Origin of the sequence: Motilimonas eburnea (assembly GCF_021295345.1) — a bacterium.
Lineage (GTDB): Bacteria > Pseudomonadota > Gammaproteobacteria > Enterobacterales > CBDFNC01 > Motilimonas > Motilimonas eburnea.
Genome location: NZ_JAIMJB010000011.1, coordinates 57,672 through 160,713, shown reverse-complemented (window position 1 = coordinate 160,713; position 103,042 = coordinate 57,672). Strand labels below are relative to the sequence as shown.

The 103,042-nt window shown below is 46.4% G+C and carries 103 protein-coding genes and 6 tRNA genes (1 of these 109 running past the window's edge); 31 read left to right on the top strand and 78 right to left on the bottom strand.

Features of this window, described 5'->3' with window-relative positions; all coding sequences use genetic code 11:
- The 25 genes from K6Y21_RS12740 to murB all read right to left on the bottom strand — a co-directional run.
- The coding region (locus K6Y21_RS12740) for an elongation factor Tu (protein ID WP_233072222.1) at positions 1-796 on the bottom strand (796 nt) is incomplete at its 3' end.
- Between the two features lie 90 nt (positions 797-886).
- Positions 887-2,980: an elongation factor G gene (gene fusA, locus K6Y21_RS12735; RefSeq protein ID WP_233072221.1), complete on the bottom strand. Its 2,094-nt coding sequence runs from the start codon at positions 2,978-2,980 to the stop codon at positions 887-889.
- A gap of 90 nt (positions 2,981-3,070) precedes the next feature.
- The gene (gene rpsG / locus K6Y21_RS12730) at positions 3,071-3,541 is read right to left on the bottom strand and encodes a 30S ribosomal protein S7 (protein WP_233072220.1); all 471 of its coding nucleotides are present in this window, start codon (positions 3,539-3,541) and stop codon (positions 3,071-3,073) included.
- A gap of 108 nt (positions 3,542-3,649) precedes the next feature.
- Positions 3,650-4,024, bottom strand: coding sequence for a 30S ribosomal protein S12 (gene rpsL / locus K6Y21_RS12725; protein WP_233072219.1), 375 nt, complete (start codon positions 4,022-4,024; stop codon positions 3,650-3,652).
- Positions 4,025-4,218: 194 nt separating this feature from the next.
- The gene (gene tusB / locus K6Y21_RS12720) at positions 4,219-4,509 is read right to left on the bottom strand and encodes a sulfurtransferase complex subunit TusB (protein ID WP_233072218.1); all 291 of its coding nucleotides are present in this window, start codon (positions 4,507-4,509) and stop codon (positions 4,219-4,221) included.
- 8 nt (positions 4,510-4,517) lie between these two features.
- Positions 4,518-4,871 carry a sulfurtransferase complex subunit TusC gene (tusC, locus tag K6Y21_RS12715; RefSeq protein WP_233072217.1) on the bottom strand — a complete coding sequence of 118 codons (354 nt, stop codon included), beginning with the start codon at positions 4,869-4,871 and terminating at the stop codon, positions 4,518-4,520.
- A 25-nt stretch (positions 4,872-4,896) separates the two neighbouring features.
- Positions 4,897-5,283, bottom strand: a complete 387-nt coding sequence (tusD, locus tag K6Y21_RS12710; protein WP_233072216.1) for a sulfurtransferase complex subunit TusD — start codon at positions 5,281-5,283, stop codon at positions 4,897-4,899.
- Positions 5,284-5,321: 38 nt separating this feature from the next.
- A complete protein-coding gene (locus tag K6Y21_RS12705; RefSeq protein ID WP_233072215.1) occupies positions 5,322-5,705 on the bottom strand; it encodes a RidA family protein in 384 nt (127 codons plus the stop codon).
- 60 nt (positions 5,706-5,765) lie between these two features.
- Positions 5,766-6,560, bottom strand: a complete 795-nt coding sequence (locus K6Y21_RS12700; protein ID WP_233072214.1) for a UDP-2,3-diacylglucosamine diphosphatase — start codon at positions 6,558-6,560, stop codon at positions 5,766-5,768.
- Between the two features lie 167 nt (positions 6,561-6,727).
- Positions 6,728-10,945 (bottom strand): DNA-directed RNA polymerase subunit beta', encoded by a 4,218-nt coding sequence (gene rpoC, locus K6Y21_RS12695; RefSeq protein ID WP_233072213.1) that lies wholly within the window; start codon positions 10,943-10,945, stop codon positions 6,728-6,730.
- Positions 10,946-11,023: 78 nt separating this feature from the next.
- Entirely contained in the window at positions 11,024-15,055 is a 4,032-nt protein-coding gene (gene rpoB, locus K6Y21_RS12690; protein ID WP_233072212.1) for a DNA-directed RNA polymerase subunit beta, read from the bottom strand.
- A 218-nt stretch (positions 15,056-15,273) separates the two neighbouring features.
- A complete protein-coding gene (gene rplL, locus K6Y21_RS12685) occupies positions 15,274-15,642 on the bottom strand; it encodes a 50S ribosomal protein L7/L12 (protein ID WP_233072211.1) in 369 nt (122 codons plus the stop codon).
- Between the two features lie 48 nt (positions 15,643-15,690).
- Entirely contained in the window at positions 15,691-16,194 is a 504-nt protein-coding gene (gene rplJ / locus K6Y21_RS12680; RefSeq protein ID WP_233072210.1) for a 50S ribosomal protein L10, read from the bottom strand.
- Between the two features lie 257 nt (positions 16,195-16,451).
- Positions 16,452-17,156: a 50S ribosomal protein L1 gene (gene rplA / locus K6Y21_RS12675; protein WP_233072209.1), complete on the bottom strand. Its 705-nt coding sequence runs from the start codon at positions 17,154-17,156 to the stop codon at positions 16,452-16,454.
- A gap of 3 nt (positions 17,157-17,159) precedes the next feature.
- Positions 17,160-17,588 carry a 50S ribosomal protein L11 gene (gene rplK / locus K6Y21_RS12670; protein WP_233072226.1) on the bottom strand — a complete coding sequence of 143 codons (429 nt, stop codon included), beginning with the start codon at positions 17,586-17,588 and terminating at the stop codon, positions 17,160-17,162.
- A gap of 267 nt (positions 17,589-17,855) precedes the next feature.
- On the bottom strand, positions 17,856-18,407 hold the full coding sequence (gene nusG, locus K6Y21_RS12665) for a transcription termination/antitermination protein NusG (RefSeq protein ID WP_233072208.1): 552 nt from the start codon (positions 18,405-18,407) through the stop codon (positions 17,856-17,858).
- Positions 18,408-18,409: 2 nt separating this feature from the next.
- Entirely contained in the window at positions 18,410-18,793 is a 384-nt protein-coding gene (gene secE, locus K6Y21_RS12660) for a preprotein translocase subunit SecE (protein ID WP_233072207.1), read from the bottom strand.
- 107 nt (positions 18,794-18,900) lie between these two features.
- Positions 18,901-18,976: transfer RNA gene (locus tag K6Y21_RS12655), tRNA-Trp, on the bottom strand.
- 151 nt (positions 18,977-19,127) lie between these two features.
- On the bottom strand, positions 19,128-20,312 hold the full coding sequence (gene tuf / locus K6Y21_RS12650; RefSeq protein ID WP_233072206.1) for an elongation factor Tu: 1,185 nt from the start codon (positions 20,310-20,312) through the stop codon (positions 19,128-19,130).
- A gap of 74 nt (positions 20,313-20,386) precedes the next feature.
- Positions 20,387-20,462, bottom strand: a tRNA-Thr gene (locus K6Y21_RS12645).
- Positions 20,463-20,472: 10 nt separating this feature from the next.
- Positions 20,473-20,547: transfer RNA gene (locus K6Y21_RS12640), tRNA-Gly, on the bottom strand.
- 44 nt (positions 20,548-20,591) lie between these two features.
- A tRNA-Tyr gene (locus K6Y21_RS12635) sits at positions 20,592-20,675 on the bottom strand.
- A gap of 18 nt (positions 20,676-20,693) precedes the next feature.
- Positions 20,694-20,769, bottom strand: a tRNA-Thr gene (locus K6Y21_RS12630).
- A 164-nt stretch (positions 20,770-20,933) separates the two neighbouring features.
- Complete coding sequence (gene birA / locus K6Y21_RS12625) at positions 20,934-21,899, bottom strand: bifunctional biotin--[acetyl-CoA-carboxylase] ligase/biotin operon repressor BirA (RefSeq protein ID WP_233072205.1); 966 nt, start codon at positions 21,897-21,899, stop codon at positions 20,934-20,936.
- 21 nt (positions 21,900-21,920) lie between these two features.
- Positions 21,921-22,991 (bottom strand): UDP-N-acetylmuramate dehydrogenase, encoded by a 1,071-nt coding sequence (gene murB, locus K6Y21_RS12620; protein WP_233072204.1) that lies wholly within the window; start codon positions 22,989-22,991, stop codon positions 21,921-21,923.
- Between the two features lie 411 nt (positions 22,992-23,402).
- On the opposite strand from murB, the gene K6Y21_RS12615 reads away from it, so the two are divergent.
- From K6Y21_RS12615 to K6Y21_RS12585, 7 genes are all read left to right on the top strand, one after another.
- The gene (locus K6Y21_RS12615; RefSeq protein ID WP_233072203.1) at positions 23,403-24,611 is read left to right on the top strand and encodes an ammonium transporter; all 1,209 of its coding nucleotides are present in this window, start codon (positions 23,403-23,405) and stop codon (positions 24,609-24,611) included.
- 322 nt (positions 24,612-24,933) lie between these two features.
- Positions 24,934-25,668, top strand: a complete 735-nt coding sequence (locus K6Y21_RS12610; RefSeq protein ID WP_233072202.1) for a TetR/AcrR family transcriptional regulator — start codon at positions 24,934-24,936, stop codon at positions 25,666-25,668.
- 112 nt (positions 25,669-25,780) lie between these two features.
- Positions 25,781-28,144: an efflux RND transporter permease subunit gene (locus K6Y21_RS12605; protein WP_349629494.1), complete on the top strand. Its 2,364-nt coding sequence runs from the start codon at positions 25,781-25,783 to the stop codon at positions 28,142-28,144.
- A 20-nt stretch (positions 28,145-28,164) separates the two neighbouring features.
- The gene (locus tag K6Y21_RS12600; protein ID WP_233072201.1) at positions 28,165-29,004 is read left to right on the top strand and encodes an outer membrane lipoprotein-sorting protein; all 840 of its coding nucleotides are present in this window, start codon (positions 28,165-28,167) and stop codon (positions 29,002-29,004) included.
- Positions 29,005-29,072: 68 nt separating this feature from the next.
- Positions 29,073-30,248 carry a hypothetical protein gene (locus K6Y21_RS12595; RefSeq protein WP_233072200.1) on the top strand — a complete coding sequence of 392 codons (1,176 nt, stop codon included), beginning with the start codon at positions 29,073-29,075 and terminating at the stop codon, positions 30,246-30,248.
- A 164-nt stretch (positions 30,249-30,412) separates the two neighbouring features.
- Positions 30,413-30,559: a hypothetical protein gene (locus K6Y21_RS12590; protein ID WP_233072199.1), complete on the top strand. Its 147-nt coding sequence runs from the start codon at positions 30,413-30,415 to the stop codon at positions 30,557-30,559.
- A 209-nt stretch (positions 30,560-30,768) separates the two neighbouring features.
- Complete coding sequence (locus tag K6Y21_RS12585; protein WP_233072198.1) at positions 30,769-32,460, top strand: ExeA family protein; 1,692 nt, start codon at positions 30,769-30,771, stop codon at positions 32,458-32,460.
- A gap of 46 nt (positions 32,461-32,506) precedes the next feature.
- On the opposite strand, the gene K6Y21_RS12580 is transcribed toward K6Y21_RS12585, so the two are convergent.
- The 5 genes from K6Y21_RS12580 to K6Y21_RS12560 all read right to left on the bottom strand — a co-directional run bounded on the left by K6Y21_RS12580 (position 32,507) and on the right by K6Y21_RS12560 (position 37,170).
- The gene (locus tag K6Y21_RS12580) at positions 32,507-33,337 is read right to left on the bottom strand and encodes a nucleotidyltransferase domain-containing protein (RefSeq protein WP_233072197.1); all 831 of its coding nucleotides are present in this window, start codon (positions 33,335-33,337) and stop codon (positions 32,507-32,509) included.
- Between the two features lie 26 nt (positions 33,338-33,363).
- Positions 33,364-34,398 (bottom strand): RNA 3'-terminal phosphate cyclase, encoded by a 1,035-nt coding sequence (rtcA, locus tag K6Y21_RS12575; RefSeq protein ID WP_233072196.1) that lies wholly within the window; start codon positions 34,396-34,398, stop codon positions 33,364-33,366.
- Positions 34,399-34,408: 10 nt separating this feature from the next.
- Complete coding sequence (locus K6Y21_RS12570) at positions 34,409-35,635, bottom strand: RtcB family protein (protein ID WP_233072195.1); 1,227 nt, start codon at positions 35,633-35,635, stop codon at positions 34,409-34,411.
- A gap of 75 nt (positions 35,636-35,710) precedes the next feature.
- Positions 35,711-36,865: a slipin family protein gene (locus K6Y21_RS12565; RefSeq protein ID WP_233072194.1), complete on the bottom strand. Its 1,155-nt coding sequence runs from the start codon at positions 36,863-36,865 to the stop codon at positions 35,711-35,713.
- Positions 36,866-37,104: 239 nt separating this feature from the next.
- Positions 37,105-37,170: transfer RNA gene (locus tag K6Y21_RS12560), tRNA-OTHER, on the bottom strand.
- A 259-nt stretch (positions 37,171-37,429) separates the two neighbouring features.
- Between K6Y21_RS12560 and rtcR the strand changes: the two genes are divergently transcribed.
- Positions 37,430-39,046 (top strand): RNA repair transcriptional activator RtcR, encoded by a 1,617-nt coding sequence (gene rtcR / locus K6Y21_RS12555; protein ID WP_233072193.1) that lies wholly within the window; start codon positions 37,430-37,432, stop codon positions 39,044-39,046.
- Between the two features lie 63 nt (positions 39,047-39,109).
- Here rtcR and K6Y21_RS12550 read toward each other — a convergent pair whose 3' ends face one another.
- On the bottom strand, positions 39,110-39,730 hold the full coding sequence (locus tag K6Y21_RS12550; RefSeq protein WP_233072192.1) for a single-stranded DNA-binding protein: 621 nt from the start codon (positions 39,728-39,730) through the stop codon (positions 39,110-39,112).
- Between the two features lie 14 nt (positions 39,731-39,744).
- The gene (locus K6Y21_RS12545; protein WP_233072191.1) at positions 39,745-41,115 is read right to left on the bottom strand and encodes an MFS transporter; all 1,371 of its coding nucleotides are present in this window, start codon (positions 41,113-41,115) and stop codon (positions 39,745-39,747) included.
- Between the two features lie 311 nt (positions 41,116-41,426).
- Between K6Y21_RS12545 and K6Y21_RS21285 the strand changes: the two genes are divergently transcribed.
- The 7 genes from K6Y21_RS21285 to bfr (K6Y21_RS12505) all read left to right on the top strand — a co-directional run bounded on the left by K6Y21_RS21285 (position 41,427) and on the right by bfr (K6Y21_RS12505) (position 49,952).
- Entirely contained in the window at positions 41,427-42,065 is a 639-nt protein-coding gene (locus K6Y21_RS21285) for a LuxR C-terminal-related transcriptional regulator (RefSeq protein WP_285229744.1), read from the top strand.
- Positions 42,066-42,224: 159 nt separating this feature from the next.
- Positions 42,225-45,047 (top strand): excinuclease ABC subunit UvrA, encoded by a 2,823-nt coding sequence (gene uvrA / locus K6Y21_RS12535; RefSeq protein WP_233072190.1) that lies wholly within the window; start codon positions 42,225-42,227, stop codon positions 45,045-45,047.
- A gap of 89 nt (positions 45,048-45,136) precedes the next feature.
- Positions 45,137-46,804: a PglL family O-oligosaccharyltransferase gene (locus K6Y21_RS12530; RefSeq protein WP_233072189.1), complete on the top strand. Its 1,668-nt coding sequence runs from the start codon at positions 45,137-45,139 to the stop codon at positions 46,802-46,804.
- Between the two features lie 146 nt (positions 46,805-46,950).
- A complete protein-coding gene (locus K6Y21_RS21280) occupies positions 46,951-47,601 on the top strand; it encodes a transglycosylase SLT domain-containing protein (protein ID WP_285229743.1) in 651 nt (216 codons plus the stop codon).
- A gap of 157 nt (positions 47,602-47,758) precedes the next feature.
- Positions 47,759-48,790 (top strand): 2,3,4,5-tetrahydropyridine-2,6-dicarboxylate N-succinyltransferase, encoded by a 1,032-nt coding sequence (dapD, locus tag K6Y21_RS12515; protein ID WP_233072188.1) that lies wholly within the window; start codon positions 47,759-47,761, stop codon positions 48,788-48,790.
- Positions 48,791-48,997: 207 nt separating this feature from the next.
- Positions 48,998-49,468 (top strand): bacterioferritin, encoded by a 471-nt coding sequence (gene bfr / locus K6Y21_RS12510; protein ID WP_233072187.1) that lies wholly within the window; start codon positions 48,998-49,000, stop codon positions 49,466-49,468.
- Between the two features lies 1 nt (position 49,469).
- A complete protein-coding gene (gene bfr, locus K6Y21_RS12505) occupies positions 49,470-49,952 on the top strand; it encodes a bacterioferritin (RefSeq protein WP_233072186.1) in 483 nt (160 codons plus the stop codon).
- A gap of 58 nt (positions 49,953-50,010) precedes the next feature.
- Here the strand turns inward: bfr (K6Y21_RS12505) and rplQ are convergent, their stop codons facing one another.
- From rplQ to K6Y21_RS12360, 29 genes are all read right to left on the bottom strand, one after another.
- Positions 50,011-50,403, bottom strand: a complete 393-nt coding sequence (gene rplQ / locus K6Y21_RS12500; protein ID WP_233072185.1) for a 50S ribosomal protein L17 — start codon at positions 50,401-50,403, stop codon at positions 50,011-50,013.
- A 42-nt stretch (positions 50,404-50,445) separates the two neighbouring features.
- Positions 50,446-51,432: a DNA-directed RNA polymerase subunit alpha gene (locus K6Y21_RS12495; RefSeq protein WP_233072184.1), complete on the bottom strand. Its 987-nt coding sequence runs from the start codon at positions 51,430-51,432 to the stop codon at positions 50,446-50,448.
- Between the two features lie 24 nt (positions 51,433-51,456).
- A complete protein-coding gene (gene rpsD / locus K6Y21_RS12490; protein ID WP_233072183.1) occupies positions 51,457-52,077 on the bottom strand; it encodes a 30S ribosomal protein S4 in 621 nt (206 codons plus the stop codon).
- A gap of 29 nt (positions 52,078-52,106) precedes the next feature.
- Positions 52,107-52,496 (bottom strand): 30S ribosomal protein S11, encoded by a 390-nt coding sequence (gene rpsK / locus K6Y21_RS12485; protein WP_232800687.1) that lies wholly within the window; start codon positions 52,494-52,496, stop codon positions 52,107-52,109.
- 10 nt (positions 52,497-52,506) lie between these two features.
- Positions 52,507-52,863 (bottom strand): 30S ribosomal protein S13, encoded by a 357-nt coding sequence (rpsM, locus tag K6Y21_RS12480; protein WP_233072182.1) that lies wholly within the window; start codon positions 52,861-52,863, stop codon positions 52,507-52,509.
- A 139-nt stretch (positions 52,864-53,002) separates the two neighbouring features.
- Positions 53,003-53,116 (bottom strand): 50S ribosomal protein L36, encoded by a 114-nt coding sequence (gene rpmJ / locus K6Y21_RS12475; protein WP_232800689.1) that lies wholly within the window; start codon positions 53,114-53,116, stop codon positions 53,003-53,005.
- Between the two features lie 43 nt (positions 53,117-53,159).
- Positions 53,160-54,485, bottom strand: a complete 1,326-nt coding sequence (gene secY / locus K6Y21_RS12470; protein WP_233072181.1) for a preprotein translocase subunit SecY — start codon at positions 54,483-54,485, stop codon at positions 53,160-53,162.
- A gap of 6 nt (positions 54,486-54,491) precedes the next feature.
- Positions 54,492-54,926 carry a 50S ribosomal protein L15 gene (gene rplO / locus K6Y21_RS12465; protein WP_233072180.1) on the bottom strand — a complete coding sequence of 145 codons (435 nt, stop codon included), beginning with the start codon at positions 54,924-54,926 and terminating at the stop codon, positions 54,492-54,494.
- Between the two features lie 3 nt (positions 54,927-54,929).
- Complete coding sequence (rpmD, locus tag K6Y21_RS12460) at positions 54,930-55,109, bottom strand: 50S ribosomal protein L30 (protein WP_232800692.1); 180 nt, start codon at positions 55,107-55,109, stop codon at positions 54,930-54,932.
- A gap of 6 nt (positions 55,110-55,115) precedes the next feature.
- Positions 55,116-55,616, bottom strand: a complete 501-nt coding sequence (gene rpsE, locus K6Y21_RS12455; RefSeq protein ID WP_233072179.1) for a 30S ribosomal protein S5 — start codon at positions 55,614-55,616, stop codon at positions 55,116-55,118.
- A gap of 10 nt (positions 55,617-55,626) precedes the next feature.
- Positions 55,627-55,977 (bottom strand): 50S ribosomal protein L18, encoded by a 351-nt coding sequence (gene rplR / locus K6Y21_RS12450; RefSeq protein ID WP_233072178.1) that lies wholly within the window; start codon positions 55,975-55,977, stop codon positions 55,627-55,629.
- Positions 55,978-55,986: 9 nt separating this feature from the next.
- Positions 55,987-56,520: a 50S ribosomal protein L6 gene (gene rplF / locus K6Y21_RS12445; protein ID WP_233072177.1), complete on the bottom strand. Its 534-nt coding sequence runs from the start codon at positions 56,518-56,520 to the stop codon at positions 55,987-55,989.
- A 9-nt stretch (positions 56,521-56,529) separates the two neighbouring features.
- On the bottom strand, positions 56,530-56,922 hold the full coding sequence (rpsH, locus tag K6Y21_RS12440; RefSeq protein WP_233072176.1) for a 30S ribosomal protein S8: 393 nt from the start codon (positions 56,920-56,922) through the stop codon (positions 56,530-56,532).
- 25 nt (positions 56,923-56,947) lie between these two features.
- Positions 56,948-57,253 (bottom strand): 30S ribosomal protein S14, encoded by a 306-nt coding sequence (gene rpsN, locus K6Y21_RS12435; protein WP_233072175.1) that lies wholly within the window; start codon positions 57,251-57,253, stop codon positions 56,948-56,950.
- A gap of 11 nt (positions 57,254-57,264) precedes the next feature.
- On the bottom strand, positions 57,265-57,804 hold the full coding sequence (rplE, locus tag K6Y21_RS12430; RefSeq protein ID WP_233072174.1) for a 50S ribosomal protein L5: 540 nt from the start codon (positions 57,802-57,804) through the stop codon (positions 57,265-57,267).
- A 12-nt stretch (positions 57,805-57,816) separates the two neighbouring features.
- The gene (gene rplX / locus K6Y21_RS12425; protein WP_233072173.1) at positions 57,817-58,131 is read right to left on the bottom strand and encodes a 50S ribosomal protein L24; all 315 of its coding nucleotides are present in this window, start codon (positions 58,129-58,131) and stop codon (positions 57,817-57,819) included.
- A gap of 16 nt (positions 58,132-58,147) precedes the next feature.
- On the bottom strand, positions 58,148-58,516 hold the full coding sequence (gene rplN, locus K6Y21_RS12420) for a 50S ribosomal protein L14 (RefSeq protein ID WP_232800700.1): 369 nt from the start codon (positions 58,514-58,516) through the stop codon (positions 58,148-58,150).
- Positions 58,517-58,682: 166 nt separating this feature from the next.
- Positions 58,683-58,931 carry a 30S ribosomal protein S17 gene (gene rpsQ, locus K6Y21_RS12415; RefSeq protein WP_233072172.1) on the bottom strand — a complete coding sequence of 83 codons (249 nt, stop codon included), beginning with the start codon at positions 58,929-58,931 and terminating at the stop codon, positions 58,683-58,685.
- A complete protein-coding gene (gene rpmC / locus K6Y21_RS12410; RefSeq protein ID WP_233072171.1) occupies positions 58,931-59,122 on the bottom strand; it encodes a 50S ribosomal protein L29 in 192 nt (63 codons plus the stop codon). The genes rpsQ and rpmC overlap by 1 nt, the downstream gene beginning before the upstream one ends.
- Complete coding sequence (rplP, locus tag K6Y21_RS12405) at positions 59,122-59,532, bottom strand: 50S ribosomal protein L16 (protein WP_233072170.1); 411 nt, start codon at positions 59,530-59,532, stop codon at positions 59,122-59,124. The genes rpmC and rplP overlap by 1 nt, the downstream gene beginning before the upstream one ends.
- Before the next feature lie 12 nt (positions 59,533-59,544).
- Positions 59,545-60,234, bottom strand: coding sequence for a 30S ribosomal protein S3 (rpsC, locus tag K6Y21_RS12400; protein WP_233072169.1), 690 nt, complete (start codon positions 60,232-60,234; stop codon positions 59,545-59,547).
- A gap of 3 nt (positions 60,235-60,237) precedes the next feature.
- Positions 60,238-60,573, bottom strand: a complete 336-nt coding sequence (gene rplV / locus K6Y21_RS12395; protein ID WP_233072224.1) for a 50S ribosomal protein L22 — start codon at positions 60,571-60,573, stop codon at positions 60,238-60,240.
- A gap of 10 nt (positions 60,574-60,583) precedes the next feature.
- Complete coding sequence (gene rpsS, locus K6Y21_RS12390) at positions 60,584-60,862, bottom strand: 30S ribosomal protein S19 (protein WP_233072168.1); 279 nt, start codon at positions 60,860-60,862, stop codon at positions 60,584-60,586.
- 15 nt (positions 60,863-60,877) lie between these two features.
- A complete protein-coding gene (gene rplB, locus K6Y21_RS12385; protein ID WP_233072167.1) occupies positions 60,878-61,705 on the bottom strand; it encodes a 50S ribosomal protein L2 in 828 nt (275 codons plus the stop codon).
- Positions 61,706-61,719: 14 nt separating this feature from the next.
- The gene (gene rplW / locus K6Y21_RS12380; RefSeq protein ID WP_233072166.1) at positions 61,720-62,019 is read right to left on the bottom strand and encodes a 50S ribosomal protein L23; all 300 of its coding nucleotides are present in this window, start codon (positions 62,017-62,019) and stop codon (positions 61,720-61,722) included.
- The gene (gene rplD / locus K6Y21_RS12375; RefSeq protein ID WP_233072165.1) at positions 62,016-62,621 is read right to left on the bottom strand and encodes a 50S ribosomal protein L4; all 606 of its coding nucleotides are present in this window, start codon (positions 62,619-62,621) and stop codon (positions 62,016-62,018) included. The genes rplW and rplD overlap by 4 nt, the downstream gene beginning before the upstream one ends.
- Positions 62,622-62,633: 12 nt before the next feature.
- Entirely contained in the window at positions 62,634-63,272 is a 639-nt protein-coding gene (gene rplC, locus K6Y21_RS12370; protein ID WP_233072164.1) for a 50S ribosomal protein L3, read from the bottom strand.
- Between the two features lie 24 nt (positions 63,273-63,296).
- A complete protein-coding gene (gene rpsJ / locus K6Y21_RS12365) occupies positions 63,297-63,608 on the bottom strand; it encodes a 30S ribosomal protein S10 (protein ID WP_119909477.1) in 312 nt (103 codons plus the stop codon).
- A gap of 213 nt (positions 63,609-63,821) precedes the next feature.
- Positions 63,822-65,420, bottom strand: coding sequence for a GGDEF domain-containing protein (locus K6Y21_RS12360; protein WP_233072163.1), 1,599 nt, complete (start codon positions 65,418-65,420; stop codon positions 63,822-63,824).
- Positions 65,421-65,765: 345 nt separating this feature from the next.
- Between K6Y21_RS12360 and K6Y21_RS12355 the strand changes: the two genes are divergently transcribed.
- Entirely contained in the window at positions 65,766-67,919 is a 2,154-nt protein-coding gene (locus K6Y21_RS12355; protein ID WP_233072162.1) for a tRNA(Met) cytidine acetyltransferase TmcA, read from the top strand.
- Here K6Y21_RS12355 and K6Y21_RS12350 read toward each other — a convergent pair.
- The 4 genes from K6Y21_RS12350 to aroE form a co-directional block, all read right to left on the bottom strand.
- Positions 67,916-69,163, bottom strand: a complete 1,248-nt coding sequence (locus K6Y21_RS12350; protein WP_233072161.1) for a succinylglutamate desuccinylase/aspartoacylase family protein — start codon at positions 69,161-69,163, stop codon at positions 67,916-67,918. The two genes, K6Y21_RS12355 and K6Y21_RS12350, sit on opposite strands and share 4 nt — an antisense overlap.
- An 83-nt stretch (positions 69,164-69,246) precedes the next feature.
- Positions 69,247-69,978, bottom strand: coding sequence for a 4-hydroxy-tetrahydrodipicolinate reductase (gene dapB, locus K6Y21_RS12345; RefSeq protein WP_233072160.1), 732 nt, complete (start codon positions 69,976-69,978; stop codon positions 69,247-69,249).
- A 385-nt stretch (positions 69,979-70,363) separates the two neighbouring features.
- Positions 70,364-70,621, bottom strand: a complete 258-nt coding sequence (locus tag K6Y21_RS12335; RefSeq protein ID WP_233072159.1) for a DUF1488 family protein — start codon at positions 70,619-70,621, stop codon at positions 70,364-70,366.
- Between the two features lie 4 nt (positions 70,622-70,625).
- Positions 70,626-71,444, bottom strand: coding sequence for a shikimate dehydrogenase (gene aroE, locus K6Y21_RS12330; protein ID WP_233072158.1), 819 nt, complete (start codon positions 71,442-71,444; stop codon positions 70,626-70,628).
- Between the two features lie 107 nt (positions 71,445-71,551).
- Between aroE and K6Y21_RS12325 the strand changes: the two genes are divergently transcribed.
- Complete coding sequence (locus tag K6Y21_RS12325) at positions 71,552-71,980, top strand: group II truncated hemoglobin (protein ID WP_233072157.1); 429 nt, start codon at positions 71,552-71,554, stop codon at positions 71,978-71,980.
- A 10-nt stretch (positions 71,981-71,990) separates the two neighbouring features.
- On the opposite strand, the gene hemF is transcribed toward K6Y21_RS12325, so the two are convergent.
- The 5 genes from hemF to K6Y21_RS12300 form a co-directional block, all read right to left on the bottom strand.
- Positions 71,991-72,896 carry an oxygen-dependent coproporphyrinogen oxidase gene (gene hemF / locus K6Y21_RS12320; RefSeq protein ID WP_233072156.1) on the bottom strand — a complete coding sequence of 302 codons (906 nt, stop codon included), beginning with the start codon at positions 72,894-72,896 and terminating at the stop codon, positions 71,991-71,993.
- A 58-nt stretch (positions 72,897-72,954) separates the two neighbouring features.
- On the bottom strand, positions 72,955-73,509 hold the full coding sequence (locus K6Y21_RS12315) for a DNA topoisomerase family protein (RefSeq protein ID WP_233072155.1): 555 nt from the start codon (positions 73,507-73,509) through the stop codon (positions 72,955-72,957).
- A 147-nt stretch (positions 73,510-73,656) separates the two neighbouring features.
- Positions 73,657-74,130 (bottom strand): DUF494 family protein, encoded by a 474-nt coding sequence (locus tag K6Y21_RS12310; RefSeq protein ID WP_233072154.1) that lies wholly within the window; start codon positions 74,128-74,130, stop codon positions 73,657-73,659.
- A 2-nt stretch (positions 74,131-74,132) separates the two neighbouring features.
- Positions 74,133-75,251, bottom strand: coding sequence for a DNA-processing protein DprA (dprA, locus tag K6Y21_RS12305; protein WP_233072153.1), 1,119 nt, complete (start codon positions 75,249-75,251; stop codon positions 74,133-74,135).
- Positions 75,226-76,317, bottom strand: a complete 1,092-nt coding sequence (locus tag K6Y21_RS12300) for a LysM peptidoglycan-binding domain-containing protein (RefSeq protein WP_233072152.1) — start codon at positions 76,315-76,317, stop codon at positions 75,226-75,228. Before K6Y21_RS12300 ends, dprA begins: the two co-directional genes overlap by 26 nt.
- A gap of 102 nt (positions 76,318-76,419) precedes the next feature.
- On the opposite strand from K6Y21_RS12300, the gene def reads away from it, so the two are divergent.
- From def to K6Y21_RS12265, 7 genes are all read left to right on the top strand, one after another.
- On the top strand, positions 76,420-76,920 hold the full coding sequence (gene def / locus K6Y21_RS12295) for a peptide deformylase (protein ID WP_233072151.1): 501 nt from the start codon (positions 76,420-76,422) through the stop codon (positions 76,918-76,920).
- Between the two features lie 85 nt (positions 76,921-77,005).
- Complete coding sequence (fmt, locus tag K6Y21_RS12290; protein WP_233072150.1) at positions 77,006-77,953, top strand: methionyl-tRNA formyltransferase; 948 nt, start codon at positions 77,006-77,008, stop codon at positions 77,951-77,953.
- Positions 77,907-79,244 (top strand): 16S rRNA (cytosine(967)-C(5))-methyltransferase RsmB, encoded by a 1,338-nt coding sequence (gene rsmB / locus K6Y21_RS12285; protein ID WP_233072149.1) that lies wholly within the window; start codon positions 77,907-77,909, stop codon positions 79,242-79,244. Before fmt ends, rsmB begins: the two co-directional genes overlap by 47 nt.
- Before the next feature lie 34 nt (positions 79,245-79,278).
- Positions 79,279-80,655, top strand: coding sequence for a Trk system potassium transporter TrkA (gene trkA, locus K6Y21_RS12280; protein ID WP_233072148.1), 1,377 nt, complete (start codon positions 79,279-79,281; stop codon positions 80,653-80,655).
- Positions 80,656-80,671: 16 nt separating this feature from the next.
- Positions 80,672-82,117, top strand: a complete 1,446-nt coding sequence (locus K6Y21_RS12275; RefSeq protein WP_233072147.1) for a TrkH family potassium uptake protein — start codon at positions 80,672-80,674, stop codon at positions 82,115-82,117.
- A gap of 2 nt (positions 82,118-82,119) precedes the next feature.
- The gene (locus K6Y21_RS12270) at positions 82,120-82,857 is read left to right on the top strand and encodes a glycerophosphodiester phosphodiesterase family protein (protein ID WP_233072146.1); all 738 of its coding nucleotides are present in this window, start codon (positions 82,120-82,122) and stop codon (positions 82,855-82,857) included.
- Between the two features lie 125 nt (positions 82,858-82,982).
- Positions 82,983-83,267, top strand: coding sequence for a hypothetical protein (locus tag K6Y21_RS12265; RefSeq protein WP_233072145.1), 285 nt, complete (start codon positions 82,983-82,985; stop codon positions 83,265-83,267).
- Here K6Y21_RS12265 and rmuC read toward each other — a convergent pair.
- The 3 genes from rmuC to K6Y21_RS12250 are packed head-to-tail and all read right to left on the bottom strand — an operon-like array spanning position 83,253 to position 85,244.
- Entirely contained in the window at positions 83,253-84,623 is a 1,371-nt protein-coding gene (rmuC, locus tag K6Y21_RS12260; RefSeq protein WP_233072144.1) for a DNA recombination protein RmuC, read from the bottom strand. The genes K6Y21_RS12265 and rmuC overlap by 15 nt on opposite strands.
- Entirely contained in the window at positions 84,623-84,859 is a 237-nt protein-coding gene (locus tag K6Y21_RS12255; RefSeq protein ID WP_233072143.1) for a hypothetical protein, read from the bottom strand. Before K6Y21_RS12255 ends, rmuC begins: the two co-directional genes overlap by 1 nt.
- A complete protein-coding gene (locus K6Y21_RS12250) occupies positions 84,849-85,244 on the bottom strand; it encodes a SirB2 family protein (RefSeq protein WP_233072142.1) in 396 nt (131 codons plus the stop codon). Before K6Y21_RS12250 ends, K6Y21_RS12255 begins: the two co-directional genes overlap by 11 nt.
- Before the next feature lie 282 nt (positions 85,245-85,526).
- On the opposite strand from K6Y21_RS12250, the gene K6Y21_RS12245 reads away from it, so the two are divergent.
- The 3 genes from K6Y21_RS12245 (at position 85,527) to K6Y21_RS12235 (ending at position 88,105) form a co-directional block, all read left to right on the top strand.
- A complete protein-coding gene (locus tag K6Y21_RS12245; protein WP_233072141.1) occupies positions 85,527-85,736 on the top strand; it encodes a hypothetical protein in 210 nt (69 codons plus the stop codon).
- A 601-nt stretch (positions 85,737-86,337) separates the two neighbouring features.
- Positions 86,338-87,339, top strand: a complete 1,002-nt coding sequence (locus K6Y21_RS12240) for a sensor histidine kinase (protein ID WP_233072140.1) — start codon at positions 86,338-86,340, stop codon at positions 87,337-87,339.
- Complete coding sequence (locus tag K6Y21_RS12235) at positions 87,329-88,105, top strand: LytR/AlgR family response regulator transcription factor (RefSeq protein WP_233072139.1); 777 nt, start codon at positions 87,329-87,331, stop codon at positions 88,103-88,105. Before K6Y21_RS12240 ends, K6Y21_RS12235 begins: the two co-directional genes overlap by 11 nt.
- A gap of 12 nt (positions 88,106-88,117) precedes the next feature.
- Here K6Y21_RS12235 and K6Y21_RS12230 read toward each other — a convergent pair whose 3' ends face one another.
- Positions 88,118-89,038, bottom strand: a complete 921-nt coding sequence (locus K6Y21_RS12230; RefSeq protein ID WP_233072138.1) for a LysR family transcriptional regulator — start codon at positions 89,036-89,038, stop codon at positions 88,118-88,120.
- Between the two features lie 119 nt (positions 89,039-89,157).
- Between K6Y21_RS12230 and K6Y21_RS12225 the strand changes: the two genes are divergently transcribed.
- Positions 89,158-93,723: an ATP-binding protein gene (locus K6Y21_RS12225; RefSeq protein ID WP_233072137.1), complete on the top strand. Its 4,566-nt coding sequence runs from the start codon at positions 89,158-89,160 to the stop codon at positions 93,721-93,723.
- A 55-nt stretch (positions 93,724-93,778) separates the two neighbouring features.
- On the opposite strand, the gene K6Y21_RS12220 is transcribed toward K6Y21_RS12225, so the two are convergent.
- The 3 genes from K6Y21_RS12220 to K6Y21_RS12210 all read right to left on the bottom strand — a co-directional run bounded on the left by K6Y21_RS12220 (position 93,779) and on the right by K6Y21_RS12210 (position 97,973).
- On the bottom strand, positions 93,779-94,894 hold the full coding sequence (locus tag K6Y21_RS12220; protein WP_233072136.1) for an outer membrane protein assembly factor BamB family protein: 1,116 nt from the start codon (positions 94,892-94,894) through the stop codon (positions 93,779-93,781).
- Between the two features lie 206 nt (positions 94,895-95,100).
- On the bottom strand, positions 95,101-96,522 hold the full coding sequence (locus K6Y21_RS12215) for a winged helix-turn-helix domain-containing protein (RefSeq protein WP_233072135.1): 1,422 nt from the start codon (positions 96,520-96,522) through the stop codon (positions 95,101-95,103).
- Positions 96,523-96,668: 146 nt separating this feature from the next.
- Positions 96,669-97,973, bottom strand: coding sequence for an ABC1 kinase family protein (locus K6Y21_RS12210; protein WP_233072134.1), 1,305 nt, complete (start codon positions 97,971-97,973; stop codon positions 96,669-96,671).
- Positions 97,974-98,132: 159 nt separating this feature from the next.
- On the opposite strand from K6Y21_RS12210, the gene K6Y21_RS12205 reads away from it, so the two are divergent.
- The 3 genes from K6Y21_RS12205 to K6Y21_RS12195 all read left to right on the top strand — a co-directional run bounded on the left by K6Y21_RS12205 (position 98,133) and on the right by K6Y21_RS12195 (position 101,665).
- A complete protein-coding gene (locus tag K6Y21_RS12205; RefSeq protein WP_233072133.1) occupies positions 98,133-99,017 on the top strand; it encodes a hypothetical protein in 885 nt (294 codons plus the stop codon).
- Positions 99,018-99,064: 47 nt separating this feature from the next.
- On the top strand, positions 99,065-99,445 hold the full coding sequence (locus K6Y21_RS12200) for a hypothetical protein (RefSeq protein WP_233072132.1): 381 nt from the start codon (positions 99,065-99,067) through the stop codon (positions 99,443-99,445).
- 243 nt (positions 99,446-99,688) lie between these two features.
- Positions 99,689-101,665: a S8 family serine peptidase gene (locus tag K6Y21_RS12195; protein ID WP_233072131.1), complete on the top strand. Its 1,977-nt coding sequence runs from the start codon at positions 99,689-99,691 to the stop codon at positions 101,663-101,665.
- Positions 101,666-101,844: 179 nt separating this feature from the next.
- Here the strand turns inward: K6Y21_RS12195 and K6Y21_RS12190 are convergent, their stop codons facing one another.
- Positions 101,845-103,042, bottom strand: partial view of a HAMP domain-containing sensor histidine kinase gene (locus K6Y21_RS12190; protein WP_233072130.1) — the 3' portion only. The gene runs 161 nt beyond the window's last position; 1,198 of the gene's 1,359 nt are visible here — the last part of the coding sequence; its start codon lies off the right edge, out of view — the gene reads right to left on this strand; the stop codon is at positions 101,845-101,847.

The following is a 103,042-nucleotide window of genomic DNA, read 5'->3' as shown; positions in this document are numbered from 1 at the left end:
GCAGCTTACGGAACATCTCAACACCTGTACAAGTTGTCTTAGTAGTTTCGCGGATACCTACGATTTCTACTTCGTCTTGTACTTTGATGATACCAGCTTCGATACGGCCAGTTACTACTGTACCACGGCCTTGGATTGAGAATACGTCTTCGATAGGCATGATGAATGGCTTATCGATTTCACGCTCTGGCTCTGGGATGTAAGTGTCTAGTGCTTCAGCTAGCTCTAGTACTTTCGCTTCCCACGCTTCGTCGCCTTCTAGGGCTTTAAGCGCTGAACCTTGGATTAGTGGTAGGTCATCACCTGGGAAGTCGTACTCAGATAGAAGTTCACGAACTTCCATTTCTACTAGCTCTAGTAGCTCTTCGTCGTCAACCATGTCACATTTGTTCATGAATACGATGATGTAAGGTACACCAACTTGACGAGAAAGTAGGATGTGCTCACGCGTTTGTGGCATTGGGCCATCTGTCGCAGCTACTACTAGGATTGCGCCGTCCATTTGTGCAGCACCAGTGATCATGTTTTTAACATAATCGGCGTGTCCTGGACAGTCTACGTGTGCGTAGTGACGAGTCGGTGTGTCGTACTCGATGTGAGAAGTATTGATCGTAATACCGCGCTCACGCTCTTCTGGAGCATTATCGATAGATGCGAAATCTTTAGTTTCACCACCGTAAGCTTTAGTAAGTACTGCAGAGATTGCAGCAGTTAGAGTTGTTTTACCATGGTCAACGTGACCGATAGTGCCCACGTTTACGTGAGGCTTACTACGTTCAAATTTTTCTTTAGACACGACGTGTACCTTCTTTATCTAAGTGTTAGCCCATTTGTTATGGACCATCAAAATTACATTAAACAGAGATGGGACGATTCCCCTCTCCGATTACTTCGCTTCAATGATAGCGTCAGCGATGTTTTTAGGTGCTTCATTGTACTCTTTGAATTCCATCGAGTACGAAGCGCGGCCCTGTGTGGCAGAACGCACATCGGTAGCATAACCGAACATTTCTGCTAACGGAACCTTAGCTCGGATGATTTTTAGACCAGCTGGACCTTCATCCATGCCTTCAATCATACCGCGACGACGATTCAAGTCACCAACTACATCGCCCATCCAGTCTTCAGGGGTGGTCACTTCAACCTTCATCATCGGCTCTAGAATAACAGGATCTGCTTTTAGCGCACCCGCTCTAAAGCCCATTGCTCCAGCGATCTTAAACGCCATTTCATTGGAGTCAACATCGTGGAATGAACCATCAAACAGGGTGACTTTGACATCTAGCATAGGGAACCCAGCTAATACCCCTTGGTCCATTTGTTCTTTACAGCCTTTATCAACGGCAGGAATGTAGTCTTTTGGTACCACACCGCCCACGATTTCGTTGACAAATTCGTAACCCGAACCTGGCTCTAACGGCTCCATCTTCAACCAAACATGACCGTATTGACCACGACCACCTGATTGACGAATGAATTTGCCCTCAACTTCTACCGCCTTGCGAATGGCTTCACGGTAAGCAACTTGAGGTTTACCGACGTTACAGTCAACACTGAACTCACGCTTCATTCGGTCTACGATGATATCTAGGTGTAGTTCACCCATACCAGAAATCAAGGTTTGTGCAGACTCTTCGTCAGTTTCCACACGGAATGAAGGATCTTCAGCCGCTAACTTTTGTAACGCAATGGCCATCTTCTCTTGGTCGGCCTTGGTTTTTGGCTCAACCGCGATTTGAATCACTGGCTCAGGAAACTCCATGCGTTCAAGGATAACTTTATTATCCATATCACATAGCGTGTCACCGGTAGTGACATCTTTTAGCCCTATCGCAGCTGCTATGTCGCCCGCACGGACTTCTTTCAATTCTTTACGGTCATTGGCGTGCATTTGCACGATACGACCAAAACGCTCACGCTTTTGCTTGACCGAGTTGTAAACAGCATCACCTGTATTTACGACACCCGAATAGACACGTAAAAAAGTCAGCGTGCCCACAAAGGGGTCGGTGGCAATCTTAAATGCTAAGGCTGCAAAAGGTTCATCGTCAGACGATTGTCGGCTGACTTCGTTTTCTTGCTCATCAACACCTGTGATGGCTTTAACTTGGTTGGGCGCAGGTAGGTATTCCACTACTGCATCCAATACGGCTTGTACGCCTTTGTTTTTGAAGGCACTACCACAGCAAGCTAAAACGATTTCATTATTAATGGTGCGTTTGCGCAGGCCTGCTTTGATGTCTTGTTCTGACAGTTCACCTTCTTCAAGGTACTTTTCCATCAGCTCATCAGAGGCTTCAGCGGCACTTTCAACCATGAATTCACGCATTTCCTCTGCCTGATCTTGTAGATCGGCCGGGATATCTGCATATTCAAAGGTCATGCCCTGATCGGCTTCGTTCCAGTTAATCGCCTTCATTTTAATTAAGTCGATAACACCACGAAACTCTTCTTCGGCACCAATATTAAGTTGGATCGGAACACAGTTGGCACCCAAACGATCGCGGATTTGGTCCACAACACGCTCAAAGTTAGCCCCTGCACGGTCCATCTTGTTCACAAATACCATGCGAGGCACTTCGTATTTGTCAGCTTGACGCCATACTGTCTCTGATTGAGGTTCAACACCTGAGGAGCCACAAAACACAACCACCGCCCCATCGAGTACACGCAAAGAACGCTCAACTTCAATGGTGAAGTCTACGTGTCCAGGGGTATCAATGATGTTAATGCGATGTTCGTCGAATTGCGCTTCCATACCACGCCAGAAGGTGGTGGTGGCAGCAGAAGTGATAGTGATACCACGCTCTTGCTCTTGTTCCATCCAGTCCATGGTGGCAGCACCGTCATGTACCTCACCAATTTTGTGAGATAAGCCGGTGTAAAAAAGCACGCGTTCAGTAGTGGTAGTTTTGCCTGCGTCAACATGAGCACAAATACCAATATTTCGGTAACGCTCTAAGGGAGTTGTACGAGCCACAATATTTCCTCTTAACTAAAGAAACGCTTAACAACTAAGCGTTTCTTCAGATAACAACTAACGGCGTGGCCTACTAGCCACGCCATAATATTACCAGCGGTAATGTGCAAACGCTTTGTTTGCTTCAGCCATACGGTGAACGTCTTCACGTTTCTTAACCGCAGTGCCTTTGTTGTCGGCAGCATCGATTAGCTCACCAGCTAGGCGTGCAGCCATTGATTTTTCACCACGTTTACGTGCAGCTTCAACTAACCAACGCATAGCCAGCGCATTACGACGGCTAGGACGTACTTCAACTGGAACTTGGTAAGTAGAACCACCCACACGACGAGATTTAACCTCGACAGTTGGGCGCACGTTATCAAGAGCTACTTCAAAAATGTCTAGGTGCTCTTTACCGCTCTTTTCAGCAGCAGCTTCTAGTGCACCGTATACGATTTTTTCTGAAATAGATTTTTTACCATCAACCATTACTACGTTGATGAATTTGGCCAGAATCTCTGATCCGAACTTAGGATCCGGTAGGATTTTACGCTGACCGACGACGCGTCTTCTTGGCATCTTAATATTCTCCGTTTGCTTCAGGTGTTACCCAAAACGATTATTTAAAATTGTTTATAAACGATTAATTAAAATTGTTTATGCTTGGCCTTACTTTACGAAGAACCATTAACCCTTAGGACGTTTAGCACCGTACTTAGAACGACCTTGACGGCGTGCAGTTACACCAGAAGTATCTAGTGCACCACGTACTGTGTGGTAACGAACACCCGGTAAGTCTTTTACACGACCACCGCGAATTAGGATTACGCTGTGCTCTTGTAGGTTGTGACCTTCACCACCGATGTAAGAAGTTACTTCGAAGCCGTTAGTTAAACGAACACGAGCAACTTTACGTAGTGCCGAGTTAGGTTTTTTAGGAGTAGTAGTATATACGCGAGTACATACACCACGTCTTTGTGGGCACGCTTGCAGCGCAGGCACGTTGGTTTTTTTAACCGGTGCTTTACGTGGTTTGCGAACCAGCTGTGAAATTGTTGCCATTAAAAATAGCTCCTGATACTTATATAACGTGAAAAATCGGCCCCAAAACTGGGGACGCGAAATTTTATTACCCTTGTTAAGGTGTGTCAAGGACAACTCTGCTCATAAAGTAAACCATTTTGCCTTGGCTTTCCTTTGAGCCGAGATTTACCCCATCACGCACGGGCCTGATAACAGCCTTACATAGACTGCTATTACCAAGCTAGGCTAGTGTCGGCTTCCACCACTAACTCAACAAAATCCGGGTAATCGATAACATGGCCGTAACCTGCGGTAATACCACGGGCATCTAAGTCTGCTTTAATCAAATATAAACGGCCTTGCTTGGCGAGGGCCGCCAGTTCAGACTCCCAAGGGTGCTGACCAGCAATGGCAAGGACCGCATTTTCAAGTAGCAATAACACATCTTGCGGGCCCATCTTTGCTAAAGCTTGACTAAGGCTCAGATCACTATGGGGTGATTGTTTAACAGTATGTAAAATCATGGCTGCTCCTAAAATTTGATCAGGTATTGTTGTTGCTGTAACACCTGATTAAAGTCGCTCGCCGATAACGCTGTCACTGGGATTGCCAACTGGGTAGGATCAAGGTGACGTTGTTGACAGTCTTCTAGTGACACAAAAACCGACTCAACATCGTACAAGTCCAGTAGCTTAAACATGGGCTCAATGTGGCGCTGCATGATAGCCTGCGGCTGCTGGTTAGGTTGCAATTGATATACGCCATCGCCGCTGAACAATACGGTTAGCTGCTCAGTGAATGCCGACAAGGCGAGAACCGCATCAAGGGATTCTCTCGCATTAGCATTACCATGGGGCGCTTGAGTATTGAGGATAGCAAGTTTCATAGGTTTCTCAGATTTTAGGGTCAAGCTAGAACTGAACTAAGCGGTCAGCACGGCCGACTAATTCAGCGAGTTGACCTAGCCCTGTCATGGCAAAAGGTGCCATTAAGTTGTTAGCAGGTAATCGTTGTTCTTGGGCACTCACCTCATCAACGACCCCGCGCCGAAGGGCCGCAGCAATACAAACATCTAACGGGAATTGGTGTTGACTGGCTAAATCGGCCCATAACTGCACCAGGTTAGTTTCATCACTGGCAGGCAAGGTCAATGCATTGGCATTAGCGACGCCTTGCTGATAGAAAAAAACACCAGCAATCTGATGCCCCTTGGTGATCGCAGCTTGGCAAAAGCGGTAAGCCGTTGCTGAGCCTTGTGTGCCATAGGCGGGTGAATTCACTAATATTGCAAGTCGCATGGTTCCTCTTACCTCTTCGTTAAATGGGCCGAGGTGGATTATTTAACGTAAGCGATGGCTTCAACTTCAACTAATACGTCTTTTGGTAGGCGGGCAACTTCAACACAGCTGCGTGCTGGCGCATTGCTTGGGAAGTAACGACCATAAACTTCGTTAAATGCCACAAAGTCGTTCATATCACTTAGAAAGCAAGTCGTTTTAACAACCGTCGTCGCGTCAGCGCCTGCTTCTGCCAATACTGCCATCAGGTTTTTCATTACTAATTCAGCTTGCGCTGTCACATCACCTTGCAACACTTCCATGGTGTCGGGCTGCAAGGGGATTTGACCCGAAGTAAAGACCAAATCGCCGAGTTTATTGGCTTGTGAGTAGGGGCCGATAGCGGCAGGAGCATCGTTAGTGGCAACAATTTGCTTAGTCATGTGGTTGGACTCGTTAATTAAACAGGCAAGTATCTTAACTTAATCCAACACAAAACGCAGCTATGCCACGCCCGACCAATTGGATTCCTCCAACCGCTCCAAAGACTCGGTATTTTCGGTGCTGCGAACCAAGTGCAACCGCCCATCGAGCTCCTCAACCAAGGCGCTGCAGTTTTCGACCCAATCGCCTAAATTCGCGTAAATAATGCCCTGTTCCGACACCACTTCAGGGTGGTGGATATGGCCACAAACTAACATATCGACTTGTTTGCGTTTTGCGTAGGTGATCGCGGCTTGACGAAACCGAGCAATAGCGACATTGGCTTTTGGGATCCGCTCTTTAATATAGCCAGCAAGTGACCAGTAATTGAGCCCTAGGCGCTTACGCCAGCGATAAACATGGCGATTTAGAAACAGTAATAGGTCATAAGACAAATCGCCAATGAACGCCGTCAGCTTGGAATAGCAGACCATGGCATCAAATTCATCCCCATGCAGCACCAGCACCTTCAAACCGGCGCTGGTTGTGTGCTGGTATTGATGATGGATTTCTGCCAAATTTAGCTCGGGTTGGCCAAGCTGACGAATGGCGGCATCGTGGTTACCGGGAACATAAATGATTTTGGTGCCTTGGCGCGCGAGGTCAAACAGCAATTGTACCACTTGCATGTGCGACGCAGGCCAATAGGCTTGCCGTTTCAACGCCCAAAAGTCGACGATATCGCCTGCCAGTATGAGCTTTTCACAGCGCATGTTCTGCAAAAACTCAATCAGATATTCTGCCTTACAATCTTTAAAGCCCAAATGAACATCAGAAAGCCAAACCGTACGATAGGTGTGAATCACTTTTGCCATATTGCTTCTCTGTTATTAGCAAGTTACTTGTTCAAGTTAACAATCACAGATGAACCAATTGTGACAAGGCAATCAGCCTACTATTTCGATACCAAACTACACAGGCCATACAACAAGCATAAAAAAAGGCACCCGAAGGTGCCTTAAGACTGAGCTAAACTGGATGATTAATTGTCACCAGAATCAGCTAGGTTAAGTAGGTTCGCTAAGCTTTGCTCCGCTTCGTCAGCTGTTACCGGTGCAGGTTTGTCAGCATCTGGGTTATTGCGACGCTCGTTGCGCTCTTTATGGTAAGCATAACCGGTACCGGCTGGGATCAGACGACCCACGATAACGTTTTCTTTCAGACCACGTAGCTCGTCAACCTTACCGCCAACAGCCGCTTCCGTCAGTACGCGCGTCGTTTCTTGGAACGAAGCCGCAGAGATGAAAGATTCTGTTGCTAGTGATGCTTTAGTAATACCTAACAGTTCGTGAATGAACGTAGCAGGCTGTTTACCTTCAGCAATCAATTTGCGGTTAGCGATGTTAACGCGTGCCACTTCAACTTGCTCACCAGGTAAGAAGTCAGTATCGCCAGAAGTCTTAATCAACACCTTACGCAGCATTTGACGTACGATAACCTCAATGTGCTTATCGTTGATTTTTACGCCTTGTAGACGGTAAACGTCTTGTACTTCGTTAGCGATGTAATTAGCCACAGGGCTAATACCACGCAGACGTAAAATATCATGTGGTGATTCAGGACCATCGGCGATAACTTCACCTTTTTGAACCTTCTCACCCTCGAACACGTTAAGGTGACGCCACTTAGGAATCATCTCTTCGTAATGCTCGCCATCAGGCTGAGTGATCACGAGACGACGCTTACCTTTGGTCTCTTTACCGTAAGAAATGGTACCCGTTACTTCTGCAAGGATAGCCGCATCTTTTGGAGTACGTGCTTCGAATAAGTCCGCAACGCGAGGTAGACCACCGGTAATATCACGGGTCTTCGAGCTTTCTTGTGGAATACGCGCTAGCGCATCACCCACGTTAACTTGCGCGCCATCTTCTAGGTTAACAATCGCGTTACCTGGTAAGAAGTATTGTGCAGCAATGTCAGTGCCCGGAATGTTAATGTCGTTACCCGCAGCATCAACTAGCTTAACCATTGGGCGCATTTCTTTACCCGCACTTGGACGTTGACCTGGATCCAGAACAACAGTGCTAGATAGACCAGTTAGCTCGTCGGTTTGACGCGTCACCGTAACCGATTCAATCAAGTCAGCAAACTTGATGATACCCGCCACTTCAGTGATGATTGGGTGAGTATGTGGGTCCCAGTTGGCAACCACTTCACCGGCACTGATCGCTTCACCGTCTTTCTTCTCAAGGATCGCACCGTAAGGCACTTTGTGCGCTTCTTTGGTTTGACCTAGCTCGTCAAGTACCATTAACTCGGTCGAACGAGAAGTCACTACTGGCTTACCATCGCTGTTGACAACGAACTTAGCGTTGTGAAGTTTCACGCTACCTGTGTTCTTAACTTGGATGTTGTTCTCAGCTGACGCACGAGATGCCGCACCACCGATGTGGAAGGTACGCATGGTTAGCTGTGTACCCGGCTCACCGATTGATTGTGCTGCAATAACACCCACTGCCTCACCTTGACCGACTAAGTGGCCTCGTGCAAGGTCACGACCGTAACAGTGTGCACACACACCGTAGTCGTTTTCACAAGTGATAACCGAACGCACTTTAACTGTGTCTACCGAGTTTTCCTCGAGTAGGTCACACAGTTTCTCGTCAAGCATAACATTACGCTCAACCAGCACTTCGTCTTCAGTACCTGGCTTGATGATGTCTTCTGCAACCACACGACCTAGAACACGCTCGCGTAGTGGCTCAACAACGTCACCGCCTTCGATCAATGGCATCACGATCAGACCTTCGTGGGTACCACAATCTTCTTCGGTTACTACCAAGTCTTGTGCCACGTCAACTAGACGACGAGTTAGGTAACCCGAGTTCGCTGTCTTAAGTGCCGTATCCGCTAGACCCTTACGCGCACCGTGAGTAGAGATAAAGTACTGGAGTACGTTTAGACCTTCACGGAAGTTAGCCACGATTGGCGTTTCGATGATGGAGCCATCTGGCTTAGCCATCAGACCACGCATACCCGCTAGCTGACGAATCTGTGCCGCACTACCACGAGCACCTGAGTCGGCCATCATGTAAATGCTGTTAAATGACTTCTGAGTTTCCTCTTCACCGTCGCGGTTAATCACCGTTTCAGTTGACAGGTTTTCCATCATGGCTTTAGAAACTTGTTCGTTAGCCGAAGCCCAGATATCGATAACTTTGTTGTAACGCTCACCCGCGGTGACGAGACCTGATTGGAACTGTTCAGAAATTTCTTGAACTTCTTCTTCAGCGGCTTCAATGATGCCTTTCTTCTCGTCAGGGATTACCATGTCGTTGATACCAACCGATGCACCAGACAGAGTCGCGTAGTGGAAACCTGTGTACATTAATTGGTCAGCAAAGATAACCGTTGGTTTTAGACCGAGTTTACGGTAACAAGCGTTGATCAGACCCGATACTTGTTTCTTACCAATGGCTTGGTTAAACAGATCAAAATCCATTCCTGCCGGTGCGATCAACCAAAGAATCGAACGACCTACTGTGGTGTCCTTCAGGTTGGTCACTTCACTGCGGTTACCTTCATCATCGATAACGGTTTCAGTGATACGCACTTTAACGCGTGCATGTAATTCAACCATGCCCGCACGGTATGCTTTTTCAGCTTCTTTCGGGCTCTTGAACCACATGGCTTCGCCTTTCGCATTAATGCGATCACGCGTCATGTAGTAAAGACCCAATACAACGTCTTGCGAAGGTACGATAATTGGCTCACCGTTCGCAGGAGAAAGGACGTTGTTAGTTGACATCATTAGGGTACGTGCTTCTAACTGTGCTTCGATAGTTAGAGGTACGTGTACCGCCATTTGGTCACCGTCGAAGTCCGCGTTATAGGCCGCACACACCAAGGGGTGTAGTTGGATCGCTTTACCTTCGATGAGTACAGGTTCAAATGCTTGGATACCTAATCTGTGAAGTGTTGGTGCACGGTTTAACATAACCGGGTGTTCGCGGATAACTTCTTCTAAGATATCCCAAACTTCACCGCCTTCACGCTCAACTAGTTTCTTAGCTGCTTTGATGGTTGTCGCTAGGCCACGTGCTTCTAGTTTGCCATATACGAATGGCTTGAACAGTTCAAGGGCCATCTTCTTAGGCAGACCACACTGCTGTAGACGCAGTGTCGGACCTACGGTAATAACCGAACGACCTGAGTAGTCAACACGCTTACCTAGTAGGTTTTGACGGAAACGACCTTGTTTACCCTTGATCATATCAGCAAGGGATTTTAGAGGACGCTTGTTTGAACCTGTGATAGCGCGGCCACGACGACCGTTATCTAATAGCGCATCAACTGACTCTTGTAACATACGCTTTTCGTTACGTACGATGATGTCAGGAGCAGCAAGATCCAATAGACGCTTTAGACGGTTGTTACGGTTGATAACACGACGGTAAAGATCGTTAAGATCTGAAGTCGCGAAACGGCCGCCGTCTAGTGGTACAAGTGGACGTAGATCAGGTGGCAATACAGGAAGAACCGTTAGGATCATCCATTCAGGTTTGTTACCTGATTGCTCAAATGCTTCCATTAGCTTAAGACGCTTAGTCAGCTTCTTACGCTTAGTTTCAGAGTTAGTTGACTCTAACTCTTCGTGCATCACTTCGATTTCATTTTGCAGATCGATAGCTTTTAATAGCTGAAGTACGGCTTCTGCGCCCATCTTAGCTTCAAACTCATCGCCCCACTCTTCAAGCGCATCAAGGTAGTTTTCTTCGGTCAGCATCTGACCGCGCTCCAGGTTAGTCATACCTGGCTCGATAACCACGAAAGATTCAAAGTATAGGATACGCTCGATATCACGTAGCGTCATGTCTAGTAATAGACCGATGCGAGATGGTAGCGATTTTAAGAACCAAATGTGTGCAACCGGAGAAGCCAGCTCAATATGACCCATACGGTCACGGCGAACTTTAGTCTGGGTAACTTCTACGCCACACTTCTCACAGATAACACCACGGTGTTTCAAACGCTTGTACTTACCACACAAACATTCGTAGTCTTTAACTGGACCAAAAATACGCGCACAGAACAGGCCATCACGCTCAGGCTTGAAAGTACGGTAATTAATGGTTTCTGGCTTTTTCACTTCACCAAAAGACCAAGAACGAACTTGATCAGGTGAAGCAAGACCGATTTTGATGCCATCAAATTCTTCGGTCTTATTTTGCTGTTTTAAAAACTTTAATAAGTCTTTCACGTTTTTCTCCCACTGGGAACGACGCTAAAAGCGCTTTCGCGATGAAAGCGCTTTACTCACTTCAGGCTAAAGCCCTGCTTAACTCTCGTCTAGCTCGATGTTGATGCTTAGAGAACGGATTTCTTTCAACAATACGTTGAATGATTCAGGCATGCCTGGTTCCATTCTGTGGTCGCCGTCAACGATGTTCTTATACATCTTAGTACGACCGTTCACATCATCTGACTTCACCGTCAGCATTTCTTGAAGCGTATAAGCGGCACCGTATGCTTCTAGTGCCCATACTTCCATCTCACCGAAACGTTGACCACCGAACTGAGCTTTACCACCCAGAGGTTGTTGAGTTACTAGGCTGTAAGAGCCCGTAGAACGCGCATGCATCTTGTCATCAACCAAGTGGTTAAGTTTCAGCATGTACATGTAACCAACAGTCACTGGACGCTCGAATGGGTTACCAGTGCGGCCATCGAACAACTGTAGCTGACCTGAATCAGGTAAATCAGCTAAGCGCAGTAGCTCTTTAATTTCTGCTTCTTTGGCGCCATCAAACGCAGGTGTTGCCGTCGGCAGACCTTTACGTAAATGGTGCGCTAAGCGTAATACTTCATCATCGGTAAAGGTGGTTAGATCCACTTCCTGGCGAGTATTACCTAAATCATAAACCTGCTGGATAAACTCACGTAACTTAGCGATTTCAACTTCACGCTGCTCTTTAAGCATGCGATCAATTTTCTCGCCCACCCCTTTGGCCGCAAGACCTAAGTGGGTTTCAAGTACCTGACCTATGTTCATCCGTGACGGTACACCCAATGGGTTTAGTACGATGTCAACCGGTTCACCATGCTCGTCATGAGGCATGTCTTCGATAGGTACGATAGTCGAGATAACACCTTTGTTACCGTGACGACCCGCCATCTTATCACCCGGTTGAATACGACGTTTAACCGCTAGGTAAACTTTAACGATCTTCAATACGCCTGGTGCTAGGTCATCACCTTGGATGATCTTGCGACGCTTGATATCGAATTTCTTGTCGAATTCGGCTTTCAATTCGTCGTACTGTTCACCAATTTGTTCTAATTGGTTTTGTACTTCTTCGTCAGCCAGTGCAATTTCAAACCACTTATCGCGTGAGGTCTTAACCAGGGTTTCTTCTGATTTGCCTGCTGCAATTAATAGGTTCTTAGCACGAGAGAAGATGCCGTCTTCAAGGATCTTAAACTCTTCGGTTAAGTCCTTCTTCGCTTCTTTCAGCTGCATCTCTTCGATTTCGATTGCACGCTTATCTTTTTCTACACCATCACGCGTGAAGACTTGAACGTCGATAACCGTACCGTAAACCGAGTTAGATACACGTAGTGAGCTGTCTTTCACATCCGACGCTTTCTCACCGAAGATAGCACGTAGTAGCTTCTCTTCTGGGGTTAGCTGGGTCTCACCTTTAGGTGTTACTTTACCCACTAGGATGTCACCAGGCTTAACTTCAGCGCCGACATAAACAACACCAGATTCATCTAGTTTGCTTAGGGCTGATTCACCTACGTTCGGGATGTCCGCTGTGATCTCTTCTGGACCTAACTTAGTATCACGAGAGATACAAGAAAGCTCTTGAATGTGGATCGTGGTAAAGCGATCTTCTTTAACTACGCGCTCAGATACAGTGATCGAGTCCTCGAAGTTGTAACCGTTCCAAGGCATGAAGGCAATCTTCATGTTTTGGCCTAGGGCTAATTCACCCAAGTCGGTAGAAGGACCGTCAGCGAGTACGTCACCTTTAACAATTGGCTCACCCAACTTACAAGTTGGACGTTGGTTAATACAGGTGTTTTGGTTCGAACGGGTGTACTTGTTTAGGTTGTAAATGTCGATACCGGCTTCGCCTGGTACCATTTCTTCTTCATTTACCTTGATTACGATGCGAGATGCATCCACGTAATCAACCACACCACCACGTTTCGCGACCACAGTAACACCAGAGTCAACCGCGATACGCTTCTCAATACCGGTACCTACTAACGGCTTATCAGCGATTAGCGTAGGTACAGCTTGACGTTGCATGTTCGAGCCCATCAATGCACGGTTCGCATCATCGTGTTCTAGGAACGGGATAAGCGATGCCGCCACAGAAATGATCTGCTGTGGAGAAACGTCCATGTATTGAATTTGATCCGCTGTCATAAAGGTAGATTCACCTTTGTGACGACATGGGATCAACTCATCAATCAAGTTAGCTTCTTCGTCAACCGCGGCATTTGCCTGTGCGATAACATAGTTACCTTCTTCGATTGCCGACAGGTACTCAACGTCATCGGTCATCACCCCATCAACCACTTTACGGTATGGTGTTTCTAAGAAACCATACGAATTGGTACGTGAGAAGGTAGATAACGAGTTAATTAGACCGATGTTTGGACCTTCAGGCGTTTCGATCGGACATAAACGACCGTAGTGGGTCGGATGTACGTCGCGCACTTCAAAGCCTGCACGTTCACGTGTTAGACCACCTGGACCTAATGCAGAAATACGACGCTTGTGCGTGACTTCTGATAGCGGGTTGTTTTGGTCCATAAATTGTGACAACTGAGAAGAACCAAAGAATTCTTTCACAGCGGCCGAGATCGGTTTAGCGTTGATCAGATCTTGTGGCATTACCGCGTCTAGATCACCCAGTGACAGACGCTCACGCACGGCACGTTCTACGCGAACAAGGCCAACACGGAATTGGTTTTCAGCCATTTCACCAACACAACGGATACGACGGTTGCCTAAGTGATCGATATCGTCCACTTCGCCTTTACCATCGCGGATATTGATCAAGGTCTTCATGACCGCAACAATATCTTCTTTGCTTAATGTGCCTGCGCCTTGCTCGTCTTCAAAATCAACACGACGGTTAAACTTCATACGGCCTACTTTAGATAGGTCGTAACGATCGTCATTGAAGAACAGGTTTTCAAATAAGGCTTCAGCTGCATCACGCGTTGGTGGCTCACCAGGACGCATCATGCGATAAATTTCTACGAGCGCTTCAAGACGGTTAGTCGAAGCATCAATGCGTAGGGTATTTGAAATGTATGCACCGCTGTCTAATTCGCTCGTGTAAAGCGTTTCAAACTCTTTAATGCCAGCCAGTGACATTTCAGCAACCATTTCAAGGGTTAGCTCAGTGTTCGCAGGTACGATAACTTCGCCAGTTTCAGCATTGATGTAATCTTTTGCTGCCACTTTACCGACGATGTACTCAGCTGGCACTTCTAAGCGCTTAACGTCTTTTTTCTGCAACTCGCGAATATGGCGTGCAGTGATACGGCGACCGGTTTCTACCAGTACTTCGCCATCAACCATAATATCGAAGGTTGCGACTTCACCACGTAGACGATCAGCGATCAGATCTAACGTTAATTTACCGTCTTTGATCTCGAAATGTACTTTCTCGAAGAACATATCCAAGATTTCTTCCGTGCTGTACTCTAAGGCACGAAGAATGATCGTACTTGGTAGTTTACGACGACGGTCAATACGGACAAATAGGTTGTCTTTTGGATCGAACTCAAAATCTAACCAAGATCCACGGTAAGGAATAACTCGAGCATTATAAAGAACTTTACCAGAGCTATGGGTTTTACCCTTGTCATGGTCGAAGAAGACACCCGGAGAACGATGTAGCTGAGATACTATTACGCGCTCAGTACCATTGATAACGAAAGTACCGTTCTCTGTCATGAGTGGCATTTCACCCATGTACACTTCTTGCTCTTTAATATCCTTTACAGTGCCCGCTGGTGCGTCTCTATCATAAAGCACTAGACGTAGCTTGACTCGAAGGGGGGCGGAATATGTAACACCACGGATTTGACATTCTTTCACGTCAAACACAGGTTCGCCTAAGCGGAAACTCACATATTGTAATTCCGATGTACCAGAATAGCTCTTGATCGGAAATACGCTACGAAATGCAGCTTCTAGTCCAACTTCGCCTTCAGGATCAACGTTGATGAAACGTTTAAACGAATCAAGCTGGATAGACAATAGGTAAGGAGTCTCAATAACCTGCGGACGCTTACCAAAGTCCTTACGAATACGTTTTTTCTCTGTATAAGAGTAAACCATATGGTTCCTCAGCTCGCTGATAAGTGACCCACTCTGTCCAACCGTGGGACAGATCTTAGTTGTATCGTTTTGTAGTGCTAAATGTTAAACAACACATTTAGGCTTTAGCATAGTCGAACAAACGAGACGAAATTTCAACTATTCCTATAGCGCAAAAAGGCCGGTGCCATTAAGCACCAGCCTCTAGCCGAATAATCGACTAGTAATCTAATAATAGATTACTTAAGTTCAACTTCAGCACCAGCTTCTTCTAGAGCCGCTTTTAGGGCTTCAGCTTCAGCTTTGTCAACACCTTCTTTGATTGGTGCTGGAGCACCATCAACTACAGCTTTAGCTTCTTTCAGGCCTAGACCTGTAGCGCCACGTACTGCTTTGATAGCAGCAACTTTGTTAGCACCAGCAGACTTAAGAATTACTGTGAATTCTGTTTGCTCTTCAGCTGCACCGCCAGCGTCGCCGCCGCCAGCTACTACTGCTGCTGCAGCAGATACGCCGAATTTCTCTTCCATTGCTTCAACTAGTTCAACAACTTCCATTACAGACATAGCTGCAACTGCTTCTAAGATTTGGTCTTTAGTGATAGACATGACTCAAATTTCCTAAATATTTGAAATTTTTAAAAATAAGCAAGCTGATTAAGCTGCTTCTTGCTCTTTCTGTTCGCGAAGTGCTGCCAGAGTACGTACAAGTTTGCCAGCAGACGCTTCTTTCATCGTCATCATTAGCTGTGCAATAGCTTCGTCGTAAGTTGGTAGTTTCGCTAAGCGGTCAATTTGCTCTGCAGGGATGAATTCACCCTCAAAGGCTAACCCTTTAACTTCGAATTTCTTCTCTTCTTTAGCGAAGTCTTTTAGAAGACGCGCTGCTGCACCTGGGTGCTCTAGAGAGAATGCAATCAAAGTAGGACCAGTGAACACTTCTTGAAGACACTCAAAAGAAGTACCTTCAACAGCACGGCGAGCTAGTGTATTACGTACAACACGTAATGTAACACCAGCAGCACGCGCTTGCGCACGTAAACTAGTCATCTTACCTACTGTAACGCCACGTGAGTCAGCAACTACAGCAGATAGGGCAGCCTGGGCAGCTTCGTTGACTTCAGCAACAATTGCTTTTTTGTCTTCGAGTCTGATTGCCATTGGCTTTACTCCTGGATTCCATACCAGACAAATGTCTGGAAAAATAACCTCTTTACAGAGGGGCTTAATACGGTAAATCGGAACCAGCAGAATAATTCTATCTGGGGTCCGGTACACCATCTACGTTGGGAATTAAGTTGCCCTAAGGATAGATTAAAAATATATCTTGTGGACTAACACCAACGGTCTTGGAGGGGACCAATGGCCCTTTCCAAATCAAGGCGCAAAATTATACAACAATTTCACGCCTTGTCAAATTATGCTACTACGGTTACAAGTGTCGACTGGTCTACAGAAACACCTGCGCCCATGGTAGTAGAAATGGTCACTTTCTTGATGAACTGACCTTTAGCAGAAGAAGGCTTGGCTTTCTTCACAGCAATAAGCAGTGCTTCAAGGTTCTCTTTGATTTGCTCAGGAGAGAAAGTTGCCTTACCGATAGTGGTATGGATGATACCATTCTTGTCGTTACGGTAACGTACTTGACCTGCTTTCGCGTTCTTAACCGCGCCAGCTACGTCAGGAGTTACAGTACCCACTTTCGGGTTAGGCATTAGGCCGCGTGGACCTAAGATTTGGCCAAGTTGACCAACAACGCGCATGGCATCAGGAGATGCGATAACAACGTCGAAGTTCATTTCGCCAGCTTTAACTTGCTCAGCTAGGTCTTCCATACCAACGATGTCAGCACCCGCTTCTTTCGCCGCTTCAGCATTTGCACCTTGAGTGAATACCGCTACACGTACTTCACGACCAGTACCGTGTGGTAGTACAGTTGCACCACGTACGTTTTGGTCTGATTTACGCGCATCGATACCTAGGTTTACTGCTGCATCAACGCTTTCTACGAATTTAGCTGTCGCTAATTCTTGTAGTAGAGCAATAGCTTCGTTGATTTCGTACTCTTTAGTACCGTCAACTTTTTCTTTGATAGCGCGCATGCGCTTAGATAATTTAGCCATGTCTTAGCCCTCTACTACCAAGCCCATTGAACGGGCAGATCCAGCGATACAACGAACCTTCGCTTCTAAATCAGCACCAGTTAGATCTGGTTCTTTCATTTTCGCGATTTCTTCTAGTTGTGCGTTAGTTACTGTACCTACTTTAGTTTTGTTAGGTACTGCTGAACCAGACTTGATGCCAGCCGCTTTCTTAAGCAAGTAAGAAGCAGGTGGAGTCTTAGTTTCGAACGTGAAAGAACGGTCAGCATATACAGTAATAACTACTGGTACTGGTGCACCTTTTTCAAGAGAATCTGTTTTTGCGTTGAACGCTTTACAGAATTCCATGATGTTTACACCGTGTTGACCTAGCGCAGGACCAACCGGTGGACTTGGGTTAGCAGCACCAGCCGCTACTTGTAGCTTAATATAAGCCGTGACTTTTTTAGCCATTTTAAATACCTCGTGGGTGGGTGATAACGCCAGCGCCTTAGCGCTTGCTTCCCTATTACAAAAACAAATAAAGCCTTGTTTATTTGTCACTTTGGTCCGCTTTGTTTAGATTACAAACAACCCAGACATAAAAGAGCGCGTATTCTAGGTTAAAAATGGCGCAATTTCAAACAAAATAGCCGTTCCTTGAAAGAAAATCGCAGCCGAAAAAAAAGGTCTCTGTTGAGACCTTTTTCCGTTTAGCTATCAGCCTAGTTCAATACGGTATTATGATTTTTCAATCTGACCAAATTCTAAATCTACCGGTGTTGAACGACCAAAGATCAATACCGATACTTTCACGCGGCTCTTCTCGTAGTCGACTTCTTCCACCACACCATTAAAGTCAGCAAATGGGCCATCGATAACACGCACCACCTCACCTGGTTCAAACAAGGTTTTCGGTCTTGGCTTATCAATCGCATCTTGTAGACGATTAAGGATCGCATCGGCTTCTTTTTGTGAAATCGGCGCAGGACGTTCGGTCGTACCACCTATAAAGCCCATTACACGAGGAATACTGCGCACCAAGTGCCAAGTATCATCGTTCATCACCATTTTCACTAGTACATAACCAGGGAAAAACTTACGCTCACTTTTGCGTTTTTGTCCAGAGCGCATTTCAACCACTTCTTCAGTAGGCACAAGTACCTCTTCGAAGTAGTCTTCCATGTCATGCATTTTAATGTATTCTTTGAGGGTTTTGCTTACGCGTGCTTCATAGCCAGAAAACGCTTGCACCACGTACCATCTCATTTTTTGTTCTGCAATCTCAGTCATGATTAAAGACCAGCTCCAGTTATCCACGCCACAATACGAACAAAGATGCCATCAAGGCCCCACAAAATCAGTGCGGTGATAGCAGATACGGCAAGCACAATAAAAGTGGTTTGCATGGCTTCTTGGCGTGTCGGCCAGACCACTTTACGCACTTCAATATGTGCCTCTTTGGCAAAACTGATAAAGGTCTTACCTTTAGTCGTAGTTGCTGCAACACCGAGGGCAGCGACAACGAGGAAAATAACCCCAACTACACGTGCTAAGAAGTGAGCGTCAGCCTCACCTGCAAAATAGTTACCTACTACGGCACCGACTAAAAGTAGTGCTACTGTACACCACTTTAGTCCATCCATTGAACTACTGGTACTTTCATTGCTCGTTGTCATACAACCAAATCCACTTTTCGTAAATGCAAAAGCCCCGCATTGCGAGGTATCAGACCTGCCAAATAACCATTGGCCAGGTAACCTTGTTGATCTGCTGAGATCAAAATTGGCAGGGGTGGAGAGATTCGAACTCCCAACATTCGGATTTGGAATCCGACGTTCTGCCGTTGGAACTACACCCCTTTAATTCGGCCCTAGTATAGGGTTTTTTACTGCAAATGTAACCAACTAAACTTGGTTAACATCCTATCACTAAGATACTGACCCTTTTACGGGTCTATCTACCACAAAAGGCCGCCGAAGCGACCTTTTTAATCTTTCAACTCAATCGAACTTATTCGATGATTGAAGATACAACACCAGCACCAACTGTACGGCCACCTTCGCGGATTGCGAAACGTAGACCTTCGTCCATTGCTACTGGAGCGATTAGCTCAACAACAAACTTAAGGTTGTCGCCAGGCATTACCATTTCTACACCTTCTGGTAGCTCTACTGCACCAGTGATGTCAGTTGTACGGAAGTAGAACTGTGGACGGTAACCTTTGAAGAATGGCGTGTGACGACCACCTTCATCTTTAGATAGTACGTATACTTCTGATTCAAACTTAGTGTGTGGAGTGATTGAACCAGGCTTAGCTAGTACTTGACCACGCTCTACGTCTTCACGCTTAGTACCACGTAGTAGGATACCACAGTTCTCACCTGCACGACCTTCGTCTAGCAGCTTACGGAACATCTCAACACCTGTACAAGTTGTCTTAGTAGTTTCGCGGATACCTACGATTTCTACTTCGTCTTGTACTTTGATGATACCAGCTTCGATACGGCCAGTTACTACTGTACCACGACCTTGGATTGAGAATACGTCTTCGATAGGCATGATGAATGGCTTATCGATTTCACGCTCTGGCTCTGGGATGTAAGTGTCTAGTGCTTCAGCTAGCTCTAGTACTTTCGCTTCCCACGCTTCGTCGCCTTCTAGGGCTTTAAGCGCTGAACCTTGGATTAGTGGTAGGTCATCACCTGGGAAGTCGTACTCAGATAGAAGTTCACGAACTTCCATTTCTACTAGCTCTAGTAGCTCTTCGTCGTCAACCATGTCACATTTGTTCATGAATACGATGATGTAAGGTACACCAACTTGACGAGAAAGTAGGATGTGCTCACGAGTTTGTGGCATTGGGCCATCTGTCGCAGCTACTACTAGGATTGCACCGTCCATTTGTGCAGCACCAGTGATCATGTTTTTAACATAATCGGCGTGTCCTGGACAGTCTACGTGTGCGTAGTGACGAGTCGGTGTGTCGTACTCGATGTGAGAAGTATTGATCGTAATACCGCGCTCACGCTCTTCTGGAGCATTATCGATAGATGCGAAATCTTTAGTTTCACCACCGTAAGCTTTAGTAAGTACTGCAGAGATTGCAGCAGTTAGAGTTGTTTTACCATGGTCAACGTGACCGATAGTGCCCACGTTTACGTGAGGCTTACTACGTTCAAATTTTTCTTTAGACATGATCGCCCCTCAGAGACAGATACGGTGAAAGATTTCACACTAGCAAATATAAAAAGGATTAAAGTACTAGAAAGTGGTGCTGATAGGCAGATTTGAACTGCCGACCTCACCCTTACCAAGGGTGTGCTCTACCAACTGAGCTATATCAGCATTTTTTAATTGGAGCGGGCAGCGGGAATCGAACCCGCATCATCAGCTTGGAAGGCTGAGGTAATAGCCATTATACGATGCCCGCATCATGCTTCTAGTTGTTCATTTAGAACTACTTCAAACCATAGATGGTGGGGGGGGACGGATTCGAACCATCGAAGCTTTCGCGGCAGATTTACAATCTGCTCCCTTTGGCCACTCGGGAACCCCCCCATTACTTAAATGATTAAATGGTGCCGACTACCGGAATCGAACTGGTGACCTACTGATTACAAGTCAGTTGCTCTACCTACTGAGCTAAGTCGGCGTCATTTAAGTGAGGCGCATTCTATGTAATAGTTTTCGTGGTTGCAACACTAAAACACGAAAAAATACGAGAAAATGCGTGAATGGATAAAGTTCATACAAAAATCGTTAGTTGGATTAAACCTAAGGGCACGTTTTGCTGATATTTTGTTCCTTTGGCCGACTTTATTGATTGGCCAAACGTAACGATATCTCGCCACCAATAAACGCCTTGACGATTCCGTGTTGTTCAACCAATAACGCCCCTTGCTGATCCACACCGCGGGCTATCCCACTCAGGGTTTTTGGTCCCATGATCAAATTAACGGGTCGGTTGATAAACGCATCTAGCTCCTGCCATCGAGGTAAAAATGGCGCTAAGCCTGCTTGTTCATACAAGGTTAAGGTTTGCTCTAGCGCCATAATAATATGTGCAGCCAAGGTATTTCGGCTAATTTCAACGCCGCAAATTTGACTTAAGTCGGCCCAAGGCTGATCAATTTCAGCGGCCATTTGGCTGGGCATTTTTATATTTAAACCCAGACCCACTACGAGTTGGCATGGCCCCGCAGCCTGCGCTGACATCTCCACTAAAATGCCTGCCAGCTTCTTATCATTGACATAGATATCATTGGGCCATTTGAGTTTGACACCCGTCACGCCTAATGCGGTTAACGCATTAACGGCCGCAATCCCAGCAGCTAAGCTCAACCCCATCGCGGCCTCAACACCGGATTCAAGCTGCCAATACATGGATAAGTATAAATGAGAGCCAAAAGGCGATACCCATTTGCGCCCTCGACGGCCGCGACCGGCACTTTGACACTCCGCCAAACACGTTGCACCTGAGCTTAATTGGTCTAACCTATCCATCAAGTATTGGTTGGTTGAGTCAATTTCAGTAAAAACCTCGACCGCCTCTTGCCCTGATTCACGTTTAATAACATCCACATCAAGTAGCTCTATCGCATCAGCTAACTTGTAACCTTTGCCTTTGACGGTGTGAATGTCTAATCCGAGTTGCTGCGCCTGTTTAATATAATTGCTGATCGTGGTGCGGCTCACACTCAGTTGCTCACCTAACCATTCACCTGAATAGAACTGGCCGTCCGCGAGCAGTTGAATAAGTCGATTTACCTGATCCCTTGCCATCGCTCTACTTCCTTTTCTAAGTTACTCACCACATTCTGCCTCGAGCGCTTGGTGCTCGTATTTGAGCATCATTTCATCCAAATTCGTTTCGCCTTGTGCACCGATAAAGCGCACTTCATGCTCTAACAGCACACCGAAGCGCTCTGCTACCTGAGTGCGTACCAACCAAGCTAATTCCACGACGTCTTTTGCGCTCGCAGCCCCTGTATTCACTAGGACTAGCGCTTGCTGTTGGTGAACTTGCGCACCGCCCACCTTACGGCCCTTTAAGCCACACTGATCAATCAACCAGCCCGCCGCGAGCTTTTTTTGTCCAGCGATGGCGGTGTCGTAAATCGGCATATCTGGATATGCAATGGCTAAGGCTTGCGCTTGCGCTTCTGGCACGGCTGGATTCTTAAAAAAGCTACCGGCGTTACCTAACTCACTTGGATCAGGTAACTTTTGACTGCGAACTTGGCAAACTAAATCATAGATTTCGCTGGCCGATGCCGATGGAGTCAGAGCCTTTAGATCACCATAACTGATAACAGGCTGCCACTGTTTTGGTAATCGGTAAGTGACTTCGACAATCACATGAGAATCTTTGAACGCATGCTTGAACACACTATCTCGATACCCAAATTGGCAATCATCCTTAGACATCCATTGCCATTGCCGCTGGGTTAGGTCAAAGGCCTTCACTTGCTCAATAAAGTCCTTAACTTCTACGCCATAGGCACCAATATTTTGCACCGGTGTTGCGCCTACGCAACCTGGAATCAAGGCGAGGTTTTCCAGCCCGAAATAGCCCTGCGCTAAACACCAAGTGACAAATTCATGCCAATTTTCTCCCGCCCCTACGCGGATCAGCCAAGCGTCACCATCATCAATCACTTCTTTGCCGGTCAATTCAGGTTTCAGCAACACCCCATCAAAGTTTTCACAAAACAAAAGGTTGCTTCCACCTGCGAGAATAAAGTGAGGCTTATCTTGAGGTAACTCAAACTGTTCTAAATCGGCTTCACAAGTCACCACTGCCAACTGTTGGGCAGTTACGTTAAGGGCAAATGAATTAAATGAGACTAATGATTGCTGGGAGGAAATATACATAAAGAAGGCCTAAATCGAATGTCAGCGAGTGATTATACGGAAAATAATCACTTAAAGCGCGAATGAAAGCAAACTTGCAAAGCAAACTTGGCCATATAAGCAAAACACACTACAAGCACCAGATAAGAGCATTAGGTGCCGCAGTTGCACCATATTAATGCACGCTCTAGCTATTATTCACTGCAACCCATTCATTTAGCGCCCAGTTAGCGCCCCATCTTACAGCATTCGCACTAAAATAACGCTTAATACGATTTTGGCATGATTTCTGCTGTGTCCTTACCAACCTAAACGGCAACCTCGTCGTTTAATGGCAATCTAATTGTGTATCTTACAAACATGACAACATCGCTTTATTAGCTGCCAAAATGACAAACACAAGATCATAAGCAGCAAAGCAAGGGAGAGAAAGTGGACAACATCAACAGCGCAGTAGAGACGTTAGTACAAAGTTCTAACACACTGTTTATTCTTATGGGCGCCATCATGGTGCTTGCCATGCACGCCGGTTTTGCCTTCTTAGAAGTAGGGACAGTACGCAAGAAAAACCAAGTCAACGCCTTGGTTAAAATTATTGCTGATTTCGGCTTTTCGGCCGTGATCTACTTCTTTATCGGCTACTGGATCGCTTACGACACCACGTTCCTTGCTCCCGCGAGTGAGCTTGCACAAAACAACGGGTACGAGTTAGTTAAGTTTTTCTTCTTACTCACTTTTGCTGCCGCTATCCCAGCCATTATTTCTGGAGGTATTGCCGAGCGAGCAAGATTTTATCCGATGTTAGCGGCCTCAGGCTTAATTGTTGGCTTCATCTACCCCTTCTTTGAAGGCCTGATCTGGAACGGTAACTATGGCTTCCAAGCTTGGCTAGAAGCCAGCTTTGGTGCTGGTTTCCATGACTTTGCTGGCTCTGTCGTCGTCCATGGCGTAGGCGGATGGTTAGCCTTAGTTGCAGTATTGTTTTTAGGCATACGTAATGGTCGTTACCGCAATGGCAAGTTGGTTGCGTTCGCCCCGTCAAACATTCCTTTTCTTGCGCTCGGTGCATGGATCTTAACCGTAGGCTGGTTTGGCTTTAACGTGATGTCAGCACAAACCATGGATGGCATTTCAGGCCTTGTCGCGGTGAACTCGTTAATGGCCATGGTCGGCGGCATTATCGTCTCATTACTCATGGGTAAAAATGACCCTGGCTTTATCCACAATGGCCCGTTAGCTGGTTTAGTTGCCGTCTGTGCAGGCTCAGATCTGATGCATCCTGTTGGTGCATTAATCACAGGCGGTGTTGCTGGCGGCTTGTTTGTGGTGTTATTCACTTACCTACAAAACCGCATGAAACTTGATGACGTGCTCGGTGTTTGGCCTCTCCACGGTGTGTGTGGTGCTTGGGGTGGTATTGCAGCCGGTATCTTTGGCAGCGAAGCCTTAGGTGGCCTAGGTGGCGTTAGCTTAATGGCGCAATTGATTGGCACCTTCGCTGGCATTGTCGTTGCCGTTATTGGTGGTATCATCGTTTACGGCATCTTGGCAAAAACAGTCGGATTACGTATGGATCAGGAAGATGAATATCAAGGTGCGGATTTGAGCATTCACAAGATTGGCTCTATCAACGAAGATTAAGTTAACCCTTACATTCATCGTAAAACGGGCATGATAATGCCCGTTTTCAATGCCTCCCTCCTGAATCTGACAGCCCCCCCCTCCCATCAAAAACAGAAAGCCATTGTTTTAGTTTAAATTAACCTTCAGATCACGATTCCATACTGAAAAAAAAACGATAAAAAATGTAAATAAAAATTGACATCAAGAATAAGTAAAACTAAATTTGTGACGATTCGTCAAAAAATGTCTCTTGGTCAAAGTCGCAGATTATGCAGCAGATCGTGGTTCACCTAGATCAAACTGGTATAATCCACCTAAGATCATTAGAGCGTAACAATATATGACAACACAGACCCGAAAAGCCAGAGAGGTGGCAGAGCGCGAAGAATTACTGATTGATTTAGCTATCGAGATCATTGAGCAACATGGTTTTGCTCAGTTGACCATGGATAAGTTAACAGCGCGCTCCGAATACTCTAAAGGCACGGTGTATAACCATTTTTCGAGTAAAGAAGATCTATGGTGTGCATTATGTGCCCGGGGATTGCGGATACAGCGAAGTATGTTTGGTAAGTTGGCTCAGTTTCAAGGCAATAGCCGAGAAGCTATTTTAGCCTTAAGTTTTGGTTACGAACTGTTTACCTTATGCTATCCCACCCTCACTATGGTGTCATTAAGGGTCATGAGCCCAGCGGTGTTTGAAAAAGCCTCACCCGCTAGGATCAAGGTGTTGTCAGAAACCGAAGATGAAATGGTGCAAATGTTGAAAGGGATGATAGAAGTTGCCATGGACAAAGGTGAATTGAGTCGCCGTTACCAAGACAATTTGTATCAGATTACCTTTGCGATTTGGGCAATGAGCTTTGGCTCGGTGACCATTATGCGTAATTCAACCCCAGCGCCTTGTCTTGAGCGTATCGATCATGACTCGGCAGTACTCACCAATGCGTCTATTGTACTCGACGGTTTGCAGTGGCAACCTTACTCTTGGGAGTTTGATTATCACGCCAGTTGGCAACGAATAGCCAAAGAGATGTTTGCAGACGAATTAGCTCAGCTGTCACAACGCAGCTAGCGACCATGCCGGTAAATTGTCTAGCGCCATTTACTGGTTTTTTTATAACAAAAGTTGACGATTCGTCATTTATTGTCGCTTTGCCATAAATGCAAGCCACCTTTGCGAGGGAATGATGCAAAATTTTAACTCTGCGGCTCCAAGTCGCTGGCAGTACTGGGTCGTAGAACGACCCATCATCAGCTTACTTATCACCATGCTTATCGTCTTTAGCTTCGGCTTTGGCACAAGTAAGTTATTCTTTGATGGTGATTATCGCGTTTTTTTCGGAGATGATAATCCACAACTTCTTGCATTTGAGCAGATGCAAAACGTCTATAGCAAATCCGATTCGGTCAGTTTTATCATTGCCCCAAAATCAGGCAAGGTGTTTACCCGTGAAACCTTAAATCAAGTTCACGAGATGACGGAAGCAGCATGGCAAACCCCCTATTCCACTCGGGTAGATTCCATTACCAATTACCAACATACCCAAGCTGAAGCCGACGATCTGTTAGTTGAAGATTTATTACTTGAGCCTGAAACCTTAGATCCAGCCAAGATCGAACAGATCCGCCAGATTGCCCTCACCGAACCCAACTTAGTCAATAAGCTTATCGGCTCGGCAGGCGATGTCACCATCATCAATGTTACCGTTCAACTCCCCGAAATCGATCCGCTGACCGAAGGCCCGGCCGTTGCTCATTTTGCCAAAGAGCTACAAGCACAGTTCCACCAGCGCTATCCTGATACCGAGATCCGACTTTCCGGGTTAGTGATGCTTAACGATGCCTTTGCAACTTATGCACAAAACGATTCAAGCACCTTAGTGCCAGCTATGTTCTTGTTGATTTTAATCATGCTGGCTATTTTGCTGCGCTCCGTGTTGGGCACCTTGGCTTCACTTGCCGTCATTATCACCACCATTGCGGCCACCTTAGGCGTTTCGGGCTGGCTTGGCATTGCTCTCACCACGCCGACGGTTAATGTTCCCACCATAGTGATGACCTTGGCCGTGGCCGACTGTGTGCATATCATCAGTAGCTTGCTGTTGGCTATGCGCAATGGACAAACTAAACAGCAGGCTATTTACACGAGCTTGGCACAAAACGTTAAGCCCGTCTTTATCACCAGTGCAACCACAGCCATCGGCTTTTTGTCCCTAAACTTTTCCGATTCGCCGCCACTGCGCGATTTAGGTAACCTAGTGGCAGTGGGAATGTTATTTGCCTTCTTGTTTTCAGTAACCTTACTACCCGCTTTATTAAGTTTAATGCCAATCAAGGTGGCGGCTAAAACCAAACCTTCCAATGCCATGACACGATTTGCCAACTGGGTGATCGCCAAACAAAAGCCCGTGTTAGTTTGTGGCCTATTGATCGTGGCGGGGCTTGCCTCTCAGGTCCCTAATAACCAAGTCAATGATGACTCTTTGAAGTACTTCAGCACCGACACCACTTTTCGCCAAGATTCAGACTACATGGCGCAGCATATTTCTGGGATGACAAGCTTAGAATTCAGCCTCGAAAGTGGTCAAAGCAATGGCATTAACCACCCTGAATTTCTAGCCGATTTAGCCGCGTTCACCACTTGGTTACGCCAGCAGCCGGAAACGGATCACGTTAGCTCCCTCAGCGATACCGTGGCCCGTTTGAATAAGAATATGCACGGCGACGATCCTGCCCAATATCGCCTGCCTACCCAGCAGGAATTAGCCGCGCAATACTTATTAATGTATGAAATGAGCCTGCCATACGGCTTGGATCTTAATAACCAGATCAACATAGATAAGTCGGCCACTCGTGTTGTTGCCACCTTTAAAAACTTAGGCAGCAACGAGATCCTAGCCCTTGAACAGCGTGCTAATGACTGGTTTGCCACTCAAGCCCCTCACATTAAGGTATCGATATCAAGCACCAGCTCAATGTTTGCTCATGTTGGCGAACGCAACATGTCAAGTATGCTAATGGGCACCGCTTTCGCACTGGTTTTAATCTCTGCCCTGTTAGGTTTTGCACTGCGTTCATGGCGCTTAGGCTTTATTAGCTTATTGCCTAATATCCTGCCGGGATTAGCAGGGTTTGGTTTATGGTCTTTAGTCAGTGGTGAAATCAATCTCGCGCTGTCGATTGTCTCAAGTTTAACCTTAGGCATAGTCGTTGATGACACGGTGCATTTTTTAAGTAAGTACCAACACGCCCGTAAACAAGGCCAGTCAAGTGAACAAGCCGTTATCTACGCCTTTAACAACGTTGGCCGTGCATTACTCATTACCACCTTAGTGATCTGTGTTGGTTTTGCCGTCCTCACTCAATCGAACTTTGCACTCAACGCCGATATGGGCCTATTAACCGCTATTGTGGTGTTTATTGCCCTAGTGATTGACCTACTTATTCTACCGGCCTTTTTATTGGTGTTTGACCGCACACCTGCAACGGCTAAGCCCAGCACGGAGCCATCCACGCAACTCAATATCAACGCCGCGACCCAAGCTTAATTTATTAATAAGGAATCCACATGAAACAATCGATGACAACATTACTGTTTGGTGCCACGTTAGTTGGCTTTACCACCCTTGCTGTAGCAGACCAAGGCACGACAGAACAAACCGACGATCCGGCGGCGCGAGGGCTGAGCATTATGCAAGAGCGTAAAGCAAGAGATACCGGCTGGCAAAGCAGTGAGGCAAGCTTAGAAATGCTGTTAACCAATGCGCAAGGGCAAACGAGTTCACGCCAGTTAAGAATGAAAAACCTAGAAGTTGCCGGAGATGGTGATAAATCATTAAGTATCTTTGATACCCCGCTCGATGTAAAAGGCACGGCTTTTTTAAGTTTTTCTCACGTTAACACGGCCGATGACCAATGGCTTTACTTGCCGGCTTTAAAGCGTGTTAAGCGTATTTCATCACGCAATAAATCGGGCCCCTTTATGGGCAGTGAATTCGCCTACGAAGATTTAAGCTCATTTGAAGTGCCTAAGTACCAATATCGCTACCTTGGCGAAGAAGAAATTGCCGGCCAAGCAACCTGGAAAATCGAAAATATTCCCAACGATGAATATTCAGGATACAGCAAACTGGTTAGCTGGATCGATCAGCAAGAATACCGCGTCTTGAAAACGCAATATTACGATCGTAAGTCGGCACTCTTAAAAACCTTACAATTTAGTGACTACCAAGCTCATCCCGTCGACACACCGAACGGCGAGCGTAAATCGTTTTGGCGCGCCAATCAATTGAGCATAGAAAATCACCAAACCGGCAAAGCAACCCAACTGATTTTCAAAGAATACCGCTTCAATACGGGCTTAAGTGAAGCCGATTTTAACAAGAGCAAGCTCAAACGCGCACGCTAAGCCTGACAGGAACGGCAAGGGTGATCTTTGCTGTTCCTTTGCAATTGGATTAGGCAGAAGGAAATCCTATGAAAGCCCCTTTGTTAATAAGCTTGGCCGTTGCAGGTCAAGTGACCTCAAGCTACGCCATGGACATACAAGGCTCAATCGGTATCGAACAACGTAGCTTTATATCTAACGCACAATTTCCAGAGCAAGGAAACCACCAGACTTCGCTCACCATTGAGCCCGAGTTATATTGGTCTTGGAATGATCAGCAAGACGCCTTTATTTTTACACCTTACGCACGCTTAGACAGCCTAGACAATGAACGTAGTCACTGGGACATACAGCAGGCTAAGTGGGTACACCTACAAGACAGTTGGGAATTTGAACTCGGTATTGGCATCGTCTATTGGGGTGTCACCGAGTCACAATACCTAGTGGACATCATTAATCAAACCGACCAAGTGGAAACCGTCAACGGCGATCGTAAACTGGGCCAACCCATGGCCCATTTAAGCTTGATCCGAGATTGGGGAGTGATTGACGCATTTATCCTGCCCGGTTTTCGTGAACGCACGTTCGCTGGTAAAAAGGGCCGCTTGCGTACACCTTGGGTCGTGGATACGGATGCTGCACGCTATCAATCATCGGCCAAGCAAAAACATGTCGATTGGGCACTGCGCTGGAGTCACTCATTCGATCAATGGGACATCGGCGTTGCAGGCTTTAAAGGCACGGATAGAACACCTATTTTGCAGCCTAGCGCGAATGCTACCTTGCAACCTTATTATCAGCAAATGTGGCAACTCAGTACCGATGTTCAAGCCACCTTTAACGAATGGCTATGGAAACTTGAAGCATTACACAAAGAAGAACAAGAGCAAAGCTATCGCGCCTTAGTGGCAGGCTTTGAATACACCCTAGTAGGGCTAGCGCAAACCCGCTACGACCTTGGCTTATTGCTAGAGTATAACTGGGATCAGCGTGGTTTAGATGCCCCAACCCCCTATCAAAATGACCTATTTATCGGCTCACGCCTTGCTTTCAACGATGAGGATGGCTCAAGCTTATTAATTGGTCTGGCACGAGACCTAGAACAAATGAGCTATTCAGGGCGTTTACAAGGCAGCACGCGTTTTGGTCAACACTGGCGGTTAAACATTGATGCATGGCTATTTCACAGTAATGTTGACACGGATCCCCTTTATGCCTTGCGTAAAGACGACCACATCAGTGTCCAATTGGCTTATTATTTTTAATCGATTAAATCAACAATTACTTATAACAAATTGTTTTAGTGTTGATTAAAAAGTGGTCTACAGTTAGAGAGTGACTGAGTGCTCTCGATCTAATCCTAAAGTCGAATATACACAGAAACGAAAAAACTGCATAACATAGTCGTAACATATAGGGAGATATAAAGATGCATGCATATTTACCTGCCATCGACGTTTTGATGTGTCATTGTGGTGTAAGCTTTGAAGAAGCGTGTGAGCAGTTAGGCGTAAAAGCCGAAGAAATCACAGAATCAGATACACGTGAAAAATACCTTCAAGTACCTGAAAATTAGTTCTTTGCCTGCAAAGCACACTTGCAAACATGATTCGCCCAGCTATCGCTGGGCGTTTTCGTGTGAAAAATAGACAAATTTATGTCATTTTCTCGCTAATGATTCCAATATCACTAACAACTCAGTAAAATCCTTACCGAACATTCCGAATTGATTGAGCTTTATTTTACGCATGGATCCGCGTATTGCTTCAAGGATGTAGGTCTAGGATGTATTTTGACTTTTTTGGGCTCAGTGAAAACCCGTTTTCCATTGTCCCCGCACCCGATTATTTCTACCTAAGTGAGCGCCATCAGCAAGCCTTAACTCACTTAATGTACAGCCTGCCTGGCGGGACGGGTGGCTTTGTATTGCTGACAGGAGAAGTAGGCACAGGTAAAACAACCGTCTGTCGAACTTGGCTAAGCCAGTTGAACGACCAAACAGCCCTGGCTTACATTCTGAATCCCTCCGTCAATGAAATTGAGTTACTCGAAACCATTTGTGACGAGTTTGCTATTCCTTATACCGCTGGCCAAGACGATCTAAAAAGCCTATTCGAGCTGCTAACCGACTACCTCAATCACAATCACCAACAGGGGCTGCATTCGGTTTTATTGATTGACGAAGCGCAATTATTGACCCCCCTTTCCCTTGAGCTGTTAAAGTTACTCACACAAATCGAGTATCGAGATCAAAAGCTATTAAAGGTGGTGTTAATCGGCCAGCCCGAACTATTAGCATTATTACGCCAAGAGTCATTACTCACCTTGGCACAGGGAATCAACACGCGTTACCACTTATTGCCACTTAACTATCAAGATATTTGCCACTATGTCGCGCACCGTTTAAAGGTGGCGGGATGCCGCTTCAAGGTGTTTAGCCGTATGGCACTGAAGGAGTTGCAATTACACAGTAATGGCGTCCCCCGCATAGTTAATTTGATTTGTGATCAATCCATGTTGGCCGCCTTTGCGCAAGGTAAACATCAAGTCTCTGCTCGCATGGTTCGCCAAGTTGCCAATGAGCTGCAAGGGATCCAACATCAGGGAGTGTGGCGTCAGTTGCTAGAGCCTTACCAAGAAGCCATATCAGCGTTAGCGCTGGGGGCTGTCATTGGCAGCGCTATTATCGGCTTAACACCCACCTCCACGCCACCCGCATTGACCCAACTAAGTCAAAACAACTCTTGGTTTATCCCCTCATGGCAAGCGATGTCGGTCACGCCCTCATTAGCCGCGTCGCAACAGCAAAACCAGAGCCTATCTAGCAACACGCAAAACGAGGGCAAAGACAAGCCTTCCCACGACCAGCAAAGGGAATTTCTGAATAAACTCATCGCACAAAGCCATAGCATGGCCCCCGCCATGCAAAGCTTATATCAAATCTGGGGATATTCGTTACCCGCCGAACGAGCAGACTGTGATACGGGGAGCATTGTTGGTTTACATTGTGTTCAAGCAAGCCATGCAAACATAGCACAGCTAAAAAAAATGAATCACCCCGTGGTAGTGAAGATGCGTGATCCGAATCAACAAGACTATTATGTCACTCTCGCGAAAATCTACCGTGGCGTTGAGTTACTCATCGCAGGCCAACATATTCGAGTCAGTGAAGATTGGTTCACGCGCCACTGGCAGGGAGAATTCACCTTACTGTGGAAAGCACCACTGCACTTTGACGGTCCCTTGCAACGAGGCGATCAAGGCCCTGCTGTCACTTGGTTAAGTGAAAGTTTAGCGCAGCTTGATCCCAAACAAACTCAAGTCACCGATACCTTTGATCACCAGCTTGAACGTAGCTTGAAATTATTCCAGCAGCAGCAAACCCTCGATGTCGATGGGATCGCAGGCGCACAAACCCTGTTACAGCTGAATTTACAGGTGCGACCCAACCAACCTAAATTAGTTTTTAAGAGCTAGTGTAATTTCACTTTAATAAGCACGTATTAGCCTTATGATACAAGGCTCAAGCGACAACCTTTTCCGCTGGATGACAAATAGTGCATTGGAACAACGCATTCAATTGCGCGAAGCTAGCTTCTGGATCCCTATGGCGTGAAACAGGCGCCAGATTCCTTGCCAACTCAGCTTCAATAAACTGATTAATGATAGGAATACTCGTCCCGTATTCTTTTTCAGCGCTTTGACGTTTTTTCGCCACCAAATCACTAATCGCCTCATCTAGCGCGCTATTGTTTGATATCAGCTGCCTTAACACATCAAACTCGATTGGCGCAGGCTGCTGGTACCTTTCTAACCACATAATGGCCAACAGGGGTCTGAGTACGTAAAAGTACTTTTTCAATGGCACACGTGCTTGCTTCAAATAACCACGATAATTCCCCTGAGCCATGTGCAGGTAATGGTAAATACCTTTCTGTGAAGAAACTACCTGAGGGAGTAGCTCCCTTACTTGCTTGGCAAACACACCATCATCCACGTACACAATCGGTGAGTGAAGCCACTCAATAAAGGATGGGTTAGACTTACATAATAGCTTAAGGGCTTTTCGCACATCCCAGCCGTTAATATCGATTTCATCGACTATGGGGTATTCAATCACATCTCTTTTACTTTCAAGATCTAGGGTGAGATACCACTCCTGACGATGGGCATAAATAAAGCGCACATCATAATCACTGTTTGGACTAGCAAATCCCCAAGCCCGACTACCCGATTCCACAGCAAACAACACCTTAACATCATGTTCTTGCTCCGCCTTGGCAATTCGGCGCATTATCTCCGCCTTGACGCTGGGCTTAATAACGTCGGCGCTGACAACCCTCTTCGTATCCATTTTAGTACCTTGCATAATTCATCTCGCTAACCAACCTTGACCTGCCAAAATCCGCTATCGACTTCGACTACATTGATATCGATGGATAAAAACTGCTTAATTACGTCGATATTGGTCGTCATATGTAAACTGGGTTGAGTGGTCGTAAACTGCCCGCCACCAGCCAAAGCCATAGGCACGAGTAATTGATCGGCTAAATGCTGCTCCACCGCGACTTCCGCCTTTAAAAACTTCTTAACACGGCCAACACAACGTTTAGCCACCCGCTCGGCCGACACACCGAACTGACCGACTTGCTCAAATAAGCTAGTGTGTAGTGCACCTTTTATCTTTACCTGGAAACTATTTCCTGGCCCATTGGTTTTAAATCGCAAGACATCGGCAGTGGCTTCATCCCAGCCTAGTAGCTTTCTTGCTTCGGTCACTTCTTTTTGGCCAATCACATCCGGCAAGGCACTCATCAGAGCACTCAAATGCCCTTGTTTTTGAATTTGACCCACTGCCTCAACCGACGTGAGCAGCTCAACGGGTTTAAGCGACATCGTTGGCTCTACGGTCAGTTGCCACTTGCCGCCACCCGCAGGATAAAAGCCCAGACTCGAGATCTGTACACGACAATTCAGGCCCATTGCCTTTAGCACGGGCAAGTAAGACTCATTAAAAAAACAAAGGGACGGCGACATACCATTATGTGTTCCTCCTTCAAATGTCACCCTAGAAGGGGAATCAGCAAGAGCAAGTAACGGTAATATGGTTTGACAAACGAGCACTGTGCTTCCCGCCGTACCGATAACAAAGTGATAATCACCCGATTTGACTTTGCCAGGGGAAAATTTGATTCGCGACGAACCTAAAACGCCTCCCTCTAATGTGCCGTTACAGATTTCTCGTGCCGCATTGACTGACGTTAAATGCTGGCGCAGCAGGCCGGGTTTATTTCGGTTCGCGCGAATATTGATCACTTCAATGGGCGTTTGTGTTAATACCGACAAGGTCATCGCCGTGCGTAACACTTGTCCTCCGCCTTCTCCTTGGGCACCATCTATCACTAACCAAGACATCTTGTTTTCCTTATCCTTTGACACACACCACTTGCTTCAAGGTATATACCACCTCAACCAAGTCTTGCTGCGCGGCCATCACCTTATCTATATCTTTGTATGCATGTGGGATCTCATCAATCACGGCTTCATCTTTGCGACACTCAACTCCGCGAGTCGCCTCAATTTGATCCTTTACGTTGTACACTTTTTTCGCTTGTGTTCGCGACATCACCCGACCCGCACCATGACTGCAACTATTGAAACTCTCTGGATTGCCAAGCCCACGAACAATAAATGAGCGCGCACCCATGCTGCCAGGAATGATCCCCATTTCGCCTTTTTGTGCTCTCACTGCACCCTTTCGAGTCACAAAACAGTCTTTACCAAAGTGATGCTCTCGCGAGATATAGTTGTGATGGCAATTCACAGCGAGCTCAGCGGTAGAGAAGTCAACAGGCAGTTGCTTACGCAAGGCGGCTATGGCATTAAACATCATGATCTCTCTATTTTTGGCAGCAAAATCTTGCGCCCATTCCACCGCCTCGACATAGTCATCAAAGTATTCACTTCCTTCTGAAAGATAAGCTAAGTCCATATCGGGCAAATTAATTTGGTGACGCTGCATTTCTTTCTTGGCCAATTCGATAAAGTAGGTCCCAATTCGATTCCCTACCCCGCGACTACCTGAATGCAACATGATCCAAACCGCATCGTTTTCATCTAAGCACAGCTCTAAAAAGTGATTACCCGTTCCCATGGTTCCCAAATGATTCACGTGATTACAGTTACGGATCGCAGGATGCTTAGCACATATTTTTTCAAAGCGTGTCGCTAACTTTTGCCATTCGCCTGCAACCACATCAGGAATGTTATGCCACGCCCCTCTATCGGTGCGGCCGCGACTCGTTGGAGTGCGGCCATGGGGCACAGCCGATTCAAATGCGTGGCGAATACCCGCCAAATTATCAGGCAACTGACTAGCCGTCAGGGTGGTTTTTGTCGCAACCATACCGCAGCCAATATCAACCCCAACCGCCGCAGGAATCACGGCATCAACCGAAGGGATCACACTTCCTATGGTGGCCCCTTTACCCAAATGCACATCAGGCATCACGGCGATATGAGAATGTACCAATGGCATACCGGCAATATTTCTTAACTGTTGTTGCGCTTGCTCTTCAAAAGGCACCCCCTTAGTCCATGCCTTGATGGTTGCCATTCCTTCCTGTTCAATTACGTTATAATTTTTACACATGGTCTTTCCTATTCATTCTGTTTGCTGCTCGTCAAGCTGAGCTTGAGCACTTCTTCATTCTCAGTAAATTTGCAATTAACCTATTTTAATCAGCCCGTTAGTCAGTCCATCTAGGCCATTAAACACGGTTAAGCTGCCAATACGGTCTGCCACTTTTTCAAGGGCCTCCAATTCTTTTAAACGCATTAAGGTTGGGTTGTTTTCCATTACCTTGGCTGTATTGTGTAAACTTCTCGTCGCTGAGGTTTCCTCACGCCGTTTGATCACATTCGCTTCAGCCGCTTTTTGCGCTTCTACCACTTGATTCAAAATCGCTTTCATTTCACCCGGTAAAATAATGTCTTTTACGCCCACGTTAGCCAGAGTGACGCCGATGGCTTCAAGTTGCCCGGCCACTAGCTCCTTGACGGTTTCGTTAACATAAAGTTTGTCTAACAGGATATCGTCTAACGCCTTAGTACCAACCGACTCTCTCAGCGCAAGCTGTAAGGTTTTATAAATAAACTCGTCGACCTTCTCGACGCTTGTCGCCACCAACTCAGCATCCCTGATCTTGATGCTGGCGGTAAGGTTAATACGCAAGGTCACGCGATCTTTACTTAAGATCTCTTGCCCCGATATCTCTATCATCTGAGTTCGACAATCTAAGGTCTTGAGTTCAATGGCATGATTAAACTGCCAGAAAGCGTATTGCCCTGGCGATAAGCGTTGGCTAAACCGGCCATCGATATACAACAAACCAACCTGCTCTCTTGCTACCACCACTTCGGCAATGGGCTTACTCGCTACGCTATGAACACTGCGAATTAATCGCGATGCACTGTTCGCCCCCGCTCGCTTAATTAAAAACATCAGTTGTTCATCCACTTCGATGTTTTGATCTATGGTCAAGGTATCCAAACGGATATCCCCCGCATCTTGCCAAAGATATAAATGCTCACCCGGTGCAACAATGCCTCTTAATTGCTCATTGATATAAAGTAAACCCACTTCACTTGGCTGTAACTTGCGATAGAAAATATGTGGCTTTAATACGTCATGATCGCGATACAAACGCTCCGCGTTGGGCTCACTAAAAAAGAGTTCATTGATATCGTATCGAATAAAGTTAAGCTCTTGCTTCAGATCCCAGAGCTGATGCTTGCCCGGTAGCAGTACATCCTTCATCACTTGATTTTTAAACACGAGTACGCGTTCATTTTCTGAAATTACCTGAGTCGTTCTAAACATGTCTTTTCCTTATTGAAACCAGGGTGTTGTTAGCAAGGGGGCAATGCTTAACATGCAAAGGTTTGAGGTTTGCCATTAACAGGGAGCATCCGGCTTGCTGTTAACTTTTTATCTCTTACGTTTACCTGCCATAGGCAACCTCGGCTTGCTAACCTTGGTTTTCGCTTTTGGTTTATTAGGGTGGGAATCGAACCCACAACAAGCGGCATGACCGCGGCTCTACCGTTGAGCTACCTGTGCATTTAAGGAAGGATTCGAACCTCCGCGTACGGAAAACCGTTGCTCTACCATTGAGCTACTTAAATGTATGCTGGGCTTGGAATACACAGTCACAACGTTCAGTGCACCGGAGTGATGGTTGAGTCACTACCTAAATGGCCAGCACTTTATAGATATCAAGTTGCGTGCCAACTGAATAAAAAATAATTAAAATACAAATAAACAACTGAATTTAAATAAAAAAACAACCGATCAGCAAAATGAAGCAATTTTAAGCTAGCGCACCGAAAGACATAAAAGTAACCTTAAGGATATATTTATATCCATATAGATAACCAGTAAGTTATGAATAGAAAGAAAACCATTGCGGTCAGTTTGATTGGCACAAAGCTAGATTTTGTCGGTAAGCGCGTTGATCGCTGGGCTCGCTGGCGGCCCAACATTAGCTTGTGTAGCCAAGATGATTTAGTCATAGATCATTTGCATATGCTGCATGACAATCACTCTGAGCGCCTTGCTAACAATGTGGCGGTTGATATTGAAAGTGTCTCACCAGAAACAACCGTCACCCTACATAACCTAAACTTTCGTGATCCATGGGATTTTGAAGAAGTGTATGCCAAGCTTTATGATTGGTGCCAACAACAAGCGTTTGATACAGAACACTGTGATTATCTATTTCACATCACAACAGGCACTCATGTTGTACAGATATGTAGCTATTTATTGACTGAAAGCCGCCACTTTCCTGGTCGACTGATTCAAACATCTCCGGATAAATATGCCACCAATAAGTCCATCGGCCGAGTGCATATCATAGACTTAGATCTATCTAAATATGACCAACTCGCCACACGCTTTGATCGGGAACATTTAGAAGGTAAGGCATTCTTAAAAGGCGGAATCGCAACTAAGAATGCCAACTTTAATCATCTTATATCGCAAGTCGAAAAGGTGGCGATTCGCTCTAACGACCCGATTTTACTCACGGGCCCAACTGGCGCCGGTAAAAGCCAACTCGCTATGCGCATTTTTCAACTGAAGAAACGCCGCTCAATGATTAAAGGAGATTTAGTCAGCGTCAACTGTGCCACATTAAAGGGCGAAAACGCCATGGCGGCGCTTTTTGGCCATACCAAAGGTGCATTTACCGGCGCGCAAAAAGAGCGAAATGGATATCTACTCACGGCTAATCAAGGCATATTATTCCTTGATGAAATTGGTGAGCTTGGTTTAGAAGAGCAAGCGATGCTTTTGCATGCTATAGAAAATAAAACCTTTCACCCAGTTGGCAGTGACAAAACCGTCAGCAGTGACTTCCAGCTTATCGCTGGAACCAACAAGGAGTTAGCAGCCGAAATAGCCAAAGGTATGTTTCGTGAGGACTTATTCGCTAGGATCAACCTGTGGACCTATAAATTACCAGCCCTGACTGAACGTAAAGAAGATCTGCCTGCCAATATCGATTATGAGATAAGCCTATATGCGCAAAAGCATGGGCGACAAGTTCGTTTTAACAAGGAAGCGAGGTTAACCTTTGAAAAATTTGCCATGTCGGGCGAAGCTATCTGGTCAGGGAACTTTCGCGATTTAAGCTCTGCCATTACCCGTCTGTGCACCTTAGCCGATTCGTCAAGAATCACACTCGACGATGTAGAAGAAGAGATAGCAAGGTTGCGACTTTGTTGGCAAAATCCTACTGCATTAAAATCGATAAATAGATTAGGTGATTACCTGAACGAGCAAAGCATCGCCGAGCTTGATCAATTTGATGCACACCAACTGAACTATGTGCTCACTGTCTGTTTACGCCATCATAATATGGCCTCTGCAGGGCGTGAATTATTCGATAAGAGCCGAGAGAAGAAGGCGCAAGTCAATGACTCGACCAGACTGCAAAAATACCTAGCCAAATTCGGCTTGAAGTGGTCCGAGTTACACAAACAGCGGCGTGAACAATAAGGCACAAAAAAGCCGCATGACTGCGGCCTGAAATCTGTCTTTACTCTTTATTAAAATTCTAACCTAGAACGGGATATCGTCATCAAAATCCATTGGCGGCTCATTGTAGCTAGGTTGTGCAGCTGGCTTTTGTGGGGCTGATTGTGGCGCAGGTGCTGGAGGCGCTTGATTATAGCCGCCCTGAGGTGATGGTTGTGAAGGCGGTGCCATATTAGGTTGCTGCGGCTGACCCCAACTTTGCTGGCCACCTTGCCCCTGATTGGCTTGACCGCCATAGTTGCCTTGGCCACCTTGTTGGCCATATCCACCTTGGCCACCTTGCTGACCACCTTGACGGCCACCTAGCATTTGCATTACGCCACTATAACCTTGTACAACAACCTCTGTGGTGTAACGATCTTGTCCTTGCTGATCTTGCCATTTACGCGTTTGCAATTGACCTTCAATGTAAACCTGTGAACCTTTACGTAGATATTCCCCAGCAACTTCAGCCAGTTTGCCGAACAAAGACACACGGTGCCATTCGGTTTTTTCACGCTGCTCACCGGTCGCTTTATCGCGCCATGATTCAGAGGTCGCGATAGTAATGTTAGCCACCGCACCACCATTAGGTAAGTAGCGAACTTCAGGATCTTGACCTAAGTTGCCAACCAAAATAACTTTGTTCACTCCACGAGTGGCCATAATCTCAACTCCCGTTAATTTCCACTATTAATCAGCACTTGGGCTTGATTAAGTTCAAACTCTGTATGTTTTACTTTTAAATACACTGCATGCTCTTCGACAACCACAACCGCCTCTAATACGCCTTGTAACTTGGCCAGTTGTTGTGTCAGCACTTGCGCACGCTGACTATCTGATAGGTCAACCGAAAAAACATGGTTACGAATCTGGCTTGGGTTACTCATTCCCAATGCAATAACCATCCAGCATAACATTAAACCTGCGATAAGGATAAACAAACCTTGGTCGCCAAAATAATTATAGGCATAACCCCCCAGCACACCGCCAAGGAATGCACCTAAGAACTGGCTGGTTGAATAAACCCCCATGGCCGTGCCTTTGGCGCCTGCGGGTGCCAGCATAGAGATAAATGCAGGTAAGGAGGCCTCTAAGAAGTTAAATGCGGTGAAATACAAAAATACGGCGAGTAAGATCAACCAAAGTGGGCTCTGCTGCAACGCTAATAACAACAGGCTAAGCGCCATTAGCATAATAGAAAAGATAAATAGCTGCTTATTTTTTTGTTTGCGCGCACCATAAATCAGCATGGGCACAATAAATAGAAAGGAAAGGATCAGCGCAGGAAAATATAGCATCCAATGATGCTCGACCAACATTCCTGCCGCCACTAGTTTGAGTGGCAACACCACAAACATGGCAGTTAACGTCAGATGCAGAATGAAAATACCCGCATCTAAGCGCAGCAGTTCTGGCTTAGCAAGCAAAGATTTGAGTAATCTTGGCGTCGCAACCGTGTCACCTGGCGGCGCTTTATGTGTCACATTCGGCACCGAAAACCTGACGATCACGATCCCCAATAAAGCCATCACCGCGGTAAAATAAAACAAACCAGCTAATCCGATGAACTGGGTGACAATAGGACCCACAACCATGGCCACAGCAAACGCGAGGCCAATTGAAACGCCTATGGTCGCCATCACCTTAGAACGTTGCTCTTCACGGCTAGTGTCTGCAGCTAACGCTAAAATAGCGCTGGCAATGGCACCGAGTCCTTGGATTGCGCGACCCAAGGCCACCCCATAGACAGAATCAGACCAGGCAGCAATTAAGCTTCCCAAGGCAAAGATCAATAGGCCCATGACAATAACAGGCTTGCGCCCAATGCGGTCAGATAAAATACCCATGGGGATCTGAAACAAGGCTTGAGTGAGGCCATAAGCCCCTATCGCTAGCCCAACCCATAAAGGCGAGTATCCTTCTAGGGATTGGCCGTAATAAGCAAACACTGGCATGATCATGAATAAGCCAAGCATTCTCAAGCCAAATACCATGGCCAGACTAATAGAAGCTCGCTTTTCAGTTGCATTTAATGCGGTCTGATTCATCAAAACTTTTTGGCTAAAAAACAGGAAGCGGGATAATAGCACGGGATGCTAGCATGAGAAAAAACAAAATCGAAACCCACTACACCAGTCAAAATAGTGAAACAAGTTGCACATCAGCAATAAATATCTACCAAAAAATTGTTAAAAAAAATAATTTTATGTAATCTAATTGGTTATAAACAAGCCAAATAACAAAGCGCTATTCGGTATTGACAGCTGATATGACAAGGCTAATACTTTTTTCATGCTTCACTTAATTTTGATAGATGTATTAGTCTAGTCGCGCTGAAAAGCTATCAGGGAAAGACATTATGAACAAAAAACAGCATTTATATCTCATCTCAGAAGACTCTATCGAGTCGGCTGCCCTGGTTCATTTTCTAAAGTTAAAACTGGCTGTAGAGGTAGAATTGGTAAGCCGACCAGAACAATTGAGTATTACTCAAGAGGCGGATACCGAATTCTTTCTACTTGCAAATTTGCAGTACATTTCAGGCGCAAATGAGCAAGACTGGCACCATGAAATCAATCAATGGACCACCAACACCAGCATTATTCTTTTCAATACTGACCCAGAGTTAGAAACACAATTGCTACAAGCTTGGCCGTTATGCGTAGGCATTTTCCAAAAATCGGCAGATCAAGAGCAACTAATCAAAGGCATCAAGTGTGTCTTTGCCGGTGAATACTGGTTTAGCCGCTCAACCATGACCTCACAGCTCGCAACGCTACGTACCCGACTACACCGTCAGTACCAGCCTTACGCAAAACTGACCAGTCGTGAAGTGGAAATATTGAAACAAGTGATGACGGGAGCATCAAACATGCAGATCGCCGATAACTTGTTTTTAAGTGAGCACACGGTTAAGTCTCATCTTTACAATGTGTTCAAAAAGCTAAAAGTTAAAAATCGATTGCAAGCGGTGAGCTGGGCAAGAGAATATATTTAATCTTTATCACTAACATTAAAAAGCCAGCAAGGATGCTGGCTTTTTTTGTTTAGGCATCGCGTTGGCTCTGTGGGGAGGCAAATTGCAACCACAACTGTCTATTCATACAGTTAACACTGTGCGATACTTAGGGTTTGATTTTGTTTACAGAGTGGCAACATGGAAAACATTGAAGTCAGAGGCGCACGCACTCATAACTTAAAAGATATCAATCTAACCATCCCCAGAGATAAGCTTGTGGTGATCACTGGCTTATCGGGTTCAGGCAAATCTTCATTGGCATTTGATACCTTATATGCCGAAGGCCAACGTCGTTATGTTGAATCATTATCTGCCTATGCGCGCCAGTTTTTATCTTTAATGGAAAAGCCCGATGTAGACCATATTGAAGGCTTGTCTCCTGCCATCTCAATTGAGCAAAAGTCAACGTCACACAACCCTCGCTCTACTGTCGGTACCATCACCGAAATTTACGACTATTTGCGTCTTTTATTCGCCCGTGTCGGTGAGCCTCGCTGCCCTACTCATGATATTGCGCTGAATGCCCAAACCATTAGCCAGATGGTCGATAAGGTGTTGGAATTACCTGCTGGTAGTAAATTAATGTTACTCGCACCTGTGGTCAAAGAGCGCAAAGGTGAACACGTTAAAACCTTACAAGGCTTAGCGGCACAGGGCTTTATTCGAGCCCGTATCGATGGTGAAGTATGCGACCTTTCCGATCCCCCGACCTTAGATTTACATAAAAAGCACACCATAGAAGTGGTCATCGACCGCTTTAAAGTGCGTGATGATTTACAGCTACGTTTAGCCGAGTCATTTGAAACAGCACTGGGCTTATCGGAAGGCACCGCGATCATCAGCTGGATGGATGCGCCGGAACAAGAAGAAATGATTTTCTCGGCCAATTTTGCCTGCCCACTTTGTGGCTACAGTATGCAAGAATTAGAGCCTCGTATTTTCTCATTCAATAATCCGGCCGGTGCCTGTGGCACCTGTGATGGCTTAGGTGTTGAGCAATTTTTTGATAGTGAGCGAGTACTCACTGCCCCCCAAAATAGCTTAACTAATGGCGCGATTAAGGGCTGGGATAAGAAGAATTTTTACTATTTTCAAATGCTCACTTCCCTTGCTGACCACTTCCAATTCGACGTTAACATGCCTTTTTGCGATCTGGATAAAACAGCACAACAAGCGGTACTTCACGGTAGCGGAACTCAAGAGATTGAATTCAAATACATGAATGACCGCGGGGACGTCGTGGTTCGTAAACACCCATTTGAAGGCGTGATCCCCAATATGCAGCGGCGCTATAAAGATACCGAATCCAATGCCGTTCGTGAGGAACTGGCCAAGTACCTTAATAGCCAACCCTGTCCAAGTTGTCACGGTAGTCGCTTGCGTGAAGAAGCGCGTAATGTGTTTGTTGAAAATACGAACTTGCCGCAAGTGGCCAGCATGTCGATCGGTGAAGCGGCCAGTTTCTTTAGCCAGCTCAACTTTAGCGGCCAACGTGGTCAAATTGCCGATAAGATCCTCAAAGAAATCATCGAACGATTGAGCTTTTTGGTCAATGTTGGCTTGAATTACTTAAGCCTTGAACGCAGTGCTGAAACCCTATCGGGTGGAGAAGCCCAACGGATCCGCCTCGCCAGCCAAATCGGAGCCGGCTTAGTGGGCGTCATGTATGTACTGGATGAGCCTTCCATAGGTCTACATCAAAGAGATAACGAGAGGCTACTCGCAACCTTAAATCACTTGCGCGATTTAGGAAACACGGTATTAGTGGTCGAGCATGATGAAGATGCTATTCGCACCGCAGACCACATTATTGATATCGGTCCCGGCGCGGGTGTTCACGGCGGTCATGTTGTCGCCCAGGGCAGTTATCAGCAAATACTAGAAAGTGAAGACTCACTTACAGCCGATTACTTAAGTGGTCGAAAAAGCATTGCCGTGCCAGCCACAAGGACCCCATTAACCAAAAAGTGGATCAAGCTAAAAGGGGCCAGTGGTAATAACCTGAAAAAAGTAGACCTCGCTATCCCCATTGGCGTCATGACGTGTGTGACAGGGGTGTCTGGCTCAGGGAAATCCACCCTGATCAATGATACGTTTTACCGTATTGCACAAAAAACCCTGAACAACGCAAGCTTGGCGACGCCAGCTCCGTACAAGAGCATCAGTGGATTGCAGCATCTCGATAAAGTGGTCGACATCGACCAAAGTCCAATTGGACGAACTCCCCGGTCTAACCCTGCGACTTACACCGGCATTTTTACCGGTATTCGTGATTTATTCGCTGGCACACAAGAAGCGCGTAGCCGCGGTTATAAGCCGGGCCGCTTTAGCTTTAACGTCAAGGGTGGCCGCTGTGAAGCCTGCCAAGGTGACGGGGTGATCAAGGTAGAAATGCACTTTTTACCTGACGTTTATGTCCCTTGCGATGTTTGTGCTGGTAAGCGCTACAACCGTGAAACCCTAGAGGTAAAATACAAGGGTAAGAATATTAATGAAGTATTGGATATGACAGTGGAAGATGCGTTGGCCTTTTTCGCGGCAGTCCCAGCCATTCAACGTAAATTGCAAACCTTGTTAGATGTCGGGTTGAGTTATATCTGTCTTGGTCAAGCCGCCACCACCTTATCAGGTGGTGAGGCACAACGAGTTAAGTTGGCCAAGGAGCTATCAAAACGCAGTACAGGCAAAACCTTATATATTCTTGATGAGCCGACAACGGGCCTGCACTTTCATGACATTAAGCATTTACTAGAAGTTTTAAATAAGCTTAGAGATCAAGGTAATACCATAGTGATTATCGAGCATAACCTCGATGTCATAAAAACTGCTGACTGGATCGTAGATTTAGGTCCAGAAGGTGGCAGTGGCGGCGGTGAAATATTAGTCTGCGGCAGACCGGAAGAAATCTGCCAAGAACAACGCAGCCATACGGCGCGTTTTTTAGCGCCTTTACTTAAATAATTTTTGGACATAGCCCCACAATGGAAACGAGCAAGACAAAGTTAAATTCAATTTTTACTTGGGTGTTTGCTCTTTTTTGTCTTGTGGGGATGCACTACTTTCAACACAATCAAGGCGGAGCGGGACTGGATCTACCGATTAATCCCATTGCTTGGGCTTTCACCTCGATTTTAATTGCCATTGGCCTTTGGCAGATAACCCTTAGCCAGCGCATTGTCTATAATCGTCTTTCCTTAGCAGGTTTGATTGCGTTTTTACTCCTACTCGTACCGATATTTTACCCAAATGCCGAGCTGGCTGAAGCGAGCTACCCTAGAATTCTGGGCTTTTTAGGTGGCATACTATTGTTGTTTGCTTTACAGCAACTGGCAATGAATAAGGCACAATGGTGCCGTTTACTCCTTTTTTTAGTGATCGCAGGGTTTATCGAAGGGATATATAGCCTAGTGCAAATGTATATCTTCAAAGCTGGCAATCCCTTAGGCTTTAACGTCGATTATGGTCGACCCTATGGCATCTTCCAACAGCCTAATGTATTGGCTAGCTTTCTAGCGACTAGCCTTATTATTGCAGCTTATTTACTCATGGCATGGCAACCACAAGGCAAAGCTAAATGGCTATTTGGCTTTCTCACTCTGCATTGCTTTATAGCCGCATGGGTTATCTACATCTGTGTTTCTCGCACCGGCTATCTTGGTGTAACCATTGGATTAGCATTAATGGCCCCATGGCTTTGGCAACGGTCTAAACAGCGGTGTATGATGCTGATGGCCGTGATTGCGTGTGGTGTAAGCATGCACTTTATCATTGCTGATGGCGCGGTTTCACGCGACGGTGCTCAACTTGCTAATGCTGGAGCAAGAACGCTCCAATATGAGCAAAGCTGGCATATGATGCAACAAAAGCCCCTATTAGGATGGGGCTATGGCAGCTTTGAAGTGAGCTTTCTACATGACCGCGCCGAACGCATTGCCAATGAGGGGGTGCCTTTTGTATTAGAGAACCTCACCCACCCACACAACGAACTCATGCTTTGGGGAGTCGAAGGCGGTATCCTTCCAATATTGGGTTTACTCACAATGGCTGCGGTTTTTATCAGCTTGCTCACCAAGTTTGATTGGCGACACGCCCTTGCCTTGCTAGCCCTCGTATTTCCTCTCACCTTACATACCCAAACCGAATACCCGTTCTATCATGCTGTTGCTACTTGGGTCATGTTTATAGTGTTGGCCGCTTTTGTCAGTTATTTGTCTAATTGCAAAAAGGAAATCCAGTTTAGGCCGACATTATTAATTAGAACGAATGCAATCTTGATAGTGCTCATCACTTGTACCTTTATGATCACTGCTGTGCACACTAATTACCTGGTGACTAAATTTGAACGAACAGGGCGAACCAACATCGATCTGCTCATGCAAGTCGTCAATCCCTTGGCGCTTACGACACGCCTAGAATTTAATATTTTTACCCTAAGGATGCTTGTGGGTGAAAGGCTAGACAAACCAGAGGAACTTAAAGCCTATATAGATTGGGCGACCAAATTTGTAGAACATACACCCAGAGCCAACATTTACTATAATTTAGCCCTCGCAAACAAATTGTTAGGATATCAATCACAAGCAGACGAAACCTTAGCGCATGCGCGCTGGCTTTACCCAAATAATGGGCTGCTGAGAAAAGAGCTACAAACCGTCGTGCGTGATGTGGAAAAAACACCATCGGGTATCCAGGAAACAGATAATGAACTCGCTCCTTAATACACTGGAATGTATTATGCATATTTTGAAAATTGTTTGGGTCAGTGCCTACATAGATTTAGAAGCTGGTATATTGCATTCGCGGGCATGATGGTAATGATTATCCGAAGATGTTATTTAGCATTGGACACCATAGGTTAACATAGATGAAGCACCTAAAATCTACACGATATAGCTTAATGAGCATCGGTTTTTTGATGGCTGCATTATGGCCGTTCGCTTGTTATAGCGATGTCTACATGTGGGTGGACAGCAACGGGACCACCCACTTCGCGCAAAAAAAGTTGAATAAGAATTACAAGCTGTTAATGCGCACCCCCAAACAAACGAAACCAGCCAGCTTTGGCAATTGGACCGATGCACCTGCCAAGCGTGTCAAAATCTATAAGGTTAATAAAAAACTTCGTCAGCATTATCACCCCACTATCGTTGACATAGCGGCGCGCTATCAACTTGAGCCCGCCCTACTTCATGCCGTGATCAGTGCTGAATCTGGCTACAACCCTCAAGCTGTTTCTCGCGCTGGTGCAGTAGGTATCATGCAATTAATGCCAGGCACGGCGAAAATGCTGGGGGTGAATAATCGCTATGACGTTGTTCAAAACATGGAAGGTGGCGCAAAATATCTACGGATGATGTTAGATACCTTCAATAACAAGCGGCTTGCATTAGCCGCTTACAATGCCGGTCCCGGCGCGGTTAAGAAATACAAATATACCATCCCACCTTATAAAGAGACCCAAACCTATGTAAAAAAGGTAATGGGATATTATGAGCGTTACAGTCGTGAGATGTAGTCATCTCGCCGGCCAGAGTTTGAGTCAATAGATCTTATCGTTCAAAAAGACTTCAATTGTGGCTATCAGACCATTATCATGTAGCCTCAAATTTTCAACCCCCTCTCTTTTGCAGCCGAGTATTGCAATACTAAACATGATTGGAGAAGTATTTAACATGGCCAGTTTTTCATTAGCTTTTGGCACCGCAACTAAAAATAATAGCGGTAAGATCATCGAAGCTTTTTTTCCTAACCCAGTATTAAACCCTGCTCAAGAGCTTGTTGATGCGTTATCAAGTGTTGTTGATTATCAAGGCGGCAATGAAGTTTTCGCAATCGAAAGTAACCAGTGTGAAGCGCTTGCGGCAGCATTTAGTCAAGCGGAAGATAGCCGCAATGCCACTTTCGCTCAGCAAGCGGCTGCCTCAGAGCAACCATTAGTGCTCGTGATCCTAGCCACAGATGAAAAGCCATCGAGTGTGGCAGAAGGTTTCCTTAAGCTACAACTACTCTCTCACCGCCTTGTTAAGCCACATGGAGTGGTGCTAGACGGTATTTTTGGCCTGCTGCATAACATCGCTTGGACCAATGAAGGCCCAATTGATTTACCTGAACTAGCAGAGCGTCAGATTGAAGCGCGTTTGGCAGGACGAACCTTGAGTGTTAATTGCGTAGACAAATTCCCTAAGATGACGGACTACGTTGTGCCAAGCGGTGTTCGCATTGCACATACCGCTCGCGTACGCTTAGGCGCTCATATTGGCGAAGGCACCACAGTAATGCACGAAGGTTTTGTGAACTTTAATGCCGGTACCGAGGCAGTCAGCATGGTTGAAGGCCGCATCTCTGCCGGTGTTGTTGTTGGTAACGGCAGTGATGTCGGTGGCGGCGCATCTATCATGGGTACCCTAAGCGGTGGCGGTAATGTGGTCGTGTCTATGGGTGAGAACTGCTTACTAGGCGCTAACGCTGGCCTAGGTTTCCCACTAGGCGATCGCTGTACGCTGGAATCTGGTCTATATGTCACCGCAGGTACTAAAGTGACCATGTTAGACGCGTCAGGTAACGAGGTAGAAGTAGTGAAAGCGCGTGACCTTACGGGTAAAAGTGATCTACTGTTCCGTCGTAATTCCATCACAGGTAAAATTGAGTGCCTAACCAATAAATCTGCGGTTGAGTTGAACTCAGAATTACACAGCAATAATTAATCAAACTAAGGCGCTAGATTTCAATGAAGTCTAGCGCTTCTCGTGAAGAACAATACGTCAACCAGTCCTTTGTTAAAAATACAAAGCTCTCTCATTATCAATAGCATCCCGCTGATTTTTAAAGATTTTTTCTTAAATTCATTTGCACTTCTTTCGATTTGAACCAAACTTAATTGATCTAGATCAATCAGTATTTGGAGCTAAAATATGAAAGGCAATAACCTCGTCCTTAGTGAACTCAATAAAATCTTAACCTTAGAGCTCACTTCAATAAACCAGTACTTCCTCCACGCCAGAATGTTTAAGAACTGGGGTTTAGAAGAACTGGACGAAAAAGACTATAAAAAATCCATTAAAGATATGAAGCAGGCCGACGACCTTATCGAACGTATCCTTTTCTTAGAAGGGTTACCCAACTTACAGCAGCTAGGTAAATTACGCATTGGTGAGCACACCGAGGAGATGCTGGCATGTGATATGGCATTTCAAACCGAACAGGTTGCCGCGTTACGTACAGCCATTGAGCTCTGTGAACAGCAACAGGACTACATAAGTCGAGAACTCCTCGAAGACATTCTTGAGTACGAAGAAGAGCACATTGATTGGATTGAATCACAACAGTTCCTAATCAATGCAACCGGCATCCAAAATTATCAGCAATCTATGATGGAGGATTAACATGTTAGGTAAACAGATAGTTATCGACAACTTAAATAAACAGCTCACACTCGAGCTAACCTCTATGGACCAATACTTAGCCCATTCAAAAATGTATGAAGATTGGGGCATAAAGAAGCTTCATGAAAAGCTTGCCCATGAGTATGAAGAAGAGCTGGAGCACGCTCAAAAACTGATCGAGCGGATCCTTTTCCTTGAAGGTACGCCTGATACCGCGTCAAGGCTGCCTATTCATGTTGGGGATAATGTTGAGGCCATGCTCAAGAACGATCTGGCTGCAGAGTACACCGTGGCAAAAAGCCTACGTGAAATCATTGGTATTTGTGAGAAAGAACAAGATTACGTCAGCCGCGATATTCTCACTGAGCTGCTTGATGACACAGAAATGGACCACATTTATTGGCTCGAGCAACACCTTGGATTGATCAACAAAATTGGGGTGCAAAACTACATTCAATCTCAAATGGGGGGAGATGTAAGCTAGCGCACTGCTGATTGACAAGGTGGGGATAAAAAAAAGGCCGGGAAAACCCGGCCTTTTTTTATTCTTCTACAGCGTCTTCTGCTGCTTCAACTACTGGGCGTTCTACTAGCTCGATGTATGCCATAGGAGCATTATCACCGGCACGGAAACCACATTTTAGAATACGAGTGTAACCACCTGGGCGTGACTCGTAACGTGGACCCAATTCATTGAAAAGTTTGCCTACTACGCTGTTATCGCGAGTACGAGCAAACGCTAAACGACGATTAGCAACGCTATCTTGTTTAGCTAGTGTAATTAGCGGTTCAATTACACGACGTAGTTCTTTAGCTTTTGGCAAAGTTGTCTTAATAACTTCATGAGTTACTAGAGAACTTGCCATGTTACGAAACATAGCCTGACGATGACTGCTGTTTCGGTTAAGTTGACGTCCACTCTTACGATGGCGCATAACCTAATCCTTATAACTAATACGTTAACTCAGTTAACCTGATTATTCGTCAGCAATACTTGCTGGCGGCCAATTTTCCAGACGCATGCCTAGAGATAAACCACGAGACGCTAATACGTCCTTGATTTCAGTCAGAGACTTCTTACCAAGGTTAGGCGTTTTCAGTAGTTCAACTTCAGTACGTTGGACCAGATCACCGATGTAATGGATCGATTCTGCTTTCAAACAGTTAGCAGAACGGACCGTTAGTTCTAGATCATCTACAGGACGAAGCAGGATTGGATCGAACTCTGGCTTCTCTTCTTTCTCTTCCGGTTCAGTTACATCACGAAGATCTACAAATGCATCTAGCTGTTCAGCTAGAATGGTAGCAGAGCGACGGATCGCTTCTTCAGGATCTAACGTGCCGTTAGTTTCCATATCGATGACAAGCTTGTCTAAATCGGTACGTTGTTCTACACGAGCTGCTTCTACGCTGTAAGCAATACGCTCAACAGGGCTATAAGCCGCATCAACAAGTAGACGACCAATTGGACGCTCTTCATCTTCTGAATGGACGCGAGTTGAAGCTGGAACGTAACCACGACCACGTTGCACTCGAATACGCATGCTTACTTCAGCATTGCTAGTCAAAGTACAGATAACGTGCTCAGGGTTAACAATCTCTACATCACCATCATGGGTGATGTCTCCCGCTAGTACAGGGCCTTCACCAGACTTTGTAAGCGTTAGCAGTGCTTCATCTTTGCCTTCCAGCTTAACTGCAAGACCTTTAAGATTAAGTAGGATCTCAAGAACATCTTCTTGAACGCCTTCCTTAGTACTGTATTCATGCATTACACCGTCGATCTCAACTTCAGTCACAGCACAACCAGGCATAGATGAAAGTAGAATGCGACGTAAAGCGTTACCTAAAGTGTGGCCAAAACCACGCTCTAACGGCTCGAGTGTAACTCGTGCACGATTAGCGGTAACCTGCTCGATGTCAACTAGTCTAGGTTTAAGAAATTCAGTTACAGAACCCTGCATTATGTCCTCTCTTAGCAGTTAACTTTACTTAGAGTAAAGTTCGACGATCAGCTGTTCATTAATGTCCGCAGACAAATCAGAACGTTCTGGGTAGCGCTTGAAAGTGCCTTCCATCTTGTTAGCGTCAACTTCTACCCAAGTAGGTAGTTCACGCTGTTGAGCGATTTCTAGAGCAGCTTTAATACGAGCTTGGCTCTTAGCTTTTTCGCGAACGCTGATAACGTCGTTTGGTTTAACGTTGTATGATGGAATGTTTACCACTTTACCGTTAACTAGGATAGCTTTGTGGCTAACTAGCTGACGAGACTCGGCGCGAGTAGCACCTAGACCGAAACGGTAAACAACGTTATCTAGACGACTTTCAAGAAGTTGTAACAGGTTAGAACCTGTAGCACCTTTAAGACGTGCTGCTTCTTTATAGTAGTTACGGAATTGCTTTTCTAGTACACCGTACATACGACGTACTTTTTGCTTTTCACGTAATTGTAAACCGTAGTCAGACAGACGAGGTTTACGTGCACCGTGTACACCAGGTGCATTATCAATTTTACACTTAGAGTCGATTGCTCGAACACCAGACTTAAGGAACAGGTCGGTGCCTTCACGACGGCTAAGCTTGAGCTTAGGCCCAATATATCTTGCCATTTTCTTTCTCCAACAGGTCTAAAAAACGTTTATACGCGACGTTTCTTAGGTGGACGACAACCGTTGTGTGGAATCGGAGTCACATCAGTAATGTTAGTGATGCGGAAGCCCGCAGCATTTAACGCACGGATTGAAGACTCACGACCCGGACCGGGACCTTTAACAAAAACTTCAACGTTTTTGAGTCCATACTCTTTTGCAGCTTCAGCAGCGCGCTCAGAAGCGACCTGCGCAGCAAATGGAGTAGACTTACGTGAACCACGGAAGCCAGAACCACCTGCAGTAGCCCAAGATAGAGCATTACCTTGACGATCGGTGATGGTAACGATTGTGTTGTTGAAAGATGCATGGATGTGAGCCATGCCGTCAGCAACCTGCTTTTTGACGCGCTTACGAGCGCGAGTTGGAGCTTTAGCCATTACTTAACCCCTACTTCTTAATCGGTTTACGTGGACCTTTACGGGTACGAGCATTCGTTTTAGAACGCTGACCACGTACAGGCAAGCTGCGACGGTGGCGAAGACCACGATAACAACCAAGGTCCATTAGACGCTTGATGCTCATGGAAATTTCACGGCGTAAGTCACCCTCAACGGTGAACTTAGCTACTTCAGTACGAAGAGACTCAATTTGAGCTTCGTCTAATTCCTTGATCTTAACACTTTCAGCAACACCCGCGTTTGCACAGATTTGTTGTGCGCGAGTTTTACCGATGCCGTAGATTGCAGTTAAGGCAATTACAGCATGTTTTTGATCAGGAATGTTAATGCCAGCGATACGGGCCACTATGCACTCCTAGTAATATTAAAGGCCATCTGCGAAAAGCCCGGTAGGATACTCAACAGATGACAAAATTGCAAGCAAAAAACAGCTCTGATGGTGCATTCACCATCAGGCTGCAATTCATCTCGATGAAATCTCTGACTTAGCCTTGGCGTTGTTTGTGCTTAGGCTCACTGCAGATTACACGAACCACACCGTGGCGCTTGATAACCTTACAGTTACGACAGATTTTCTTAACGGATGCACGAACTTTCATTGCATAACTCCGTAAACAGATAGCTTACCTTAAAAAGTCAGTCTTAGCGACCATAACCTTTAAGATTTGCCTTTTTCAGGACGGATTCATATTGATGAGACATCAAATGAGTCTGAACCTGAGCCATAAAATCCATGATTACTACAACAATAATCAACAACGATGTACCACCGAAGTAAAATTGTGTGTTCATTGTAATCATCATGAACTCGGGAACCAAACAGACGAAGGTTATATATAAAGCGCCAGCTAATGTCAAGCGCGTCATAACTTTGTCTATATAGCGCGAAGTTTGTTCTCCGGGACGTATACCTGGAATAAAGGCACCGCTTTTCTTCAAGTTGTCAGCCGTCTCGCGTGGGTTAAACACAAGCGCTGTGTAGAAGAAGCAGAAGAAGATGATAGCAGCTGCATACAACATAGCATGTAGCGGTTGACCAGGTTGTAACGCAAGGGATACTTCACCTAACCAGCTAAAACCTTCAGTTTGTCCAAACCATTGAGCAATGGTACCTGGGAACAAAATAACACTTGAAGCGAAGATTGCAGGGATTACACCCGCCATGTTTAGCTTCAATGGTAAGTGCGTACTTTGAGCTGCAAACACCTTACGGCCTTGCTGACGTTTAGCATAGTTAACAACGATACGACGCTGACCACGCTCTACAAATACTACAAAGTAAGTTACTGCGAAAACGATTGCTGCTAGCAAGAATAACAGTAACAAGTGCAACTCACCTTGACGGGCTTGTTCTGCCGTTTGGCCAATAGCCGACGGTAGACCAGCAACAATACCCACGAAAATAAGAATCGAGATACCATTACCAATGCCACGTTCAGTGATTTGTTCACCTAGCCACATAAGGAACATGGTTCCTGTGACCAAACTAATAACAGCTGTCAAATAGAAGCTCATGCCTGGGTTAACAACCAGACCAGGAATCATATTTGGCAGACCTGTTGCAATACCTATTGCTTGGAACGTACCAAGCACCAACGTACCGTATCGGGTATATTGGCTAATCTTGCGTCGACCTGACTCGCCTTCTTTTTTCAATTCGGCAAGGGGTGGATGTACAACCGTAAGTAGCTGTACGATGATCGATGCCGAAATGTACGGCATGATACCTAACGCAAGAATCGATGCACGCTCAAGTGCACCACCAGAGAACATGTTGAACATTTCAATGATGGTGCCTTTTTGCTGTTGCATCAGCTCAGCGAGGACAGCGGCGTCAATACCAGGAATTGGAATAAAGGAACCTGCACGAAACACCAATATGGCACCTAGTACAAATAGCAAGCGCGTTTTAAGCTCACTTAATCCGCCTTGAGAGCCCTTTCCTTCTAACCCTGGTTTCTTAGCCATTTAATCTTATTCCTCGATTTTTCCGCCGGCAGCTTCGATTGCAGCACGCGCGCCTTTAGTTGCCTTAAGGCCTTGTACTGTTACTTGGCGAGAAACTTCGCCAGAAAGTACAATTTTCGCGAACTGAATGTTGTCTGCAATAATACCGGCTTTTTTCAGAGTTTCTAGAGAAACTACATCACCTTCAACTTTCGCCAATTCACTTAGGCGAATTTCAGCACTTACAAGACTCTTACGAGAAGTAAAGCCGAACTTAGGTAGACGTTGTTTCAAAGGCATTTGACCACCTTCAAAACCTGGACGAACACTACCGCCAGAACGAGACTTCTGACCTTTGTGTCCGCGGCCACAGGTTTTACCTAGACCAGAACCGATACCACGACCTACACGTTTTGCAGTTGGCTTAGCGCCAGCTGCTGGAGATAGAGTATTAAGTTTCATCAATTAATCCTCCACTTTAACCATGTAGTAAACTGAATTAACCATACCGCGAACAGAAGGTGTGTCTTCTAGTTCAACAGTGTGGCCAATGCGGCGTAGACCTAGACCCGTTAGCGTCGCTTTATGCTTCGGTAAACGGCCGATCGCGCTTTTAGTTTGTGTTACTTTAATCGTCTTAGCCATGGTCAATTACCCTAAAATCTGGTCAACAGTCAGACCACGCTTAGCAGCAACTTGCTCAGGAGCACTCATGCTCTCAAGCGCGTCGATAGTAGCGCGAACGATGTTGATTGGGTTAGTAGAACCGTAAGCTTTAGCAAGTACGTTTTGTACACCTACTACTTCTAGTACTGCACGCATCGCACCACCGGCGATGATACCTGTACCTTCAGACGCTGGCTGCATGTAAACTTTAGAGCCAGAGTGACGACCCTTGATAGGGTGCTGAAGTGTAGTGCCGTTAAGCTGTACAGTCGTTAGATTACGACGCGCTTTTTCCATTGCTTTCTGGATAGCTGCTGGCACTTCACGTGCTTTACCGTAACCAAAACCTACACGACCATTACCATCACCAACTACGGTTAGTGCGGTAAAGCTAAAGATGCGACCACCTTTAACTACTTTAGAAACACGGTTAACTGCAATAAGTTTTTCATTCAGTTCACCGGCTTGAGATTGTTCTTTTGCCATGATCCGCCCCTTAGAACTGAAGACCAGCTTCACGTGCCGCTTCAGCTAGTGCTGCAATGCGACCGTGATATTGAAAACCGCTACGATCGAAAGATACTTTAGAAACACCTTTCTCTGTAGCACGCTCAGCAACCAATTTACCGATTAGCTTAGCAGCTTCAACATTACCGCCGTGTTTAACTTGACTAGCAACGTCTTTTTCAACTGTCGATGCAGTTGCAATAACTTTTGCTTCTGGCGAAATCACCTGCGCGTATGTGTGGCGCGGAGTACGGTGGATCACCAGGCGAGTTGCTCCCAACTCTTGCAATTTCTTACGCGTGCGAGTTGCACGACGTAGACGAGATGCTTTCTTATCCATAGTGTTACCTTACTTCTTCTTAGCCTCTTTACGACGCACGTTTTCGTCAGCGTAACGAACACCTTTACCTTTGTAAGGCTCTGGTGGACGGTAACCACGAATGTCGGCGGCAACTTGTCCAATCAACTGTTTATCAATACCTTTCAGTACGATTTCAGTATTTGTTGGACACTCAGCAGTGATACCTTCAGGTAGAGTGTGCTCAACTGGGTGAGAGAAACCTAAGGTTAGGTTTACAACTTTACCCTGTACAGCGGCACGGTAACCAACACCATTTAGTACAAGTTTGCGTTCGAAACCTTTCGAAACACCTTCTACCATGCTGTTAACAAGAGCGCGAGCAGTACCAGCTTGAGCACTAGCGCCAGTAGCGCCATCAGTCCAAGTGAAAACTAGCTTGCCTTCTTCTTCTTTAACAACAACAGCGTTGTTGATAACACGACTTAGAGAGCCGTTGCTACCTTTAACAGTAATTTCCTGGCCATCAATCTTCACTTCTACGCCAGCAGGAATAGCAACAGGCGATTTAGCAACGCGAGACATATCTACTCCTTAAGCTACGTAACAGATGATCTCACCGCCGATACCCGCTTTACGCGCAGCACGGTCAGTCATTACACCTTGTGAAGTTGAAACAACTGCGATACCTAGGCCATCAAGAACTTTAGGCAGTTCTGAAGAGCTCTTATAGATACGCAGACCTGGACGACTAACACGTTTAATGCTGTCGATAACTTTTTTACCTTGGAAGTATTTTAGAGTCACTTCCAATTCTGGTTTAGCTTCACCAACTACAGCAAAATCAGCGATGTAACCTTCTTCTTTAAGCACTTTGGCAATCGCCACTTTTTGCTTAGAAGACGGCATTTTCACTGCAACTTTGTTGGCCGCTTGACCGTTGCGAATGCGTGTTAGCATATCAGCAATAGGATCTTGCATGCTCATATTTGCTTACTCCGTGATATGTGGATTACCAACTAGCCTTTTTCAGGCCAGGAACTTCACCGCGCATCATGTGTTCACGCAGCTTAATACGGCTTAGGCCGAATTTACGCAGGTAACCATGTGGGCGACCAGTAACGTTACAGCGGTTACGCTGACGACTCTTACTGGAATCACGAGGTAGCGTTTGTAGCTTAAGCACTGCAGCCCAACGATCTTCGTCTGATGAGTTTACATCTGCGATAGTCGCTTTTAATGCCGCACGTTTTTCAGCGTACTTGCTAACCAGTTTTTCACGCTTTGCTTCACGTGCTTTCATGGATTGTTTAGCCATAACCCTACACCTTATTTACGGAATGGGAAGTTGAATGCAGCTAACAGTGCACGACCTTCTTCATCTGAAGCAGCAGTAGTAGTGATAGTAATATCAAGACCACGTACTTTATCGACTTTATCGTAATCGATTTCAGGGAAGATGATTTGCTCACGTACACCCATGCTGTAGTTACCACGGCCGTCGAATGACTTAGGATTCAAGCCGCGGAAGTCACGTACACGTGGTAGCGAAATGCTAACCAAGCGTTCGAAAAATTCCCACATCCGTTCTCCGCGTAAGGTCACTTTACAACCAATAGGGTAGCCCTCACGGATCTTGAAGCCCGCAACAGATTTGCGTGCTTTGGTGATAAGTGGCTTTTGACCAGAAATTGCAGCCATATCAGCAGCCGCGTTCTCTAGTGCTTTTTTGTCAGCCAGAGCTTCACCAACACCCATGTTTAGGGTGATCTTTTCAATCCGAGGGACTTGCATGACAGATTTGTAACCGAACTTCTTTTGAAGATCAGACGCTACTGTCTCTTTGTAAAAATCATGCAGTTTCGCCATCGTAAACTCCAATTACTTCACAGTTTCATTATTAGATTTGAAGAAACGTACTTTTTTGCCGTCTTCAATTCTAAAACCAACACGGTCAGCTTTACCCGTTGAAGGGTTAACTACCGCAACATTTGAAGCATCAATCGCTGCTTCTTTCTCAACGATGCCACCTGCTACGCCCAATTGTGGGTTTGGCTTGGTGTGCTTCTTGATAATATTTACGCCTTCGACGAACACTTTGCCGTTAGGTAGAACTTTGGTAACTTTACCAGTTTTACCTTTATCTTTACCGGCTAGTACGATTACTTCGTCGTCACGAATAATTTTTGCTGCCATTATTGACTCCGCCTTTTTACAGTACTTCAGGTGCCAGAGACACAATTTTCATAAATTGCTCTGAACGAAGTTCACGAGTCACAGGCCCAAAGATACGTGTACCAATTGGTTGTTTGTTTGCGTTTAGGATTACCGCAGCATTGCGGTCAAAACGAATCAAAGAACCATCAGGACGACGTACACCTTTTCTGGTACGCACTACCACAGCATTGTAAACATCACCTTTTTTAACTTTACCGCGAGGAATTGCTTCCTTAACAGTAACTTTGATGATATCGCCAATCGCTGCATAACGGCGGTGCGAGCCACCAAGGACCTTAATACACATTACGCTACGTGCGCCTGAGTTATCAGCCACGTCAAGCATACTTTGCATCTGGATCATTTCAGTGCTCCGCTATTATTACAACAAGATTCCAGCCTAATCTGAAATCATGGGCTACCTTCCCTTTTAGAGGGCGGCGCATTATAACACCACATTCTGGAAAAAGGTAGTATAAATAAAAAACGGCTCCAATTAAGGAGCCGCTTACTTTGAAAACGCTTAAAAATTAAGCTTTTCCAATTACTTCAACCAATGTCCAAGACTTAGTCTTAGATAGTGGACGACATTCGCGAATAGACACGAAATCGCCAACAACACACTGATTGTTCTCATCATGTACGTGTAGCTTAGTAGTACGCTTGATGAACTTACCGTAGATCGGATGTTTCACTTTACGCTCAATCGCTACTGTGATGGACTTGTCCATCTTGTCACTGATGACTTTACCTTGCAAAGTACGGATATTTTCGCTCATTACGCATCTGCCTTCTGAGTTAGCACAGTTTTCACGCGCGCGATATTACGGCGTACTTCTTTTTGCAAGTGAGTTTGAGCCAATTGGCCAGTGCTCGCTTGCATGCGTAGGTTGAACTGCTCGCGTAATAGGCTTAACAGCTCAGCATTCAGCTCTTCAACGCTCTTATCTTTAAGTTCGCTTGCTTTCATTACATCACCGTTCTAGTTACGAAAGTAGTACTGATAGGCAGTTTAGCAGCTGCTAGTGCAAATGCTTCACGTGCTACCTCTTCTGGAACACCTTCCATTTCGTAAAGGACTTTACCAGGTTGAATTTGAGCAACCCAGTATTCTACATTACCTTTACCTTTACCCATACGAACCTCAAGAGGTTTTTCTGTAATAGGCTTGTCAGGGAATACGCGGATCCAGATTTTACCTTGACGCTTAACCGCACGAGTCATCGCACGACGTGCCGCTTCGATCTGACGCGCAGTCAAACGACCACGGCCAGTTGCTTTAAGACCAAATTGGCCGAAGCTAACGTCTTGTCCTTTAGCTAGACCACGGTTACGACCCGTGTGCTGCTTACGGAATTTAGTACGTTTTGGTTGCAACATTTCTGAATCTCCTTACTTACCACGGCCTTTGCGTTTAGGCTTGGCAGGTGCTTCTGGTTCATTACCTAGAGGTAGTGCACCTAGAACTTCACCTTTAAAGATCCAAACCTTAACACCAATGATACCGTAAGTAGTTAAAGCTTCAGACGTCGAGTAATCGATGTCTGCACGTAGTGTATGTAGAGGCACACGGCCTTCACGATACCACTCAGTACGTGCGATTTCAGCACCACCAAGACGACCACTTACTTCAACTTTGATACCTTTAGCACCAAGACGCATTGCATTTTGAACTGCACGCTTCATTGCGCGACGGAACATAACACGACGCTCTAGCTGAGAAGAGATGCTATCAGCAACAAGCTTGGCATCTAATTCAGGCTTACGAACTTCTGAAATGTTGATTTGCGCAGGTACGCCAGCCATTTTAGCGACGCGGTTACGCAATTTTTCTACGTCTTCGCCTTTCTTACCGATTACAACGCCTGGACGAGCAGTGTGAATAGTCACACGAATGCTCTTAGCTGGACGCTCAATGGTAATTTTAGAAACAGACGCGTTTTTCAGTTCTTTAGTAAGGAACTGACGCACTTCGAAATCGCCGTATAGGTTAGCAGCGAAATCTTTTTCGGCATACCAGGTAGAGCTAAAAGGCTTAGTGATACCTAGGCGAATACCGTTAGGATGTACTTTCTGACCCATTACTTATCCCCTGTCCGATACCACAATAGTGATGTGGCTAGAACGCTTAAGAATGCGATCAGCACGGCCTTTTGCACGAGGCATGATACGCTTCATGGTCGGACCTTCATCAACAAAAATTTTGGCAACTTTTAGTTCATCAATATCAGCGCCTTCATTGTGCTCAGCGTTAGCAATAGCAGAATCAAGAACTTTCTTAACTAGGTCAGCAGCTTTTTTGTCGCTGAAAGTTAAGATGTTAAGCGCTGTTTCAACTGGTAGACCACGGATCTGGTCAGCAACTAGACGTGCTTTTTGCGCCGAAGTACGAGCAAATTTATGTTTAGCGATAGCTTCCATCATCTACTCCTTACTTCTTCTTCGCTTTCTTATCAGCGATATGACCGCGATAAGTACGAGTTGGTGCAAACTCACCCAGTTTTTGGCCGATCATTTCGTCGGTTACGAAAACTGGTACGTGCTGACGACCATTATGGACAGCGATGGTCAAACCAATCATATCTGGAATGATCATTGAACGACGGGACCAAGTCTTAACAGGCTTTTTGTCACCGCTTTCCAACGCTTTCTCTACCTTCTTCAACAAGTGTAGGTCGATAAATGGACCTTTCTTGAGAGAACGTGGCATGGCGTATTCCTCTAATTATTTCTTGTTACGACGACGAACAATGTACTTATCAGTACGTTTATTCGAACGAGTCTTGTAGCCCTTGGTTGGTACGCCCCAAGGTGATACAGGGTGACGACCACCAGAAGTACGACCTTCACCACCACCGTGTGGGTGATCAACCGGGTTCATTACCACACCACGTACTGTTGGGCGAACACCGCGCCAGCGGCTTGCACCAGCTTTACCTAGACGGCGTAGCATGTGCTCTGCGTTACCTACTTCACCGATTGTCGCGCGACAGTCAGACTGAACTTTACGCATTTCGCCAGAGCGAAGACGTAGTGTTACATAGTCACCATCACGAGCAACGATCTGTGCGTAAGCACCTGCTGAACGAGCTAGTTGAGCACCTTTACCAGGCTTCATTTCTACTGCGTGAACAGTTGAACCTACAGGGATGTTACGCATAGGTAATGCGTTACCTGCTTTGATAGGTGCTTCGATACCAGATAGTAGTGCATCGCCAGCTTGAACACCTTTAGGTGCCAGGATGTAGCGACGCTCACCGTCTGCATAAAGTACTAATGCGATATTCGCAGTACGGTTTGGATCATATTCCAAACGCTCAACTTTTGCAGGGATGCCATCTTTATTACGTTTAAAGTCGATTACACGATAGTGTTGCTTGTGACCACCACCGATGTGACGAACTGTAATACGACCGCCGTTGTTACGACCACCAGACTTAGACTTAGTCTCAAGTAGTGGCGCGTATGGCTTGCCTTTGTACAGGTCGTTGTTAACCACTTTAACGACGTGGCGACGACCTGGAGATGTAGGCTTACATTTTACAATAGCCATTGATAAAGTTCCTCTTACTCAGCGCCAGCGAAATCGATTTCAGCACCGTCTGCCAGAGTCACGTAAGCCTTCTTCCAATCAGAACGACGGCCTACACGTTGACCATGACGCTTGGTTTTACCCTTAACAACAAGAGTGCTAACGCCAGTCACTTCAACTTCAAACAGTTTTTCAACTGCTGCTTTGATTTCTGCTTTAGTTGCATCTTTTGCAACTTTAAATACAACTGTGTTGTCTATTTCAGCAGAACGAGTGCTCTTTTCAGAGATGTGTGGAGCACTCAGAACTTTCAGTAAACGCTCTTCACTGATCATGCTAAAGTCTCCTCAATCTTCTTAACTGCAGCCGCAGTAACAAGCACTTTGTCAAAGCCGATTAGGCTAACAGGGTCGATACCAGCAGCATCACGTACGTCAACTTTGTACAAGTTGCGCGCGGCTAGGAACAAGTTCTCATCTACTTCTTCAGTGATGATTAGAACATCGTTTAGCTCAAGCTCTTTTAGCTTAGCTACTAGCTCTTTAGTTTTAGGTGTTTCAACACCGAAACTTTCTACTACCACTAGACGATCTTGGCGAACAAGTTCAGACAGGATGCTTTGAACAGCACCACGGTACATCTTCTTGTTAACTTTTTGGCTGTGGTCCTGTGGACGCGCAGCAAAAGTTACACCACCAGAACGCCAGATTGGGCTCGCTTGGCTACCAGAACGTGCGCGACCAGTACCCTTTTGACGCCAAGGTTTCTTACCCGTACCCACGATCTCTGCACGAGTCTTTTGTTTACGAGAACCTTGACGAGCACCTGCAGCGTATGCAACGACAACTTGATGAATCAGAGCTTCGTTGAACTCACGTCCGAAGGTAGTTTCGGAAACTTCAAGAGCGCTGTTCGCGTCTTTCAATACCAATTCCATTACTATCTCCTGTTACGCTTTTACGGCAGGTTTGATGATGACGTCAGCGTTGATTGAGCCAGGTACCGCACCTTTTACAAGGATAAGGTTACGCTCAGCGTCAACACGAACAACTTCTAGGTTTTGAGTCGTTACACGAACAGCACCCATGTGACCAGCCATTTTCTTGCCTTTGAATACACGACCAGGAGTTTGACATTGGCCAATAGAACCTGGTGCACGATGGGCAAGAGAGTTACCGTGAGTCGCATCTTGAGTACGGAAGTTCCAACGCTTAACAGCGCCTTGGAAACCTTTACCTTTAGATTGACCAGTAACGTCTACTTTATTTACTTCGTTGAATGTATCAACGTTTAGCTCAGCACCCACTTGGATGTCTGCGCCTTCATTGTCTGCAAGACGGAATTCCCACAAACCGCGACCTGCTTCAACACCTGCTTTCGCGAAAATACCTGCTTGAGGCTTGTTTACGCGACTTGCTTTTTTGGTGCCGGTGGTCACTTGAATTGCGCTGTAACCGTCAGTCTCTAGGCCTTTAACCTGAGTGACGCGGTTAGCAGTACATTCGATTACCGTAACTGGAATAGAAACGCCATCTTCAGTGAAGATGCGAGTCATACCAACTTTACGACCAACTAGACCGATTGTCATTGTTATAACCTCTTTCTCTTCCGTTTAGCCCAAGCTGATTTGAACGTCAACACCAGCGGCTAGGTCTAGCCTCATTAGTGCGTCAACAGTCTTATCAGTTGGCTCTACGATATCAATCAAGCGCTTGTGCGTACGAATCTCGTACTGATCACGCGCATCTTTGTTTACGTGCGGAGAAACCAGTACAGTAAAGCGCTCTTTGCGTGTAGGCAGTGGAATCGGACCACGAACCTGAGCACCCGTGCGCTTTGCAGTTTCAACGATTTCCGCTGTAGAGTTATCGATCAGTCTGTGATCAAACGCTTTCAGGCGGATACGGATTCTTTGGTTCTGCATGGACCAAGGCTCCAATAGTTAAAAACATAAAAAAAACACCACCAATCAACTTTCTTATACAAAGTGACTAGTGAAGCTTAAACCATTAGCCACCCAAATCGGGGGCTCTGTGTGGCCAGTCATGCTGGCAGGGAGCGTTAGCTCCACCTACTCTATTAGTAAGTGGGGCGTATTATACAGATATTGTGGCGGGTTGCAAATGCTCTAAGTGATTTATTTAATTTTATCCCTTAGGCTGTAGTCGGCTTGTACCGAGAGATTACGGCCCGTTTGTTTAGCCTGATAGAGCGCCTGATCGGCAATGCAGACTAAGTTTTTAAATGACATGCCATTAACCGGTTTCATACACACATAGCCTAAACTTATGGTCACTCTGTCATTGATACCACTAACGGGATGGATGATGTTGAGTTGCTCAATCTTTTTACGGCACAGCTCTGCCAATACACCCGTTTGTGCAGCGGTGATCCCTGGGCAAAGTAACACTAATTCTTCCCCTCCATAACGGGCAACTAAATCTTTATTACCATTAACACAACTGGTTAGCGCTTTGGCGATCCGCTGCAGGCAACCATCTCCTTCTGGGTGACCAAAACGATCGTTATATTGCTTAAAAAAATCCACATCTATCAAGATCAATGAAATACTGGTTTGCTCTCGCAAGCCATTTATCCACTCCGTTTCTAAACGCTCATCAAATGCCCGTCGATTAGCTAAGCCCGTTAATGAGTCAATGGAAGATACCCGCTGTAATGCACTGTTTGCATCGGCCAATGCGCGATAAGCCTGCGCCAATTCATTGGTTCGCTCTCGTACTCGAATTTCCAACTCTTTGTTAAGTAGCATCACTTGCTCTTCTGCCTGCTTGCGCATAATCATCTGCGCCAAGGTTGCAGCCAACAAAATCAGCACTTCCTTTTGGTGATCCATTAAGGGTTGATGATGAATAAAATTATCACACGCAATCCAGCCTATGGTTTCATCACCATGCCATAACGCAATCATGGCATTCCACCCTACCCCGATTTCCTTTGTATCATGCAGTAGCGGGGTGTCATACCACACACTCAAATAGTCCTTACGGGTCAGTGCTTCTTGTACAAAGGGCACATTAGGAATGTTGTTTTGAAAATAACTCTCGTCAACGACCTCTCCGCTTTCATTGGTGCCATAAGTTCCAAAATACCTATCCTGTGCCTTATCCATGATGAAGACCGCCATCCGATCAATACCTAGGCGTGAAATCCCCGCTTCCACGGTGCAATGGTACAATTCATCTAATGAGTAGAGCTTAGAGAGTTTTATCGTGATCTCATGAAGCTCTTTCAACTGCTCCGAAAAAGCTGAGGCCTGCTCTCTTGCATGGGTTAGGGACTGCTCCCGCCGTGTTAACTCTTGTTGCAGTGCCAAATTCTGTTGATTAAGTCGATAGTTATCTAAACCAAGGGCTAATGCATCCAGTAACTGTGTATTCACATGCTGGGGTTGCTGGCTATTGGCTTCCAACACCAAAATACCGACGGGGCCCGCATCGTTAAATAAAGGATAATAGCCCTCTATTTCTGCCCCATCATTAAGCACTGCGTAGCAAGCTCGAATGGGAATATCGGTAACAGTGAACAATGACATAGGTGTCATATAAAATGAGATGCGATCTTTACCATCACCGCGACTTACGAGATACAAACTTTGATCATCCACAAACACCAAACTGCAGCGTTGATAAAAAGTGAGCAATTGCTTGAAGCTAGCACGACAAAAGGCTTCAAAACCGCAAGTATGCGGCGTTTGTGGTGTCATCAACTGATTCATATAGCGACTTCGAGGATCCATAGAAAAATAAGTAAACCACTAAGAATCAGCGGTTTAAGCTATATTATCAAAGCCTATTCCGCAGCGTGACGAATCGAAACCGAAATGAGACATATATCAAATAATAAGCACTAAATAATAAACCAGCTTGGTCATGGCACGCATTAAGAAGCGACCGACATTCCGGCATTCGCGTATCGAGGATTGAAAACATGGCGGCCTTTGAAACATACCTTTCAAGTTGATTGGGTATCGGGATCGCTTCATGGTATAACTTGGCTAATTTTCGCCCCCACGCGTTTTATAACCTAGATAAGGTTGCTTGGTTCAACCTTTGGAGTTGATGTGACCTTACAGCCCATTTATCAGCAGCTCAAACAACAAGCAGAGGCCAGCCAGCATCGTTATCTGCTTGTTATCAGCGGGGAACACACTTGGGCTTGGCAGCAGGTAACAAAAATCATTGAGCAACATGCCTTAATTGTGAGTAAGCCACCTCAGGATATTGTCGCCACTTTAGAACAATTGCCGTTAGGGCATACACTTTGCCAAGCCAAACAAGCAACGCACTATTTAGGTCAAACTCGCCAGCAAGTGATTTTCGATGCGTTTCATGGCTTTTCGGCTGATGCCGTGGGCGCGGTCAGTGGCACATTAAAAGCAGGCGGAATCATGGTGCTGATGGTGCCTCCTTTGCAGGATTGGCCAAGCTTTGCTGACCCAGATTATCAACGATTTTTATCGGCCGGAACCCCATTACCAACACAAAGCCATTATCTATGCCGTTGGCGACAGCGCCTACTGAATGACCGCAACGTAACCATTGTCGAGCAACACGCTAACCAAATTGAATTGACACTTCCTCACCCCCAGGTCAACAACACAGCGCCATGCCCTCCGCCTTATTTATCTCAGGATCAGGCACAAACCGTGGCTGCGATAATTCGAGTTAAACGAGGCCGAAGTCGGCGACCACTTGTTATCAGCGCCGATCGAGGGCGAGGTAAGTCAGCCGCTTTAGGTATCGCCGCTGCTCAGTTAATGGATCAACAGCATCATGTCCGCATTATCGTCACGGCCCCCACCGTCAATCACGTTCACGCCCTGTTTGAACAACTAAAACGCTTACAACCGGACGCGCAACACACGAATAGCCAAGTCAACTTAGGGGAGCGACAGGTCCATTTTTATGCTCCTGATCAACTCCTCAACCAGTTACCTTGCGCCGATTTACTGTTGGTTGATGAGGCTGCCGCTTTACCTTTACCTTTATTAATGCAGCTGGACCAACACTATCCACGCGTGGTTTATGCCACCACCTTACATGGGTATGAAGGTTCTGGCCGGGGCTTCAGTTTAAAATTCATTCCCCACCTACAACAGCATAACAACAGCGTCCAGCAACAGCACTTAAGTCAGCCCATTCGCTGGGCCACACAGGATCCATTGGAAACGCTTATTTTTGATGCCTTACTCTTGGATGCCCAATTACCACAAGTCGATTCCAAAATCCCCTCATCAGAGTTCCCGGTGACCATGGAAGTCGTCTCTGGAGCGCGTTTGTATCAATATGAAAGCCTACTTCGTGAGGTATTTGCTCTACTGGTATGCGCCCACTATCAAACTAAACCCTCTGATCTTAGAGCCATTTTAGATAACCACAAACTAACCATCGCGTTATTGAAGCAAAATGACACCTTATTGGGAGCGGCACTCATTAACCCAGAAGGCGACTTAGATCAGGCATTAGCCAAACAAATATACTTAGGCCAGAGACGTCCGCAAGGTCAACTGATACCACAAGTGCTACTTTATCAAGCTGGCCTTGAGCACATTTACAAGGATAAGTTTGCCCGCATCATGCGCATTGCCATCCACCCTCAGCTTCAGCAACAGGGGTTAGGCTCGTTATTTTATCAACACTTAAAACACTGGGCACAGCAACAAGGATTTGACTGGTTAGGAACCAGCTTTGGGTTAACGCCTGATCTCGGCCGCTTTTGGCACCGCCAAGGTATGCATTTTGTGCACTTAGGGCTAAAGCAAGATAGCGCTAGTGGTTGCTTTAGCACTATCATGTTACAAGCCTTAACCAACGAAAAAGCATTCGCGTTAGAGGATCACCGCGCTTTATTCAGCCAACAACTCAGCTATCACTTAAGCGGCTCATTACAGCACCTGAGTGCAGATATCGCGAGCTTGCTCATTACCACCTTACCTAAACAACCTACGCCACCATGGCTACTTGAACAGCTGATAAACGTTAGCCTAAATCCACGGCCTTTGGCGTCATGCTTACCTCTACTGAAGCAGTGGTTAGTGCAACACACAAATTTTGATGGATTATCGGTGTTGCAACAAGCCGTGTTAATTGCGCGAGTGCTGCAACAGCAACCTTGGCACCAAATCATCCACAAGCATGAGCTAACAGGTAAAAAAAGGGCCGAGCAACTACTCAAGCAAAGTGTTCAGCAACGACTGCAGCTTGAGCTTAGCTAGCCGTCCGATTCCTCCGCATCATCACTGAGCCTACTTTCGAGATTAGGATCAGCTTGCTCTGTAGCTTGAGACTCATCCGACAGCTCAATTTGGTGTTTTTCAGCCTCTTTCTGCTCCACTTCCTCTGGCGTGGTGGCGATGGCCAAATGAAATACAGCAAACCCAGGGTAAACAAACTGATTCAACGCTTTCCCTATCACGGTCGCTTCCACCTCTGAGCGTAACCTAAACGTGGCATTGGTCACAGGATCAGTTACTCGCCCCAATTCATCACCGGGCTTGATTTTCGCCCCTAATGGCACATCACTAACAAAAATACCGCTGTGATCGGAGCGTTGCCAAAAAGACTCCACATAAATAGGCTGCACACTGCCACCTCGATAGGGCTCTGGCACCATCTCCATGCTGCGCATTAACCGTTTGATCGCGGCAACACCGACAGCCACACTCTCTAAATCTAGGCTCATGGGCGCGCCAAGCTCCATCGTCACGGCTGGGATCCCCGCCGCCACAGCAGCACCGCGCAGTGTCCCTTTGCTCGCTTGGCTCTGTACGATTGTTATATTGCCAAAACCGCGACTGAATTCAGCCAAGGTAGGGTGGCGTAAGTCGGCCCTGATCTGCGGTAAGTTAGTGCGGTAGAAAGATCCCGTATGTAAATCGACCAAGGCATCGCAATGACTCACTATTTGGCTAAAGAATGAATGGGCAATCCGCGACGCAGCTGCGCCTTCTGTTGAACCGGGAAAGTAGCGGTTAAGGTCGCGACGATCTTTAAGGTAACGTGACGCGTTGTGAAAGCCATCTAAGTTGACAATGGGTACGCCAATCACCGCCCCTTTGAGCTTTTTCGTATCTAAGGTGTGTAACACTTGGCGAGTGATCTCAATACCATTAAGCTCATCGCCATGCACCGCTGCGGTCAAACACAAGGTCGGGCCGCTATGCTGCCCATTGGCAACCAACACCGGCGTTCCCAAATCAATACCGGTAAACGATTGCTCACTTGACCAAGACAGGGTGCGAAAACTCCCCGGCAGCACTGTTTTACCGAGCAAGTTGAGCTCACTTGGCTTCGCCTTGGTTTCACTTACTTGCCCGTGATCAGCCTCGGACGCCGGCTTTAACGTTTCGACAGCCGTTATCGCCTTGGGTTTAACGGTTGTTTTGGGAGGGTTGTCAACAATCTCGGTTGCCATTGCCGACAATGGCAGCAGCATAGCCAGACAAAGCTTTTTCATCATTCTGTTTTCCTATCATCCGGACACAAAAAAGGACTGCAATAACAGTCCTTGTTATAAAAAGTTCAACCTAGATTAAAGGCGTATTAGTCCATCAAATGCTCTAGCCCATAAACCAATTGCTCACGGGTCATCACTTGCTTACAAGCTAAACAGATGCCCGGCATAAACGACTCACGATGCTGTGAATTATGCTCAATCTTTAGGGTTTCACTTAAGCCACCAAAAAACACGGTTTGTTGCGCAACGACACCTGGCAGACGAACCGAATGTAATGGTACATCATGTAACTTAGCACCACGCGCGCCAGCGATTAACTCTTTATCCGAAGTCGGGGTTGCCGCTTTAGTGCGCGCTTGGGCAATCAACTCAACGGTGCGAACGCCCGTGCCCGATGGGCTTTCTTCTTTTTGTGGGCTATGGGCTTCAATCACTTCCACATCGGGTAGGTACTTAGCCGCTTCGGCAGCAAACTTCATCATCAATACCGCACCCACCGAAAAGTTAGGCGCAATCAAACCGCCTAATTTCTTGTCAATCGACAATTGTTGCAGTTCTTCAACTTGATGTTGCTGAAAACCGCTGGTGCCAATAACAGGGCGAGCGCCGGCATTTAAAATGGTTTGGGTATTATTGTAACCCGCTGATGCTGCGGTTAAATCAACCACAACCTCGGCTTGGGTTTCGGCAATTTTAGCCGCCAGATCATCACCCACATCCGCTTCACCCACTAGGGTTAGCTCAGGATCATTGGTGATGGCTTTAACTGCTTCACTGCCCATGCGTCCTTTTGCGCCATTAACTAATACTTTAACCACTTTGTTCTCCTCACATCCTTGGGTTGCATGGTTTCATGCATTATTGCCGTTTAGGGTAATTTCTCCCCCGCGGCTTGTCTATAACTAAAAAAGTTAGTTTTGCTAGGGTTTTCCCTGATAACTAGGGCCTGTTGACCTTTGGAGCTTGTTTTTGCAGCGATTTGTTGGGTATTTATACCAGGCAGTGACTTTGTGGCATAGTCACCTACGCGAAAAGGCGCTAACGCAGTAGAAATGACCAACAAACGCTGTCCTTTGGATTCGGCTAAAAGCGTTTTGCGCGTCGTTGAGCGGTCTTTACTTAGAATGCTAAGCTACACACCGCTCGCCTTGCTCAAAACGCTTTTATCTCGAACAAAAATTAACCACGAAAGGTCAACAGGCCCTAGAACCGGATCACGCCATCTTGATCGAATTCCTCGTCTTGGATCATAGCTTCGACTTGCTCTTCAATATCAAACCTTAGCAGTTCAAATAAGGCGAGGATGTCGGCCTGGTTTTGCACCTTGGGATCATGCTGCTGCAACCAAGCTAAACTGGCTTGACAAGGAATCAGCTGCCCAGCGTTTAGAGCCGGAAATTCAACCACTTGGTTTTCGCTATTCCACTCTTGCTGATCAGGAAATTGAATACTTTGATTCATCGGCTCACACCGCTAGGTTGCGGCGAAGTTCAGACATCACCTGCTTGCTGCCCGGTTTAATGCCACGCCAAACCGCGAAACTCTCCGCCGCTTGGCCAACGAGCATGCCTAAGCCGTCCAGCACTACCCGAGCCCCAGCCTGTTTCGCCCACGTCATAAATACGGTGTCGGCTGAGCCATACATCATGTCATAGACAGAGGTTTCAGGACGTACCAGCGTCTGACTAATCGGAGGCAAGTCACCGCTTAGGCTGGCCGAGGTAGAATTAATAATGACATCAAACTCGCCCTCTAAATCGGCAAATGAGATAGCAGAAACAGGGCCATGTTCACTGAACAAATCAGCCAACAATTGCGCCTTTGCATGAGTACGATTAGCTATCACCAAAGAGGTTGGCTGTTCGTCTAATAAAGGCCCACATACTCCGCGCGCCGCGCCGCCTGCACCTAACAGCAATATACGAGCGCCTTTAAGCTCAACGTGGTGATTTTTCAGATCTTGCACTAACCCTGCGCCATCTGTGTTATCACCGATAATTTGACCATCATCGGTCAGCTTTAAGGTATTCACCGCCCCCGCTAATTGAGCGCGAGGAGTCAGGCGATCCGCGGCTGCAAAGGCTTGCTCCTTAAACGGCACCGTTACATTGCACCCTTTCCCACCTTCTGCGAAGAAACGCGACAATTCCCCTTTAAAGTCATCCAGCGGCGCTTCAATGGCGCAGTAGCTCATATCTTCATGGGTTTGACGCGCAAACAGGGTGTGAATAAATGGGGACTTACTGTGGCCGATCGGATGACCAAAAACTGCGTACTTATCCATGTGATACCTTTATAATGTTGCGTAATTCATAGCACTCATTGCCAGCTTAACATTCACCATGAAGCCAACTGATTGCTAATTATTCCATTTACAGCAAATTGTTAACAATGAAATTAATAAAAAAACTGTTTTCCAAATCCGCAGCGAGCAAGCCTGTTGAGCCACTTACCCCTTATCAATTACTCGGTGGCGAGCTTGGCGTGCGGGCACTGGCCAATGACTTTTACGACATTATGGAGAGCGCACCAGAAGCCGCTGACTTATACGCCATTCATCCTAAGCCCCTTGATGCCATCAGAGAAAAGTTCTTTGAGTTTCTCTCGGGCTGGACCGGTGGGCCGCCGCTGTTTGAACAAAAGTATGGCCACCCTCGTCTGCGCGCCAGACACTTACCCTTTAAGGTGGACTGTAAAATGCGCGATCAATGGATGTTTTGTATGAACCAAGCCTTAGATCGCCAAGTCGGCAATGTTGAACTTCGCGAGCAAATGCGCGCATCACTGGATCAGCTCGCCAGTCATATGCGTAATCAGTAAATAACGCCGATTATAGCCAATGGCGAGGCACTAAATAATCGGCCAATTTAGCTTCTAAGCTACCTGCTTCGGGTTGAAATGCATATTCCCAACGCACCAGTGGTGGCATCGACATTAAGATAGATTCGGTTCGACCGCCGCTTTGTAACCCAAACAAGGTGCCGCGATCCCAAACTAAGTTGAACTCGACATAACGACCACGGCGATACAGTTGAAAATCTCGTTGCTGCTCGGTAAAGGGGGTGGCTTTACGACGTTCAATGATTGGCAGGTAAGCCTCGCAATAGCCATTACCAACGGCCTGCATAAAGGCGAAACAATCTTCAAATGGCCATTGATTTAAGTCATCAAAGAATAATCCGCCCACACCACGGGTTTCATTGCGGTGCTTCAAGAAGAAATACTCATCACACCAGTTTTTATACTCAGGATACACTTTCTCACCAAAGGGGTGACATAAATCATGGGCCACTTGGTGCCAGTGCTGACAATCTTCATCCACGGGGTAAAACGGCGTTAAATCAAAGCCACCGCCAAACCACCAAACTGGATCCTCGCCGTCTTTTTCGGCGATAAAGAAACGCACATTGGCATGGGAAGTTGGCACATGGGGGTTATGCGGGTGGATCACCAACGACACGCCCATGGCTTCAAAGCGACGACCGGCGAGTTCAGGTCGATGTGCGGTTGCAGACGCCGGCATTTTATCACCCGAGATATGAGAAAAGTTCACACCGCCTTGCTCGATCACCGTACCATTGCGCAGTACCCGAGTGCGACCACCGCCGCCTTCTTCACGCTGCCAATTGTCTTCGACAAACACACCGCTGCCATCAGCTTGCATTAACTTATTACAAATTTGATCTTGTAGTTGCAATAAATAGGCTTTCACTTGGGCTTTATCTGGCAACGCCATGTTCTTTATTCCTTATAGTGTTTCGAAATCAATGGAGGACTTTATCCAACCAAGCTCATCAAAGTGGCTCACTTTTATAGCCACACTTTTTTTGTGGGCAGACAAGGCGCAGCCCTGCAGCGGTTTTTTTCTCGGTCAATATGCCCCAACCGCAATCGGGACAAGCTTGAGGAACGGGCTTTTCATTAACGGCATACTTACACTTGGGATAACTATCACAGGCATAAAATAATTTGCCATAACGAGACTGACGCTCAACCAAGCTGCCCTTATGACAACTCGGACAAGGTATATTGGTGTTGTCCTTATGGGATAAAGACTCGATATGATGACAATCTGGAAAACCAGTACAACCGATAAACATGCCGTAACGGCCTTGTTTAATGGCGAGCTCACGATGACACTCGGGGCATTCACTGCCGCTAAGTATCTTAGTGATATCACCATGATGGTGAAGCGGGCGCATGTAGTCACAGCTTGGATAAGCACTGCAACCTAAAAAAGGGCCATGCTTACTATTTTTAATCTGTAAATCACTGCCACATTGCGGGCAAGCTTCTTTTTCCAATGCGTGCTCATGAGCTGAAAACAGAGCATGATCGATCTTAGACACAATCGCCTCACTAATGAATACCAACACGCAGATTCTAACAGACTCAAATTGACTCTGGCAGTTCAATTTTCAAAGCGAGGGGTATCAGGGTAATTTGGGGGGACGGGTAAGGGAAAGGATTACCTTTCCTCTACACCCGGAAGTGGATTAATGTACAGGACCGTCGTTAACATCGAATAACAAATCTTCCATCTGTTGGTAGGCATTTTCACTGCCTGGTACATTAAACAGCACCATCAGCACCACCCACTTGAGGTCTTCCAGATCAAATTCGTTGTTGTCTAACTCCATCACTCTGTCGATAACCATCTCTCTGGTTTCAGAGTTCAGCAGTTTTATCTGTTCCAAATATAATAAGAATCCTCGGCACTCGGTATCGAGGCGATTCATCTCTTCCTGAGTGTAAATACGAATCGAGTTTTGCACATCGCGACAAAGATATGGGTTCTCGTCATTGTTCTGCAAATCAGCTAATTTTTCTAGCCAATCCAATGCCTTGTATATCTCTTCTTGATGAAAACCCGCACGGGTTAATTCTTCTGTAAGTTCCTCCTGATCAACAAGTAATTCAGAATCGCTGTGTATATATGTTTCAAACAGGTACATGAGGATGTCGAACATAACTAATCCCTCCTCAGTCTGACGTATCCATCGGGCACTTGTGCAATCCAACCGTCGAGTTCAAGTTCCAGCAGTTGAGTTTGTACTAAATGCACAGGTTCTCCGCTACGTTCAACCACCAAATCAATTGAGGTGGCTTCAAATCCTACACTATCCAACAAAGTTGGAAATGGCAACGTATTTCCCGTGTTTTTCTCCTCTGTTAAAGCCAACTGTTGTGGCTGTGGGCTCATTATTAATTGTAGCTCATCCATTATATCGGCCGTTTCGGTAACCAGTTTAGCCCCTTGTTTAATGAGCCAATGACAACCACAAGCCTGCGCGTTATCAATCGAGCCTGGTAAGGCAAACACCTCCCTATTTTGCTCTAGCGCATACTTAGCGGTAATTAAGGAGCCGCTCTTAAGAGAGGCCTCAATCACTAAGGTCCCCAAGCTCAACCCTGAGATAATACGATTGCGGCGGGGAAAATGTTTAGCCAGAGGAGGAGAATTTGGCCAAAACTCAGAAATAATTAACCCCTTTTGCCTAATGTCCGCCGCTAAAGCCATGTTGCGCTTGGGGTAGACATTAGCCAACCCCGAGCCTAATACGGCAATCGTTCCCCCTCGGGCAAGCAGCGCCCCTTGGTGCGCGTTGGCATCAATCCCTAAGGCTAAACCACTCGTAATAACAAGGCCTTGCTGGCTTAACTGCCGCGCGAATAATTGTGCCTTTTCACGGCCGTAATGGGTGCTATGACGGCTACCGATGACCGCGATCTGTGGCTGCTGTAATAAGCCTAAATCACCTTGGGCAAATAAAACCAATGGTGGGCTTGCAATCTCTTTTAATTGGGCGGGATAGCGGGTATCGGTATAACAAAGCACAGAGGCGTCATGCTGGTTAACCCACTCTATATGGGCATTGAACCCTTGCCAGTCAGGGTGTTTGATTGCTTGAATTTGGGGCGGTTTTAGGGCTAATGCGTGAAGTTCACTGGTGGCGAGTTGAAACAGTTGGCTCAAGCCAAATCGGGCAACCAGTGCTAAGGCGCGTTGACAGCCAAGCCCTGGTATAGCTTGCAGCGCTAACCAGAGCTTTGCATCATCTTGACTAGAACTCGACCCCTTGAATGTCAAAGTGTCGACCCACTAAATCTTTGCCGCGAACAATAATGGCAATACTGGATTTTTCATAAGTCTTAAATACCATCATCATGCCAATCGTCTCTTCGGGCAAGGTCAGGCTCTTATCACCTGTTGAGAATACCTGCTCAAACTTATTGGCATCTTCTTCATAAACGATTTTCTCACCACGCTGTATCACCGTGGCCCCCGGCTGTTTAATACTAAAGATAGCACCTGGGGCGATTTGATCACGCTGGCCTAAGTTAATCACCACGATATCACCTCTGCCTAAAGCCGTTTTTTCTGTTAAGGCATCAACAATATAACCGCGCATTTCAACAGGGGTAGAAGTTGGGATAAAAAATGCGGGTAATACATCGTATTCTGGAATAGGCAAAATAATGTCACCCAGTTTGGCTTCAAGGGCACTTTGCGTCATCACTAAAGGTGTCACTTCTGCCGTCGCCTTCACCCCTTCGTCTTGGTTAACCTGAGCGGATCCGATGTAGGCCAATTTTGAGCCCAGTACTTCCTTTGTGGTTTTATCTGTGTAAGTCGGGCCAACACGGTACACGCCGTAATGCACATTTGGCTCAAACTGACCCTCGCCATAGAAGGTGTGCCCCTTGGTAATGCGCGTGCTGCGATTATTTTGTCCCATCACCCTTGGCGAGCCTTTAAGTAGGCTTTCGTCAATAATATGGTCTTTTGTCAAGAAAGGCTCAATGATATTAAGAGGGACCGTAGGCACCGCCGAACGCTTTTCTTCAATGCGCGGCTTAGGCGACATTTTTTTCAGACGCTTACGGCCTAACTGAGGCTGACCATCAACCCAAGTTAAATACAATTTATCGCCAGGATAGATAAGGTGCGGGTTTTTAACCTGTGGATTGGTTTGCCACAAACGCGGCCACAACCAAGGCGAATCAAGAAAATAAGCCGAAATATCCCAGAGGGTGTCGCCTTTTTTAACGATGTAACTATCTGGATGGCCTTCTTTTAATTTCAAAGTGTCCGCGGTCACGGAGAACGACAGCAACGCCCCAAATAAGACTGTCGCAACTTGTTTAAATTTCATAACTCTCCCTGTGTAGGCATTTAGTCTGTCAATTCACCGCAGAAGTGGCTAGAATTGAAACAATCCATATAATCACATTTATAGTTGTATCAAGATAATAACATGGCTTTGCTCGAAGTATTACATTTTCCAGACGAACGTCTAAGAACAGTTGCTAAACCTGTTGCACAGGTCACACCTCAAATAAAACAAATTGTTGAGGATATGTTTGACACTATGTATGAGGAAGAAGGCATCGGCCTTGCGGCAACACAAGTTAATATACATCAACGAATTGTAGTAATTGATGTATCAGAAGATCGGGATCAGCGCCTCGTTCTCATCAACCCTGAAATCATCGAAACATCAGGGGTTGAGACCATGGAAGAAGGTTGTCTGTCCGTGCCAGATACCCGTGCCGAAGTGCAACGTGCCGATAAAATCAAGGTTCGTTCACTTAACCTTGACGGTGAAACCGTCGAGTTCGAAGCGGATGAATTGCTGGCGGTATGTATTCAACACGAACTTGATCACCTTGATGGCAAACTCTTTATTGATTACCTGTCGCCACTCAAGCGCCAGCGTATCAAAACCAAGTTAGAAAAAGCCAAGCGCCGAGGTTAATCACTCGTTTCCTTGCCCAGCAAATTACCTAGTATTTTCCTTTGCTGGGCAGTTACCCTCTGCTCAACAACTATATGGAAGCATCTTGAAATCACTTAATATTGTATTTGCTGGCACCCCAGACTTCGCAGCTCGCCATTTAGCAGCGCTGATTGCAGCTGACTGCAACCTAGTAGGCGTCTACACCCAACCCGATCGCCCTGCAGGCCGCGGCAAAAAGCTTACTCCTAGTGCGGTAAAAAGCTTAGCCCTTGAACATCAAATCCCCGTTTTTCAGCCCGAGAATTTTAAATCCGAGCAAGCCAAAGCTGAGCTAGCCGCATTAAATGCTGATTTAATGATAGTGGTTGCCTACGGCTTACTCTTGCCGATCGAAGTATTGAACACTCCTCGCTTAGGCTGCATTAATGTTCATGGCTCACTATTACCACGCTGGCGTGGTGCAGCCCCCATCCAGCGCGCCATTTGGGCAGGCGATGCCACCACAGGTGTCACCATCATGCAAATGGATATCGGCTTAGACACGGGCGACATGCTCAGTAAAAGTGAGCTTCCTATATTAGCAACAGACACCAGTGCAACCTTATATGAAAAATTAGCGGAGCTTGGGCCTAGCGCATTACTGGAAACCGTTGACGCCCTTGCCAATGGCACTGCCGTTGCGATTAAACAAAATGATGATGAAGCCAACTACGCGAAAAAATTATCCAAGGAAGAAGCCTTAATTGACTGGCAACAAGGGGCAGCCTTTATTGAACGCTGTATTCGTGCCTTCAACCCTTGGCCTTGCTCCTTTTTTCAACATCAAGGTCAAAACATTAAAGTTTGGCAGGCGCAGGTGCTCGATACCCAGACTAACGCCCATCCAGGCACGATTTTAGCTGCCGATAAAAATGGCATTCAGGTGGCCACCGGTGATGGCGTATTAAATCTGCTGCAGATTCAAATTCCGGGGAAAAAAGCCATGGCAGTACAAGATGTACTTAATGCAAAACAAGATTGGTTTATCGCGGGGCAACAACTTGGCCAATAACAATGTGCGAGCCGCTGCGGCTCAAGTACTCAATGCAGTAGTCGAGCAAGGTGAATCACTCAGTACCGCCTTGCCGCGCGCACAGCAAAATGTTGCGCCTCGCGACAAGGGGCTGCTGCAAGAGCTTTGCTATGGCGTATTACGCTGGTTGCCGCGACTGGAGTATTTTTGCAATAGTTTAATGGACAAGCCGCTTACCAAGAAAAAGCGCCCGTTGCATTTTCTGGTTTTGGTGGGGATGTACCAGTTACTCTACACTCGGATCCCACCTCATGCCGCCGTTGCCGATACGGTTAATGGGGTAAAAGATCTCAAGGCGCCCGCCTTAAAAGGCCTGATTAACGCCGTGCTGCGCAATTTTCAGCGCCAACAACAAAGCTTATTGGCCGATGTCGACAACAACCTCACCCTGAAATACTGCTACCCAAGCTGGCTGGTTAAACGTCTACAAGCTCACTATCCACAACAATTCACCGCTATTCTCGAAGCGGGTAATGAGCGCGCACCGATGTGGCTAAGGGTTAATCGTCAACATCACAGCTTAGCCGAGTACCAGCAAAGGTTAATACAAGCTGAGCTAGCCTGCACAAGCAGCGACATCTCACCTCAAGCATTACGCCTTGAGCAACCAGTGGATGTCAACGTGTTACCCGATTTTGTCTCGGGCGCGTGCTCGGTACAAGATGCGGCCGCACAAATGGCGGCGAAATTATTAGATGCCCAGCCCAATGAGCACATCCTCGATGCCTGTGCGGCGCCTGGTGGCAAGACGGCTCATATCCTCGAAAATCAGCCACAACTAGCCAGTATGACGGCCATCGACTTTGATCAAAAGCGCTTAGCCCGTGTGCAAGAGAATTTAGATCGCATTGGTCTTAAGGCCAAATTGATCCATGGTGATGCCAGCGCACCAGATATTTGGTGGGATGGCCAACAATATGACCGTATTCTATTAGACGCCCCTTGCAGCGCCACCGGCGTGATCCGACGCCATCCAGACATAAAATGGTTACGCCGCGACAGCGACATAGCCGAGTTAGTGCAACTGCAACGCGCCATCCTCAAAGCAAATTGGTCGTTACTTAAATCTGGTGGCACGTTGCTATATGCCACTTGTTCCATTTTATCTGATGAAAATGAGCAGCAAATCAAAGACTTTTTAGCAGAAAACAAGGACGCTATACTGCAACCACTCCATCAAGATGACACCCCAGATAAACCTGGGTGGCAAATTCTACCGGGCCAGCAGGAAATGGATGGTTTTTACTACGCGAAAATAAGCAAGGCATAAGACCTGATTAAAGGGCCGTAATTAAGGGACACAAATGAAAATCATCATTCTGGGTGCAGGACAAGTTGGCGGGACGCTGGCAGAAAACCTTGTTGGCGAAAACAACGACATCACCATCGTTGACCAAAATGAAGATAACTTAAGAGAGCTGCAAGACAAATTTGACTTGCGAGTCGTGCAAGGTCATGCCGCTCATCCTCATGTGTTACGTGAGGCAGGTGCAGAAGATGCCGACATGCTCGTCGCGGTGACCAACAGCGATGAAACCAACATGGTGGCCTGTCAGGTTGCTTACTCTTTATTTAATACCCCAAATAAAGTTGCGCGGATCCGCTCTTCGGCGTTACTGCGTGAGAAAGAGCGCCTGTTCAATAATGAAAACGTGCCCATTGACCACCTGATCGCTCCTGAGCAGTTAGTGACCGACTACATTAAGCGATTAATTGACTACCCCGGCGCCCTTCAAGTGGTTGATTTTGCGGAGGGTAAAGTCGGTTTAGTGGCAGTAAAAGCCTACTACGGTGGCCCCTTAGTCGGTAACGCATTGGCCGCACTAAAAGAGCATATGCCTAACATTGAAACGCGCGTGGCCGCTATCTTTCGTCAAGGTAATGCCATTCGCCCGCAAGGCACCACTATCATCGAAGCGGATGATGAAGTCTTCTTCGTGGCTGCTAGCGCGCATATTCGTGCGGTAATGAGCGAGCTGCAAAAGCTAGAGCGCCCCTATTTGCGCATCATGATCGTCGGTGGCGGTAATATCGGTGCGGGTTTAGCCAAAGCACTAGAGAAAAACTACAGTGTTAAGTTGATTGAGCGTGATTACAAACGCGCCGAACGCTTATCTGAGCTGCTGGATAATACGATTGTTTTTTCGGGTGATGCCTCCGATCATGAGCTGCTAACCGAAGAGCACATCGACCAGACCGACGTATTTATCGCCGTGACCAACGATGATGAAGCGAACATCATGTCTGCCATGTTAGCGAAACAGCTCGGCGCCAAAAAGGTCATGGTATTGATCCAACGAGGCGCTTACGTTGACTTAGTGCAAGGTGGCCCTATCGATATTGCTATTTCACCGCAACAGGCAACGATTTCGGCCCTGCTGACCCATGTACGCAAGGCCGATCTGGCGAATGTTTACTCATTGCGACGCGGCGCCGCCGAAGCCATCGAGGCCATCGCCCATGGCGACAAAATCACCTCCAAAGTGGTTGGCCGCAAATTAAGTGAATTAAAATTACCACCGGGCACCACGATTGGCGCCATTGTTCGGGGCGATGAGGTGCTCATAGCCCACGACCATACCGTCATTGAACAAGATGATCACGTGGTGATGTTCTTAGTTAACAAACGCTTTATTCCGGAAGTCGAACGCTTATTTCAACCGAGTCCTTTCTTCCTATAACGCAGGGATTGATTCAATGTTAAACTACAAGCCCCTTTTGTTTATCACTGGGTTGATCCTCTCAAAGTTATCCTTATTTATGTACATACCTATGCTGCTGGCCTTATTGACTGGCGGTGTAGGCAGCAAAGAATTCTTTGTTTCGATTCTACTTAGCCATACCGTCGCCTTCTTGCTGCTGCATTTTGGCCGAGTCAAAACCTTTCGCCTCGGGGTGCGCGAAATGTTTTTGCTTACCACGGTCGTTTGGGTAGTGGGGAGTGCCTTCGCCGCCCTCCCCTTGATGCTTATCGAGCATATTAGTTACACCGACGCCTATTTTGAAACCATGTCCGGTATCACAACCACAGGCAGCACGGTGCTCAGCGGCCTCGACACCATGCCCCACAGCGTGCTGGTGTGGCGCTCTATTTTGCAATGGCTGGGCGGTATCGGCTTTATTGTAATGGGCGTGGCCATTTTGCCATTTTTAAACGTCGGTGGTATGCGCCTGTTCCAAACCGAATCTTCAGAATGGTCAGATAAAAGTACGCCTAAAACACAGCAACTGGCTGGGCAGATATTGCAGGTTTATGTGATCCTTACCTTGCTCTGTTATTTAGGCTATCTGCTGGCAGGTATGACGCAGTTTGAAGCCATCAATCATGCCATGACCACTTTATCCACTGGGGGGTATTCAACCTCAGATAGCTCCATGTCACACTTTAGCGCCGCGGCACATTGGAATGCCTGCTTGTTTATGTTCTTGGGTGGGCTCCCCTTTTTACTGATTATCCATGCCTTTAAAAGACGCAACTCAAAGCACATCTATCGCGACGCCCAAGTACTCGGTTTCGTGAAACTCGTCTTGCTAAGTAGCCTTATGATTAGCTTATATTTATGGCTGCGCGGTACTTTTGATCTGTTTGACGCCATACGTATTAGTTTATTTAATGTGATTTCAGTGGTCACCACCACGGGCTTTGGTCTGTCTGACTTTAGTGCATGGGGGCCCTTCACCACGATTCTATTTTTCTTTTTATTGTTTGCTGGCGCTTGCTCGGGCTCCACCTCAGGCGGGATCAAGGTATTTCGCTTTCAGATTGCAGCTACCCTGCTAAAAAAACAAACATTACAATTACTTCACCCGCGTGGCGTATTTCCCCAAAACTACAATAAGCGCCGAGTGAGCGACGCCATTATTCGCTCACTCGTTGCCTTTATTTTGGCTTATTTTGCCACCATATTGGTGACGGCAGCCTTACTCGCTGCTTTTGGCTCGGATGTGGTTGTTTCTCTCACCGCTGCCATTACCGCGGTGTCAAATGTAGGCCCAGGACTCGGTGAGCTCATTGGCCCTTCGGGTAACTTTGCCAGCTTACCCGATATGTCAAAGTGGGTATTAAGTGTAGCCATGTTAATGGGCCGGCTTGAAATATTAACCGTAACCGTACTGTTTTTCCCTGCGTTTTGGCGGAGTTAACTATGACTGAAAAATGGCATTTACCGGCCATCATAGGGCATCGAGGCGTAAAAGCCCACGCCCCCGAAAATACCTTAGCCGGTTTTAGTTTAGCTGCCGAAATGGAGCTGCAGTGGATTGAAATAGACACCACCTTATGTGGTTCGGGTGAATGTGTGGTGCTACACGATGATACCCTGGCACGCTGTAGCAATGGTCAGGGTCAGGTTATTCAGCACCGCTTAGCCGAACTCAACCAATTAGACGCAGGAAGTTGGTTCTCAGCTCAATTTCAAGGCGAGCCTATTCCCAGCCTACAGCATGCCTTGGCCCATATCGACAAACTCGGCTTAGGGTTAAACTTGGAGATCAAGACCTACCAACATAGCCCCAATGTCATGGCGCAAGCCGTCTATCAAGAATTACAACGCGCCAACTTTAGCCGTCCATTATTAGTCAGTAGCTTTTGCCACCAAACCCTTGCCGCACTGCATCAGTTAGATCCCACACTCGCCATAGGCGTCTTGTTTGAAGCGCTACCTAGGGATTGGCTGACCATAGCCCAATCCCTCAATGCCATTAGCATTCATTGCGATGCCGATTTACTCAGTCAAGAGCAAGCGCAGCAAATTAGCACAGCAGGCTACCCCTTGCTTTGTTATACGGTTAATCACCTTGAGCAAGCCAAGAAACTCTGGTCTTGGGGGGTAAACAGTGTATTTAGCGACGATCCTTTAGCCTTGCAAGTGGAACTGAAGTAAGCTCACCACGTGATCCTGCTAGAAATAGTTGGCACGAATAAAGCATCTTAATGCGGTATGTGTTATAAACAGCTTGCTCTCTCAGATTTTTGCAGTGCGCAAAGCGCAAGATTAAAGAATAAATTATGAAACAAATAATGATCGTCGCCGCTTGTGTTGCTTTGTTTAACCCCGCTAGCCTACTGTATGCACAGTGTTATTTGGTGTCGGCGTTGCTTAATGGCAGCCAATCTCCCTTAGAAATCGTGCGCCAACAACCCACAAGCATTTCCTTGCAGGCAAATGTACACCCAAGCGAAGTGCATACTAAGTTGCAAACCCCGTTGCAAACTGAACGACAAACCGAATTGCGAAATGCCAATGTGGCCGGCCATGGCGACTTAACCACCCTATCGTTAGAGATTAAGTAGCCGCTTTTCAGCTACCTCGTCTTCTAACTCAGCCTCTTCTAATAAACGGTTAGGCAGGGTTTTATTAACTTCTGCTCCCAGACTTCTAAGTTGCTCAGCTTGCTGAACAACATTACCACGACCTTGTGAAAAACGCTTAATTGAGCGCTGGTAACTCGACTGCGCCTTATCTATCGATGCTCCCACCTCTAACAGATCTTCACTAAATAAGCGTAACTTTTCATATAAGTTGCCGGCCTTTTTCGCAATCAGCTGAGCATTTTCCTCTTGCCTTTGATAGCGCCATAGATTTTCTATGGTGCGCAGCGCTATCATCAGATTAGAAGGGCTAGCCAGCAAAATATTATGCTCCAACGCAAGCTTAACTAAACTAGGGTCTTCCTGCACCGCCAATAAAAATGCAGGCTCAACGGCAATAAATAACAATACATAATCTAAGCTGCGCACCCCTTCTAGTTTGTGATAATCCTTTTGCCCTAGGCCTTTAATATGATTTCGCACCGATAACACATGCTCGGTCAAAGCTTGTTTCTTAACGCTTTCGGATCCCGCATTAAAAAACCGCTCATAAGCCGTAAGGGATACCTTAGAATCAACAATGATGTCTTTGCCTTTAGGTAAGTGAACAATGACATCAGGCTGATAACGCCGCCCCTGTTCATTTTTCAGACTTTGCTGGATATCATACTCATGACCCAAACGCAGCCCTGAGTCTTCTAATATTCGCTGTAATATCACTTCCCCCCAATTGCCTTGCTGCTTGTTATCGCCCTTGAGCGCCTGGGTGAGGTTAGCCGCCTCTTCCACCATTCTTTGATTTAAGGTCGCTAATTTCTCCACTTCGACTTTTAAGCTATAACGTTCTTTGGCTTCATTGTTGTAGACGTCGGCCACCTGGCTTTTAAAACCAGCAAGCTGCTGCTGCAATGGATTAAGTAATAGCTCTAAGCTGTCACGATTGAGTGATTTAAACTTGGCGGTTTCTTGTTCATAGATCCGCTGTGACAAACGTTCAAACTGCTCAACGAGCTTTTGTTCTGATGCTGCCTGTTGCGCCAACCGCTCTTCACCCCGTTGACGTTCATGATGCAGTTGCACTTGTACCTCGCGATAACGGCTAGTCAGCTTAGTGATATGCTCTTGCTGCATATCCAACTTTGCCTGCTGGTGTTGCAATTGCTCTTGCAGCGTCAACTTATCTTGCTGCATATCACTTAATCGCTGTGACAATAGGGCGTTTTCAGTCACTAATGCTAACCCCTGTCGCTGTTTGCGCATGACCAGAGCAAATAATGCCATTAAGCCCACACTCACAAGGAGTAATAATAAGTGCATACTATTGAGCTCAAAAGGCATTAACGCTGCCCTCGCCGTAACAAGCGTTGTACTTTAGGGTTAAGCCACCACCAAATCATAATAAGCACGAAATACAACGCAAAAATTGTCACCTTATGCTGGTTAACCCCTTCATCTAATTCACTAAAGCTAACCGACATAACATTTGAGTACCCCCAAACTAACAAAGGAAATGCAGCTAAAATCAACAGTTTCCACAACACCCCAAAAACAGGTAATCGATACTCAAGATCCATAAAGCCCCCACCAAGATAAGCCTGATTTAGCCATAGCCACTCCTATCATGTAGCAGTATATCCCCGTTGCCGCGATTGCAAAGCCAAGTACCCCCTGATTAGTGCGACTGAACTTCAGGCTAACACTCCCCAAAGCGATGTATATCAGTAATGCCGTTAACTTGACCATAAGCCAATCTAACTGCCATGGCCAAATCGATAACGCGTAACAAAGCCAAGCGCCAATCAAGACAATTCCCGTGTCATTGCAATGGGGCAAGATTTTGAGCCATTTTACCCGACACCAAGGGTGCTGCATCAGGCGCAGCACGACCCGCCACCAAAATAACATCAGGCTTAACGCCACCAATAGTTGATGACTTTGTTTTATAAAGAGGTAATCCATAGGGGTAAAGAGTACACCTATCGCAGACCGCACCCAACTACTGACACAAAAAAATGATACCCTGTCTGCGTGGTTATGCTTAATTTCAGCCAGCGTTTACTACGACGCCTTGGTTTATTGATAAATATAATGTTAGCGATCAGTCCCTCTGGTTCTCGCCAAGGCTAGCAACCAACGCAGGCTGCAACAGAGTAAAATATTCTCATTGCTGCACTGTATTTAACTCGCCACTCAGGTAGAATGCTCTCGTCATTTTATAGTTATTTTTCAAGGAAGAAGTCAATGTTCAAGGTCTTGATCGTGTACCCTCTGGTGGCATTTATTTTACTCTGGATATGCAGTGACACTAAGATCAACGCATCTCTGTACAAATTTGAAGATAACTATGTTGAAATTCACTTCCCACGTGCCGAGTGGTCTGATGAATACATATTTGAATGGGTTTGGAATGCCCAAGAAATCCATCAAGACGTCAAAGAGCTAAATCAGTAAGCTTGGTTCGCGACCAAGAAAACAAAAAGCTTGGCGCACAGCCAAGCAAAACAACAAGCTTAGTTCGAAATCAAGATAGAAAAACAATACCTTGGCGCACAACCCAAACACTTGGTTTTTCCCATCCTCCCTCCCCATATCAAGGCGACAAAAGCTTAGGTTAAGCCTTGTATTGCTCAATATAAAAACTATATCCACCTGATAATGTTGCTTATTTGTTAACATAATAAACAGTAAGCTTGCGCCAATCCATTTATCTGCTATTGCTACCAGTTATCGGAACAGACAGTCTTTCTGTCGCATAGGCGTAGGCAGCGTGAAGAAATGCTTTATAGTAACCTCAGTTTTATGAAAACTGTCTAAAGCAATTTGTGTGCCTACACACTCTGATATCGAAGCTCCCTGCATGCGTTGAGTGATATTCTAGGCTAATGCCATCACTAGTTAAGGCCCATACTAGTGGTGGCTTTTTTTTAAACAGCTTCATAACAACCATTAAAACTATAAAGTAGCCAAAGAGCAGCCAATTTCAGGGCAAACTATGTCACAGCTTTCACCATCAGAATTAAGCTTAAAGCTTTTTTTACAAAGAACTGGCCTAATGATATTGGTGTTTTCGCTGATCGGCCTTTCCGGCTCTTGGCTCGATCTTATTTCAACCCCAATCTGGGCAAGTATCTTAATTTCCAATGGCATCGGCCTTGTACTCTTTGTGCCTTTATCCCTTATCCACCTTCAGTATCCTCACCTACTTACACAAAGAAAAGGGTTACTCCCTTGGCTGCTTGCTTTTCCGCTAGGCATGTTGGTCGGCTTTTGGTTACATTATCTGGCGCAAAACGACAGCTTGAACTTGGCTGCGTTCGCGAGCATCAAGGCCTTCATTGCTGCCACCCTATTTAGTTTTGTGATTGCTTGGTATTTTTACTCGAGGGAATCCTCATTCAAAATTAAGGAGCAACTCAAGCAAGCTCAGTTAGATAAATCTCAACAAGAAAAAGAACTGATATTGAGCCAGTTGCAACTGCTACAAAGCCAAGTAGAGCCGCATTTTCTGTTTAATACCTTGGCAAATTTACAAGCCGTTATCCCATCGGATCCTGATCGCGCCTTAGAACTACTTAATTTGCTTACCCGGTTACTCAGACAAAGCCTAAATGGCTCGAGACAAAAGCTCGTCAGCCTAAAAGATGAAATAAACTTTATTAGTGCTTACTTATCAATTCATAAAATACGACTTGGTGAACGACTCACCTTTCATATTAAGATAGATCCTGAATTAGATATGGAGCTACAACTGCCCCCATTATTACTGCAACCTTGGATTGAAAATGCCATCATTTTTGGCATTGAGCCCGCTCTTGAAGGCGGAACAATCCAGATTGAAATCAAAGGTGTTTGTGAGAATTCACAGCTACACAAGCTCAATGTAGTCATCACAGATGATGGTGCAGCAGGGCGATGCGAACGCCTGTCGGGTTTAAGTATCCACAATACCAAACAGCGCCTACAAAGCTTATTTGATGGCCACAGTGCATTGCGTTTTCAAGAGCCAACTCAAGGTGGGTTTAAATTAGAAATGGAAATACCTTATGCAACATGAGATCACCGCATTAATCGTTGACGATGAACCACTACTACGTATTTATCTAGACAAATTACTCAGCGACAATTGGCCCGAGCTCAATATTGTTGGCACCGCTGGTGATGGCAACAAAGCACTGGAGCTCACTGCTGAACTAAAACCCGATATCATGTTCCTTGACATTCGTATGCCAGGGATTGATGGCATTGAAGTGGCCCGCAGGCTCGCGAATCAACCCGATGCTCCGTTAATCGTTTTCACGACGGCTTATGACCAGTATGCAGTCGAAGCCTTTGAGCACGAAGCCGTTGATTACCTATTAAAACCGATTGCCGAGGAACGTTTGTTGCGCGCCATTGACAAGGTAAAACTGCGTTTGGAAGCCAAGGCGGACGATCCTGAACCAGAGCAGCAAAGTTTAACTAAGCTGATTGAAAAGCTCAGCCATCCAAAAAATGACTACCTGGAGTGGCTAAAGGCAAGCCGAAAAGACAATATACATATTATCCCCATTACGGACGTTTTATGTTTTCATGCTGAGGATAAATACACCACCGCCATCACCCATGAGGGGGAATTTGTTATCCGTACCCCCATCAAAGATCTCGTTCAGCAATTAGATCCGCAAAGCTTTTGGCAAGTACACCGCTCAAGCATCGTCAACGTGTCCGCCATTAAACATGTCAATAAAGACATCACGGGCAAAATGGTGGTACACCTGAATAATGTAAAGCGCCCTGTCGCGGTGAGCCGCAGCTTCCAAACCTTATTTAAGCAAATGTAAAACAAAATGCAGTTAGCGAACGCTACGCATTAAAGGCTGTAGCGACTCGTGATTGCTAAAGTGTTGGCAAAAGAAGTCTAAAAAGCTGGTGATTTTATTTGCCAGCTGACGGCGACTGGAATACACCCCATATACCTTAATGGGCTCTAGAGGGTAGTCTGCCAACACACGCCTTAACTCACCGGAATGCAATTCTTCCTGACACACGGATTCCGTTAACATAGCAATCCCCACACCCGCTTTCGTCATCTGCTTGAGTACCGTATTGCTATTTACCCTTACCTTACGCTCAAATTGCACCATGGCCTTCTCTGCACCTAACCCAATCGGCCAAATGGCCGATGAACGGGGTGTGCCCAGTAACAATCCTTGGTGACTAGCCAAATCTTGCGGTGTTGCCGGCGAACCGTGGGCATTGAGGTATTTAGCACTGGCGACTAACACGGGCTGACGCTCAACTAATAAGCGGGCAATCAAATCAGAAGCATCAAGTGGGCCATATTTGATAGCGATATCATAACCTTCACCAATCAAGCTCACTTCGGCATCGGTAAACTGAATATCGAGGTCAACCTTGGGGTATTTGCGTAAAAAACCACTGCATAAAGTGGCAATGGCATCTTGATGGAAAGAAACAGGCAACGCGATACGCAATAAACCGGAAATATCTTGATGGGTGTTTTCTATGGTCGCCAGCGCTTCTTCCATTTCCTGCACGATATTGGCACAGTGCTGATAATAGAGCGCCCCCACATGGGTTAAGCTTAGACCACGGGTATTTCGTTGCAATAATCGCACACCTAAATGGTCTTCGAGTTGAGAAATTTTTCGGCTAATGGTGGATTTTGGCAAGCCTGTTAAACGGGAAGCTTGAGAGTAGCCTTTTGCTTCAACCACCTTGGCGAAAATCGCCATACCATTCAGATCTGTCACATTTTTTCCTGCTGTTCCATATTTGGAACGTGCTGTTTACCTGCAAAGCATAGTATCACAATTCAGTTTGTTGTAGATTATGCCACCTATATACGTGTATGAAATAATAAGGATAGTGTATGGCTGGTAAACCAACATCCTCGTTTCTGGAAATGAGCAAGGGCGCAGACCCTCTATTTGTCCAGGCCGAACATCTCGCGAAAGATTTTTCTCTGTTTCCTGACAACAGTCTGCCTTCTGTCGTAGCCCAATTAGATGGCTTGATCGCCGATGACAAAATTCAATCTAATTTAAAAGCCATCAAAAAACTGGATGTTGATGCCTATATCGCACGTACTGTGCAGCCAGCTGAAGACAACAAACGTCCAAGTGCGAAAGATGTCATCGCAGGATTTAACGGCAAAGTAATCAGTGAAACGAGCCAAGGCCCGTTTTACTGTGCCGAAATGGACCTCGATTTTGGTGGTTATACCCGTCGTGTGGGCATCATAGCGCAAGAGCGCAGCACCAATAACGGTGCTTGGATGCCAGAGCATCACAAGGCCGCCAGTAAAGCCATTCGTAAATACTCAGAGATGGCGCTGCCGATTGTTTACCTCATCGACACACCGGGAGCCGACGCGGGCGAAGTGGCTAACGCAGGCAACCAGGCTCATAGCATTTCACAAATGATCGCAGAGAGCGCCAATGTTGACGTGCCGACTGTCGGTATCATTATCGGTGTTGGTTACTCTGGTGGTGCTATTCCTCTTGCCACCGCTAACATTTTGTTATCGGTACGCGACGGTATCTTCAACACCATCCAACCAAAGGGCTTACAAAGCATTGCCCGCAAGTACAACTTGTCTTGGCAAGAATGTGCCAAGTTCGTGGGTGTGTCACCTGAAGAGCTATACACCAATGGCTGTATTGATGGCATCATCGACTTTTCACCGGTTGACCAAGATGAACGCCAGCGCAATCTGCAAAAAGCCATCGTGTCTTCGATTAACTCGATTGAAAGCGCGTCTATCGAATTTGTTCGCAAATACCCTGATATTCTTGAACACTACCACCGCAGTTTAAGCCGCTATTTAGCGCCTTCTAAACACCTGCAAGCGGTAGAGGATGCATCGTCATTCCACCTAGCGAAAAACCCAACCGTGCATAACAATGCATTCGGTTTGGCCTATCGCTATATGCGCTACTTAACCTTGCGCTCGCGCATTCACTCTATTCCTGAAGACCAGTACGGCCGCCTGTCTAAACTTGAAGTGCCAGAAGGTGACCTCAAAGCACGTATTAAAGAAGATCAACGCCGTGTATTTGAGTCTTGGTTAGAAGCGCCTGACAACATTAAATACGACGATCAACTGGCGAAAGATTGGAAAAACTTTATTGCCAAGCGTGATGAAGTCGGCACCGAGCGTAACGTGCTAACCAAGTTGATCTTAGGTGAGCCTAAAGAAAACTTCGAAAAGGCCAAACAAGCTTTACTATTTAACTTGAGCTTGTCCCTTTACAACCGCTGGAAATCAAGCGCAACCAATAACTTCCGTGCTTTGATTCGTTACCTACAAGATGAAAAAACCAACCCGGTAACCAAAGGTTGGCCAGATCTTAACGAGCTAACTGTGGTGGATGTTATCGTTCACAAAGAACTGCGCGAAGACTTTATACAAGAATGTCGTAACATTCTAATTTTCAACCAGTTATACGATAACACCATAGGTAACCTAGCCAGCATCGCTAAAGAAGCAATGGACAAGCAGGCCCTATCTCGTACGTCGGTGTCTAAACTGATGAACGAATCGCTGGAAGCCGCACTTGAGAAAGTCGGCAAAGGTGATCCGGTAGAACAAAAAGCCGCCTTTAACCATTGGCTTAAATTCTTCCTCGCTCAATCACACCGTGGCGACTTACTGTCTAAAGTAGAGCAATGGAAGAGTATTGGTTTCCCTCAGCTAAACGACAGCTTATTCGTTATCTTAACTTACTTCTTTGAGCGCTTGTTGCCAGAATACTACGAAACAGAGCAAGACAAAGAAAGTTACAAAGGCGCCATTAACCCTATGCGTATCGGTCGTCGCAAAGACTTCTGGAACCGTTTAACCATGGGCTACCAAGACTTGTTAATTCAAGGCTTACTGCGCGATGAAAAACGCAAAGGTAACAAAAACTACGAAGACATCGTTGCCAAATTCTTTGCCAACTTCAAAGAAATCAATGGCAACATGATCACAGCCAACTTGCTTGATTTCCCAGGTTTTCGTTTATCGGTAGAAGACGCCCTCGATAAAGGCATCAAGCCTTGTGGTCTTGTCACAGGTTTTGCTGATTTCCAACTCAGCGAAGGCAAAAACCAACGCGTCGGTATCGCAGTATCAAACACCGCATTCCAAGCCGGTGCCTTCGATATGGCCAGTGCCGAGAAATTCTGTGCCCTATTAGTTGAATGTGCGAAGCAACACTTGCCTGTTATCGCCTTTATCAGCTCGGGTGGTATGCAAACAAAAGAAGGTGCATCAGCGCTATTCTCAATGGCAGTGGTGAACGACCGTATCACCCGTTTTGTACGTGATAACGAACTGCCTATAGTGATGTTTGGATACGGTGACTGTACCGGTGGTGCACAAGCCAGTTTTGTAACCCACCCACTTGCACAAACTTACTACCTATCGGGCACTAACATGCCGTTTGCAGGGCAAATGGTGGTACCGGCCTACTTGCCATCTACCTCAACCCTGTCTAACTATTTATCGGTGACACCGGGCTCAATGGCGGGTCTAGTGAAGAACCCATTCTCCGACGATCTCGATCAGAAACTTCGTGATATTGACGTGGCCATGCCAATGCCGACCAATACCATTGAAGAAGTGATCAATCGTGCCTTATCGGGTTTTGTCCCTCAGCCAGACGCCGAGCTAAATGAAGCGAAACAGGTTAACCCTGTGGAGCTAATGAAGCCCGTTAAACGCACCTTGATCCATGCTCGCGGCTGTACTGCTGTTAAACTGATCCGCAAGGCGCAAGAAAACAACATCGACGTGGTATTGGTCGCATCGGATCCTGATATGACCTCAGTGCCGGCAGATATGCTACGACCAAATGATCGCCTAGTCTGTCTGGGTGGTAACACCTCGGACGAAAGTTACCTCAACGGTTACTCGGTATTGCGTGTTGCTGAACACGAGCAAGTTGACTCACTGCACCCAGGTATCGGCTTCCTATCGGAAAGCCCACAATTTGCCAGCATGTGTGTTAACCACGGCATTAACTTTATCGGTCCAAGCACCCAAAGTATGTCGACCATGGGTAACAAGTCTAACGCCATCAAGACGGCACAAGACAACAAGGTACCTGTGGTACCCGGTTCGCACGGTATTCTTAGCAGCGCCGAACAGGCCGAAGATATTGCCGAGAAGATTGGCTACCCAGTATTGCTAAAAGCCGTTAACGGTGGCGGCGGTAAAGGTATCCAAGTGGTTGAAAAAGCTGAAGACATGTACGAGCTTTACCAGCAAATCAGTGCTGAAGCCCGTGCCGCCTTTGGTAATGGCGACCTCTACCTAGAGAAATACGTCACTTCATTACGTCATATCGAAGTGCAACTACTGCGTGACAAATTTGGCAATACCCGTGTACTGGGCCTACGTGACTGTTCGGTGCAACGTAACAACCAGAAAGTGGTTGAAGAATCAGCATCAACCATGCTGCCAAAAGATCTGGAAGAGCGCGTTTACAAGTACACCGCCGCGATTGCCGATGCCGTGAATTACTTTGGTGCGGGCACGGTTGAATTTATTTACGACCTAGACGCCAACGACGTTTACTTCATGGAAATGAACACGCGTCTGCAAGTAGAGCACCCTGTCACTGAAGCAACGTCGGGTGTGGATATCGTTTCAGCCCAATACAACATTGCCTCGGGTGAAAGCATTGAAAGCATGCAGCCAGTACAAGACGGTTATGCCATTGAAGTGCGCGTCACTGCCGAAAAAGCCGCCATGGACTCAAACGGCGTGATGCAATTAGTGCCCAACCCAGGTTTAGTGACCGAATGTGTACTACCTGAGCGTGATGACGTGGAAATCATGGCCATGATCGCCGAAGGCAAAGAAGTATCGCCTTACTACGACAGCTTGATTGCTCAAATCATCATCAAGGGTAAAGATCGTGAAGACACGGTTGAGAAACTGTACGACTACCTCGATTCGGTTGTTATCAAAGGTATCGCGACTAACATTCCATTGTTGAAGCGCATCCTTAAAGATGAAACCTTCCGTGCTGGCGTCTACGACACCAACTACTTACCTAAGTTGATGGCCGAGCTAGACCAAGACGCGTTGATCGCAGAAATGGAAGCCGCGGCTACGGTTGCAGGTGCTTCAAATGCCGATTCAATCAAGGTGGAAGGCTCTGACGAGCTTAAGGTCATTGCACAAAGTGCCGGTATCTTCTACACCGCCTCATCACCAAGTGAGCCAGACTTTGTAAAAGAAGGCGACATCGTCACCCTCAACCAAACCTTAGGCTTGATGGAAGCGATGAAGATGTTCTCTAAGGTCAATCTTGCTGGGTTTAACCGCAAAGGCGCGATTATCTACCCAGAAGATCAGAAGTACCGCATTGAGCGCATCATGAACACCAGCGGTCAGCAGGTTTCTAGTGGCGATCTGCTCTTCATTGTTAAGCCAATGAAGTAATTAGCCCCTAAAGCACAAAAGCCCAGCCAACTCAGCTGGGCTTTTTTATTAGCTGTTAACGAGTAAACACCCGAACGCGACCATCTAAATCAGCAACCCAAAGCTGCCCCTTATGAACCGCTGGCGTGGCAAAAACACCACCATTAACATAACCGGCTATTTTTTCGGGTTGATATTGCCAAGTCAGCTCTCCCGAAGCGGCATTGACCCCATAAAAACCACGTACCACTTTAGTCCAATAGCCATCTGCCCCCATTGCCCCTATGTACACTATATCCCCGTCAAGTAAGGGAGCCCCCCAAGACCACCCCTGGGTGTTAAATTGCCACACTGGCTCCCCCGTGTTGCCATTGAACTTGAGTAATTTTTTGCCATCCGATGTGCCAATATAAAAATACTGCGCATCCGGTGTGGCTACCGCACTCGACTCAACCCATGAGCCATCACGAAAAAGGTACTGCCACTCCACTTCGCCCGTGGCACTGTTTAACGCATATAAACGTGCATTTCTCGAGCCTATCACTACATACTTACCAACTACCTTGGGGTCTGAGTTAATCAAACGATGGCTAGCGTGAAACCATAATTGTTCACCACTTCGCTTATCTAGCGCATAGGTATTACCATCCCAAGAGCTGATAAAGACCTTGTTGTCTAAAAACGAAGCCGTAGCACGAATTTTGCCAGCAGTTTTAAACCGCCAGCGCAGTTTTCCACTTTTGGCATCAATGGCATAGAAATATTGATCAGCACTGCCCACATAAATCACACCATCATTGAAAACGGGTGACGATTTCCGGTAGTCATAAAACCAAGGCGGCTCATTAGCTGGTAATTGACGTAGGCGGTGACCATCATCAAGGTCAAAACGCCAGAGCTTCTTACCATCTTGTTTGTTGAGAGCATAAACGTAACCATCATCACTGCTAAAATAAACCACCCCTCCCTCAACGAGCGGCGTTGAACGTACCTTATCGCCGGTTTCAAACTGCCAAACTAATCGATGACTATTGGCGTCAAGCGCATAAAGGTTACCGTCATCACTGCCAAAATAGACCATCTCGTCTGCTATGGTAATGTTAGACCAGATTGGCCCTTGGGTTTTAAATTGGGCAATCAACTCACCTGACGCTGCGGCTGCCTCCAATGAGGCACACCAGAGTAGCGCCATCAAAGCCCCCATGAATCGTTTTCTCAAATAGTAAGAATCTTGATAGCAGGACATCGCTTCGCTCCTTTAATTGTTATCGCTCTGAAAAAAATAGCGACTCACAACTAAATTGTCCTGAAATGCTATCTAAAGAGTTCTAAAGGCTAAAGCGAGCAGGTTAGATGGCTTGCCACCGTTGTTAATTTCGTCAAAATTTTCCAACTGCTCTAGGAGGAAGGCAAATTCAGTCCTAATTCTGCTAACAAAGCATTAAAGCGTGGTAGACCATGCAACGGCTGATATTTAGGATCAACCGCTAACCATAAAAGTTCCACTCGATGTTGCGAGAAAGCTTGTTCAAGGCAAGTTAATGCCGCCTCATAATCTCCACTCCCAATGGCATAGCGCGCCCTCGACATCGGTGGATCATATTGGCCAATGTCTAGTTGCAGATCGTCATCAAAGGCTAACCAAGCGTAAACCTGACTCAACCCTCCTTGCTGAAAACGATGCGTTACTTCAGCAACAGCCGATGATGAATACCCTGCTCGCCGCATCAATATTGCCAATTCTTTAAATGCCTGCTCCTGATCGCCTGTTAATTCTGCAATAGCTTGGCGGGAAACATGATAGTAAAAACTGTCTTGACCTATCTGCTCCAGCTTGTCTAATTCCCGCAGCGCTAAATCATATTGACGGCTCATAGAATAAATCCATGCCGAGCTCTCCTTGGAATAGCCTTGGGGATAGAGCTGGATAAAGGCATCTAATTGTTGATGTGCCCCGTTAAAATCCCCCATAGCTAACAAGAATTGGCTATAAAAATAGTGAGAAGCAACCAAAGGCAAAGCTAATTCAAAATGCTGCTTGGCTTTCGCAAAATCACCTAGCACCAAAAAATAAAGATTAGCCAAACGCTGATGCGCCAATCTATCTTCAGGGGCGAATTTCAATGCTTTTTGTAACAACTCCTCAACCTCGAATTTTTGCTGCTCAAGTAACGGATCACTAGCAAAAATGTTGCGCATTTTAAGCCCAGCTAATTCGCTGTAAGCGGGGCCATATTCGGGCTCGAGCTGGATCAACTTATTAAGTAGGATTTCGGCATGCTCAACTTGCGCAGGGGATTGGCTTAATAGGTACTTAGCCTGCTGCAGTTGCTCGATTGCTGTCCTGCTCAAAACAACAGGGCTAGTGGAAGTATCTCGAAAATGAGTGACAAGCCAAGTGGCTAATAAACTCACGCCCACAATCAGGCCACCAGCCAGCCAACGTTTAGCCATAACGCTCGCCTTTTTCGATTTATTTTCAACACATCTCGTCGTTAGCGAGTGCGTTTGGGTCACATCAGCTATCAAGCGATAGCCTTTACCCGCTATGGTTTTTATATATCGAGGTGAACGAGCGCTATCCGAAAATGCCTTACGTAAACCATTTATAGCAACATAAATAACGTCTTCATTGACGACTCGATCAGGCCAAACCTGCTGTAAAATCTGCTCTTTGGTCACCAACTGATCGGCGTATTGCACCAATAACATAAGCAATTCACATTGCTTCTGGTCAAGTTGAACGACTTCTTCACCCCTTACTAACTGATTGCGAGCTTCAAATAGCCGCCAATCCCCGATCTCAATCTTTAATCCCACAGCCTTGCCTTATCTTTATGCCATGGTTTTAGTCTGCCACATTTACCAAGCACAAATATTGTGATAGGGCAGCAATAACAGCCATTAAATCCAAAAGAGAGTTAAATCCAAATTAGCGTCAGTCGCTCACTCGCACCTGAAAATGATCAATATGGCGAAAACAATTCCCTGACATCCACCTGAGCATCCAGTTTCGCTGCCAACAAATACAAGCCAGCCAGTTTACGATGAATGAACAAGGCGTCGACAGGCGGCGTGTGCCATTGTGATTTATCACGATTAATGGCGCTACCCGCGGCTTTGATACGCTGTGCCAATTGGCTCTGACCAAAGTGATAAGGGCCTTGGTGACGCAAGGGCTCACAAGCTAAGGCAAACAGACCCAGCACCGCGGCGAGATAATCAGGGTCGATATCTTGCTTGAAAAAACCGATTTGCTTAGCCGCATCGAACATGGCGTCCTGATCTTGTTTGGCACCGGCGCTGATCAAAGCTAAATAGCCTTGGCTGATCTGGGGGGGAATAACGCGCGTTGCCCCAAAATCCAACAAACCAATCTTGCCTGTGTCAGCTTGATACACATAATTGGCAAAGTTTGGATCCGTCTGCATTAGTCGAAATTCAAACAACTCTTGGAAAAACAGCCCAATCAAACGACTGGCTATCTTGTCTCGTTGCAATTGAGTTAACTCACCGCATTCATCAATCGCCACCCCTTCAACAAATGACATCACTAACAGATTATCGTTACTCAAGCTCTGATTGACTTGTGGCAAAACAAAGTGGTGCTGCGTTAAATGCTCAGCATAAGCGGCGATGTATTCAGCCTCTTGGCGATAGCTGGCCTCCACCAACAATTGCTGCTTCGCTTCTGCAAATAACGGGGCTAGATTTAAGTGTGATGGTAATAGTCCAGACAGTTTTAACAACGTCGCGACATTGTCCACATCACTGCTGATTGACGCTTTAACTCCCGGATATTGCACCTTGACCGCTAACTTTTTCACTTGCTCATCATAAGCAAGATGTACTTGACCTATTGATGCACTGGCAAACGGCCGCAATTCGAAATGACTAAACTTGTCCAACCATGCCTGCCCCCACTCATCCACCAATAGATTGACCAGCTGTTTATGGGCCATAGGCTGCGCATTACTGCGTAGTTTATCGAGCAAAGTACTTAATTCTGGAGGTAACAATTCACCTGCGTCCATCGAGAGCAACTGGCCCAGCTTCATTGCTGCACCACGCAGATTGGCTAATTTATCCGCTAAGTGCTCGATGTTTTTGGGTTGCATTAACAGTTGGTTAAATGACGGCGCTTGCCCTTGGGTTAACTGCCTCGCCCCCTGATAGGCCATATTGCCGGCAACCTTAGCGGCCAAGGAGCCAATTTTAGATAATCGCGCAATCCGCGATACAGGCACTTTAGCGCCGCTTTTATCCGTCATGTTTTACTCACTGCAATTCTACTTATCAAACTTAATATACGTATCAACCGGTCAATTTGCTCAAACTTGTCAGTCCCTTAAGCCGAGTTGGCTATGATATCTCAGTACCAAGATTGACCAAACTAAGGTAACCTTGGCTACACCTAAACGAGGAGCGCAATGAACGATTTACACGATATCTTTACCCAAGCCTACTGGTGGCTTTCGCTGCTGGGCGGTTTGCATTGCTTTGCATTTGCCCTTTATCTAAACCTATCGCAGGAGAAGTCAAAGGCAAATCGACTCTTGGTTACGCTCTTCGTGCTAATAGGTTGGTATTTTTTCACTGGACTGATCAGCAAGGGGCTCACGCCGCTCCCCATGCACGTGATCTTGCCACTGCTATACCCGAGTTATTTTCTGTTAATGCCGATTCTTTATGGTTATTGTAAAGCCAGTTTGCAGCCCGAAGCCAAGCTCAATATCGTCAAGCACAGCTTAACGGCCATCGCTGTGGGTCTGATTGTTCTTACCATTATGCTCTATCACTGGCTGAAGGCATCCGATGTACAAGCTAGCATTCCTATCTTGTCTCAAGCTCAACAAATTGATGTTTACGCCCTGCTATTGCCAAGCCTTACCTTAGTACAAGCGGCTTGTTACTTTGGTCTGATTTGGCGCTTTATCAAGCGCAATAACCCTATCCATAAGCATCAACGGGAGGAGTTAAGCCAGATCCGCTTTCGTTGGATGAGCCTCTTAGTCATCGGCACTCTAGTCAACTGGTTGATGCGAATAGCGCTGATATATCTGCCCTTTTACGCTGGCGAGCTGCCATCAATGCAGGTCCAGGCTATCACCCGTTTTAGTTTGCTGATCACAGTCTATATCTTTGCATTTTACGGTTTTCATCAAATCAGCCGTGCCGCCTATTTACGCGGTTTGGCACAAGCCAATCGCAACGCCCTTACTAGCAGCCAAAAAGTGCTTGATGCCGATGAAATGGCGTTTTTACAAGATGTGTTAGCCGAATCAACAAACCAAACAAATACAACCAAGCGTTAACTCAGCTATCCCCACCAAACTCGGTACTTCCCGACTTTACGACCTTAGTGGATAGCTTCGACATTTCTCTTTCTGATAACTACTCAGACAACTGCACCGCGTATATTTTCCAAAGTCCACGGGTCGATGATCTCGATGGGCAATCGGTACAACTGAAATACATGTTTGTTCACGATCCCGACAAAGATCTAGTGTTTCTGGCCGCAGTGGAAAATACCGCCTCGGATCTCAATGAGTTTGGCGTGCGCGAATCCAGCTTTGACTTAGGTTTACTTGGCATGGGGCTAGTCGAATATCCGGACATGCTACCCGATGTCTTTAACAACCCCAGAAGCTACCCAACCGATGACGGCTACCTCCCTGTGATGCAATTTCACAGCGATGTTAACTTACTGGCTAGCGCTAAAAACACCATAGATAACCTGTAAAAATAGGCACATAGCTCATCGAGGGGGACCCCCTTCGATGAGTAAAACAGCTTAAGACAAAAACATTCATAGACGAATATAAAACCACCAAAGAATATAACAGTAATTAATTTTGCACCACGTCATAAATACTAATACTTAATACTGATAATCGTATCTTTCCTGAACTATTTTCGTTACATTCCAGCAGGTCAAACTTGTTAACAAGTTGTAATAGAGATTACTTTTTTCAGGGATAGAAAGATGAACAACACCACTCGCTCCGCCGTTGCTTTAGCGGTTTGCAGTGTGTTATCTGGTGCCGCCATGGCCGCTGATGACACCTTAGCCGCAACCGAATTAACCGATCGCATTATTATCAAATACAAGCAGCCCAGCTATGGGGTAATGCGCGCCGATATCATGCAAATGCGTCAAGATGACGTGCAAACCACGGTATCGCAACACCTCGCCAGTGACGCTAACTACCAGCGCACCACAGCGGCAGGTGAAGCGGTTTATCAGTTTGATCAAGCCTATCATGGCGATGAATTATCCGCCGTGCTGGAGCAACTAAACGCCGATCCCGACATCGCTTATGCTGAAGCAGACATCATCATGCGTCCTTTTAGCCAGTTACCAAACGATCCCAAATTAGATCAACTCTGGTCACTGGGTACCGGCGATGGCGGCTTAAACTTGACCTCGGCATGGCCTACCGATGCCGGTAAAGGCGTGGTCGTGGCCGTGGTAGATACCGGTATTACCGCTCATTCTGATCTGGATGCCAACGTACTACCGGGATATGACTTTATCTCCAACACCATGATGGCCAACGATGGCGACGGCCGTGATGCTGATGCCTCAGATCCGGGTGATTGGGTTGAAAAATGGGGCTGTCGCTCTAACGATCGCGCGCAAGACTCGTCCTGGCACGGCACCCATGTTGCAGGCACCATAGCTGCACGCGCCAATAATGGCATCGGCATTGTCGGCGTCGCCCATCAAGCCAACATCTTACCCGTGCGCACCTTAGGCCGCTGTGGCGGTTATTCATCGGATATCGCTGACAGTATCGCTTGGTCTGCTGGCGGTTTTGTGCCGGGCGTACCAGCTAACAAAAACCCAGCGCAAGTCATTAACTTATCACTGGGCGGTGGCGGTGCCTGTAACCGTACCACTCAAACCGCGATTGACACCGCACGTGCCAATGGCGCATCAGTCGTGGTCGCGGCCGGTAACAGCGATGCCTCAACCCGCTTTGTTAACCCAGCTAACTGTGCAGGTGTGATCACCGTGGCCTCAACCAATCATTTTGGTGCTAAGGCCTATTATTCAAACTTTGGTGCTGAAGTTGACGTGGCCGCCCCTGGGGGTGAGCTAAGCCGACTTAATAAAGAATGGGGCATCTTATCTACCGTCAATACAGGTAAACAAGGCCCAGAAGGTGAAGGTTACGCCTTTTACCAAGGGACCAGCATGGCCGCCCCTCATGTGGCTGGTGTCGTCGCGTTAATGTATCAAGCCAATCCGGCCATTACCCCGGATCAAGTTGAAGCCATCTTAAAGCAAACGTCCCGCGCCTTTCCTAACGCCAATGAATGTATCGATTGTGGCAGTGGTATTGTTGATGCCAAAGCAACCCTTGACTATATTCGCACCGGTAAGCTGCCAGAGGTGACACCTGAGCCCAGTATTGCGCCTACACTCGCTCCGACACCGCGCCCAACCCCAGTGCCAACGCCAACACCTGAGCCTGTGGTCAGTGGCACTTGGTCACCGGATCAAGTGTATGTAAAAGGCGATCAAGTGACCTTAAACGGCATCTTGTATCAGGCGAAATGGTGGAACCGTAATCAACAACCGGGGACCGAACAATGGGGACCATGGCAAAAACTGGGCAATGTAATCACCCCAACTGCAGCGCCAACTCCTGCACCAACGCAAGCGCCTACACCGGCCCCGACTCCTGTACCGACGGTTGCACCAACGCTTGCACCAACTCCTGTACCGACAGCTGCACCAACGCCAGTACCGACTGTTGCCCCGACAGCTGCGCCAACGATTGAACCAACAATTGCACCGACACCGGCCCCCGTTGAGCTAATACCTTGGCAGGCAGGCCGCGTTTATGTGGCAGGTGATAAAGTGACGTTTAACGGCAAAGCCTACCGCGCTAAATGGTGGAACCGTGGCGAAGAGCCGGGTGCTTATCGCTGGGGGCCTTGGCAAGCCATTTAATTAACATATCGCCAATACTATTAGGGTAACAAATCGTTCACCCCACCCATTTGGTGAGCCGTTAGCAAGCAGGTTCACCCCAATCACATATTAAACCGTGTGCTTGGGGTGAATTTCTATCTCACTAGGTAACATGTTCAAACGCCACACAGAGTAAGAGTGCACTATGATGGCGGAGCCTAAATTATCCCATCACTGCGATTTAACAACAGCCTTGCCCGCAATCCGGGATGATTATCAGACAATACAATACGGCCAGCGTGGAGCTGAGCCACGGTATTCACAAACGCCAAACCAAGACCAAAACCCGAACTGGTGCGGCTGGGATCTAAACGCACTAGCTGATCCAGCACCCGCCTTTTATCCTTATCGGCAATTCCCGGCCCATTGTCCGCCACCAGCACACCAAAACAATCAGAAGCTATCTCGATATTGCCGCCCGCAGGGGTATATTTAATGGCATTATCGAGCAGATTACAGATGGCGCGAAACAGCAGATTACGGTTACCCATCACTAAGCAAGGTACATCGCAGCGGTAGCTCAAGGCTTGCTCTTTTTCATTGGCGCACGGCTCCATAAAGTCCAATACATCTAAAATAATCGGCTTAAGATCTAACGGCTCAAGGGTAATCTTAGTACTGCCTTGGTGAATGCTTTGGTGAACACCTTGGCTTAGATTATAAAGCTCCATCATGCCGCTAAAGGTATCCAACAATTGGTCAAAGTCTTGCTGCAAGTAGCGCAGCTCTTCCTCTTCCCTTGACCCTAACTCACCTTGTTCGAGTAAGGTTTCAACTCTGAGTTTTAACCTCGCCATCGGTGTGCGCAAATCGTGGGCGATATCGACCGTAAGGGATCGCAACCTAGCTTCGTTTTGCTCCATTTGCTCTAACATGGTGTTGAGATGAATAGCTAATAAATCAAATTCATCGGTGGCCGCACTCACCTTCAAGCGAACACCGCGCTCACCACACATCACCTGATTCATGCTCTGATTGACCTTGTTCAAGCGCGTTAATATATTCAAGGCAAACCACACCGCCGCCGCAAACACCCCCATAAACGGCACAAAGGTCGCCCACAAAAAACGCACGTTCAGGTTGTTTTGAAATTGCTGGTAAACCTGCTCGCTGATACCTATCACCAAAGGCGTACCATCTTGCAGTATCACCTTAGTAGCTCGCATGCCTTGGCGCTGCGAGCCCGATTGCACATTAGCGATAGCCGGATAATCGGGCGCGGCGGTAGTGCCTTGTTGGCTACCTCCTTGGCCAAGATAGTAATAATACAAACTACCTTTGCGCCGCGTTTCAATATTGGCTTGGATCACTGAAGTGTCGGCGACCGCTGCTAATTGACTAAACAACTCGGTTTCT

Excerpts from the sequence above, each read along its gene's own strand:
- rpsG (WP_233072220.1), bottom strand. The coding sequence starts at position 3,541 with ATGCCAAGAAGACGCGTCGTCGGTCAGCGTAAAATCCTACCGGATCCT.
- rpsL (WP_233072219.1), bottom strand. The coding sequence starts at position 4,024 with ATGGCAACAATTTCACAGCTGGTTCGCAAACCACGTAAAGCACCGGTT.
- tusB (WP_233072218.1), bottom strand. The coding sequence starts at position 4,509 with ATGATTTTACATACTGTTAAACAATCACCCCATAGTGATCTGAGCCTT.
- tusC (WP_233072217.1), bottom strand. The coding sequence starts at position 4,871 with ATGAAACTTGCTATCCTCAATACTCAAGCGCCCCATGGTAATGCTAAT.
- tusD (WP_233072216.1), bottom strand. The coding sequence starts at position 5,283 with ATGCGACTTGCAATATTAGTGAATTCACCCGCCTATGGCACACAAGGC.
- K6Y21_RS12705 (WP_233072215.1), bottom strand. The coding sequence starts at position 5,705 with ATGACTAAGCAAATTGTTGCCACTAACGATGCTCCTGCCGCTATCGGC.
- K6Y21_RS12700 (WP_233072214.1), bottom strand. The coding sequence starts at position 6,560 with ATGGCAAAAGTGATTCACACCTATCGTACGGTTTGGCTTTCTGATGTT.
- rpoB (WP_233072212.1), bottom strand. The coding sequence starts at position 15,055 with ATGGTTTACTCTTATACAGAGAAAAAACGTATTCGTAAGGACTTTGGT.
- rplL (WP_233072211.1), bottom strand. The coding sequence starts at position 15,642 with ATGTCTATCACTAAAGACCAAATCTTAGAAGCAGTTGCAGCTATGTCT.
- rplJ (WP_233072210.1), bottom strand. The coding sequence starts at position 16,194 with ATGGCAATCAGACTCGAAGACAAAAAAGCAATTGTTGCTGAAGTCAAC.
- rplA (WP_233072209.1), bottom strand. The coding sequence starts at position 17,156 with ATGGCTAAATTATCTAAGCGCATGCGCGCTATCAAAGAAAAAGTTGAC.
- rplK (WP_233072226.1), bottom strand. The coding sequence starts at position 17,588 with ATGGCTAAAAAAGTCACGGCTTATATTAAGCTACAAGTAGCGGCTGGT.
- nusG (WP_233072208.1), bottom strand. The coding sequence starts at position 18,407 with ATGACTGAGATTGCAGAACAAAAAATGAGATGGTACGTGGTGCAAGCG.
- secE (WP_233072207.1), bottom strand. The coding sequence starts at position 18,793 with ATGACAACGAGCAATGAAAGTACCAGTAGTTCAATGGATGGACTAAAG.
- tuf (WP_233072206.1), bottom strand. The coding sequence starts at position 20,312 with ATGTCTAAAGAAAAATTTGAACGTAGTAAGCCTCACGTAAACGTGGGC.
- birA (WP_233072205.1), bottom strand. The coding sequence starts at position 21,899 with ATGGCAAGGGATCAGGTAAATCGACTTATTCAACTGCTCGCGGACGGC.
- murB (WP_233072204.1), bottom strand. The coding sequence starts at position 22,991 with ATGTATATTTCCTCCCAGCAATCATTAGTCTCATTTAATTCATTTGCC.
- K6Y21_RS12610 (WP_233072202.1), top strand. The coding sequence starts at position 24,934 with ATGACAACACAGACCCGAAAAGCCAGAGAGGTGGCAGAGCGCGAAGAA.
- K6Y21_RS12605 (WP_349629494.1), top strand. The coding sequence starts at position 25,781 with ATGATGCAAAATTTTAACTCTGCGGCTCCAAGTCGCTGGCAGTACTGG.
- K6Y21_RS12600 (WP_233072201.1), top strand. The coding sequence starts at position 28,165 with ATGAAACAATCGATGACAACATTACTGTTTGGTGCCACGTTAGTTGGC.
- K6Y21_RS12595 (WP_233072200.1), top strand. The coding sequence starts at position 29,073 with ATGAAAGCCCCTTTGTTAATAAGCTTGGCCGTTGCAGGTCAAGTGACC.
- K6Y21_RS12590 (WP_233072199.1), top strand. The coding sequence starts at position 30,413 with ATGCATGCATATTTACCTGCCATCGACGTTTTGATGTGTCATTGTGGT.
- K6Y21_RS12585 (WP_233072198.1), top strand. The coding sequence starts at position 30,769 with ATGTATTTTGACTTTTTTGGGCTCAGTGAAAACCCGTTTTCCATTGTC.
- K6Y21_RS12580 (WP_233072197.1), bottom strand. The coding sequence starts at position 33,337 with ATGGATACGAAGAGGGTTGTCAGCGCCGACGTTATTAAGCCCAGCGTC.
- rtcA (WP_233072196.1), bottom strand. The coding sequence starts at position 34,398 with ATGTCTTGGTTAGTGATAGATGGTGCCCAAGGAGAAGGCGGAGGACAA.
- K6Y21_RS12570 (WP_233072195.1), bottom strand. The coding sequence starts at position 35,635 with ATGTGTAAAAATTATAACGTAATTGAACAGGAAGGAATGGCAACCATC.
- K6Y21_RS12565 (WP_233072194.1), bottom strand. The coding sequence starts at position 36,865 with ATGTTTAGAACGACTCAGGTAATTTCAGAAAATGAACGCGTACTCGTG.
- rtcR (WP_233072193.1), top strand. The coding sequence starts at position 37,430 with ATGAATAGAAAGAAAACCATTGCGGTCAGTTTGATTGGCACAAAGCTA.
- K6Y21_RS12550 (WP_233072192.1), bottom strand. The coding sequence starts at position 39,730 with ATGGCCACTCGTGGAGTGAACAAAGTTATTTTGGTTGGCAACTTAGGT.
- K6Y21_RS12545 (WP_233072191.1), bottom strand. The coding sequence starts at position 41,115 with ATGAATCAGACCGCATTAAATGCAACTGAAAAGCGAGCTTCTATTAGT.
- K6Y21_RS21285 (WP_285229744.1), top strand. The coding sequence starts at position 41,427 with ATGAACAAAAAACAGCATTTATATCTCATCTCAGAAGACTCTATCGAG.
- uvrA (WP_233072190.1), top strand. The coding sequence starts at position 42,225 with ATGGAAAACATTGAAGTCAGAGGCGCACGCACTCATAACTTAAAAGAT.
- K6Y21_RS12530 (WP_233072189.1), top strand. The coding sequence starts at position 45,137 with ATGCACTACTTTCAACACAATCAAGGCGGAGCGGGACTGGATCTACCG.
- K6Y21_RS21280 (WP_285229743.1), top strand. The coding sequence starts at position 46,951 with ATGAAGCACCTAAAATCTACACGATATAGCTTAATGAGCATCGGTTTT.
- dapD (WP_233072188.1), top strand. The coding sequence starts at position 47,759 with ATGGCCAGTTTTTCATTAGCTTTTGGCACCGCAACTAAAAATAATAGC.
- bfr (WP_233072187.1), top strand. The coding sequence starts at position 48,998 with ATGAAAGGCAATAACCTCGTCCTTAGTGAACTCAATAAAATCTTAACC.
- bfr (WP_233072186.1), top strand. The coding sequence starts at position 49,470 with ATGTTAGGTAAACAGATAGTTATCGACAACTTAAATAAACAGCTCACA.
- rplQ (WP_233072185.1), bottom strand. The coding sequence starts at position 50,403 with ATGCGCCATCGTAAGAGTGGACGTCAACTTAACCGAAACAGCAGTCAT.
- K6Y21_RS12495 (WP_233072184.1), bottom strand. The coding sequence starts at position 51,432 with ATGCAGGGTTCTGTAACTGAATTTCTTAAACCTAGACTAGTTGACATC.
- rpsD (WP_233072183.1), bottom strand. The coding sequence starts at position 52,077 with ATGGCAAGATATATTGGGCCTAAGCTCAAGCTTAGCCGTCGTGAAGGC.
- rpsK (WP_232800687.1), bottom strand. The coding sequence starts at position 52,496 with ATGGCTAAAGCTCCAACTCGCGCTCGTAAGCGCGTCAAAAAGCAGGTT.
- rpmJ (WP_232800689.1), bottom strand. The coding sequence starts at position 53,116 with ATGAAAGTTCGTGCATCCGTTAAGAAAATCTGTCGTAACTGTAAGGTT.
- secY (WP_233072181.1), bottom strand. The coding sequence starts at position 54,485 with ATGGCTAAGAAACCAGGGTTAGAAGGAAAGGGCTCTCAAGGCGGATTA.
- rplO (WP_233072180.1), bottom strand. The coding sequence starts at position 54,926 with ATGAAACTTAATACTCTATCTCCAGCAGCTGGCGCTAAGCCAACTGCA.
- rpmD (WP_232800692.1), bottom strand. The coding sequence starts at position 55,109 with ATGGCTAAGACGATTAAAGTAACACAAACTAAAAGCGCGATCGGCCGT.
- rpsE (WP_233072179.1), bottom strand. The coding sequence starts at position 55,616 with ATGGCAAAAGAACAATCTCAAGCCGGTGAACTGAATGAAAAACTTATT.
- rplR (WP_233072178.1), bottom strand. The coding sequence starts at position 55,977 with ATGGATAAGAAAGCATCTCGTCTACGTCGTGCAACTCGCACGCGTAAG.
- rplF (WP_233072177.1), bottom strand. The coding sequence starts at position 56,520 with ATGTCTCGCGTTGCTAAATCGCCTGTTGCTATTCCTGCTGGCGTAGAA.
- rpsH (WP_233072176.1), bottom strand. The coding sequence starts at position 56,922 with ATGAGCATGCAAGATCCTATTGCTGATATGCTAACACGCATTCGCAAC.
- rpsN (WP_233072175.1), bottom strand. The coding sequence starts at position 57,253 with ATGGCTAAACAATCCATGAAAGCACGTGAAGCAAAGCGTGAAAAACTG.
- rplE (WP_233072174.1), bottom strand. The coding sequence starts at position 57,804 with ATGGCGAAACTGCATGATTTTTACAAAGAGACAGTAGCGTCTGATCTT.
- rplX (WP_233072173.1), bottom strand. The coding sequence starts at position 58,131 with ATGGCAGCAAAAATTATTCGTGACGACGAAGTAATCGTACTAGCCGGT.
- rplN (WP_232800700.1), bottom strand. The coding sequence starts at position 58,516 with ATGATCCAGATGCAAAGTATGCTTGACGTGGCTGATAACTCAGGCGCA.
- rpsQ (WP_233072172.1), bottom strand. The coding sequence starts at position 58,931 with ATGAGCGAAAATATCCGTACTTTGCAAGGTAAAGTCATCAGTGACAAG.
- rpmC (WP_233072171.1), bottom strand. The coding sequence starts at position 59,122 with ATGAAAGCAAGCGAACTTAAAGATAAGAGCGTTGAAGAGCTGAATGCT.
- rplP (WP_233072170.1), bottom strand. The coding sequence starts at position 59,532 with ATGTTGCAACCAAAACGTACTAAATTCCGTAAGCAGCACACGGGTCGT.
- rpsC (WP_233072169.1), bottom strand. The coding sequence starts at position 60,234 with ATGGGTCAGAAAGTACATCCTAACGGTATTCGCCTAGGTATCACTAAG.
- rplV (WP_233072224.1), bottom strand. The coding sequence starts at position 60,573 with ATGGAAGCTATCGCTAAACATAAATTTGCTCGTACTTCGGCGCAAAAA.
- rpsS (WP_233072168.1), bottom strand. The coding sequence starts at position 60,862 with ATGCCACGTTCTCTCAAGAAAGGTCCATTTATCGACCTACACTTGTTG.
- rplB (WP_233072167.1), bottom strand. The coding sequence starts at position 61,705 with ATGGCTATTGTAAAATGTAAGCCTACATCTCCAGGTCGTCGCCACGTC.
- rplW (WP_233072166.1), bottom strand. The coding sequence starts at position 62,019 with ATGATCAGTGAAGAGCGTTTACTGAAAGTTCTGAGTGCTCCACACATC.
- rplD (WP_233072165.1), bottom strand. The coding sequence starts at position 62,621 with ATGGAATTGGTATTGAAAGACGCGAACAGCGCTCTTGAAGTTTCCGAA.
- rplC (WP_233072164.1), bottom strand. The coding sequence starts at position 63,272 with ATGACAATCGGTCTAGTTGGTCGTAAAGTTGGTATGACTCGCATCTTC.
- rpsJ (WP_119909477.1), bottom strand. The coding sequence starts at position 63,608 with ATGCAGAACCAAAGAATCCGTATCCGCCTGAAAGCGTTTGATCACAGA.
- K6Y21_RS12360 (WP_233072163.1), bottom strand. The coding sequence starts at position 65,420 with ATGAATCAGTTGATGACACCACAAACGCCGCATACTTGCGGTTTTGAA.
- K6Y21_RS12350 (WP_233072161.1), bottom strand. The coding sequence starts at position 69,163 with ATGATGAAAAAGCTTTGTCTGGCTATGCTGCTGCCATTGTCGGCAATG.
- K6Y21_RS12335 (WP_233072159.1), bottom strand. The coding sequence starts at position 70,621 with ATGAATCAAAGTATTCAATTTCCTGATCAGCAAGAGTGGAATAGCGAA.
- aroE (WP_233072158.1), bottom strand. The coding sequence starts at position 71,444 with ATGGATAAGTACGCAGTTTTTGGTCATCCGATCGGCCACAGTAAGTCC.
- K6Y21_RS12325 (WP_233072157.1), top strand. The coding sequence starts at position 71,552 with ATGAAATTAATAAAAAAACTGTTTTCCAAATCCGCAGCGAGCAAGCCT.
- hemF (WP_233072156.1), bottom strand. The coding sequence starts at position 72,896 with ATGGCGTTGCCAGATAAAGCCCAAGTGAAAGCCTATTTATTGCAACTA.
- K6Y21_RS12310 (WP_233072154.1), bottom strand. The coding sequence starts at position 74,130 with ATGTTCGACATCCTCATGTACCTGTTTGAAACATATATACACAGCGAT.
- K6Y21_RS12300 (WP_233072152.1), bottom strand. The coding sequence starts at position 76,317 with ATGAAATTTAAACAAGTTGCGACAGTCTTATTTGGGGCGTTGCTGTCG.
- def (WP_233072151.1), top strand. The coding sequence starts at position 76,420 with ATGGCTTTGCTCGAAGTATTACATTTTCCAGACGAACGTCTAAGAACA.
- rsmB (WP_233072149.1), top strand. The coding sequence starts at position 77,907 with ATGCAAAACAAGATTGGTTTATCGCGGGGCAACAACTTGGCCAATAAC.
- trkA (WP_233072148.1), top strand. The coding sequence starts at position 79,279 with ATGAAAATCATCATTCTGGGTGCAGGACAAGTTGGCGGGACGCTGGCA.
- K6Y21_RS12275 (WP_233072147.1), top strand. The coding sequence starts at position 80,672 with ATGTTAAACTACAAGCCCCTTTTGTTTATCACTGGGTTGATCCTCTCA.
- K6Y21_RS12270 (WP_233072146.1), top strand. The coding sequence starts at position 82,120 with ATGACTGAAAAATGGCATTTACCGGCCATCATAGGGCATCGAGGCGTA.
- K6Y21_RS12265 (WP_233072145.1), top strand. The coding sequence starts at position 82,983 with ATGAAACAAATAATGATCGTCGCCGCTTGTGTTGCTTTGTTTAACCCC.
- rmuC (WP_233072144.1), bottom strand. The coding sequence starts at position 84,623 with ATGCCTTTTGAGCTCAATAGTATGCACTTATTATTACTCCTTGTGAGT.
- K6Y21_RS12255 (WP_233072143.1), bottom strand. The coding sequence starts at position 84,859 with ATGGATCTTGAGTATCGATTACCTGTTTTTGGGGTGTTGTGGAAACTG.
- K6Y21_RS12250 (WP_233072142.1), bottom strand. The coding sequence starts at position 85,244 with ATGGATTACCTCTTTATAAAACAAAGTCATCAACTATTGGTGGCGTTA.
- K6Y21_RS12245 (WP_233072141.1), top strand. The coding sequence starts at position 85,527 with ATGTTCAAGGTCTTGATCGTGTACCCTCTGGTGGCATTTATTTTACTC.
- K6Y21_RS12240 (WP_233072140.1), top strand. The coding sequence starts at position 86,338 with ATGATATTGGTGTTTTCGCTGATCGGCCTTTCCGGCTCTTGGCTCGAT.
- K6Y21_RS12235 (WP_233072139.1), top strand. The coding sequence starts at position 87,329 with ATGCAACATGAGATCACCGCATTAATCGTTGACGATGAACCACTACTA.
- K6Y21_RS12225 (WP_233072137.1), top strand. The coding sequence starts at position 89,158 with ATGGCTGGTAAACCAACATCCTCGTTTCTGGAAATGAGCAAGGGCGCA.
- K6Y21_RS12220 (WP_233072136.1), bottom strand. The coding sequence starts at position 94,894 with ATGGCGCTACTCTGGTGTGCCTCATTGGAGGCAGCCGCAGCGTCAGGT.
- K6Y21_RS12210 (WP_233072134.1), bottom strand. The coding sequence starts at position 97,973 with ATGACGGATAAAAGCGGCGCTAAAGTGCCTGTATCGCGGATTGCGCGA.
- K6Y21_RS12205 (WP_233072133.1), top strand. The coding sequence starts at position 98,133 with ATGAACGATTTACACGATATCTTTACCCAAGCCTACTGGTGGCTTTCG.
- K6Y21_RS12195 (WP_233072131.1), top strand. The coding sequence starts at position 99,689 with ATGAACAACACCACTCGCTCCGCCGTTGCTTTAGCGGTTTGCAGTGTG.